This window comes from Streptomyces sp. NBC_00388, from assembly GCF_036061255.1.
Taxonomy (GTDB): Bacteria; Actinomycetota; Actinomycetes; order Streptomycetales; family Streptomycetaceae; genus Streptomyces.
Genome location: NZ_CP107948.1, coordinates 3,888,358 through 4,001,241, shown reverse-complemented (window position 1 = coordinate 4,001,241; position 112,884 = coordinate 3,888,358). Strand labels below are relative to the sequence as shown.

Genomic DNA, 112,884 nt, shown 5'->3' with positions numbered 1-112,884 from the left:
CCTGCGTGCGCTCGGCACCGCGGTGGGTGTGGTCACCGCCGCCCTGGTCCTCGGGGCCGTCCCGCGCGGCTGGTGGGACGTGCCGGTGATGGTGGTGCTCGCGGCGCTGATCCCGGCGGTGTCGGCGAACGGGTACGCCTTCCAGACCGCGGCGATCACCCCGGTGATCCTGCTGGTCTCCGACCAGCTCAACCACCTGGGGTCCCATCTGGTGCTGCCCCGGCTGTTCGACAGCCTCATCGGCTGCGGAATCACCCTGGCCGCGGGCTACCTGCTCTGGCCGGAGAGCTGGCACACCCGGATCGGTGACCGGCTCGCCACCGCGGTCGAGGAGAGCGCGCGCTATGTGGAGTGCGCCTTCGGCGGGGGCAGCGGGGCCGCCCCGGCGGACGGCGGCGCGTCTGCTGCGGCCCCGCCGGGCGACCACGCCGACCGGGCCAGGATGCGGCGACGGCTCTACCGCGATCTGTCGGTCGTACGGACGGAGTTCCAGCGGGCGCTCACCGAACCGCCGCCGACCGGGAAGCGCGCCGCCGCCTGGTGGCCGCTGGTCGTCGCGGCGGAACGCATCGTGGACGCGACGACGGCCGCGCGGGTGCGCGTCGACCACGGCGCGGGGCCGCCTGCGCCGGAGGAGGTCCGCGAGGTGACGAAGCAGCTTCGGGAACTGGCCCGGGGGCTGCGGGCCAGCCCGACCCTGGTGCAGGTGGAGACCCGGATCGAGGGCGACGACGAGGGCGTACTCGCCCCCCTGCGCCAAGAGGTCGTCGCGGCCCGGGACATCGCCTCGCCCCAGCGCTGACAGGGCGCGAGTGCTCAGGGGCGTGACTGCTGAGGCGGCGTGAGCGCTGAGGCGGCGTGAGCGCTGACGGTCCTGCGCTTCCGGGAGAGGCCTTGAGCGCCCGGGGGCCCGCTATGCCCTGAGCGCCGGTAATCCTCGCGCCCCGGCACACCTTGAGTCCTGGCGGGCCTTGATGCCCGGGGAAGGGCAGGGAAGGGCAGGGCTAGGCGGGGAAGGGCAGCGCAGCTCCGGACATGGCGGAAGCCGGGCCGGGCGAGGCCCGGCCCGGCTTCTTCCGCCCCGGGCAGGTCACCCGCACCCGGCATCGTCAACGACGCCGGGTGCGGGGGGTGGGGGGCCGACGCCGGGGAGGTGGCGTCAGGGCCTGGGTGTCAGGACCCGGGTCCGGGTCCTGTGGTCAGGACCTGGGCGCCAGATCCGCCTTGGCCAGCGCTTTGGCGAAACCGTTCGCCCACAGGGCGTCGACCTGGGCGCGCTCCTGCGCGTCCGGCTGCCGGTTGGTGCAGGACGGGCCGGGGCCGCCACCCGACATCAGCTCGGTGCACGGGCCGCTGTAGTCGTCGGGAAGGCCGAGCACGTGGCCGGTCTCGTGGGCGGTGACCCGGACCGAGTCGTACTCCTGGGTCTGCGCGTGGTCCAGGAAGACAAACCCGCTGCCGTGCCCGTCCGTCGAGGCGTAGGAGCCCTGCGGGTCGTCGCCCTCACGGTAGGAGAAGTCGGCGTTGGAGCCCGACTGGAGCTTGACGTTGGTCTCAGCGGCGTTCCATATCTGCGCGCTGGCCGCTATCTGGCTCTGGTAACTGGGCGCCGCCGAGGCGTCGTAGGTGATGGTGACGGACTTCAGCCCGGGGTGGGCCGCCTGCTTCTTCGCGACCGACTTCATGACGGCCTCGAAGAAGGCCTTGTTGCCCGCCTCCTGCTTGGCGCTCGTGTAGTGCTGGGCGCTCTGCGCCGCGGTGTGCTGCACGGGGGCCACCGTGGCGGGGGCCGCCTGGACGGGGGCTGCGGTACCGAGGGCGGCGGCGATGCCGAGGCCGAGGATCGCGGACAGTGCGGTATTACGGTGCTTCATGTGGGGGGCTCCTACTCGTCCGGTGTGGGGGTGAACGGGTGGTACCGCAGAGTGTGCTGTGCGGGCGCCCCGCCGGGATGATGGCAACTGGCGATAACTTGGGGCTATCAGTGGGGGTTTGAGGGTCTGGTGCCACTCGGGGCGCACCCCTACTCTCTGGTCCCATGGACCTTGAGGTGCGGCACCTCCGCGCACTGTGCGCCATAGCGGACACCGGCAGCCTGCACCGGGCGGCCCGTGAACTGGGCATGAGCCAGCCCTCGCTCACCACACAGCTCCGCCGGATCGAGAACTCCCTGGGCGGGCAGCTCTTCTCCCGCGCCCGCACGGGCTGTCGGCCCACCCCGCTGGGGCGCACGGTGCTCAGCCGGGCCAGGCCACTCATCGACGAGATGCGCTCGCTGGTCACCGAGGCGAAGACCGCCGCGGCGCGCGCAGCCGGGCCCCGGCTGCGCATCGGTGCGACGGCGAGCCGCGCCATCCCCGGCTGGCTGCGCCGGCTGCGCACCCGGCTCCCGGACACCGAGACCTCGCTCCGCATGGACGTGTCGGCCAACGCGCTGCTGCGGCTTGTGGCATCGGGCCAGCTGGACGTGGCGTTCGTGCACGAGGTCGAGGGGTGCCCGCTGCGCGTACCGGACGGCTTGGAGGTCCGTGTGCTGGTCGAGCGGGAGCCGCAGTCCGTTACCCTGCCGGCCGACCACCCGGCGGCCGGCGACCCGGTGGTGAAACTGGCCGACCTGGCGACGGACCAGTGGATGGTCGACCCGACCGTGGACGGCGAATGGGACGGCATGCGCCGGATGCTGCGCGAGGCCGGCCTCAATCCCCGGGTGCTGCACGGCGATTACCTCACCGCGTTCGCACTGGTCGCTTCCGGCGAGGTGGTCACGGTCTGCCAGCCGACCACCAGACCCAGGCCCGACCTGGTGATAAGACCCCTGCACGGAGACCCGCTCGGAGTGCGGCTGCTGCTCGCGGCCCGGCCCGGGACGGACGGGGCGGAACTGGACGTGGTGTACGAGGAGCTGGCCACGGCCTACGGGGAGTTGCTGTAGTCCTGGCACCCGGGCCCGGCCCTCACGGAGGGTGAGGGGGCGTTCCCTCCGCAGCCACCGGGGAGTCCGGACGGCGTCGGCCCGCCCGGACTCCCGTACCTTCCGCGTACCATCCGCTGCCATGAGCTCCGAACTGGTCGTGGATCTGCGCACGCTGCCGCTCGCCTCGCTCGACGATTTCTGGGACGCCGTGTCCCAGCCGTGCGGGCTGCCCGACGGGTTCGGCCGGAACCTCGATGCCTGGTGGGACGTGGTGGAGACCCGGGGCGTCGCGGAGAAGGTCGACGCGTACGGTCTGCTGGTCGTACGGGCCAGGGCGGCCGGGCTGTTCGCCCCGGGCCGACCGGACGGCGCACGGCTGGCGGCCCTGTTCGCCGACACGACCCGCGCACGGCTCGACCTGGAGCCCGACCCGGCGGCGTGAGTCCTACCCTCTCCTCAGACGACCCTTCGGGGCCGGTCGGTCCAAGATCGCCTGAGGCGGTCGCTAACCTTACGTATCCGCCCTGGCCAGGGATCGCCTCCCGCCGGCGCGGACTTGTCTCGTACTCGACTCATTGCGAATCATTGCGAAAGGTCTCGCCCATGGGCATTCGGAGCTTGCTGCGCAAGGTGTTTGGACGCGACCGCGTGGAGTCCGGTGAGCCTGCGGCGGCCACTACCGTTCCGGCGCAGGCCGAGCGTACGACGACGTCCGCGAAGGCGGCGCAGACCGTGACGGCGGCCAAGTCCTCCGCGGAGTCCCCGGCGGAGAACGCGGCGCCGGAGCCGGCACCGGAGAAGGCGGACCGCGAGAACGGGGCGCAGGAGAAGGCGTCGTCGGAGAAGCCCGGCACGGTCTCGCTGCCGGCCCAGGCCGACAAGGCGTCGACCTCCGTGCCCGCCGCCGACAAGCCCGCCCCGAAGCAGGTGCGGAGGTCCGGTCCCGGGATCGCGTCCGACCTGGTGGCGGAGGCGTTCGACAACCCGAAGCGGAGGACGGCGGAGCCGACCGTTCCCGCCCAGGCGAAGGCGTCGGACGTGTCCGTACCGGAGCGGAAGCCGGAGGCCGAGGCGCTCCCCGCTGCCGGTGACACACCGGCCGACGTACAGGCGGCCGAGGCCCCGACGGCCGAGCCCGCCCCCGCGGAGCCGGAGACCGCTGCTTTGGCGGAGCCGGTCGCCGCCGGGACGCAGCCGGTCGAGGAGCAGGTCGTCGAGGCGAAGGCCGTCGAGGCGAAGGCCGTCGAAGCGGAGATCGTCGAGGAGCAGGTCGTCGAAGCGGAGATCGTCGAGGCTGCGGCGGCACCGGCCGCTCCGGAGCCGGCCGAGAGCGAAGCCGGGACCGAGGCCGAAGCTGCCGAGCCGGCGGAAGAGGCTGTCGCCGAAGCAGAGCCCAAGGCTGTCGACGAGCCGGTGGCGGCGGAGTCCGCAGCCACCGGGTCCGAGGCGGAAGCCGGGCCGGTGACAGCCGAGGCCCCCGCGGAGCCGGCCGCCGAGGCCGGTACGAGGACGGAGACCGCCGGGAAGACGGCCCCCGAGGACGCCGCTCCGGCCGTAGCCGGGGCCGCTGCGCCCGCCGGGACCGAAACCGCCGAGCCCGGGGCCGGGACGGAAGCCGCCGAGCGGGCCGCCGGTGCCGGGGAAGCGGAAGCGGAAGCCGAACCGGTGTCCCCGGCTCTGCCCGCCGCCCCCGCACCGGCCGGCCTCGCCACCCGCGCTCCCCAGCTCGTCAGCGCCTTCCAGGCCGCCGGAGCAGAGATCGACAAGGCCGGACTGAGCGACGCCAGGGCCACCGTCTACCTCGTCCTCGACCGGTCCGGTTCCATGCGGCCGTACTACAAGGACGGCAGCGCACAGGCCCTCGGCGAGCAGACACTCGCCCTCGCCGCGCACCTCGACGAGCAGGCCACCGTCCGTGTCGTCTTCTTCTCGACGGACATCGACGGCACCGGAGAGCTGACGCTCGACTCGTACGAGGGCCGGGTCGACGAGCTGCACGCCGGGCTGGGACGGCTGGGCCGTACCAGCTACCACCGGGCCGTCGAGGAGGTCGTGGCTCTGCATGAGAAGTCCGCCGACCCCACCGCCCCCGCTCTGGTGATCTTCCAGACGGACGGCGCCCCGGACGCCAAGGTCGTGGCCAGGCAGGCCATCGCCGATGTGGCGGACAAGCCGCTGTTCTGGCAGTTCGTGGCCTTCGGCGACCACGAGTCGAAGGCGTTCGACTTCCTGCGGAAGCTGGACGTGCCGCACGCCGGGTTCTTCCACGCCGGCCCCACCCCGCGCGAGCTGGCCGACTCCGAGGTGTACGAGCAGCTGCTCGCGGCCTTCCCCGCCTGGCTGGCAGCGCGCAAGGGCTGACACCGGACAGCACCGGCCGAACGGGGCCCCCGCCCGCCGGGCGGGGGCCCCGGCACAATCCCGTTCGGCTGCCCAGCCCGGGGCCGTTAGGATTTCGACCATGGCGGCCACTGGATCCGAGAAGCAGGGGACGAGCGAAGGCGTGCAGGCCTTCTACGTATCGACCCCCATTTACTACGTCAACGACGCTCCTCACCTGGGCCACGCCTACACGACCGTTGCAGGGGACGTGCTCACGCGCTGGCACCGTCAGCGCGGCGAGAAGGTGTGGTACCTCACCGGCACGGACGAGCACGGTCAGAAGATCATGCGCACGGCCGAGGCGAACAACGTCACACCGCAGGAGTGGTGCGACAAGCTCGTCGAAGAGTCCTGGAAACCCCTCTGGGAGCATCTGAACATCGCGAACGACGACTTCATCCGGACGACGGAGAAGCGGCACACCGACCGTGTGCAGGAGTTCGTGCAGGACCTGTTCGACAAGGACGAGATCTACAAGGGCGGGTACGAAGGCCCGTACTGCGTGGGCTGCGAGGAGTACAAGCTCCCCGGCGACCTGATCGAGGGCGAGCCGGACTTCCCCGGCCAGAAGCTGTGCCCGATCCACAAGAAGCCGGTGGAGATCCTCAAGGAGGAGAACTACTTCTTCAAGCTGAGCGAGTACGGCCCGAAGCTGCTGGAGTTCTACGAGGCCAACCCCGGCTTCATCCAGCCCGAGTCGGCCCGCAACGAGGTCGTGAACTTCGTCCGCCAGGGGCTTCAGGACCTGTCGATCTCCCGCTCCACCTTCGACTGGGGTGTCCCGGTGCCGTGGGACGAGAAGCACGTCATCTACGTCTGGGTGGACGCGCTCCTCAACTACGCCACGGCCGTCGGCTACGGCGCCAACCAGGAGAAGTTCGACGCGACCTTCCCGGCCGACGTCCACCTGGTCGGCAAGGACATCCTGCGCTTCCACGCGGTGATCTGGCCCGCGATGCTGATGGCGCAGGGACTGCCGATGCCCGGCCGCGTCGCCGCGAACGGCTGGCTGATGGTCGGCGGCGAGAAGATGTCGAAGTCGAACCTGACCGGCATCAAGCCGCAGGACCTGACCTCGCACTTCGGTGTGGACGCCTACCGCTGGTACTTCCTGCGCGCCATCTCCTTCGGCAGCGACGGATCGTTCTCCTGGGAGGACTTCTCCGCCCGCTACACGTCGGAGCTGGCGAACGACTACGGCAACCTGGCCTCGCGCGTGGCCGCGATGGTCGGCAAGTACTACGGCGGGACGCTGCCGGCCGCGGAGGCCGCAGGCGCCGCCGAGCAGGCCGTCCAGGAGGGTCTCGCCAAGGCGGTCACCGAGTCCGACCGGCTGATCGGTGAGGAGCTGGACTTCCAGGGCGGCATCCTGGCGATCTTCGACTTCGTGAAGCAGGTCAACGGCTACATCACGGAACAGGAGCCGTGGAAGGTGGCCAAGGACGAGTCGCCGGAGGGCCGGGCCCGCCTCGCGACCATCCTCTACACGGCTGCCGAGTCGCTGCGGGGTGTCGCGGTCCTGCTGAACTCCGTGATGCCGGAGACCTCACAGAGCCTGTGGGACTCACTGGGCGCCGAGGCGGGCCTCGGCGCGCTGGCCGGCCAGAAGCTCCAGGAGTCCGGGGTCTGGGGGCAGCTGCCGGCCGGTGCGACGGTGACGAAGGGCGCGGTGCTGTTCCCGCGCCTGGAGGAGAAGCCCGCGTAACCGGGAGCACATGCGACGGAAGGCCCGGAACCGTGATCGGTTCCGGGCCTTCCGGTTGCGGTGCGGGCCGGCGGGCCCGGCCCTGCCAGGAGCGGTGCGGCGCCCCGTGCGGCCCGGCATGGCCGGGCGATTCGACGCCCTTCCCGCACACAGCCGTGGCCACCTGCCCGCACCGGCGTCACTCCCCGAGCATCGACACGTCCCCCATGACCACCACGGGGTTCTTCGACGGCTCCAGCCAGCGCAGCAGCTCCTTCATCCGGTCCTCCGACAGGGAGACGCAGCCGTGCGTGGGGCCTCCGTGGTCGACGTGGAACCAGACGCCGCCGCCCCGGTCCGCGCCCATCGGGCGGGTCCAGTCGAGCGGGGTGGTGCCGGGCTTGTGGTTGTAGTTGATCGCCACCACGTAGTCGAAGGCGCCCGCCAGGGACTCCCCCTCGAAACCGGTCCCCGCAGCGACGAAGGCGGACCGGTGGTCGTACGGCAGGCGGGTGCCCGGGTCCTTCTTCCGGCCGCCCGCGTCGGTCAGGCCGTAGACCCCGGCGGGTGAGTGGAGATCGCCCTGGTAGTGCTTCTCGGTCCAGCCGTGCAGGGCGTTGTGCGCGGACCACGGGTCGGAGACGGGCTCCCAGCCCTTGGCCGGATCGCGGACATAGAGCACGACGGTGGAGCTGCTGGAGTCCGGTGCGTCCCCGGTGACGACGACAGCCTGCTTCGCGGACTCCGGAATCTTCTTCAGGGTCTTGGGGCCGAGCGCGGGGATCTCCTTGACCTGAACCTCCGCGGCCCGGCGGAGCTTCAGCCCGGCCGCGGGGGTCGCGGGCGCCGCAGCCGCTCCCGGCGGGCCACCGTGGCCGCTGTTGTCCTCCACCGTCCGGGCCGGGGCTGTCGCGTGACCCGGGTACCCCGCACATCCGGAGAGCACCAACCCACCGGTGACCAGTGCGCTCGCGATGAGCGCACCTCTGGGAAGTCGGCGAAGAGACATGTACGAACCTTTCATTTCACGTCGGGTCATGTCGGGTGCACGCCGTTAACGACTGGTGCACGCCCTTGGCGTCGATGCATTTCGGGCAACCCTGCACAGTTGCCCCCGCTGTCGGACCCTTCACCTGCGACGGGCAGACGTTCGACGGCGGTTCCCGTGTCGCGGTCGCGCATTGCAGAGCCTGTCGTGCGGCCGGGACGAGACGTGCCGCGTCACCGGGCACCCACAGACGCACCGGAATCAGATTGCCTCCGCCGCCGCCCCGCCCCTGACCGGCACGCCGGTCAGTCCGTCGTACTGGTTCGTCCTCTGCGGCGTCCGGCAGGCCTGGAAGCCCCGGGAACCGGCGGCATGGAAGAGCCCCCGGCCGACGGGCCGGGGGCTCTTCCGCCGTTTCACGTGAAACGGGGCGGAGTTACTTCTCCTGCTTGTCCTTGGCCGGAGCCGCCGGCTTGCGCAGCTGGATGTTCAGCTCGCGCAGCCGGGTCTCGTCGAGCACCGTGGGGGCGCCCATCATCAGGTCCTGCGCGTTGCCGTTGAGCGGGAAGGCAATCGTTTCGCGGATGTTCGGCTCGTCCGCGAGCAGCATCACGATGCGGTCCACCCCCGGAGCGATACCGCCGTGCGGCGGGGCGCCGAGGCGGAAGGCGCGGAGCATACCGGCGAACTCGTGCTCCACGGTCTCCCGGTCGTAGCCGGCGATCTCGAACGCCTTGAGCATCAGCTCGGGCTCGTGGTTACGGATGGCGCCCGAGGAGAGCTCGATGCCGTTGCAGACGATGTCGTACTGGTACGCCAGGATGTCGAGCGGGTCCTTCTCCTCCAGGTCGGCGTAGCCGCCCTGGGGCATCGAGAAGGGGTTGTGCGAGAAGTCGATCTTGCCCGTCTCCTCGTCCTTCTCGTACATCGGGAAGTCGACGATCCAGCAGAACCGGAACACGTCCTCCTCGAAGTGGCCGGCGCGCTTGGCCGCCTCGACGCGGACCGCGGACATGATCCGGGAGACCTCGTCGAACTCGCCCGCGCCGAAGAAGACCGCGTGGCCGGGCTTGAGCTCCAGGCGCTCGGTGAGGGCCGCGACGTCGCCCTCGGTGAGGAACTTGGCGATCGGCCCGGCGATGGCACCGTCGTCGCCGACGCGCACCCAGGCCAGGCCCTTGGCGCCCTGCTCGACGGCGTACGCACCGAGACCGTCGAAGAACTTGCGGGACTGGCCGGCGGTGTCGGGGACGGGCAGCGCGCGGACGTGCAGACCCGCGAACGCCTTGAACCCGGAGTCCGCGAAGACGTCCGAGACATCGACCAGTTCGAGCTGGGCGCGCAGGTCGGGCTTGTCGTTGCCGTACTTCAGCATCGACTCGCGGAACGGGATCCGCGGGAACGGCGAGGTGACGTGGCGGCCGTTGCCGAACTCCTCGAAGAGCTCGGTCATCAGCTTCTCGATCGGGCCGAAGACGTCCTCCTGCTCGACGAAGCTCATCTCGACGTCGAGCTGGTAGAACTCGCCGGGCGAGCGGTCCGCGCGGGCGTCCTCGTCGCGGAAGCAGGGCGCGATCTGGAAGTAGCGGTCGAAGCCCGAGATCATCAGCAGCTGCTTGAACTGCTGCGGGGCCTGCGGCAGCGCGTAGAACTTGCCGGGGTGCAGCCGCGAGGGAACTACGAAGTCACGGGCGCCCTCGGGGGAGGTCGCGGTGAGGATCGGGGTCGCCATCTCGTTGAAGCCCAGCGCGGTCATCTTGTGGCGCATGGCGGAGATGACGGCCGTGCGCAGCATGATGTTGCGGTGCATGCGCTCGCGGCGCAGGTCGAGGAAGCGGTACTCCAGGCGCCGCTCCTCGTTCACGCCGTCCTCGGCGTTGATGGTGAATGGCAGCGGGGCGGCGGCGCCCAGCACCTCGACCTCGCCGACCTCGATCTCGACCTCGCCGGTCGGCAGTTCCCCGTTGACGTTCTCGGTGCCGCGCGCGGAGACCTTGCCGTCGACACGGACGACCGTCTCCTTGGTGACCTTGGAGAGCGCTTCGTTGGCGGGGGTGCCGGGGCGGGCGACGAGCTGCGTGATGCCGTGGTGGTCGCGCAGGTCGATGAAGAGGATGCCGCCCAGGTCTCGGCGATTGTGCAGCCAGCCACTCAGCCGGACGTCGGAGCCGACGTCAGAGGCGCGCAGTTCGCCGCACGTGTGGGACCTGTACCGATGCATCGTTCATCCAGTTCTTCGCGAGACAGGCGGGAAGGGTGTACTTCGCACCAGGGTACCGCCGGGCACACCGTGCCTTTACGCCTTTATGGGCCGCCGCCCCCGGCCCCGGAGCGGCCGCATGGGCGCACCCTGTGTGGCGGCGCCCGGCCCCACCTTCTTAAAGTGGGTCAATGCGCACCGAGGACGTCCTGGCCGCCATCGCGACCGGCCTGTGGCGATGGGACAACACCGCCGGGCTGGTCACGCTCGACGCGGAAGCCGCCCGGCTCCTCGGTCTGCCCGCCGAGGCCGGCACCATCTCCGAGGTCACCGCCCGCTCCCGGTTCCACCCCGTCGACTGGAACGAGATCAACGGGACCGTGAATCTCGCGGTCGCCGAGGACACTCTCGCCGAGGCCCGGCTGCGCATCGTGGACGAGACGGGCCAGGTGCTCCGTACCGTGCGCAGCCGCTCCAAGCCGCTGATCAGCCCGGACGGCTATGTCCTGGTCGGCACCCTCCAGGAGGTCGCGGAACCGCAGCCGGGGGATGCCGCCCACACCCCGATCACCGGCGACTGGCGCCGTTCCCGCGAGGCGTTCCTGCTGGACGCGGGGCGGGCGCTCGCCGAGGCCAGGTCCACCGAGGAAGTACTGCGGGTCGCCGCCTCACTCTCCATGCCGGGGTTCGAGCCGGACGGCCTCGCGGTCTTCGGGATCACCGGCGACTGGCTGACGATCATCGGGCACCACGGCCACCGCCCGGGCCAGGACGGCCTGATCGCGGAATTCCCGATGAGCACGGAAGAGAACTACCCGGCCGCCGAGGTCGCCAGGACGGGGAAGGCCATCTATCTGCCGACCCCCGCCAGCTACCGCGACCGCTATCCCCGGTTCTGGCCCGCCGTGGAGCCTCTCGACCGGCAGTCCTGGGCCTTCGTCCCGCTGGTGGACTCGGGGGTGACGATCGGCGCCTGGATGGCGGCCTTCGCCTATCCGGTGAGCTTCTCGCCGGACGAACGCGCGGTGCTGACGACCGTCGCCCGGATGCTGGCCCAGGCCCTCGCCCGCGCCGGGGTGGCCGACAACGAGCGGGAGCTGTCGCTCGGGCTCCAGCGCTCGATGCTGCCGATGCTGGGCCCGCGTATCCCGGGCATGACGGTCGCCGCACGGTATGTGCCGACCGGGGGCGGCCTGAAGGTCGGCGGCGACTGGTACGACGTCATCGCGCTGCCGGGCAGCACCGTGCACGAGGACGGCAAGGGCGGCGGCCGGGTCGCTCTCGTGATCGGGGACGTCCAGGGTCACGACGTACGGGCTGCCGGGATGATGGGCCAGCTGCGGATCGCGCTGCGCGCCTACGCGGCCGAGGGGCACCCGCCCGACGCGGTGCTCTCACGGGCCTCACGCTTCCTGTACGGGATCACGGACACGTACGACCAGGGCGATTCCGACGAGCCGCCCACCCCTCGCTTCGCGACCTGCCTCTATATCGAGGTCGACCCGGCCACCGGCGCGCTCGACGTGGCCCGCGCCGGCCACCCCGACCCGACGGTCCGTACGGCCGACGGCACAGTGCTGGTGCGGCCCGTCGAGGGCGGGCTCCCGCTGGGCATCCATCCGGACACCGACTACCCGACGACCCGGCTGGTACTGCAGCCCGGCGAGACGCTGATGATGTGTACCGACGGCCTGATAGAGACCGGAGGCCACGATCTCGACACGGGCTGGGAGCGGATCCGGGGGACGCTGGAGCAGCACGCCGGGGAGAATCTGGAGATCCTCGCCGACGCCCTGGTGCAGGCGGCGCACGGTCCGCCGGAGCACCATCACACCGGACCGTTCTCCGACCGCCGTGAGGACGACATCGCCGTCCTGCTGATGTCCCGCGCCGGGGAGGCCGCACGGGCGGGCACCACCCGCCACATCTCCCTGACGATCGAGCAGGCCCAGCCGGAGCGCATCTCGGCGGCCCGGAGCCAGCTGCGGGAGCTGTTGCACGACTGGGCGGACGCCGAGCAGGTCGACTCGGCCGCTCTGATGGTCTCCGAGATGGCGACGAACGTCCTCATCCACACGGACGGCGACGCCGTGATGACCGCGGACGTCACGGGTGACGCCGGCACCAGACGGCTGCGGGTGGAGGTCTCCGACGACAGCGACGAACTGCCGCACAAGCGCCGCCCCGGCGAGATGGCCTCGTCGGGGCGCGGGCTGCTGCTGATGGAGATGCTCGCCGACATGTGGGGGGTGGACCCGCGGGGCTCCGGAAAGTCGATCTGGTTCGAGCTCTACGAGTCGCGCGGCGGATCCGGTGACGGACCCGCCGGGCCGGGAGAGGCGGACAGCGGAACCGGGGACCCGTCGTCCGATCTGCTGTCGGACTTCCTGGCCGACCTCGCGCCGGACGAGCCGCTGGCCATGGACGAGGCCCCGGAGACCCGGGCTCCCGAGGACCGGCCCTCGGGAGCACTGGCCACGGAAGGTGCCACCGCGGGCGAGCGGGCCCCGGAGGACCACCCGTCGGAAGGCCGTCCGTAGAAGCTACTCGCCGGAGGCCGGCGCACCGGGTCCCGGGGCGGGGCCCGCGCCCGGTTCCGGGGCGGATTCCGGCGGGTAGCGCTTGCGCAGTTCGCCGATCACCCCGAAGGCCGCGGCCGCCACCGGCACGGCGAGCAGCATCCCCAGCAGCCCCGCGACGCTGGCCCCGGCGGTCAGAGAGATCAGGACCATCGCCGGGTGCATCTGGACCGTGCGGCTCTGGATCACCGGCTGCAGCACATGGCCCTCCAGCACCTGCACCAGCAGGACCACGCCCAGCGCCCAGAGCGCGATCACGAACCCGCGGTCGGCGAGCGCGACCAGTACGGCGACGGCACCGGAGATGAACGCGCCCAGATACGGGATGTAGGCACCGACGAACACCAGCGCGCCGAGGCCGATCGCCCCCGGCACCCGCAGGATCAGCAGGCCGACCGAGATGCAGACGGCGTCGATGAGCGCGATCAGTGTGGTACCGCGCATGAACCCCTCGACGGCCTCGAAGGCGCGGCGGGCCATCGCCTCGATGGTGGCTCCGTGGCTCGGCGCGATGGCATACGCCAGGCCGCGGGCGTGGTCGCGGTCGCGGATGAAGAAGAAGGTGAGCAGCAGGGCCAGCACGCTGGTCGCGATGAGCGTGCCGATCAGGCTGAGTCCGCTGAGCAGCCCGCCCGCGGCGTTCGCGCCGAACTTGCCGAGCAGGCTCTTGGCGTTGGCGGCGATGTTGGAGATGCCGTCGCCCGTGGCCACCCCGAAGTGGTCGGCGATCCACTTCCCGGCGTCCTTCAGCGACGCGACGATCTGGTCGCCGGTGTCGATCAGCGCGGTGACGACGATGTACGCGGCCCCGCCGACGACGGCCACGAGCACGGCGCAGGTGAGCCCGGCCGCGAGCGACTTGTTCAGCCCCATCCGGACCAGCCGCCGGTGGACAGGGCCGAGGAGCGCCGTACCGAGCAGGGCCAGCATCACGGGGGTGACGGCGGTCTTGAGCGTGACACAGAGCCAGACCGCCACCGCGGCAACGCCCGTGACGAGCAGCGCCACGGCACACCAGGCGGCCAGGCGGCGGACGTGGATGGGGAGGAGCGGCTTCTGGGTATGCACGCCTCCAGCCGATCACAGCCTGGCGGCCGGGGCCCGCTCGCCGGGGCCGGGCGGGTGGCGCAGTACGCCGGCCGCCCGGCCCCGGGCCCTGCGGTGCGCCCCGGCCATACCCCGTGGCGGGTGCGGCGGAGGCGGCGTACCGCGTGCGGGCTACATGCCGTGCACCGCGGGCACCGTCCCCAGCCGGCCGCGCTGGAAGTCCTCGAACGCCTGCTTGAGCTCGGCCTCGCTGTTCATGACGAACGGCCCGTAGTGCGCCATCGGCTCCCGGATCGGGCGCCCGCCCAGCAGGACGACCTCCAGATCGGGGCTCTTGGCGTCCTGGGCCTCGTCGGCGCGGACGGTCAGCGAGGAGCCGGCACCGAAGACCGCGGTCTGGCCGGTGTGGACCGGCCGGCGGTCCGTGCCGACCGAGCCGCGGCCGGCCATCACGTACGCAAGGCCGTTGAAGTCCTCGCGCCAGGGCAGCGTGACCTCGGCGCCGGGCCGTACCGTCGCGTGGATCATCGTGATCGGGGTGTGAGTGATGCCGGGGCCGTCATGGCCGTCCAGCTCGCCCGCGATGACGCGCAGCAGCGCACCGCCGTCGGCCGATGTGAGCAGCTGGACCTGGCCGCCGCCGATGTCCTGGTAGCGGGGGGCCATCATCTTGTCGCTCGCCGGAAGGTTCACCCACAGCTGGAGCCCGTGGAAGAGGCCGCCGCTCAGGACCAGCGACTCCGGCGGCGCCTCGATGTGCAGCAGGCCGGAGCCCGCGGTCATCCACTGGGTGTCGCCGTCGTTGATCGTGCCGCCGCCGCCGTTGGAGTCCTGGTGGACGAAGGTGCCGTCGATCAGGTAGGTGACGGTCTCGAAGCCGCGGTGCGGGTGCCAGGGGGTGCCCTTGGGCTCGCCCGGCGCGTACTCCACCTCACCCATCTGGTCCATCATGATGAACGGGTCGAGGTACTGGTAGTTGATCCCGGCGAACGCACGGCGCACCGGGAACCCCTCGCCCTCGAAGCCTCCCGGCGCGGTGGACACGGCCAGCACGGGGCGGGGTACCGCTCCCTCGGGCGCGTGGACGCGCGGCAGGGTCAGCGGATTCTCGACGGTCACGGCAGGCATGGCGGCCCTCCTGGCTGGGATCTCAGCGTTCAAAGTAGTTGAACGGTGAACATCCGACAAGTCATGGGCATTCCCGGAAGGGGTCGGACCCATGGTTCAGGCCAGAAATCGGCCGGATCGGCCTCGCCGCACAGCCACAGGCGACGGCCGCGGCGCGGGGCCCGCGTCACAGCCCCGCAGCGGACCCGCCGGCCGGGTCAGCCGTACATCCGCCGCATCGCGAAGTCGACCATCTGCTCCACGGCCTTGGCGTCGAAGACCATCCGGTGCTCGCCCTCCATGTCGAGGACGAAGCCGTACCCGGTGGGCAGCAGGTCGATCACCTCGGCCCCGGTGATCACGAAGTACTTGGACTCCTTGCCCGCGTACCTGCGGAGCTCCTTCAGCGAGGTGAACATCGGGATCACCGGCTGCTGGGTGTTGTGCAGCGCGAGGAATCCGGGGTTGTCGCCGCGCGGGCAGTAGACCTTCGACGTGGCGAAGATCTGCTGGAAGTCCTCGGCGGCCATCGAGCCGGTGGTGAAGGCCCGCACGCCGTCGGCGAGCGAGGGCGGCGACGGCTCGGGGTACAGCGGCTGGTCACCGTAGCCGGGCTGCGGCGCGGCGTACTGCTGCTGGGCGCCCTGGTTCGGGTTCGGATCGTAGCCGTACATGCGCGCAAGAGTACTGAGTAAAGGGGCCGCGCCGCAGGGGCGGTCTCGTCACACTTGACCGATAGGGGTTGCGTCTTATTACCGACGGGTAGCATCATCGTAGCTACTTGCTGGTATTCGTTACAGGTATGCGTTACGAGAGGGCTGTCGCCATGGGGCACTACAAGTCGAATCTCCGCGACATCGAGTTCAACCTCTTCGAGGTCCTCGGCCGCGACAAGCAGTACGGCGCCGGGCCGTTCGCAGAGATGGACGTCGACACCGCGAAGAGCATCCTCGACGAGGTGGCCAGGCTCGCGGAGAACGAGCTCGCCGAGTCCTATGCCGACGCCGACCGCAACCCGCCGGTCTTCGACCCGGAGACCAACACGGCGCCCCTGCCGGACACCTTCAAGAAGTCCTACCAGGCCTTCATGGAGTCCGAGTACTGGCGGCTCGGCCTGCCCGAGGAGATCGGCGGCACCACGGCGCCCCGCTCCCTGATCTGGGCCTACGCGGAGCTGCTGCTCGGCGCGAACCCGGCGATCTGGATGTACTCCTCCGGCCCGGCCTTCGCCGGGATCCTCTTCGAGGAGGGCACCGAGGAGCAGAAGAAGATCGCCGAGATCGCGGTCGAGAAGCAGTGGGGTTCCACCATGGTCCTCACCGAGCCGGACGCCGGCTCGGACGTGGGCGCAGGCCGCACGAAGGCCGTCCAGCAGGACGACGGCTCCTGGCACATCGAGGGCGTGAAGCGCTTCATCACCTCGGGCGAGCACGACATGTCGGACAACATCATCCACTACGTGCTGGCGCGCCCCGAGGGTGCGGGCCCCGGCACGAAGGGCCTCTCGCTCTTCATGGTCCCGAAGTTCGAGTTCGACTGGACCACCGGCGAGCTGGGCGAGCGCAACGGCGTGTACGCGACGAACGTCGAGCACAAGATGGGCCTCAAGGCCTCCAACACCTGCGAGATGACGTTCGGCGACCGCCACCCCGCCAAGGGCTGGCTGATCGGCGACAAGCACGAGGGCATCCGCCAGATGTTCCGCATCATCGAGTTCGCCCGGATGATGGTCGGCACCAAGGCCATCGCGGCGCTCTCGACCGGCTACCTGAACGCCCTGGAGTACGCCAAGGAGCGCGTGCAGGGCCCCGACCTCGCGCAGTTCATGGACAAGTCCGCCCCGAAGGTCACCATCACGCACCACCCGGACGTGCGCCGCTCGCTGATGACGCAGAAGGCGTACGCCGAGGGCATGCGCACCCTGGTGCTCTACACGGCCTCCGTCCAGGACTCGATCCAGGAGAAGGAGGCCGCGGGCGAGGACGCCAAGGCGCTGCACGGCCTCAACGACCTGCTGCTGCCGATCGTGAAGGGGTACGGCTCGGAGAAGTCGTACGAGCAGCTGGCCCAGTCGCTCCAGACCTTCGGCGGCTCCGGCTACCTCCAGGAGTACCCGGTCGAGCAGTACATCCGGGACGCCAAGATCGACACCCTCTACGAGGGCACGACCGCCATCCAGGGCCAGGACTTCTTCTTCCGGAAGATCGTCCGCGACCAGGGCGCCGCGCTGAACACCCTCTCCGAGGAGATCAAGAAGTTCCTGGCGGCCGGCACCGGCGGCGAGGAGCTGACCGCCGCCCGTGACCAGCTGGCCAAGGCCGCGGTGGACCTGGAGGCGATCGTCGGCGCGATGATCACCGACCTGACCTCGACCGGCGACGACGTCAAGAACATCTACAAGGTGGGGCTCAACACGACCCGCCTGCTGCTCGCTTCGGGCGATGTCGTCGTGGCGTACCTGCTGCTCAAGGGTGCGGCGGTGGCCGCCGAGAAGCTGCCGACCGCCTCCGCGAAGGACACCGCCTTCTACCAGGGCAAGATCGCGGCTGCGAAGTTCTTCGCCACCGACATCCTGCCCGGGGTGAGTGCGCAGCGCGCCCTCGCCGAGACCGTCGACACCTCGCTCATGGAGCTGGACGAGGCGGCCTTCTAGCACTCCCGGAAAGCACGTCACGCGCGGCGGCGCGGTCCCGGTCACCGGGGCCGGGCCGCCGCTGCGTGTGCGCACGGGCGCGCTCCTCCGGGGCCGGAGCACACGGCGGTCCGCTCCCGCCGGCCGCGCAGGAGCGGGCAGTTGCCGCATTGAGCACATGCGCCAGGATGTCGCCCAGCAGTACGGGCTCCCTGGTGTCGGCACCGTATTCGACCATGCGCCGATAGTGGCATCCGGCACTGACAACGGCCCCGATCCGTCCCACATGTCCCATGCGCCCACCGGCCCCGCGGCCCCGCCCCGTTCCCGCGGGCGGGGCCGCCGCCGCGGTCGTTATGGTGGCTGCCATGAGCACATCCGTCCGCTTCGACCGCGGCCACACCGACGACCTGATGACCTTCCTGACGGCGAGCCCGTCGCCCTACCACGCCGTGGCGAACGCCGCAGGGCGGCTGGAGAAGGCGGGCTTCAGGCAGGTCTCGGAGACCGACGCCTGGGACGCGTCCACGGGCGGCAAGTACGTGCTGCGGGGCGGCGCGATCATCGCCTGGTACGTGCCGGAGAACGCCTCGGCCCACACCCCGTTCCGGATCGCCGGCGCACACACCGACTCGCCGAACCTGCGTGTGAAGCCCCTGCCGGACGCCGGCAGCGACGGCTGGCGCCAGGTCGCCGTCGAGGTCTACGGCGGCACCCTGCTCAACACCTGGCTCGACCGGGACCTGGGCCTCGCCGGGCGGCTCACGCTGCGCGACGGCAGCCACCGGCTGGTCGACGTGGACCGGCCGCTGCTGCGCGTCCCGCAGCTCGCCATCCACCTGGACCGCTCGGTCCACACCGACGGCCTCAAGCTCGACAAGCAGCGCCACATGCAGCCCGTCTGGGGCCTCGGCGAGGTCCGCGAGGGCGACCTGATGCGGTTCGTCGCCGAGGAGGCCGGGGTGGATGCCGATGACGTCACCGGCTGGGACCTGATGGTGAGCCCGGTCGAGGCGCCCGCCTACCTGGGCCGCGACCGGGAGCTCGTCGCCGGTCCCCGGATGGACAACCTGCTCTCCGTGCACGCCGCCACTGCGGCGCTGGCGGCCGTCGCCTCGGGGCCGGGCAGCGCGTCCCTGGAGCACATCCCGGTGCTGGCCGCCTTCGACCACGAGGAGAACGGCTCCCAGTCCGACACCGGGGCGGACGGGCCGCTGCTCGGCACCGTCCTGGAGCGCTCCGTCCTCGCCCGCGGCGGTACGTACGAGGACCGGGCCCGCGCCTTCGCCGGGTCGGTCTGCCTCTCGTCCGACACCGGTCACGCCGTCCACCCGAACTACAGCGAGCGCCACGACCCGACGCACCACCCGCGCGCCAACGGCGGGCCGATCCTCAAGGTCAACGTCAACATGCGGTACGCGACGGACGGCAGCGGGCGGGCGGTGTTCGCCGCCGCGTGCGAGAAGGCGGGGGTGCCCATGCAGCACTTCGTGTCCAACAACTCGATGCCCTGCGGCACGACCATCGGCCCGATCACCGCGGCCCGGCACGGCATCAGCACCGTGGACATCGGCGTCGCGATCCTCTCCATGCACAGCGCGCGCGAGCTGTGCGGGGCCGACGACCCCTACCTGCTCGCCAACTCCCTGGCGGCCTTCCTGGAGGGCTGAACCGCCGGGCCCCGACCGCGAGCCGCCCCGCCGGGCCGGTCAACCGGGCCCGTACGCAGGGCGATCCACGCGACCGGTCCACCGGTCAGGGCAGCCGCACACCGCCGCCGCCGGATTCCGCCGCCGAACTCCGCCGCTCCGGCGGCAGGTTGATTGACCGTTCCGGTCCCGGGTACGCGCCCTGTGAGACCGGAACAGTCACAACTAGTTCGGAGGCGAACACCGATGGGCCTTGGCGGCTGCATCATCCTTCTCGTGGTGGGGGGCATCCTCACCTTCGCAACCGACTGGCACATGAACGGCGTCAACCTCGACCTGGTCGGCATCATCATGATGCTGGTCGGTGTCATCGGCCTCGCGGTCTACACCAGCGTCCTGCGCCGTCGCCGGCCGCCGGTGCCCACCGCGACCACCGTCGTCGAGGAAGACCACCACCACCTGGGCTGACCCACGGCGCCGCGGGTCAGCCGTCCATACCCGCCAGCACCAGCGGCAGCCTGGACTCGCCCTCCTCCGTCACCCGGACGGGAACACCCCAGTCCTGCTGGTGCACGTGGCAGGCCGGGTACTCGTTGGCGGGGTCGTCGTCGCAGGACGCGGCCATCGCCGAGACATGGAGTACGCCCTCGGGGACCGCGGGGTTCAGCAGCACGTCCCGGAAGAGGTCCGTACCGGCGCCGTCCCCGCCCAGCAGCAGTTCGGGCGGGGTCGCGGAGACCAGCAGCCGGGTGGAGGGCCCGTACCGGACGTCCAGCTTCTGACCGGCGGGCGCCTGGAAGACGATGTCCACGCGCAGCGTGCCTGGGGCCACGTCGGTGGCGGCCCGCTGGGTGCGGTGGGCCACGCTCTCCACCCGTACCGCCTCGTCGGGCAGCCGCAGCCGGGTCAGCCGGTGCCGGGCCGACTCCACGACCACGATGTCGTCCCCGGCGAGCACCGCGTCGCTCGGCTCCCGCAGGTCCGTCGCCAGCGTGGTCACCTCGCCGGTGGCCGGGTCGTAGCGGCGCAGCGCGTGGTTGTACGTGTCGGAGACCGCGACCGAGCCGTCGGGCAGCGCCGTGACCCCCAGCGGGTGCTGGAGCAGGGCCTGCCCGGCATCGCCGTCCCGGTGGCCGAAGTCGAAGAGCCCCGTACCGACGGCGGTGTGCACCACCGCGCCGCCCGCGGCGTCCCGGTCGATCCAGCGCAGCGCCGACGTCTCGGAGTCGGCGATCCACAGCCGGTCCCCGGCGGCCGAGAGACCGGACGGCTGCGCGAACCACGCGTCGGCGGCCGGTCCGTCGACCAGCCCCTCGTTGGTGGTCCCGGCCGCCACCCCGACGGTGCCGCTCTCCGGGTCGTACGTCCACAGCTGGTGGACGCCCGCCATGGCGATCCACAGCAGCCCGTCGAACCAGGCGACGTCCCACGGCGAGGAGAGCGACACGTCGAGAGCGGGCCCGCTGGTCGGCGACCCCTGCCACCACTGCTTCCCGGTCCCCGCGACGAGCTCGATCCCACCGGTCCCCGGGTCGTACGTGCGGATCGCGTGGTGGACGGTGTCGGCGACCGCGACCTTCCCGGAGGGCAGCAGCGCGAGCCCCTGCGGCTCGTTGAACACACCCTCGCCGCCGATGCGCCGTACGACGGTCTCCCCGTCCGCCTCCAGCTCGACCAGCTGGTGCCGGGTGGTGTCCGAGACGAGCAGGTTGCCGCTCGGCAGCGCGATCACCTTGCCCGGGAAGCGCAGATCGGTGGCGACCGGCTCGGGCGCGACGTACGGGCCGTCGCCGCGGCGCAGTGTGCCCTTGGCCGCGTGCTCCGCCTCCAGCTCCGTGACCAGCGACGCGATGGCGTGCGCGTGTCCCTCACCGGCGTGCTGGGCGACGATGTACCCCTCGGGGTCGATCACCACGAGGGTCGGCCAGGCGCGGACGGCGTACTGCTTCCAGGTGGCCAGCTCGGGATCGTCCAGGACGGGGTGGTGCACGCCGTACCGCTCGACGGCGTCGACGACGGCCTGGTGCTCTGCCTCGTGCACGAACTTCGGGGAGTGCACACCGATGATCACGACGGTGTCGCTGTGCTGCTGTTCCAGCTCGCGCAGCTCGTCGAGTACATGCAGGCAGTTGATGCAGCAGAACGTCCAGAAGTCCAGCACGACGATGCGTCCCCGCAGGTCGGCGAGGGTGTACTGCTGTCCGCCTGTGTTCAGCCAACCGCCCTTGCCGACCAGCTCGGGGGCGCGGACACGGGCGCGACGGGGGGCGGGAGTCACATCGTTCATGCTGTCAAGGGTGCCATCTGACCCCGTGTGACCTGCGGCACGTCACCTCCGGCGCCGCCACGGGCAGCCGGGCGGGCCGTCCGCCTCCCCCGCGGACGGGAGGAACCGGCAGCCACGGCCGTCTCCGGAGAGTCCGTCCGCCCCTGATTCCTTACGCCGTCCGGCGGTAACGTCATCCGCATGAAATTCCTTGTGCGCGACCGTATTTTCGACATCGGCGACGACTACTGGATCGAGGACGAGAACGGCCACAAGGCCTATCTCGTCGACGGCAAGGTGATGCGCATCCGCGACACCCTGGAGCTCAAGGACCTCGACGGGCAGGTGCTGATCACGCTCAAGGAGAAGCTGATCGCCATCAGCGACACGATGACCCTGAAGCGGAACGGCGAGGAGCTGGCCACCGTCAGGAAGAAGCGGCTCACCGTGCTGCACGACCACTACCGCGTGAAGCTGGTGGACGGCACCGAGCTGGAGGTCAGCGGGAACATCCTCGACCGTGAGTTCGCGGTCGAGTACGAGAACGAGCTGCTGGCCGACATCTCGAAGAAGTGGTTCAGCGTGCGCGACGCGTACGCGGTCAACGTGGTGCGTGAGGACTCCGACCCGGCGCTGATGATCGCCATCGCGGTCTCCGTGATCCACATGCACGAGAAGGAGCACGAGAAGGAGCACGGCGAGGGCTAGGGTCCTCCGTTCGGACCGGGCCGGATCCGTGAGCGGGGTCGTCCGGTGCCGCGCCCCGACGCGCCCCGAGGCCCCAGCCGGTACGTCCGGCTGGGGCCTCGGGGCGGCGGACCCGTGGGTCAGGCCGTACGCCGCTTCAGGAGCCGGAAGGCGGCGCAGACCGCGAGCCCGGCCAGGGCGAGGAGAACGCCGGACTCCGTGAGCTGGCGGGGCCAGAAGTCCGGGGACGGGAGATACGTGCGGGTGAAGCCCGTCACGTGGTGCTCGGCGAGGCAGCGCACCTTGTCGTAGCACCCGGGGTCGGCGATCCGGGCGCCGGTCGAGGTGATCGCCCGGCTGTGCACGGAGAGTTCGGGCACCTGGTAGGCGCGCTGGAAGGGCCACAGACCGCTGCGGACCGCCGTGACGCCGTACTGGAGCACGGCGGCGACCGCCATGGCGGGCAGGGTGCGGCGCAGCAGCAGACCGCAGAGCGCGCCGAGCGCGAGCGCGAACAGCGGGGCGGCGACGGCGGCCGGGCCGATCGAGTAGTACAGCCGACGGGGTTCGTAGCCGGCCACCAGAAGACCGCTGTGGGAGGACCACAGCAGCCGGTAGAGCAGGATCAACAGAGCGGTGCCCACGGCCACGACGACGGCCGGTACGGCGAGTTTGCCGGCGAGCCAGCGGGCCGGGGAGACGGACTGGGACCAGGCGAGCCGGGTGGTGCCGCTCTCCAGTTCCCGGGCGGTCAGCGGCCCGGCCGCGAAGAGGGCCACACAGAAGGTGGCGATGCTGATCAGGGTGGCCGGGTCGTAGAAGAGCCTGTCGTAGGAGAACGAGAAGGAGTAGGTGTGCAGCGCCGCGCCGCGCCAGGCGTCCTGCTGCACCCCGGCGTAGCCGAACCTGTCGAACAGCTTCTGGGTGGCGTCGGCGCCGGGGCCGTACAGCCAGAGCAGCAGCCCCGCGGTGACGACCACGAAGGCGGCCCAGGTCCACAGCGCCGCGCGGTGCAGGCGCAGTTCGGTGCGGAACAGGTCGAGGCCCGAGGGGCTGGGCGGGGGCACGGGGACGTGCTTGTCCAGGGATGCGGTGGTCATGAGAAGTCCTTGAGGGGCAGCGGTGCAGCGGTGGGGGGACAGGGAACGGGTCCGGGCGGTGCGGGCCGGGCGGTCAGGCCGCCGCCGCGCTGTCCTCGCCCATGTCCGGGGTGAGGAACACCGGGGGGCGGTCGGCGCGGAGGTGGGCCAGCAGCAGCTCTTCGAGGGTGGGGCGCTGCGGCTGCCAGGTGTCGGCGAGCGGGCCCCGGGGGCGGATCAGCGCGGTGAGACCCCGGCCGGTGGGGCGGGACTCGATGACCGTGTGCGGGGACAGGTCGGTGCCCCGGCCGGTGACCACGGTGTGCGCGGCGAGCAACGCTTCGACCGAACCCCCCAGCCGGACCCGGCCGCCGTCGAGGAGCAGCAAGTGGTCGCAGGAGTAGGCGAGTTCGGAGACGATGTGCGAGGAGAGCAGGACGCTGGTGCCGTTCTCGGCGGCGTCGGCGAGCAGCAGGCCCATCAGCTCCTGACGGGCCAGGGGGTCGAGTTCGGCCATCGGTTCGTCCAGCAGCAGCAGCTCGGGCCGCTTGCCCAGGGTGAGGGCGAGCGCCACGCGGGTGCGCTCGCCGCCGGAGAGTCCGCGGATCTTGCGCTGCGGGTCGAGTCCGCCCTGCTCCACGATCCGGCAGGCGTAAGGGGCGTCCCAGCTGCCGGTGTTGAGGCGCGCACCCAGGGCGAGGGTGTCGGCGATGGAGAGATGCCCGTAGAGCGGCCGGCTCTGGTCCAGGTAGCCGACCCGGTCCCGGTGGGTGCCCGGCGCCGCGCCGAGTACGTCCACGGTTCCGGCATCCGGCCGGACCAGTCCGGCGACGATGCGCAGGAGCGTGGACTTGCCCGCACCGTTGGGGCCGACCAGCGCGCAGACGCTGCCCGCAGGGAGCCGGAAGGAGCAGTCCTCCAGGGCGGCGGTGGTGCGGCGTCCGCGCCCGTAGCGCCGGGTGACTCCGGCCACCTCGGCCGCAGCCGGGTCGCTGCTGATGATGGTCACTGGTCCCCCTTCGGGAAGTGCTCGTCCAGTACGGAGGTCAGAAGTTCGGCCGCGCTCTCCCTGCCGATACCGGCGGCGCGGGCCCGCAGCGCCCAGCCGTCCAGCTCCGCCCGGAGCGGGGAGCCGGTGCCGGTCCCGTTGAGCGTGCGCAGGACGAAGGTGCCCACGCCCCGGCGTGCCTCGACCAGGCCCGCCCGCTCCAGCTCGCGGTACGCCTTGAGCACGGTGTTCGGATTGATGGCCGTGGACTCGACGACCTCGCGCGCCGTGGGGAGTTTGTCCCCCGGTTCGAGGAGGCCCATCCGCAGCGCCTGCTGGGTCTGCTGAACGATCTGCAGGTAGGCGGGGACGCCGCTGTGCCGGTCGATGCGGTACTCGACAGGGTGTTCGGCCACCGGTGCACCCCCCTTTCACTAATTGACTAGTGAAACTATGACCGAGCGGCGCGGGACACGTCAAGTCCGTGGTGCGGGACGTACGGGGACCGGGCCGTGACCCGGCCCGGCCGGCGGGCTCACCGCCCCCTGGTCGCCTGGAGGTACGCCTGCGGCTGCTTCTCCTGCTGGTCCGGCTCGCGCACCAGCTGGGCCCGTACGTCGAACCCGGCGTCGGCCAGCCACCCCGCGACCCGGTCCGGCGGCAGCCAGTGGACGTCGAGCGAGAGGTCGTGGCCGTAGGCGTGGTCGAGGTGGCGGATCTCGTCACCGGCCTTGAAGGCGAGCAGCAGCCGGCCGCCCGGCGCCAGCACCCGGTGGAACCCGGCGAACACCGAGGGCAGCAGCTCCGGCGGGAGGTGGATGATCGAGTACCAGGCGACCAGGCCGCCGAGCGAGCCGTCCGGCAGGTCGAGGGCGGTCATCGACCCGACGTCGAACCGCAGGCCCGGATACGTACGGCGGGCGACGGCGACCATCCCCGGCGAGAGGTCGACCCCGAACGCGTCGGCACCCAGCGCGTCCAGATGGGCCGTCACCCGGCCGGGGCCGCAGCCGATGTCGGCCACCGGGCCGCCGCCGTCCGTGCGCACCTGGTCGGCGAAGGCGGCGAGCATCGCCCGGTCGTAGGGGCTGCTCGCGAGGTGGTCACGGATGAGTTCCTCGTAGGCGACCGCGACGGTGTCGTAGGACGCGCGGATGGTGCTGAGACAGCCGGGTTCGGTCATGGCGGTGCTCCGTATGTCGCGGTCGGTGACCCGTGCGGGCCGGTTCCGGGCGGACGGTTCGGACGGTGCGGTCAGCGGGGCGGGGCCAGGCCGAGCCGCCGGTCCTTCAGCGCGGGGAACTGCTTCCGGGTCCTGGCGACGAGCGCCGGGTCGATATCGGCCGTCAGCACCTCCTCGTCCGCGCCCGCCTCGGCGAGGACCTCGCCCCACGGGTCGACCACGATGCTGTGCGCCGCCTGCTGCACACCCGCGTGCGTACCGGCGGAGCCACAGGCCAGGACGTACGCCTGGTTCTCCACCGCGCGCGCCTGCGCGAGCAGCGTCCAGTGCGCACGCCGGCGCTCCGGCCAGCCCGCGGGCACGACCAGCACGCGGGCCCCGGCGTCGGTCAGACCGCGGAACAGCTCGGGGAAGCGGAGGTCGTAGCAGGTGGCCAGGCCGAGCGTGGTCCCGGGCAGATCCACCGTCACCAGGTCGTCGCCCGCGGCCATCAGGACCGCCTCGCCCTTGTCGAAGCCGAAGCGGTGGATCTTGCGGTAGGCCGCGGCACGCTCGCCCCCGGGCGTGAAGACCAGGGAGGTGTTGTAGAGCAGGCCCCCGGCGTCGCGCTCCACGATCGAGCCCGCGTGCAGCCAGACCCCGGCGTCGCGGGCCGCCTCCGCCATCGCCTGGTGCGTGGGCCCCTCCAGCGGTTCGGCCTCGTCCTCGAAGGACTGGTATGCGAAGGCGCCGACGGGCCACAGCTCGGGCAGCACGACGAGATCCGCACCGGACTGTTCCCGTACGAGATCCGCCACGCGCAAGCGGCGCGAAGCGGGCGATTCCGCAGGATTCACTGCGATCTGGAGGAGAGAGGCGCGCACACTACCACCGTCCTGGCATTCGGGCCGTCAACGCGGGCCTACGATCGTCACACGAAAGCACTGCCGGGGTGCCACTGGGCAGCGTACTGTGCCTTTCCGGGGGATGCCCCCAGACCCCCAGCAGCGCCTCGCACACCAGCAGGTCTACGCCCGCCGTACCGCAGAACACCGCTCCGAGGGGTCCCGTGACAGTCCATTCCAGCCTTCAGACCTATGCCGACGCCTGGACCCACTCAGCAGACGCCATATCCGAGCTGGTGAAGCCGCTCGTCGAAGGCGAGTGGAACCGCGGGACGCCCTGCCCCAACTGGTCGGTGCGCGACATCATCTCCCACATCATCGGCATGGAGAACGAACAGCTCGGGGACCCGCGGCCGATCCACACCCTGCCGCGCGACCTCTTCCATGTGAAGACCGAGCACCAGCGGTACATGGAGATGCAGGTCGATGTGCGGCGCCACCACACCTCGCCTGAGATGACCGCGGATCTGGAGTACACGATCATCCGGCGCGCACGGCAGCTGCGGAACGAGACCCGGCAGCCGGACACGCTGGTGCGCGCGCCCCTCGGTACCGAGCAGACGCTGGAAGTGGCGCTGCGGATGCGCGCGTTCGACGTCTGGGTGCACGAGCAGGATCTGCGCACCACGCTGGGCAGGCCGGGCCATCTGGACTCGCCGGGCGCCTATGTGGCGCGCGACGTCCTGGTGGAGGCGCTGCCGAAGGTCGTCGCCAAGGACGCGGGCGCCCCGCCCAACACCGCGGTCGTCTTCGACATCACCGGCGCCGTCGAGTTCATGCGCACGGTCCGGGTGGACGCCGACGGCCGCGGCACGGTCGACGGTTCGCCGTCGCTCGGACCCGCCGTGACGATCGCGATGGACTGGGACACGTACTTCCGGCTGGCGTGCGGACGGGTCAGGCTCGCGTCGGTCGCCGACGAGATCAAGATCGAGGGCGACCACGAGCTGGCCGAGGCGATCCTCCGGTCGTTCGCCGTGACGCCGTAACCGCGCGCCTCCCACGGGCTCACGCCGGGACGTGCACGGCCTCCACCCGGCTGGTCACCAGCCGCTCGCTCTCCCGCCGTGCGGTGCGCCGGCGCAGACGGAGGATCTGGGTGACGCCGAGCGCCTCCAGGACGAAGACGGAGCAGAAGGCGATCCGGTAGTTGTCGCCCGTCGCGTCCAGCAGGACTCCGACCGCGAGCAGCGTCGTCATCGACGCGACGAACCCGCCCATGTTGACGATGCCGGACGCGGTGCCCTGGCGCTCCGGAGGGTTGGCGGGGCGCGCGAAGTCGAAGCCGATCATCGACGCCGGACCGCAGGCGCCCAGCACCGTGCAGAGCGTCAGCAGCAGCCACATCGGCGCGTGGTCGCCGGGGCAGGCGAGCGTGGCGGCCCAGAGCGTCGCGGTGGCGCCCACCGTGGACAGCGCGATCGGTGCGCGGGCGCCCTGGTGCCGCGCGATGATCTGCCCGTAGACCAGGCCGACGACCATGTTGGAGACCACGATCAGGGTGAGCAGTTCGCCTGCCGTGCCACGCGACAGGCCCTGCGCCTCGACGAGGAACGGCATCCCCCACAGCAGCAGGAAGAACATCGCGGGGAACTGCGTGGTGAAGTGCACCCACATCCCGAGCCGGGTGCCGGGCTCGCGCCAGGCGGCGGCGATCTGCCGGCGCACGGACGCGGCCCCGGCGTGCGGGGCGGGCGGAGGCTCGAACCCCTCGGGGTGGTCCTTCAGGAAGAGCAGCATCACGACGAGCACGAGCACCCCTGCGAGCGAGCTGCCCGCGAAGGTGGCGGTCCAGCCGAGGCCGTGCAAGGTGCGGGAGATGACGATGGTCGAGACGAGGTTGCCCGCCATGCCGACCAGCCCGGCGAGCTGCGCGACCATCGGGCCGCGCCGGGCCGGGAACCACCGGGTGCCGAGCCGCAGCACGCTGATGAAGGTCATGGCGTCGCCGCAGCCGAGCAGCGCGCGGGAGGCGAGGGCCGTTCCGTACGTGGGGGAGAAGGCGAAGCCGAGCTGCCCCAGCGTGAACAGCACCACCCCGAGGGTCAGCACCTTCTTGGTGCCGAGCCGGTCCACGAGCAGGCCGACGGGTATCTGCATCCCGGCGTAGACCAGCAGCTGGAGGATCGAGAAGGTGGAAAGGGCGGAGGCGTTGACGTGGAAGCGGTCGGCGGCGTCCAGGCCGGCCACGCCCAGGCTGGTACGGAAGACGATCGCCACGAAGTAGACGGCGACGCCGATCGACCAGACGGTGACCGCGCGCCTCCCTCCCGGTGGATCGCCCGGCAGTACGGCGCTCATCGGTCCTCCCCCTGGGCCAGATTCCGGATCCGGGTGACATGCCGGCGGACGACGGCGACGGCGGCGTCCGCGTTCCCGTCGCGCAGCGCGGCCAGGATCTCGCCGTGTTCGGCGAGGGTGGTGGCGGTGCGGTCGGGGTGCGCCTGGAGCACGGCGACGCCCATCCGCAGCTGCCGGTCGCGCAGCTGGTCGTAGAGGCGGGAGAGGATCTCGTTCCCCGCGCTGCGGACGATCTCCGCGTGGAAACAGCGGTCGCTGACGGCTGCCGCTGCCAGATCACCGGACTCCACCTGCGCGGTCTGCTCGGCCAGCAGCCCGGCCAGCCGCTCGATGAGCCGGGGCGGGGCGGGCACGGCCTTCCGCGCGGCGAACTCCTCGACCAGCAGCCGGGTCTCCACCACGTCGTGGATCTCCTGCGCGGAGACGGCGAGGACCAGGGCGCCCTTCTTGGGATAGAGCTTGAGCAGCCCCTCGACCTCCAGCTTGAGCAGCGCCTCGCGTACCGGCGTCCGTGAGACGCCCACCGCGTCGGCGAGCTCGCCCTCGGTGAGGAGCGTCCCTCCCTCGTAGCGGCGGTCGAGTACGGCCTGCTTGACGTGCGCGTAGACACGGTCGGCGGCGGGGGGCTGTTTCAGCGGGGCGACTGGCATGCGCACAGCATAGATACAACAGGGATGCGTCGGGGGGCCCGTCCGCATCGCGGGACGCCGGGGGGTGACATCCGGCCAGGTCCCGGCCCGCCGCGCCCCTCCTCCGGAACACCGGCGGACGGGCGCGCCGCCCGCCGCCGGTCCCCCGCCTGGCTGCCGGTCGTGCTTCTGGTGGTCGGCGACGTGCTGCCCTACGCCGACGACAACGCCCTCTTCGCCTTTGTCGGCCTGGCCGCCCGGATCGCCGGCTTCGACACGGTCCGCTGGACGCTCGTCGCCGTGCTGTTCGTGGTGACGCTGATCGGCGCGGGCGGCCTGTGACGCACGAAGCGCCGCTGGACCACCGCGGCCGACCCCGCCTCACTGTGCGACACCGGGCAACAGCCAGCGCCTGACAGGGATGTGCAGCAGGACGCGTCCGCTGCCCGGGCGGTCGGGGACCGTGACGTCCCAGCCGTACTTCGCGGCGAACGCGGCCGTCACTTCCGCGGGAAAGGCGTCATACCGGAGCTGGGCCTCGCCCTCCGCCACGACGGGGGCCCGACCGTCCTCCAGCGCCAGCGACACGTGAGGGTTCTCGCGGAGATTGCGCACCTTGACCGAGCCGCTGTCCACGCCGATCCACCAGCTGTCCCGGACGATGACGAACCACACCGGGGTCACATGGGGCGACCCGTCCGGACGGACACCGCACAGCCAGACGTTGCGCTCGGTGGCCAGTCGGTCCAGGACGGCGGGGTCGGTCGGATGCCTGAGGATGCTCATCCGTCCATCCCACCCGGCACGGTCACCGCCTGCCTCGGCCGGCGGACGCGCGTTCCCGGGACTTTCGGCCTACTCCCGCGGCCTCGGCCTGTGTGCCACCGCAGCTTCTTTCATGGGACGTTCGCACGCGGTCGTGCTGCGCACGGGCGATCGAGGCAAGGACCGCAGCAACCCGGCGGGCCGCTTACGGCTCGTCCGTCACGCCCGAGCTGAAGGCGGCCCAGGCAGCGGGAGTCACCCGGATGACGGGCCCCGCCACGTCCTTCGAGTCCCGCACGGCCACCGCGCCGGGGACGTTGCGGGCCACCTCGACGCAGTCGGCGGAATCGGCGCTGTAGCTGGACTTCACGAACCGGAAGGGCTTCACTCGCTCATCTCCTTGCTGAGACTGTCGATGAACCGGGCTGAGTCGTAGGGCGACAGGCCGGCCCCGGACGCGCGGGCGAAGAGCGTAGTGAAGACAGCGCTCTCCTCTGCGTTCTCGATCCAGATGGTGGATCGCGGTGTATCCATGTGCACAACATCTACCGCCGCGTCCTCAGCGAAGGATAGGACGTGGAAGGGGCCTCCGACGCAAGGGTGCGCTCCGGCCCTGAACGGCAGCACCTGGATCTGCACATTGGGCAGTTCCGCGAGGTGACTGAGATGGGCAAGCTGGCGCCCCATCACCTGTGGCCCGCCCATGAGTTGCCTGAGAGCAGCCTCCCAGATCACCGCGTGGATCTGCAGCGGCTTGTCACCGTAAAGTCGCGCCTGGCGCTTGGCCCGTCCGGCGACGATGTCTTCGATTCGGTCGACGTCCTCCCACATCATGTCCGCGATACACATGGCCCTGGTGTACTCGGGTGTCTGGAACAGGCCCGGGATCAGGGCCATTTGCCACTGCTTGATCCTGAGCGCGACATCCTCCATGGAGATGTACTCAGCTTGCAGGGCCAGCGAAGGGGTGTCGTTCCACCACCCCTTCACCTTGCGCCGCTCCCGATCCGACCTCGCCAGGTGCAGCAAGTGGCTCACGAGACCGTCGTCGTGCACCTCGTAGAACCGGCACAGGGCCGCGATGTCGGGGTCCCGCACCGGAACCCAGCCCCGTTCCATCTTGACGACCTTCGTCTGTGTCGCGCTCAACACCTGGGCTGCTTCCGCCTGGGTCCTGTCCGCCGCCACGCGCAGACGCAGGAGTTCGCCGCCCAGTTTCCGGCCCAGCACCGTCGAAGCCCGGTTGCCCGTAGCGCGTGCTCCGGATGTCCCGGATGTCTGCATGTCACCCTCCCGCTGACCCCTCCACAGTCTGCCAGCCGACCGCCCCCGCAGAGACCGGTCACTCATATGGGGAATATATGTCCCAGACTTCTTGCTCCCAAGGCTGCGCGCCGTTACGTTCGTGACTCAACCGAGCACAGAGTGTGTTCAGTTGGGCGGAAGAGCACCCTCCGGGCTCAGCGACAGGGGCCCGAACGGCACTGCCACCGCCGCACTCGCACGAGGAGGCACGTGTCATGACCGTCCGGCACGACAAGGTCAGCTACCCCCCGTACCCGCGCAGCGTGCCCCTGGCCCGCAGACGCGTCGCCTCGCTCGTCGCCGACTGGGGGCACCCCGAACTCGCGGGTGACGCCGCACTCGTGACCGGTGAACTCTGCGGCAACGCCGTGCTGCATGGCTGTCTGCGGGACCGGCTGTTCCGGGTCGACGTCACGCTCGGCGGGAAGGCGCTGCGGATCGCGGTGACCGATCCACGCGGGGAGCGGCTGCCCGTACCGCGCAAGGCCGATCCGGACGACCAGTTCGGGCGCGGGCTGCTCATCGTCCAAGCGGTCGCGGCCCGTTGGGACGTACAGACCCTGACCGTCGGCAAGGCCGTCTGGGCCGAATTGGACGTGGCCCCCGCACCCGCCCGGACATAGCGCGGTCCCCGGACGCACACCGCGTCCGGGGACCGTTCGGCCGCTGCTCAGACGGCCGTGCTCTCCGCGTCCGCCTTCACGCCCGCCAGCGTCGCATCGATGCCGTCACGCAGCAGTGCCAGCCGGCCGTCGATGATCTGCTCCTCCTGGTCGGGGTGCCGGGCGACGAAGTCCTGCATCGGGCCCTCGGCGGCGCCGAGCCGCATGCCGTGCCGCAGGCGCGTGCGGCTTCCGTCAGCGAGCGGCTGCAGCGTGTACGTCCATATGGCCAGGGGGGCGCCGAGGCGCCGCTCGTCGGAGTGGACGACCTCCCACTGGAAGGTGCGGTGCTCATCCAGCTGCGCGATCCGGCTGACCGTACTCCACTCCCCCAGCACGGCGTTGCGGTTGTGTCCGGTGAAGCACGCGCCGACGACCGGCCCGTCGGCTCCGTCGAGCCACTCCACCTCGTTCAGTTCGGGGCTGTGCCGGGCCGAGGTGGCGATGTCCGAGACCAAGGGCCACACACGCTCCGGTGGCACGGCGATCTCGATCTCACACTCCACGTGGGGACCATCGGCAAGACGCATGGCTCAACCTTTCAGAACAGGGCCGTTCGGCACCGTGGTGCTGTTGTTGTCGGTTGCCAGTGTGCGGGTCGCCCCTGTGGGGGAGTCCGGCAGCCTGCCGCAACCGCACGGCGGTCCGCAGGCAGCGAGCGGCCCCCGGACGCACACCGCGTCCGGGGGCCGCTCACTGTCCAGTCGGCAAGCCGGCTACGCCCAGGTGATCAGCCGCTTCGGCTGTTCCAGGATCGCCGCGATGTCTGCCAGGACCTTCGAGCCGAGTTCGCCGTCGACCAGGCGGTGGTCGAAGGAGAGCGCCAGCGTGGTGACCTGGCGCGGCTTGACCTTGCCCTTGTGCACCCAGGGCTGCAGCTTGATCGCGCCGACCGCCAGGATCGCGGACTCGCCCGGGTTCAGGATGGGCGTGCCGGTGTCCACGCCGAAGACGCCGACGTTGGTGATGGTCACCGTGCCGCCCTGCATCGCCGCGGGGGAGGTCTTCCCCTCGCGGGCCGTGGTGACCAGTTCGCCCAGCGCACGGGCCAGTTCGGGCAGCGTCCTGGCGTGCGCGTCCTTGATGTTCGGGACGAGCAGGCCGCGCGGGGTGGCCGCGGCGATACCCAGGTTGACGTAGTGCTTCTGGACGATCTCCTGGTTGGCCTCGTCCCAGGCGGAGTTGACCTCCGGGTTCCGCTTGATCGCGACCAGCAGCGCCTTGGCGATCAAAAGCAGCGGGTTGGCCCGCAGCCCCTCGAAGGCCTTGTCGGTCTTCAGCTCGGCGACGAGCTTCATCGTGCGGGTGACGTCCACCGTGACGAACTCGGTGACGTGCGGCGCCGTGAAGGCACTGCCGACCATCGCCTGCGCGGTGGCCTTCCGTACGCCCTTGACCGGGACACGGGTCTCCCGGGCGTCCGGTGCGACGGCGGGCGCGGCCTCGGCGGCCGGCTCCGCGGCGGCCTCAGCCGCGGGTGCCTGCGCGGCCGGGGCCGCAGCCGCGTGGACGTCCTCGCGGGTGATGATCCCTTCGGGGCCCGACGGGGTGACCGTGGTCAGGTCGATGCCGAGGTCCTTGGCGAGCTTGCGGACAGGCGGCTTGGCCAGCGGGCGGGACACGGTGTGCCCGTTGACCGGCACGGCGGCCGGCTCAGTGACCGGCGCGTCGGCGGGCGGCGCGTAGTACGTGCCCTCCGGCGCCGCCTCCGGCGCCGGAGCCACGCTCTTGCGCGCCCTTCGCTTGGTCGACGCCTCGGAGACCCCGTACCCGACGAGCACCGGCTGGCGGGCGGCGGGCTTCGCCTCCTGCGCTGCCTCCTGCTCGGCGGGCTGCTCGATCTGCTGCGGGGCGGCGGCCGGCTCCGGCTCGGAACCCGGCGCCCCGCCGATCGTGATGATCACCTGGCCGACATCGACCGTGGTGCCCTCGGGGAAGCGCAGCTCGCGCACCACACCGTCGAACGGGATGGGCAGCTCGACCGCGGCCTTGGCCGTCTCGACCTCGCACACGACCTGGCCGTCGGTGACGGTGTCGCCGGGTGCGACGTACCACTTGAGGATCTCCGCCTCGGTGAGCCCCTCGCCCACGTCGGGCATCTTGAACTCTCGGACCGGGATCGCGATATCAGTCATGGTCACGGCGCTCCTCAGTACGCAAGCGAGCGGTCGACGGCGTCGAGCACCCGGTCCAGGCCCGGCAGGTACTCGTCCTCCAGGCGCGCCGGCGGGTACGGCACGTGGTATCCGCCGACCCGCAGTACCGGAGCCTCCAGGTGGTAGAAGCTCCGCTCGGTGATCCGGGCCGCGATCTCCGACCCGGTGCCGAGGAAGACCGGCGCCTCGTGCACCACGACCAGCCTGCGCGTCTTCTCCACCGAGGCCTGCACGGTGTCGAAGTCGATCGGGGACATCGACCGCAGGTCCACGACTTCGAGGGACTTGCCCTCTTCGGCCGCCGCTGCCGCCGCCTCGATACAGACCTTCACCATCGGGCCGTACGCGGCGAGCGTCAGGTCGGACCCCTCACGGGCCACCCGCGCCTTGTGCAGCGGGTGCGGGATCGCGTCGGTGTCGACCTCTCCCTTGTCCCAGTATCGCCGCTTCGGCTCGAAGAAGATGATGGGGTCGTCGCTCTGGATGGCCTGCTGCATCATCCAGTACGCGTCCGACGCGTTGGACGGCGAGACCACCTTCAGACCCGCCACGTGCGCGAAGAGCGCCTCCGGCGACTCGCTGTGGTGCTCGACCGCGCCGATGCCGCCGCCGTAGGGGATACGGACGACGACGGGCAGCTTGATCTTGCCGAGCGCGCGGGCGTACATCTTCGCCAGCTGCGTGACGATCTGGTCGTACGCGGGGAAGACGAAGCCGTCGAACTGGATCTCCACGACGGGCCGGTAGCCACGCAGGGCCAGGCCGACCGCGGTGCCGACGATGCCGGACTCGGCGAGCGGGGTGTCGATGACCCGGTCCTCGCCGAAGTCCTTGTGCAGCCCGTCGGTGATGCGGAAGACGCCGCCGAGCTTGCCGACGTCCTCACCCATGATGAGGACCTTGGGATCGGTGTCGAGCGCCTTGCGCAGCGACTCGTTGAGCGCCTTCGCGATGCTCATGTTCTTCGCGGCCATGATCAGTTGCCCTCCTCGGACGAGTCCGCGAAGGACGCCTGGTAGGCGGCGAACTGCGCGCGCTCCTCGTCGACGAGCGCGTGGCCGTCGGCGTGGGTGTTCTCGAACATGGCCATCGAGTCCGGGTCGGGCATCGCCCGCACCACGTCCCGCACCCGCTTGCCGAGCGTCTCGCTCTCGCTCTCCAGACCGGTGAAGAACGCCTCGTCGGCCAGTTTCTGCTTCTCCAGGTACGTCTTCAGCCGCTGGATCGGGTCCTTGGCCTCCCACGCCTGCCGCTCGTCGTCCGTGCGGTACTTCGTGGGGTCGTCGGACGTGGTGTGCGCGCCCATGCGGTAGGTGTACGCCTCGACCAGCGTGGGGCCCTCGCCCCGGCGGGCCCGCTCAAGGGCCGACTTGGTGACGGCCAGGCAGGCCAGTACGTCGTTGCCGTCGACGCGGACGCCGGGGAAGCCGAAGCCCTGGGCGCGCTGGTAGAGCGGCACGCGCATCTGCTTCTCGGTGGGCTCGGAGATCGCCCACTGGTTGTTCTGGCAGAAGAAGACCACCGGGGCGTTGTAGACCGCCGAGAAGGTGAACGCCTCTGCCACGTCGCCCTGGCTGGACGCGCCGTCGCCGAAGTAGGCGACGACCGCGGAGTCCGCGCCGTCCTTGACGATTCCCATCGCGTAGCCGGTCGCGTGCAGCGTCTGCGAGCCGATGACGATGGTGTAGAGGTGGAAGTTGTTGCTGTTGGGGTCCCAGCCGCCGTGGTTCACGCCGCGGAACATGCCCAGCAGGTTCGTCGGGTCGACGCCGCGGCACCAGGCCACACCGTGCTCCCGGTAGGTCGGGAAGACGTAGTCGTCGTCCCGCAGGGCCCGGCCCGATCCGATCTGGGCGGCCTCCTGACCGAGCAGCGAGGCCCACAGGCCCAGCTCGCCCTGGCGCTGGAGTGCGGTGGCCTCGGCGTCGAAGCGGCGCGTCAGGACCATGTCCCGGTACAGACCGCGCAGCTCTTCGGGCGTGAGATCCACTTCGTACTCGGGGTGCTCGATGCGCTCGCCCTCGGGCGTCAGCAGCTGTACGAGCTGGGGCTCGGACGCCTGAGGCGTCCGGGTGGCGCCGGCTCGCTTGCTGCTGCGTCGCGGCTTGCGCGTCGCGGCAGTGCTCTCCACGGTCACGTGCGTGCTCCTCCGTCGGTCCGGCCCCCGGGGTTGCCGGTAAGGCCAGTGCGGCTCGCCCGAATCCGGATCCCCCGCACGGGGTGGGTGCGATGCGGACCGGGAACAGGCGTGACAGGTGCCCCGGCGAGCACCCTCTCAAAGGCACGTTACCCAGTGCGTCGCAGAACTGCGAAACCCCATTTGACCTGCGATTTTGCTTGGATTTCCAAGTAAATCTAAAAATGGGCGAACAATCACTGGTCACAGCCTTGCAGGCCGCCGGAACAGGGGCACGTTATACCGGGCACCCCGGGCACGGGAAGAGTTCGTATGGGAAACTCATTCTGTGCCCGAAGATGGAAAAATCAGCGTTTTTCTCCTTGACGACCATGAAGTGGTCCGGCGCGGAGTTCATGAGCTTCTGGCCATGGAGGACGACATCGAGATCGTCGGTGAGGCGGGGACCGCCGCCGACGCGCTCGCACGGATCCCGGCCACCCGGCCCGACGTCGCCGTCCTGGATGTCCGGCTGCCCGACGGCAGCGGGGTCGAGGTCTGCCGGGAGATCCGCTCCGCGGACGAGAACATCAAATGCCTGATGCTCACCTCGTTCTCCGACGACGAGGCCCTCTTCGACGCGATCATGGCGGGGGCCTCCGGCTATGTGCTGAAGGCGATCCGTGGCAGCGAGCTGCTCTCGGCCGTACGGGATGTCGCGGCCGGGAAGTCGCTGCTCGACCCGGTGGCCACCGCCCGTGTCCTGGAGCGGCTGCGCGACGGCGGCAGCAGCAAGCGCGACGCGCGGCTGGCGAGCCTCACCGACCAGGAGCGGAAGATTCTCGACCTGATCGGCGAAGGACTGACCAATCGGGTGATCGGTGAGCGACTGCATCTCGCCGAGAAGACGATCAAGAATTACGTGTCGAGCCTGCTCGCCAAACTGGGCATGGAAAGGCGCTCGCAGGCTGCCGCGTTCGTGGCCAGGATCCAGGCGGGGGAGGACCGGAGCGACCGCTGAGCCGGTGCTCCGCGCCCGCCCGGCCCGGCCTCGCGGAGTTCGCGACCGGGCCTCGCGGACGGACCGGGCCTCGCGGAAGGCGCGAGCAGGCCTCGCGGAAGGTCATCGACCGGCCTGGAATGGTTTGAAATCACGCGGAATGGTTTGTTGGTTCTTATTCGGGACCTACGTCCTCCATCATGGGGCAGCTGTCCCCTTACCGGCGCGGCCCCCTGCGCGGACAGTGGAAGCCATGCCAGTGGAAGCCATGCCCATCGAGGAACAGCGCGCGATCGCCCTGCTCGGCCGCGTGTCGTACGGCCGTGTCGCCGCCAGCATGCGCGCGCTGCCCTTCCTGGCCATCGCCCGCCACATCGTCGCGGACGACTGCGTCATCCTGCGCCTGCACGCGGGCGACGGGCACCACGAGGCCTGCGCGGGCAGCGTCGTCGCCTACGCGGCCGACAACCTGTCCTCCGGGGACGCGCACATCTGGTCGGTCCAGTTCACCGGCACCGCCGAGCTGACCGTCCCGGCACCCGCGGACGTCGCCCGGTTCGACACGGCCCCGGCCGAGGTGAACGGCGCACCCTACGAAGCGGTCTATCTGCGCATCAGGCCACAGTTCGCCACAGTGGACCGGATGGAGTACCCCTCGCTGGAAACAGCCGCCGCCCCCGAGTGATCTAACATCTGGCGAGTGCCGCGCTCATATGCAACACCGCCTGTCGGGGAGGTACTGCGCCGCTACCGCTCCACCGGTGACGCGCTCTCCTGCGAGCCCGTCGCCCAGGGGCTGCTCAACCGCGGCTACCGGCTCGCCACCACCCGCGGCGACTACTTCCTCAAACACCATCTCGACGGCGACCCGGACGCCATCAGCCGCCAGCACCGCGCCACCCTGCGCCTCCAGGCGCTCGGAGTCCCCGTCGCGCCCCCGCTGGCCGGCGCGGACGGTGACACCGTCACGGTGATCGGCGGGCGCTGCTACGCGCTGCACCCCTGGATCGACGGACGGCACCGGGACGGCGCGCAGCTCGGCACGGCGGGCTCACGCCGGCTAGGAGCGCTGCTGGGGCTGGTCCACACCGGTCTGGAGCGGGTGATGGAGGCCGAGCCCGCGCCGCCCGAGCACGAGAGCGCCGACCCGGCCGACACCTTCGCGGTCATCGAGGAACTCCTCGTCAGGCTGGCCTGCCGGCGGTCCGCCCGCGACGCCTTCGACGAGCTCGCCGAACACCGGCTGCGCGAGCGCCGCCGGCTCCTTGAGCGCCACGCGCACCGCCGCCCGCCTCCGGGCACGGCCGGCGGCTGGGTCCACGGAGACTTCCACCCGCTGAATCTGCTCTACCGGGGCGCCGAACCGGCCGCGATCATCGACTGGGACCGGCTGGGCGTGAAGCCGCGCGCCGAGGAGGCGGTCAGGGCCGCGGTGATCTTCTTCGTGCAGCCCACGGGTGAGCTGGAGCTGCCGAAGGTACGCGCCTACGCGCGGGCGTACCGGCGGGCCGCTCCCGCGGGGCCCGCGGAGCTCGCCGCCGCGGTCCACCGGGTGTGGTGGGAGCGGCTCAACGACTTCTGGACCCTGCGCTGGCGCTACCAGCTGCACGACCGCAGGGCCGATCCGCTGTTCCCTGCGGCTTCGGCCCTGGTGGTGTGGTGGACCCGCGAGTACGAGGCGGTCTGCGAGGCCTTCGCGGGGTGAGCCCGGGCACGGCAGGGCGGCACGTGCCGTCGCCCTGCAGTGCCGGTCACGGTGTCGCCCGGTCGTCCTGCCGCCCGGTCGCCCTGCCGCCCCGTCGTCCTGCCGCCCCATCGTCCTGCCGTCCGGGCGACGGCCTGCCCCGGGGCCGTCAGGTCCCGGTCGCGCCCGCCGCCGCGTCGCCCGCGGTGGTCCCCGCCGTTGTGCCTGCCGTGCTCGACCCGTCCGTGGTGGCGCCGCCCGCCGGGTTCCCGCCCGCGGTCGTCGAACCGTCCGACGTACCGCCGCCGTCCTGGTTCCCGCCGTTCGTCTTCCCGCCGGTGGACGAGGTGCCGCCGTCCGAAGCCGAACCGCCGTCGTCGGAACCACCGTTCGTCTTGCCGCCCGTGGACGAGGAACCGCCGGACGAGGACGAACCGCCCGAGGAGGACGGGGAGGACGCCGGGGGCGACGTGGGCGTGTCGTCGGACGGGCTGCCCGACGGCGTGTTCGAGGGCCGGTCGGTGTAGTCGCCGCCGCTCGACGTGCCGGGGTCGGTGCTGGTCTCCGGGGACGATTCGTCCGTCGGGGCGTCGCTCGGCTCGTCCTTCTCGGAGTGGCTGACCGAGGGTGACTTGTCGGAGGTCGTACCCCCCGATCCGCTGCCGCCGCCGAAACCGCCCTGTGCGAAGACGACGCCCGCCGCGATGGCGACCACCGCGAGGACGGCGACGACCCAGATCCAGCCGCGTCCGCCCCGGCCCCTGCCGTCACCGTCGTACGAACCGTCGTCCGGGTTCATCGGCGGCAGGATCGGGCCCTGGGAGGTGTCGCCGTGCTGCGGGTGGCCGAGCGCCGTGGTGGCCGCCATGCCCATCGCCGGGGTGGAGCCTGCCTCGTGCATCGCGACCGGCCCGGTGTTCCACGTGCCCGTGTGGCCGCCCTGCTGCTGGAGCATCTGGAGTGCGTACGCGACCAGCGCCCGCATCTCCTCGGCGCTCTGGAACCGGTCGTCCGGGTCCTTCGCGAGGGAACGCATCACGAGCCCGTCGAGCTCCGGCGGCACCGCGTCGGCGACCTGCGACGGGGGCACCGGCATGTCCTGCACGTGCTGGTAGACCACCGAGAGCGGGGTCTCACCGGTGAACGGGGGACGCATCGCGAGCAGCTCGTACAGCAGGCAGCCCGTGGCGTACAGGTCGGAGCGGTGGTCGACGGCCTTGCCGAGCGCCTGCTCGGGGGAGAGGTACTGGGGCGTCCCCATGACCATGCCGGTCTGGGTCATCGTCGACTGCGCACCGTGCAGGGCACGGGCGATACCGAAGTCCATCACCTTGACCGCGCCGCCGTCCGTGATGATCACGTTGGCGGGCTTGATGTCCCGGTGGACGATGCCGTGCTGGTGCGAGTAGGCCAGCGCCTCCAGCACACCTGAGACGATGATGAGCGCCTGTTCGGGCGGCGGCGCCTCCGCGCTGATCAGCAGATCGCGGATGGTGCGGCCCTCGACCAGCTCCATCACGATGTACGGGACGGTGTTGCCGCCCCAGTAGTCCTCGCCGGAGTCGTACACGGCGACCACCGCGTGGTGGTTGAGGCCCGCGACCGACTGTGCCTCGCGGGTGAACCGGGCCTTGGAGACCGGGTCCTCTGCGAGGTCGGACCTGAGCAGCTTCACGGCGACCGTACGGCCCAGCCGCACGTCCTCAGCCGCGAACACCTCGGCCATGCCGCCGCGGCCGAGACGGTGGGTCAGCCGGTACCGGCCGTCGCCGACGAGTCCGCCGACGCCCCACGACTCCGGCACGTCCGAGCCGCCGCCTGCATCGGATTCGGGTGCCATCAGTCCTCGCCGTCGTGTCGGTCCGCGTCAGCGGTGGTACGCGGGTGGTGCTCGGTGGTCCTCGCGGCCCGGTGCCACGCCACGCTACAGGCTCCAGGAGAGGGCCCGGTCCGGCAATGACCGGCTATCAAACCCGGAATCGCGTCGCCCATGCAAATCAGGCGTCCTTCCTGTAACGCTTGCGAGTCGCTTGGTACGCGTACGGTCACGGAACGGGCACCCGGCTTGACGTGTCAGTGGCCTCGGGCAGACTTTCCCCTTGGCGGGCCGGGGGCTGTGGGCCGGAAGCCGTGGACAGGATCCGCAGCCGACCGCAGATGTTCCGCAGTACCCGGCAGTAATCCGCAGGCAAGAGGTCATGGCGCCCGGGTCCGCACGGACCGCGAGCGCCACATCAGTAAGCAGAGCGCCACTTCAGTGCGCCATAGGGGGAGCCACGCCATGAGCCAGGACGGCGCGCAGGGCCGCTACGCGGGAGATTCGGTCGCCGGAGGGCGCTACCAGCTCCGTGACCTGCTCGGCGAGGGCGGAATGGCGTCGGTGTACCTGGCGTACGACCAGGCGCTCGACCGGCAGGTCGCCATCAAGACCCTCCATACGGAGCTGGGGCGCGAGCAGTCGTTCCGTGAGCGGTTCCGGCGTGAGGCGCAGGCGGTCGCCAAGCTCTCGCACACCAATATCGTGTCGGTCTTCGACACCGGCGAGGACACCCTCGGCGACGCGCTGATGCCGTACATCGTCATGGAGTACGTGGAGGGGCAGCCCCTCGGCTCCGTGCTCCAGGCGGACATCGCCCAGCACGGCGCGATGCCGGCCGACAAGGCCCTGAAGATCACCGGCGATGTACTGGCCGCCCTGGACACCAGCCATGAAATGGGCCTGGTCCACCGGGACATCAAGCCCGGCAACGTGATGATGACCAAGCGCAACGTCGTGAAGGTCATGGACTTCGGCATCGCCCGTGCCATGCAGTCCGGCGTCACGTCGATGACCCAGACCGGCATGGTCGTGGGGACACCCCAGTACCTCTCGCCCGAACAGGCGCTGGGCCGCGGGGTGGACGCGCGCTCCGACCTGTACTCGGTCGGCATCATGCTCTTCCAGCTGCTGACGGGCCGGCTGCCGTTCGACGCGGACTCGCCCCTGGCGATCGCATACGCACACGTGCAGGAGGAGCCGGTCGCCCCGTCCTCCATCAACCGGTCCGTCACACCGGCCGTCGACGCGCTCGTCGCGCGGGCGCTGAAGAAGAACCCGAACGAGCGGTTCCCCTCGGCCGAGTCCATGCGCGACGAGTGCCTGCGGGTGATGGCGTCGGGTCACACCGGCGCCGCCCCGATGGTCGTCGGAGGGGCACCGCAGAACAACGGCGCGGGCGTCGGCTCGGCGGTCTTCCCGCCGGTGGACTCCTCGCTGCCGCAGAGCGGTCAGGTCCAGACCCCCTACCAGCCGGGTCCCTACGGCACGCCGGCCCCGGCACCGTCGTACGGCTACCCGCAGCAGAGCGGCTACCAGACTCCGCCGCCGCAGCAGCACGGCTACCAGACGCCCGCGGCCCAGCCGTACGCGCCGCAGCAGTACGGCGGGCAGACCCCGGCGCCGTACGGCTCCCCGCCCACGGCGCCGTCCTCCCTCTCCCGGCAGGGCGGCCCGGGCGGGGGCCGGCGGAGCATGCCGCTGCTCGTGGGGGCGGCCGTCGTGGCGCTGCTGGCGATCGGCGGGGTGATCGTCGCGATGAACATGGGCGGTCCGGACGACACCGACAAGGCGGACAGCACCACCAGCTCCAGCGCACCGGCGAAGCCTGGGCACAAGGGCCCCGAGCGGGACCGGACGATGGACAGCACCGAGTGCTCGGACGCCCAGCCGGGCACCACGGACCCGGACAAGATCCAGCTGCCGGACTTCACCTTCAAGGACATCCTGTCGGTGAAGGCGTGCGCCCAGGCCGCCGGCTGGCACCTCACGACGAAGGCGGAGCCCAGCGGCCAGTGGGGTCAGGACGTCGTCCTCGACCAGTACCCGCTGAAGGGCACGAACGTCAGCCCCAAGGACCTCACCATCACGATCGGCGTCTCGACGGGCGACGCGAGCTGACGCCGGGCCCCGCCGGGCAGCCCGCCAGGGCCGCGGCCGGCCGCGTCCGCAGTCATACGGACGGGGGGCTCCGGCACCGCGGACGGCCACCGGACCGGCAGGACCGATAGGGCCGTCGGGGGCAGGGCGCACAGGACCGTCGGTCCACAGGCCCGGCACATGGGCGACATGTGCCGGGCCTTTCGCCGTTTCCAGGGTGCCGGAAATGCGACGAGATGCCAGGCTTGGTCCGTCGTACTTTCTGCTTTCTGCTGTCGGCCGGGCCGGCAGGAATGAGGGGGCACCCAGTGATCGGTCTGGTGACGCTTGCGGTGATGCTGTCCCCGGTGTCGGTGAGTACGGAGGCACCGACACCGACAGCCGGCGTCGCGGTCACGCAGAGCGTGTCCCCGGCCGGCGCCCCGAGCGGGGCGCCGGGAGCGCTCACGGCCCCTCCTGGCGCGGCGGATGACGAGGATGCCGGGGCGGGCGGGCCCGCCGCGGACAGCACCGACACCACCGGCGCACCGGGTGACGCGAGCCCGGAGAACAGCGGGGCCGACAGCGGGCCCGACGCGGACGGCGGCGGGGGCGGCGGCGCCCAGGGAATGGATCACACGGACGAAGAAACGGGCGGGCCACCCTCGGCTGCGGCGCCCGGCGCAGCCCCCGGCAGCGCGGCCGAAGCCCCCTCACCGCAGGCCTCCCTGGCGGGCAGTCAGGCCGGGCAGGGCCGCCTGCGACCGGGCAGGCCCCCGGCCGCCTCGCTCTCCCCCTCCGGTGTCCCGAGCCCCGGCGCCCACCCGAGCGCTTCCGTGCGGGTGGCCCGTCCCGCCGTACCCGCGCACCCGCCGCACCCGCCGGCGGCCCGGCACCAGCACACCCGGACACCGGACAACGAGGAGAGCACCGGGCAGGCCCAGACCCCCTCCCCCAGCGGCGCCGCCCCCCACGCGAAGGACATGGAGGCGGCGGCCAGGCGCTCCACGGAGCAGGCCACGCCGCCCACTTCGACGCCGGCACTGCACGTGGGGGCGCTGGGTGCCGGGCTTGCCCTGGTGGGGCTGGGTCTGGGCTTCCTCGGTCTCCGGCTGCGCCGCTCATAGGAACTTGCACTGAGGAACATACTCGGTATACATACTGAGTATGTCGATCCGTCACGGGCTACTGGCCCTTCTGGAACGTGGCCCCCGCTACGGCTCCCAGCTCCGCACCGAGTTCGAATCCCGGACCGGCTCCACCTGGCCGCTCAACGTCGGGCAGGTCTACACGACCCTCGGCCGTCTGGAGCGCGACGGGATGGTGGTGCAGGACTCCGAGGACACCGCGGGCCACTCGCTGTACGCCATCACCGACGAAGGCCGCGAGGAGCTGCGGAGCTGGTACGGGGCGCCGGTCGACCGCACCAGCCCGGCCCGCGACGAACTGGCCATCAAGCTGGCGATGGCGGTCGGGGCGCCCGGCGTCGACATCCGCGCGGTGATCCAGGCGCAACGCCACCACACGGTGAAGGCGATGCAGGACTACACGCGGCTGAAGGCGCAGGCACTGGACAGCGGCCCGGCCGACCGGGACGAGGTGGCCTGGCTGCTCGTACTGGAACAGCTCATCTTCCAGGCGGAGGCAGAGGCCCGCTGGCTCGACCACTGCGAGTCCCGGCTGGTCCGCCTGGCAGCGGCGGCCACGACGGATCCCGCCCCGGCACCGCCGGTCAAACCCCGTGCGAAGAACCGCCGCTGACACCCCGTCCGGCCCCGGCACCGCCGGAAGCCGCCTTCCCGACCCCGACCACTCGTACCCAGGGGGACACACCCATGCCCGCAGAGGCCACCGCACCACCCGTACTGGAACTCAGGAAACTCACCCGCACCCACGGCGCCGGCATAGCCGAGGTGCACGCCCTGCGGGGCGTGGACCTCAGCGTCCGGGCGGGCGAACTCGTCGCCGTCATGGGCCCTTCCGGCTCCGGCAAGTCGACCCTCCTCACTCTGGCCGGCGGCCTCGACACCGCGAGCGCCGGACAGGTGATCATCGAGGGCCAGGACATCGGCTCCCTCAACCGCAAGCAGCTCTCCGCGCTGCGCCGCCGGAGCGTCGGCTACGTCTTCCAGGACTACAACCTCATCCCCGCGCTCACCGCGGCGGAGAACATCGCGCTGCCCCGCGAGCTCGACGGTGTATCCGTACGCAAGGCCCGCAAGGAGGCCAGGGACGCACTCAGCCGGATGAAGCTGGACGAGGTGGCCGACCGCTTCCCGGACGAGATGTCCGGCGGCCAGCAGCAGCGCGTGGCGATCGCCCGCGCCCTCGTCGGCGACCGCCGGCTCGTCCTCGCCGACGAACCGACCGGCGCCCTCGACTCCGAGACCGGCGAGACCGTTCTGGCCATGCTGCGGGCCCGCTGCGACGCGGGAGCGGCGGGAGTCATGGTGACCCACGAACCGCGGTACGCCGCCTGGGCCGACCGGGTGGTGTTCCTGCGGGACGGTTCGGTCGTCGACCAGACCTTCAGCGCGGACGCCCAGTCGCTGCTGTCCGCCGAGGGCGCCAAGTGAGCGCTCTCACCGGATGGCGCGCGGCCATCCGCATCGCCCGCAGGGACGCCCTGCGCGCCAAGGGCCGCAGCGCCCTGGTCGTCGCCATGATCGCGCTGCCGGTACTGGGCGTGACAGCGGCGGACATCACGTACCGCAGCTCGGTCTCGACACAGGCGGAGGAGCTGACCTCCGCGATGGGCGCGGCCGACGCGCTGTTCAGCGATCCGGGCCTCGGCGACGGACCCATCGAGCAGATGCCGGGGGCCGACTCGTACCAGCGGTCCGGCGCGGAGGACGACAGCGTGCACGGCGGCGAGAGCGCGCCGCTGGACCTGACGGCCGCGCTCCCCAGGGGTGCACGCGCCGTCCCCCGGCAGGAGGTGATGTCGACCGTCACCACCAAGTACGGCATCGAGACCGCCGAAGTCACCGAGCTGGACACCTCCGACCCGCTGGTCCACGGGATGGTCGGCCTGGTGCGCGGCGCGTACCCGCGCACGGACAGCGAGATCGTCGCCAACGACGCCTTCCTGAAGTCGGCCGGGCTGCACGTCGGTTCGCGCACCACGGTCCGGGGCGTCGACAAGACGTTCACGATCACCGGTGCCGTCGAGGTGCCGGCCAGTCTGAAGAGCAGTTTCCTGTACGTGCGTCCTGGCGCCCTCATCAAGCCCTGGCAGCGTGCGGCCGCCGCCGACCACACCATCACGCAGCCCAACCCCGGTTCCCCTTCCCTTCTCGTCAAGACCGCCGGAGCCTCGGGGATCAGCTGGCGGGACGTCCTGGCGGCCAACAAGCACGGCGTACTGGTCGAGTCCCGCAGCGTTGTCCTCGACCCGCCGCCGGACTCCGAGGTCCCGATGGCCTCCCGGTTCGGCGGATCCGGGTCGGGATCCGAGATCGAGCTGACCGCGTCGCTGGCGACCGTCGTCGCCATGGCGATGCTGGAGATCGTCCTGCTGGCGGGCCCGGCCTTCGCCGTCGGTGCGCGCCGCTCGCGCCGCCAGCTCGGCCTGGTCGGCACCTGTGGCGGCGACCGGCGGCACATCCGTTCCGTGGTGCTCGCCGGAGGAGCGGTGCTGGGCGGCGCGGGCGCGGTGGCCGGCACGGTCGCCGGTCTCGTCCTGACGGTCGCCCTGCGCCCGGTGATCGAGGAATGGGCGGGCAAGCGGTTCGGCAGTATCGAGATCCGCCCCTGGGAGCTGCTGGGTATCGCGGCGATCGGCCTGGTCACCGGCGTCCTGGCGGCGCTGGTTCCAGCCGTCGTGGCAGGCAGGCAGCCGGTCATCGAGTCGCTCACGGGGCGGCGCGGAGTGCGCCGCTCCTCACGGGTGATGCCGGCGCTCGGGGTCGCCGCCGTCCTGCTCGGGGGCACCGTCGCGGTCATGGGCGGGCTCATGGGACGCGCGGTGGCCGTCGCCGCGGGCTCGGTCCTCGCCGAGCTCGGGGTACTCGCCTGCATCCCGGTGATCGTGGGCTCACTCGGCCTGCTGGGACGCTTCTTCCCACTCTCCCCGCGGCTCGCCCTGCGCGACGCGGCCCGCAACCGGGGCCGTACCGCACCGGCCGTCGCCGCGGTGATGGCCGCGGTCGCGGGCACGGTGGCCATCGCGACGTACACCGCGAGCACCCAGGCTGAGCAGGCGTACAACATCCATCGCACCCTTCCGCCCGGCGTCCTCGCGATCAATGCCGATATTTACGCGGAACACGCCGACCCGGCGAGGGCGCTGGAAACGGCCCGTGGGCTCGCCCGGCGTGACCTGCCGGTGGAGGGCGACGCGGCCACCATCCGCCGGGTGTGGGCCGGCAGTGACTGCGCCAGGTTCAGCGACGCGGAAGCCGATGCCTGCGGTTCGCTCACCATGCCCAAGCCGAAGGCCAACACCTGCCCTTTGCAGAAGGCCGGCGGCAAGGAGCTGGCGGCCGGGCTCTCCGCGTCCGAGCACAAGCAGCTGATGAACACGCCGAAGTGCAAGGACGCGGAGTACGCCGACACCACCTTCGGGAACGACTCGGAGATCGTCGTCGGGGACGGCGCGGTGCTGCGGGTCTACGCCGGGCTGAAGGACCCGGCCGCCGCCAGGGCGCTGGCCGCGGGCACCCCCGTACTCCTCAACAACGCGTACGCGGGACCGGACGGCAAGGTCACTCTGAAGGCCGTCCACCGTTACCTCGCCGAGGACAAGGCGAACCGCGCACGCCACCCCGGGAAGGCCAGGACGACCATCAGCCATCTCCCGGTCTACCGGGCAACCGACGGGTACGCCGCCACCCCCGGGGTCCGCATGATCATGCCGCAGGCCACCGCCGACCGCCTCGGACTGCACACGGGTCCGGTCACCGCCGTCTACCGGGTCGCACACCCGCCGACCGGCGCGCAGGAGCAGCGCTTCGACGACGGGATGTTCCAGGCCGCCAGCGGCGCCTCCCTCTGGCAGAACGAGAAACCGGAGGACAGCGACACCACCCTGCTGATCCTCGCGCTCTTCGCAGGCGTGGTGACGCTGGGCGCGGCCGCCATCACCACGGGCCTGGCGAAGGCCGACGCGGAGGCCGACCTGACGACCCTGAGCGCGATCGGCGCCCCGCCCGGCGTACGGCGCACGCTCAGTGGCTTCCAGTGCGCGGTGGTCGCGGGTACGGGCGTGCTGCTGGGTACCGCGGCGGGCGCGGTGCCCGCTGTCGCGGTACGGCTCACGGACCTCAAGAGGGCGCTGGACCAGATGCGGGCGCACCCGATGGATTCCGCGTACACCCCGATCGTGCTGCCGTGGGAGACCATCGGCATCCTCGCCGTGGCCGTACCCGTCCTGGCCGGTCTGCTCGCTGCCGGGTTCACCCGGTCGCGCCTGGTCCTGGCCCGGCGGGCCGGCTGACGCGGTGCGCAAGGGTGGATCAGCCCGGATCGGGGGCACAACCCCTTGTGAAGCAGGTGTGCGAGACAATGGCGGCATGGAGATGCCGAGGAGTGAACGGTCGGAACAGCCGGAGGAGCACCCCAAGGTCCTCATCGTGGGACAGGACGGGATGGCGCTCGGCGGCGGGGCCGGCGGTGACGACGAGTCGCGCGAGGTCCCAGTGACGGAAATGGTGGAACAGCCCGCGAAGGTCATGCGCATCGGCAGCATGATCAAACAGCTCCTGGAGGAGGTCCGGGCAGCCCCTCTGGACGAGGCAAGCCGGGTCCGTCTCAAGGACATCCATGCCTCCTCCGTGAAGGAGCTGGAGGACGGTCTGGCCCCCGAGCTGGTGGAGGAGCTGGAACGCCTCTCGCTCCCGTTCACCAACGAGGCCATCCCGTCCGAGGCGGAACTGCGCATCGCACAGGCACAGTTGGTCGGGTGGCTGGAAGGGCTCTTCCACGGCATCCAGACGGCGCTGTTCGCCCAGCAGATGGCCGCGCGGGCCCAGCTGGAGCAGATGCGCCGGGCGCTCCCGCCGGGTGCGGGCGGCCAGGAGGACGAGGACGTGGAAGGCGGCGGGCACGGAGCGATCCGCTCGGGCCCGTACCTCTGACCCTGCCGCTTCTCACCTCTCGCACCGACCCCGATCACGGAGGCCCGGCTCCCCGCAGCAAACGGGAGCCGGGCCTCGGTCATGTGCTGTGGGAGCCGGGTGCGGGACTGGCCCGGGTGCGGGACCGGCCCGGGTGCGGGACTGGCCCGGGTGCGGGACCGAGCCGGGTGCGGGACCGAGCCGGGTGCGGGACCGAGCCGGGCCTTGATGCGGGGTCCGGACGGTAAAGGGCGGGCACGCGGCCCGCCGCTCCCGGTCCCTAAGCCCGCAGCAGCACCTTGCCCACATGCCCACCGGCATCCAGGACGCGGTGGCCCTCCGCCGCGAGAGCCATCGGCAGCTCCTGGTCCACCACGGGCCGTACCCGGCCGGCCGAGATCAGCGGCCAGACGTGCTCACGGACGGCGGCGACGATTGCCGCCTTCTCGCCCAGCGGCCGGGCGCGCAACGAGGTGGCGGTGACGGCGCCCCGCTTGCCGAGCAGCGTCGCGAGGTTCAGCTCACCCTTCGCGCCGCCCTGCATACCGATCACGGCCAGGCGCCCGTTGGTGGCCAGCGCCTGCACGTTGCGATCCAGGTACTTCGCACCCACGACGTCGAGAATGACGTCCGCCCCGGACCCGTCGGTTGCTTTCCTGATCTCTTCGACGAAGTCCTGCTCGCGGTAGTTGATCAGCACATCGGCGCCCAGCTCCGCGCAGCGGGCCAGCTTCTCGTGGCTTCCCGCGGTCACGGCGACCCGCGCCCCCACGGCCTTGCCCAGCTGGATCGCCATCGTGCCGATCCCGCTCGACCCGCCGTGCGCCAGGAGCATTTCGCCGGGTCGCAGATGGGCGACCATGAAGACGTTCGACCAGACGGTGCAGACCACTTCCGGCAGCCCCGCGGCCGTCACGAGATCGACCCCGTCCGGCACCGGCAGCAACTGCCCCACCGGTACGGCGACCTTCTCCGCGTACCCGCCGCCGCTCAGCAGCGCACAGACCTCATCGCCGACGGTCCACCCGGAGACGCCGGTTCCGAGCGCGATGATCCGCCCGGAGCACTCCAGGCCGGGATACGGCGATGCCCCGGGGGGCGGTTCGTAGAAGCCCTGTCGTTGCAGTACATCGGCGCGGTTGACGGCGGACGCCACGACCTCGACGAGGACTTCGCCCTCGCCGGGGACGGGGTCGGGCACTTCGGCCCAGACAAGCGCCTCGGGACCGCCGGGTTCGGGGATCGTGATCGCATGCATGATCGCGAGGCTACTCCGCGCCCGGTCCCGCCGCCTTGGGGGAGACCCGGACGATGGCGATCACCCGGTCGGTGAGCTGAAGCGGACTGGCGTCGGGGTCGTCGTACCCGATGAGCCGGTGCCCGCGCTTCACGGTGACGACCAGATCGTTCGCCTCCCGGACGCTCCGGCCCACCTCGGCCTTTATGACCGGCCGCTCGACCAGATCGAGCCCGCTGCCCTGCTGGATCAAGTCCTCCATCACGGTTCCCGCGCTCGGGCTGAGCACCGAGAGACCGAGCAGCCGTCCCGCCGCGCTGGCGCTCGTGATCACCGCGTCGGCACCGGACTGGCGCAGCAGCGTGGCGTTCTCCTCCTCGCGCACCGCGGCAACGATCTTCGCCCCGCGGTTGAGCTGCCGCGCGGTGAGTGTGACCAGTACGGCGGTGTCGTCGCGCTGTGTCGCGATGACGATCTGCCGGGCACGCTGCAATTCGGCGCGGATCAGTACGTCGCTGCGGGTCGCATCGCCGATGACACCAGCGAATCCCTCGGCGTTGGCTGCCTCGATGACTTTGCTGTTGGGGTCGACGACAACGATCTGCTCCCGCTTCAGGCCAGTCGCACACAGCGTCTGCATGGCGGAGCGGCCCTTCGTACCGAATCCGATGACGACGGTGTGGTCACGCAAGCGGAGCCTCCAGCGGTTCAGCCGCCACTCCTCCCGGGTGCGCTCGGTGAGCACTTCGAGAGTGGTACCGACCAGGATGATCAGGAACAACACGCGCAGGGGCGTGACGACGAGGATGTTGGTGAGCCTGGCACCGTCGCTGTACGGGACGATGTCGCCGTACCCCGTGGTGGAGAGAGTGACCGTGGCGTAGTAGAAGGAGTCGAGCAGATCGACTGTGCTGTCGGCGTTGTCGTGGTAGCCGCTCCGGTCGAACCAGACGATGAGGGCCGTCACCGCCAGCACCAACAGGGCGATCAGGACCCGCCTGCCGACTTGCCGGAGCGGGCGCTCGACCACCCGGCGGGGCAGTTTCACCCGGCGGGTCACCAACTGCTCCCCCACCTGCCGGTCGAGGGCGTCATGGCCGGGAAGTTTCACGTGAAACACTCCTCGGCCCACGGGAGATCAAGGATCTCCAGCAGCTGACCGGGCCGTGCGCCTCCGGACGGTACGACGGCGAGTCCGTCCGCCGCAGCGACACCGCGGAGCATCGCCGGACCGTGGAAGCGCAGCGGAACGACCTCGTCGGTCCGGTGCACCACGGGCACGAGTCGGGTGTCGTAGGGGTGGCCGTGCACCTCTTCGCTTACGGGCATGGCATAAGACTCCACTACGGGGCGGCCGGAGAGACCCCGCATCAGTGGATCGGCGAGAGTGAGCAGCCCCGATACAGCGGCCAGCGGGTTGCCGGGCAGCCCGACGAGATGGCGTCCGTCGGCCAGCCGGGCGAGCAGCATCGGGTGGCCGGGGCGTACGGCGACGCTGTCGACCAGCAGTTCAGCACCGAGCTTGTGGAGGATCGGATGGACATGGTCAACGGGCCCGGCGGCCGTGCCCCCGGTGGTGATGACCAGGTCGGCCTCCGAGTCCGCGATGGCCTGCTGCAGCGCGTCGGCGTCGTCGCCGAGCCGCCGTGTGGCCAGGACCTCGGCGCCCAGCGTCCGCAGCCAGGGGCCGATCATGGGTCCCAGCGCATCGCGGATCAGTCCGCCGTGCGGAAGTCCGCCGGCCAGCAACTCATCGCCGAGCACCAGGACTTCCGCGCGTGGCCGGGGGATCACCGGCAGCTCGTCGTAACCGGCCGCAGCCGCCAGACCGAGCACCGCAGGGGTCACCAGACTCCCGGCCGGCAGGAGCTGATCCCCTGTCCGGCACTCCTGCCCACGGGGCCTGATGTCCTGTCCGGTGACGACTTGGCGCTGCGCGTGGAGCTGCCCCGTGCGGTCGTCGGGCCGGGCGTGTTCGGTGCGGACCACGGCGGTCGCATCGCGAGGGATCCGGGCGCCGGTGGCGATCCGTACGGCATCACCGTCGACAAGCGGTTCGGGCTCTGCCCGACCGGCGAGGATGTCGCCCCCGTCGCGGATCCTCCACGGCCCTGGCCCGGAGACCGCCCAGCCGTCCATGGCCGAGGTGTCGAAAGAGGGCAGATCGGAGAGTGCGGTCAGTGTTCCGGCGAGGATCAGGCCCAGCGCACGGTCCAGCGGTGCCCGGCGCGCGGACACGGGCACCGCACGTCCCGCCCGCGACGCGCGGCTACGGGCCTCGCCCCAGGGCGCGGCCCGGTGCCTGAGCGGGGCCGCCCCCTGCTCTTCGGTCGGGCTGTGTTCTCCGGGGCCCCCGGGGGCCCCGGCTGTCCCGCGCCCCCCGGCTGCACCGCGCTCCCCGGGAGCGGTGGGCGGTTTCCCGGGGACGGTGGGCTGTGGCACGGACGGCGGCTGCCTGCTGACGAGCGCGAGCGCTTCCTCCAGCTCACGGTCCTGCTCTCCCCCCGTCATCCGGCGTCGGTCCCCTTGGCCTCTCCGGCCTCGTCCGCCCACCGGTTGGCGAGCGCGGCGGCCTTGCGCGCGGCCGTCGCCACCGCCTCCGGCCCGTCCTGTTCCGCCTTCGCCGCGGCGTAGCCGACGAGGAAGGTGGTCAGCGGCGCCGCCGGCCTGGCCACGCCGTGGGCGGCGTCGCGGGCGAGGTCGAGCAGGACGCCGGTGTCGACATTGAGGTCGATGCCGAGCTCGGCCTTGACTGCGGTGATCCATTCATCAAGCACGTACCCATGCTCCCTGATACGGGCCCGTGCCGATGCCACGTCCTGCCAGGTGTCGCAGTCGAACGAGGCGAGGGGGTCCACAGCGATCCGGGCGAGGTCGAGTTCCCTGGTGAGCAACCGCAGGGGCAGCCCGGTCAGCGCACCGTGCTCGGCGGCGAGCAGCGTGAGCCGGTGGCGCAGCGCTCCGGTGCGGTAGGCGGCGACGAGTGGCTGGTCCCGGCCGCCCGGGTCGGTGAGCATGGCCCCTTCGCGGTCCCCCGCTGCGAGGGCGCCGAGCAGCGCCGGCACAGTCGCCTCCCCCAGAAACGGCAGGTCGGCGGAGAGCACCAGCACGACCTCGGCCGACACCCCGCGCACTCCGGCGCCCAGGGCCGCCAGCGGCCCACCGCCCGGCGGCTCCTCGCGGGCCCACGCCACAGGTCGTACGGTCTCCCGGCACCCCCCGACCACCACGGTGGTCCCGGCCCCCCGGCAGGCCCCGAGCACCCGGTCGAGCAGCGTCAGCCCTCCGACGGTGAGGCCGGGTTTATCGGCACCACCGAGCCGCTTGGCAGCTCCGCCGGCGAGCACCACAGCGTCATACAAGGTCATCCCGCGAGTATGGGCCGCGACAGGGCTCCGCGATATGGCGCCCTGACCTCCACCCGCGCCCCTGCAGCCCGGCCCCCCGCCATGGCGGACCGTCGGAGACCCCGCGACCTGAGCCCGCGCAGCCCGGCCCGATGGCCGGCCCAGGGGACGCGGCCAGGGGGCGGGGCAGAGGACGCGGCCAGGGGGCGGGCAGAGGACGGGCCAGCCCGGGCCGGAACCCGGAGTCCACCCCCTGGGACTCAGCCCGAACCCAGCACGGGCTCCCGTTCCCAGGCCAGGCCCCCCGGCCCAGGCCCGGCCACGGACTCAAGTCGGCTCGGCCCTGGTCCGGACGGGAGGTTCCCGTCCGACCAGGCCCGGACGGTCCGGACTGCGTCCGGGCGGGAGGAGCTAGACCCCCCGCAACAGCACCGCAGGCTGCTCCACACAGTCCGCCACGAATCGCAGGAAGCCCCCGGCCGTCCCCCCGTCGCACACCCTGTGGTCGAACGTGAGTGACAGCTGCACCACCTGCCGCACAGCCAGCTCACCCTGGTGGACCCATGGCTTGGGCACGATCCTGCCGACGCCCAGCATCGCGGCCTCGGGGTGGTTGATGATCGGCGTGGAGCCGTCGACCCCGAACACCCCGTAGTTGTTCAGCGTGAACGTGCCGCCTGTCAGCTCCGCGGGTGTCAGCTTCCCGCTCCTGGCCGCCTCCGTCAGTCGCATGAACTCGTCGTTGAGCGACTCCGTGGTCCGCCCGTCGGCCTCGCGGACCACCGGCACCACCAGCCCGCGCTCCGTCTGCGCGGCGAAACCCAGCTGGACGGAGGACAGGCGCACAATCTCCCGCGCCTCCATGTCCACCGTCGAGTTCAGCTCGGGAAAGCGCGCCAGGGCGGCCGTGCAGACACGAGCCAGCAGCGCCAGCACCGAGATCTTCGGAGCCGCCGGACCTGAAGCCGCGTTCATGGCCGCCCGCGCGGCCATCAGCTCGGTGGCGTCCGCGTCGACCCAGCACGTCGCGTCGGGTATCTCGCGACGGCTGCGCGCAAGCTTCTCCGCGACGGCTCCCCGCATCCCCCGCAGCGGAACCCTGCTCCCCTCAACAACATCCCCCTGCTCTGCCGCAGCCCCGGCCGTCACCTGCGCCGTACCCCGGTCCTCCGCCATGTGCGCCGCTCCGGCAGCCGCGGGCGTGCGGATCACCTGCTCGACGTCGGAGCGCAGAATCAGTCCGTCCGGCCCGCTGCCCGCCAGCACTCTCAGATCCACGTCGTGTTCGCGCGCCAGCCGGCGTACGAGTGGGGAGATCACCGGAACAGGCCCCGATCGCACCGCAGCGGGCGGGGCCGGGTGCTGTACCGACGGTGGCACCGGGGGCGGGGTGGCGGCCGGACGGGCGGCACTCGCCACCCGCACACGCCGCCGCCGCGCGGCCACCGCGCCGCCGGTGCCGTACCCCACCAGCACGTTCCCCGACGAGTCATCAGCAGCGCCCGCGGAAACCGCCCCGGTACCGGCATCCCCGCCGGATCCGGCGCCGCCCTCGGATCCCCCGCCTCCGGTGTCACCAGCACCGCCTGAACCAGCGCCGGCCGCCCCCACCACCGGCCCCACCGTGACCGTCAACAGTGGCGATCCGACCGGCAGTTCGGCCCCCTCGTCGCCGAATCTGGCCGTCACCATGCCCGCATAGGGACAGGGCACCTCGACCAGCGCCTTCGCCGTCTCGACCTCGACGACCGGCTGGTCGACGGCGACGACGTCACCGACCTCCACCAGCCACCGCACGATCTCGGCCTCGGTCAGCCCCTCCCCGAGGTCCGGCAGCTTGAACTCCAGGCAGTTCACATCCGAAGCAGTGGACATCAGCTCTCCGCCTCCCACTGCAGTCGCGCGACCGCGTCCAGCACCCGGTCCACGCCGGGCAGATGGTGCCGTTCCAGCATGGGCGGCGGATACGGGATGTCGAACCCGGCGACCCGCAGCACCGGCGCCTCCAGGTGGTGGAAGCAGCGCTCGGTCACCCGGGCGGCGATCTCCCCGCCGGGCCCGCCGAATCCGGCCGACTCATGGACGACGACCGCCCGGCCCGTGCGCCGTACCGAGGCGCACACCGTCTCGTCGTCGAACGGCACCAGCGAGCGCAGGTCCACGACCTCCAGGTCCCAGCCCTCCTCACGAGCGGCCTCCGCCGCCTCCAGACAGACCGGCACCGACGGCCCGTACGTCAGGAGAGTGGCGCTGCTGCCCGCACGCCGGACCACAGCCCGCCCTATCGGCTCCACAGCCGTCGGCGCGTCCGGCGACCACTCGGCCTTCGACCAGTAGAGCCGCTTCGGCTCCAGGAAGATGACCGGATCGTCGGAGGCGATGGCGGCCCGCAGCAGTCCGTAGGCGTCCGCGACGGTGGAAGGCGTCACCACATGAAGCCCCGGAGTCGCCATGTAGTACGCCTCCGACGAGTCGCTGTGGTGCTCGACCCCGCCGATCCCGCCGCCGTACGGCACACGCACCACGATCGGCATCGGCAGCGCACCCCGGGTCCGGTTGCGCATCCGCGACACATGGCTCACGAGCTGCTCGAACGCCGGATAGGCGAACGCGTCGAACTGCATCTCCACCACGGGCCGCAGCCCGTACATCGCCATACCCACCGCCGCACCGAGAATCCCGGCCTCGGCCAGCGGTGTGTCCGTACAGCGGTCCTCGCCGAACTCCTGCGCGAGGCCGTCGGTGACCCGGAACACCCCGCCGAGCGTCCCGACGTCCTCCCCCATGACATGCACAGTGGGGTCCTCGGCCATCGCGTCGCGCATCGCCCTCTGCAGCGCCTGCGCCATCGTGGCCGGCTTCGCCGCGACCGTGGTCACCGTCCGGCCTCCGCTTCCAGCTCGGCGCTGAGCTGCTCCGACTGCTCGCGCAGCTGCGGCGTCGGTGAGTCGTAGATCTGGGCGAAGAGGTCCATCGGGTCGAGCAGCGGGTCGGCGTTCATCCGGCCGCGTAGGTCCGCTGCCATCGTCTCGGCGGCCTCGGCCGCGGCTCCCCTGCGCTCCTCGTCCAGCAGCCCGCGCCCGGTCAGCTCACGCTCCAGGAGCCGCACCGGATCGTGTGCGCGCCAGGACTCCACCTCGGCCGCCGCGCGGTAACGGGTGGCGTCGTCGGCGTTCGTATGGGCGTCCATCCGGTACGTCACCGCTTCGATCAGCGTCGGCCCGCCGCCGCTCCGCGCCCGGCGGACAGCTTCGGAGAGCACCTGGTGCATCGCCGCCGCGTCGTTCCCGTCGACGAGCCGGCCGGGCATTCCGTATCCCACGGCCTTGTGGGCCAGCGAAGGGGCAGCGGTCTGCTTCGCGAGGGGCACGGAGATCGCGAAACCGTTGTTCTGCACGAGAAAGACGACAGGAGCGCGCCATACAGCGGCGAAGTTCAGCGCCTCGTGGAAATCGCCCTCGCTCGTCCCGCCGTCGCCGACCATGGCGAGGGCCACCACGCCGTCCCCGGCGAGCCGGGCGGCATGCGCCAGGCCGACCGCATGCGGAAGCTGGGTGGCGAGCGGGGTGGAGAGCGGGGCGATACGGCTCTCCCGCGGGTCGTACCCGGTGTGCCAGTCGCCGCGCAGGAGGGTCAGGGCCTCGACCGGGTCCAGTCCGCGCGCCACGGCCGCGAGCGTGTCCCGGTAGCTCGGGAAGAGCCAGTCCCGCTCCTCCAGGACCAGTGCGGCGGCCACCTCCGACGCCTCCTGGCCGGTGGATGAGGGATAGACGGCGAGTCTGCCCTGCTTGGTGAGGGCCGTCGCCTGCGTATTGAACCTCCGGCCGAGCACCAGGGCGTCGTACAGCCTGAGCAGCAGCTCCCTGTCGAGCCCGGCCGCGGCCTGCGTACCGAGCACCCGGTACGGCTCCGGATCCGGGAGCAGCGGTGCGGGATCGGTACGGAGCTTCCATGCCGGGTAGGCAGTAGCACCAGGCAGCTCTTGGACCGTCATGCCAGACACCTCCTCGTGGGAGCGGGAGGGCGCACCGTCGTGTGATGCGCCTCACCTACCGATTGTTCGGTCGAAAGCGCATTTTGGCTACTGACCCCTTCAGCCTGTGGACAAACGGTTCTCCACAGCCTGGGATAGAGACAGGTCGTCCATGGCGGAGAGGCGGGGGCAGGTGGCAGCTGAACAAATGGCCGACGAGGGCGGGCGCCCTCCCGCGCGCCCACTGGACGCCATCGACCGCGACATCCTGCGGATCCTCCAGCAGGACGGCCGCGCGTCGATACGGTCCGTTTCCGACCGCGTCCATGTGTCGCGCGCCAATGCGTACGCCCGTATCAACCGGCTGATCGACGACGGGGTGATCCGCGGGTTCAGCGCGCGGGTGGATCACGAGCGCGCCGGCCAGGGGTCGTCCGCCTACATCACTCTCAAGATCGTCCAGAACTCGTGGCGCACGGTCCGCAAACAGCTCACCGAGCTGCCGGGCACCGCTCATATCGCCCTGGTCAGCGGGGATTTCGATGTGCTCCTGCTGGTGCACAGCGCGGACAACAGAGCGCTGCGTGAGCTCGTCCTGACGAAGATCCAGGCGATTCCCGAAGTGCTCTCGACCAGGACCCTGCTCGTCTTCGAGGAGACGGACCTGGACCCCGCCAAACCGTCGGACCGGGCCGGCGGACCGGACGACTGAGGCCGGGACCCCAGATCCGGGCGCGGGCGTGGACCGGGGGAAGGGCCGGGGTGTGGAGGCCGGTCAGCGGGCCGGGGCCGTACGCAGCCCTTCGAATGCCAGCTGCACGACGGTCTCGGCCAGCTGGTCCGCGTCCGGACCGGCGCCCTGTGCCGGGCGGACCCACTCGACGAGCGAGTTGATCATCCCGAACAGCAGCCGGGTGGCCAGCCGGATGTCCACGTCCGAGCGGAGGTCTCCTTCGGACACCGCCGCCTTCAGCAGCTCGGCGACCCGCTGGTCGAACTCCCGGCGCCGCTCCATCGCCCAGCGCTCGGTCTTCGTGTTGCCGCGCACCCTCAGCAGGAGCGTCACATAAGGGAGTTCCGCCATGAGCACATCGACCGTACGGCGCGTGACGTACTCGACCTGCTGGATCGCGCGCCCCCGCACCGCCCCCGGCTCGTCCAGGATCCCGAAGAGCCCGTCGATGGCACGGCTGACGGCGCGCCGCAACAGCTCCTCCTTGCCCGCGACGTGGTGGTAGATCGAGGACTTGGAGATGCCCGCGGCCCTGGAGAGGTGCTCCATGGACGTGCCGTCGTAACCGCGGTCGTTGAAGACCCGCACGGCGACCGTCAGCAGGGTCTCCGGTGTGTACGTGTCCCGCTTGGGAGTGGTCATCGGACCGTCCCGCCCTTCTCCGGATGGACGTACGACTGCCGGTACAGCGCCAGCGACGGCGCATAGCGCCCGCCGGGCACGCGAGCGTGGAGCTCGTCGAGCAGTTCGTGCGCCCAGGCCCGGCCCAGCTTGCGGCCCCATTCGACCGGCCCCAGCGGGTAGTTCACGCCGAGCCGCATCGCCGTGTCGATGTCCTGCGCGGAGGCGACACCCTTGGCGAGGGCGTCCGCCGCGAGGTCCACCATCATCGCGACGGTCCGGGCGACGATCATGCCGGGGACGTCCCCGATGACGCTGACCTTCTTGCCGAGGCGCTGGAAGAGTCCGATCGACTGCCGCAGCGTCTCCCACCCGGTGACCTCGGACGCCGACAGTGCGATGCGAGTGGCGGACCGGTAATCGAGAGCGAGGTCGAAGTAGACGACATCGCGGAACTCGGCGGATGTCTGTCCGTCGGCGAGGACCAGCTGGCCGCCGCTGGGCAGCACGATCCGGCAACCCCCGTCCTCCTCGTCCTCGCGCACCGCGATCCCCGCCTCCCGGGCCATCGCGACCAGCTCCGCAGCGGGCCCGAGATCGCCCTCCACCGTGATGCCGGACGGAGCTTCCGTGGCCGGCGCGGTGTGCGGCTCGGGCCGTACGTCGTCCTCCCCGTACCCGTACCAGCCGTGTCCGCTCTTCCTGCCCAGCCGCCCCGACTCGACGAGCCGCTGCTGGGCCAGCGAAGGGCGGAATTTGGGGTCCTGGAAGAACGACTCCCAGACCGACCGGGTGACCGCCTCGTTGACGTCCTGGCCGATCAGGTCGGTCAGCTCGAAGGGGCCCATCCGGAAGCCGCCCGACTCCCGGAGCACCGCGTCGATGGTGGCCGGGTCGGCGCCCCGCTCCTCGTGGACCGCGAAGGCCTCGGCGTAGAAGGGGCGGGCGATGCGGTTGACGATGAAGCCGGGGGTGTCGGTGCAGCGGACCGGGGTCTTGCCCCAGGCCTTCACCGTCGCCGACGCGCGCGCGGCGCTCGAATCGCCGGTCGCGAAACCGCTGACGATCTCGACGAGCGGGAGCAGCGGCGCCGGGTTGAAGAAGTGCATTCCGACGAAACGGCCGGGGTGCCTGAGCGCGCCTGCGATGGCGGTCACGGAGAGGGATGAGGTGTTGGTCGCGAGCAGGCAGTCCTCGGCGACGATCTCCTCAAGAGTGGTGAAGAGTTCCTGTTTGGCGGGGAGTTGTTCGAGGATCGCCTCGATCACGAGCGCGGCGTCGGCGAGCTCCGACGGATCGGCGGCGGGCAGCAGCCTGTCACGGGCCGCGTCCCGCTGCGGTGCCTCCATGCGCCCCTTCTCGACCAGCCGGTCCAGACGGGCGGTGATGGCTTCGGCGGCCTTCTCCGCGCGGCCCGGCAGCGCGTCGTAGAGGCGCACCGGGTGTCCGGCGACCAGGGCGACCTGGGCTATGCCCTGGCCCATGGTGCCGGTGCCGACGACTGCGACGGTGCGGCTCGGCGCCAGGGCGGGCAGGTGTGCGGTGGCGGTCATGGGGCGATCTTCCCGTACGGAGTTATCCACAGTCTGAGCGGACCCCCTTGTCCCGACCGATCGTTCGGTTACTCTAACTCTGTCCACCTGTCCTGCGCAGCTCGACGAGGAGTTGTCCCGCGATGCAGCTGACCGAGCTGACCCAGACCCATCGGCCCACGCTCGACCAGGCCCTCGAAGCGATCCGTACGCGTGCGTACTGGACGCCCCACCCCGAGCACCCCAAGGCGTACAGCGGCGACGGCAAAGCGGCTTTCGACGCCCTGCTGGGCGGTCGCATCGATCCGGGCCAGCCAGGAACCGACGACTGGACGGGCGGCGAAGTATCGCCGTACGGAGTCGAGTTGGGCATCACCTACCCCCACCCCGACCTGGATGTCCTGCTGCCCGCGATGAGCGCGGGGACGGCTGCGTGGCGGGCGGCGGGCCCCGAGGCCAGGGCCATGGTCTGCCTGGAGATCCTCGCGCGGATCAGCGCGCGTACACCCGAGTTCGCCCACGCGGTCATGCACACCAGCGGCCAGGCGTTCATGATGGCGTTCCAGGCGGGCGGCCCGCACGCCCAGGACCGCGGTCTTGAGGCCGTTGCCTACGCCTATGCCGAGCAGGTCAGGACGCCGTCGTCCGCGGACTGGTCCAAGCCCCAGGGCAAGCGGGACCCCCTGGAGCTGCGGAAGTCCTTCACCGCGGTCGGCCGCGGCGTCTCCTTGCTGATCGGCTGCAACACGTTCCCCACGTGGAACGGCTACCCGGGCCTGTTCGCCTCGCTGGCCACCGGAAACCCGGTGCTGGTGAAGCCGCACCCCCGGGCGGTACTGCCACTCGCCCTCACGGTGCAGGTCGCGCGCGACGTCCTCGCCGAGGCAGGGTTCGACGCGAATCTGGTCGCGCTGGCCGCCGAGCGGCCCGGCGAGGGGATCGCCAAGTCCCTGGCCGTCCGGCCGGAGATCAGGATCATCGACTACACCGGCTCGACCGCCTTCGGCGACTGGCTGGAGGCCAACGCCCGCCAGGCACAGGTCTACACGGAGAAGGCCGGGGTCAACACGGTCGTCGTCGACTCCACGGACAACTACAAGGGCATGCTCGCCAATCTGGCCTTCTCGCTCTCGCTGTACAGCGGCCAGATGTGCACCACCCCGCAGAATCTGCTGATCCCGGCCGACGGCATCACCACCGACGCGGGACACAGGACCTACGACGAGGTGGTCACCGACCTGGGCGAAGCGGTGTCGGGGCTCCTCGGCGACGACGCCCGGGCGAACGCGTTGCTGGGCGCGCTGGTCAACCCCGATGTACGGTCGCGTCTCGAAGCTGCCGCCGGTCTCGGCGAAGTGGCTCTCGCCTCCCGGGAGATCACCCACCCCGACTTCCCGGACGCCGTGGTCCGGACGCCCGCGATCGTCAAGCTGGACGGCGCGCGAAAGCACTGGGACGCGGCGGACGCCGACGCGGCCTACCTCTCCGAGTGCTTTGGGCCTGTCTCCTTCGCGGTGGCCGTCGAATCGACCCGGTCCGCACTCGATCTGCTCCGCCGCACGATCCGCGACAAGGGAGCGATGACCGTGGGCGCCTACACCACGTCGACGGAGGTCGAGCGGGCCGTGGAGGAGGTCTGCCTGGAGGAGTGCGCGCAGCTCTCGCTGAATCTGACGGGCGGCGTTTACGTCAACCAGACGGCAGCCTTCTCCGACTTCCACGGCTCGGGCGGAAACCCGGCGGCGAACGCGGCGCTGTGCGACGGGGCGTTCGTGGCCAACAGGTTCCGGATGGTGGAGGTCCGCCGCCAGGCCTGAGCCGCCACCGCCCGCCCCGGCCCGACAGCCGGGCACGTACCGCGGCCCGGCTCTCCGGCAGGAGGCCCGGGTACTGCGGGGTTGCGCCCGGAGCGGGGGCGGGCGCGCCTGGCGTACAAAGCGCACGGGGCGGGCGGCAGCGGCCTGAGCGGGTCGCTCGGCCGTCCCGGTGCCGGTGCGGGTCGGCCACCCGTCCGTCCGCCTGCCTGCTGCCTGCTGCCTGCTGCCTGCTGCCTGCTGGCAGGGTGGCCTGCTCAGTCGATCCGGGCGTACCGCTGCACCCAGGCGTGCATGGCGATCGCGGCGGCGGCGCCGGCATTGATCGACCGCGTCGAGCCGAACTGCGCGATCGAGCACACCTGCTGCGCGTGGTTCCGTGCCTCTTCCGTCAGCCCCGGGCCCTCCTGCCCGAACAGCAGCACACACCGCCGTGGCAACTCGGTCCGCTCCAGCGGCACAGACCCCGGCAGATTGTCGATCCCGATGATCGGCAGGCCCTCGGCCGCGGCCCACGCGGTGAGCGACTCCGTGTCCGGGTGGTGACGCACGTGCTGGTACCGGTCGGTCACCATCGCCCCACGGCGGTTCCAGCGCCGCCGCCCGACAATGTGGATCTCCTTGGCCAGGAAGGCGTTGGCGGTACGGACGACGGACCCGATATTGAAGTCGTGGCCCCAGTTCTCGACGGCGACATGGAAGTCGTGGCGCCTGGTGTCCAGGTCGGCGACGATCGCCTCGCGCGTCCAGTACCGGTAGCCGTCGACCACATTGCGCCGGTCCCCGGCGGCGAGCAGTTCGCGGTCGAACCGGGCACCCTCCGGCCACGGCAGCGGATGCGGCCCGACACCGATCTCGGTCACGAAGCCGTCGTCGTACTGCTCCGGCTCGCCGGTGTGCACCGGCTGCGGGTGCGCAGCCGGTACCGCGAGCCGGTCGGGTGCCCCCGGCTCTTCGCGCTCCACCGCCACGTCGGGTGCGTCAGGAGCGCCAGCCGCCTGGGGGGCTTCGGGCTCTACGGGTGTTCCGGGGGAGGGCTCGCTGGTCACCCCACGAGCGTACGGGGCTGCTCGCCCTGCTCCCCCTCGGCCGTACGCCGCCCGACCGCCGAACCGGCCCGCGCTCCCGCCCGGGCGCGGGCGGTCAGCATCGCTGCCCGGCCGCCCAGCCAGAGAAGGAAGCCGGTCGGCAGGAAGACCGCGTCGGCCGCGATCATCGCCATCGAGAAGAACGGCAGCCCCAGCAGTACAGCGATTCCGGCGTGCTCCAGGATCATCGCGACCAGCAGCACGTTCTTGACGCGTCGGTTGAAGAGGGTGAAGGGGAAGGCGACCTGGACGATGACGGTGCCGTAGGTCAGCAGCATCACCACCACGCCGCTGGTCGCGAGCAGCGAGGACAGCCCGGGCCAGGGCGAGAAGTAGTGCAGGTTGAGCGGGTAGTAGAGGGCCGTGCCGTCCTCCCAGCGGGAACCCTGGATCTTGTACCAGCCGGCCGTCGAGTAGATCAGGCAGACCTCGGCCATGATCACGACGAGTCCGGCGTGGTGCACGAGGTTGGCGACCACGTCGAGGAAGGTGCGGGGCTCGCCCGGCGCGACGCGGCTCACCACCCACCACAGCCCCTGGACCAGCCACAGAGCCCAGAAGATCAGTTCCCAGCCGCCGCTCATCCTCCCGAACAGGGTGATGGCGGCCAGTGCGACCCCGAGGACGGACCACAGCAGGGGCCCGACCCGGTCGGGGTTGTTCTCCGCCCGGGGCACGTCGCCGGAGTGGCCGGAAGCACCTGCGGGATCAGAGCCCGAGGCACCTGGAGCACCGGCGCCCGGGGCACCTGAGTCCGAGGCGCCGGGAACGGGCCGGCTGCCCGGGCCGGCGGCCTTCGCGGCGCGAGCCGCTCGGCGCGCATCCAGCGACCAGACCTGGGAACACCGGGTCGCCATCAGGTAGATCGCCATGATGTGGACGACGTTGTCACCGCCGTCGCCCACGAAGATGGACCGGTTCTGCAGTGACAGCACACCGATCATGAAGAGCGCCGAGGCGAAGCGGGTGTGCCAGCCGAGCAGCAGCAGCACGCTGGAGAGCACGGCGAGGGCGTAGACGGCCTCGAACCACGCCGCCGAGTCCGACCACATCAGCACGGAGAACGCGTGGTTGCCGTCGATGAGCTGCTTCGCCATGCCCCAGTCCCAGGGGGAGTGCGGGCCGTACAGCTCACGGCGGTGCGGCAGCTCCCGCAGGAGGAAGAGCAGCCAGGTGGCGGAGAACCCGATCCTGACCACGGCAGCCTGGTAACGGCCCATGGGGGTTTCGGTGATGCGCTGGACGCCGCGCGCGACGGCCCTGCTGATGTTCGCGCTCGCCGAGCTCATCGGCCGGCCTCCGTACGGTCCGCGGGGACCACCGCCCACCAGGGCAGAACCCGGTAGGAGACCCGTGTGTCGATCTTCTCCCGGCTCCACGGGGGCGCCTTCACGGAAGCCGTCGCCGAGCGGACCTGTATGCGCTCCACCGTGGCGCCGCTCGGCTGCCCGCCGCTCATCCGCATGACGACGATGCGGCGGATGTACCGCTCGGAGAGGTAGCCGCGCACCCCGACCGGCTGGTTGTCATTGTTGTGCGAGCCGGTGAAGAAGTCCCACGCACGCCGGAGCTCGTTCTGGTCGACATGGCTCGGGAGGACGTTGTGGCGCAGGGACGCGCCGTCCTGCGCCGACAGGTCGGTCCAGCCTGTGGTGGTGAGCCCGCCGTCCTTCGCCCGTATCGCGGCGCGCGCCTGCACGTCGACGTTCTGCTGGAGCGGGTTGGGGGCGAAGAGCTTCCAGTTCTGCTCGAACTCGGGGTAGATCCAGTCGTCCACCTCCTTGCCGTACTGCTTGCTCACGGTGTTCGAGGGCGCGACATGCAGAAAGACCATCGCGAGGTGGACAGCGGTCAGGACCCCGATCAGGCCGAGCGCGATCGCCGCCGCCACCTGGTACGGAAAGGACAGCGCGACGATCCCGCGGGACGCTGCCGGCCCACGGGACCCGGGGGCGCCGTGCGGCGCGGGGAATTCGTGGCGCCCGGGGGCCGTGTGCGGGCCGGCTGTCCCGTGAGGCGCATGGGAGCCGGGAGTCTCCGCGGGTCGTCGTGGCGGAGGCAGGGCCCCTGGCCCGCCCGTTCCGGGTTCCCCGCTGTCGTACGAATCCATCCCGCCCCGATCCCCTTTGAAGCCCGCCGGTCCTCAGGCCAGTTATCCACAGGGTTGACACCCTAAGGGCCGTCGCCCCACCATTGAAGTCCATGAACCGAACGATCGGTCGGTAGGGGGCACGCGATGGCGACAGTGGCGTACGGGACGGACGGGGCGGCACGGCCTCAGGCGGCCTCGGGCCCCTCGGCGAGCGCCGGGGCCGAGTCCGCGCCGGCGAGGCAGGCCGCCTTCGACGCCGCGGTGGCCGCGGACGAGCGCATCGAGCCCCGGGACTGGATGCCGGACGAGTACCGCGCCTCCCTCGTCCGCCAGATGGCCCAGCACGCCCACTCCGAAATCATCGGGATGCAGCCCGAGGCCAACTGGATCAGCCGTGCCCCGTCCCTGCGCCGCAAGGCGATCCTGATGGCGAAGGTCCAGGACGAGGCAGGGCACGGCCTGTATCTGTACAGCGCGGCCGAGACGCTCGGCACGAGCCGCGAGGAGCTGCTGGACAAGCTGCACGCGGGGCGCCAGAAATACTCGTCGATCTTCAACTACCCCACGCTGACCTGGGCCGATGTGGGGGCGGTCGGCTGGCTGGTGGACGGCGCCGCGATCACCAACCAGGTGCCGCTCTGCCGCTGCTCCTACGGCCCGTACGCCCGCGCCATGATCCGTGTCTGCAAGGAGGAGTCCTTCCACCAGCGCCAGGGCTTCGAGCTGCTGCTGACCCTCAGCCGCGGCACACCCGAGCAGCACGCGATGGCCCAGGACGCCGTGGACCGCTGGTGGTGGCCGTCGCTGATGATGTTCGGCCCGCCGGACGACGAGTCCGCGCACTCCGCGCAGTCCATGGCCTGGAAGATCAAGCGGCACTCGAACGACGAACTGCGCCAGCGCTTCGTGGACATCTGCGTCCCCCAGGCCGAGGCCTTGGGACTGACGCTTCCCGACCCCGGTCTGCGGTGGAACGAAGAGCGGGGCCGACACGATTTCGGCAGCATCGACTGGACCGAGTTCAAGGAAATCCTCAAGGGGAACGGCCCCTGCAACGAACAGCGGATCACCCAGCGCCGCCGGGCCCACGAGGAAGGCGCCTGGGTCAGGGAGGCGGCGACCGCCTACGCCGCGAAGACAGCGGGTGCGGCCAAGAGCGCCGCAACAGCAGAGCAAGGGAAGGCGCGCGCATGACCGCCACATCCGAGAACAGCCCGGTCGGCGGGGACTGGCCGCTGTGGGAGGTGTTCGTACGCTCACGCCGCGGACTGGCCCACACGCACTCCGGCAGCCTGCACGCGCCGGACGCGGAGATGGCCCTGCGCCACGCCCGCGACCTCTACACCCGCCGGAGCGAGGGCGTCTCGATCTGGGTGGTTCCCTCCGCCGCGGTGACCGCCTCCTCGCCCGACGAGAAGGACTCGTTCTTCGAACCGGCCGGCGACAAGCCCTACCGGCACCCCACGTTCTACGAGATCCCGGAAGGGGTGCAGCACCTGTGACCGCGGCTCTCGCCCTCGGCGACGACGCACTGGTCCTCTCGCACCGGCTCGGCGAGTGGGCGGGCCACGCACCGGTCCTGGAGGAGGAGGTGGCCCTCGCCAACATCGCCCTCGACCTGCTGGGACAGGCGCGCGTTCTGCTCTCCCTGGAGGGGGACGAGGACGAGCTGGCCTTCCTCCGGGAAGAGCGCGCCTTCCGTAACGTCCAGCTGGTCGAGCAGGAGAACGGCGACTTCGCGCACACCATCGCCCGCCAGCTCTTCTTCTCCACCTACCAGCATCTGCTGTACGACCGGCTGGCCACCGGGAGCGGGCCGCTCGCGCCGCTCTCGGCGAAGGCGGTCAAAGAGGTCGCCTACCACCAGGAACACGCCGAGCAGTGGACGCTGCGGCTGGGCGACGGGACAGCCGAGAGCCATCAGCGGATGCAGCGGGGGCTGGACACGCTGTGGCGGTTCACCGGCGAGATGTTCCAGCCGGTCGAAGGGGTGGATCTGGACTGGGACGCGCTGGAGGACAGCTGGTCCCAGTCGGTGACGGCGCAGCTGAAGCGGGCCACGCTGTCCGTGCCTGCCGGGGCCCGGTCCGGAGCCTGGTCCGCGGGTGCGGGCCGGCAGGGGCTGCACACCGAACCGTTCGGGCGGATGCTCGCCGAGATGCAGCATCTGCACCGCAGCCACCCGGGGGCGACATGGTGACCACGACACCGCTCGAAGCGGAACTGCGCAAGCTCGCCGGCGCGGTCCCCGACCCCGAACTGCCGGTGGTGACGCTGGAGGAGCTGGGCGTGCTGCGGGGCGTGGAGGTCCTTGGTCCCGGCCGGGTCGCGGTCGAGCTCACACCCACTTACACAGGCTGCCCTGCCATCGAGGCGATGTCCTCGGACATCGAGCGGACCCTCCACGCACACGGAATACCGGATGTCTCGGTCCGCACAGTGCTCTCACCGGCCTGGTCGACGGACGACATCAGCGCGGAGGGCCGGCGCAAGCTGGCGGAGTTCGGGATCGCGCCCCCGCGCCCGAGCGGCCCCGTGGCTCTGACCCTGGCCATTCGGTGCCCCCACTGCGGTTCGACCGACACCGAGTTGCTGAGCCGGTTCTCCTCGACTGCCTGCAAGGCGCTGCGCCGCTGCGCCTCCTGCCATGAACCCTTCGACCACTTCAAGGAGTTGTAGATGTTCCATCCGCTCCGGGTCAGCGCGGTCGAACAGCTCACAGACGACTCCGTGGCCATCACCTTCGCCATCCCCGCGGAGCTGCGGGAGACGTTCCGGCACACCCCCGGCCAGCACGTGGCCCTGCGCCGCATCGTGGGCGGTGCGGAGATCCGCCGTACGTACTCGATCTGCACCCCGGCAGCCCGTACTCCCGAGGAACCGGTCGTGCGGGTGGGGGTGCGGCTGGTGGAGGGCGGGGAGTTCTCCACCTACGCGCTCAAGGAGCTGGGCGCCGGGGACATCGTCGAGGTCATGGAGCCGATGGGCCGGTTCGCTTTCGAGCCACGCCCGGGCCGGTTCGCGGCGATCGTGGGCGGCAGCGGGATCACACCGGTGCTTTCCATCGCTGCGACGCTGCTGGCCCGCGAACCGGAGGCGCGGTTCTGTCTGATACGCAGCGACCGCACCGCGGCCTCCACGATGTTCCTCGACGAGGTCGCCGACCTCAAGGACCGCTGGCCGGACCGCTTCCAGCTGGTGACCGCGCTCTCCCGGGAGGAGCAGCAGTCCGGCCTGCCCTCGGGCCGGCTCGACCAGCAGCGACTGACCGGGCTCCTGCCCGCGCTCCTGCCGGTCGCGGACGTGGACGGCTGGTTCCTGTGCGGACCGTTCGGTCTGGTGCAGGGCGCGGAGGGTGCGCTGCGCGAGCTCGGAGTGGCCAGGGGCCGTATCCATCAGGAGATCTTCCATGTCGACGACGGGACGCCCGCCACCGGCGCGGCAACCGCCGTCGCGGCGGCGGCGCCCGTTCCGGCCCACAGCACACTGACCGCCACCCTGGACGGCCGCTCGGGCAAGTGGCCTGTGCAGGAAGGGGATTCGCTCCTCGAAACGGTCCTGCGGAGCCGTTCCGACGCCCCGTATGCCTGCAAGGGCGGCGTGTGCGGTACATGCAGGGCGTTCCTGGTCTCGGGTGAGGTGCGGATGGACCGCAACTACGCACTGGAGCCGGAGGAGACAGAAGCGGGGTATGTGCTGGCCTGCCAGTCCCACCCGCTGACGCCGGAAGTGGAGCTGGATTTCGACCGCTGACAGCGATCCCGCGATCCCTGCGTCGCCGGTGTTCCGCATCGCGGCCCCTTGCCCTAATCTGACGCCGCATCAGAAATGCGCGGCAGGCCGGCACAGGAGGACAGGCTGTGGACTTCACCTTCACCGAGGAGCAGCAGGCGGCCGTAGAGGCGGCAAAGGCAGTCTTCTCGGGCGTCACGCCCGACGGAGTCCCCAGCCCTGCGCTCACTGCGGGCGCGGTGGCCGAGGACTTCGACCGGGATCTGTGGAAGAAGCTGGCGGAGACGGATCTGCTGGGCCTGGTCGTGGCGCCCGCGCACGGTGGCGCAGGACTCGGCCCCATTGCTCTCTGTCTCGTCCTGCGCGAGTCCGCCCGGGTGCTGGCCCGGGTGCCGCTGCTGGAGAACAGCGCGGTCGCGATGGTTGTGCAGCGTTACGCCGGTGCGGAGCTGAGCCGTGCGCTTCTGCCTGCGGTGGTCCGGGGCGAGCTGGTCCTCACCGTCGGAGCAAACGGCCGCACCGGGCACGACCCTGCCGAACGTGCCGTCACCGCACGGCGGGACGGCGACGGTTGGGTCCTGGACGGGGTGCAGACGGGCGTCCCCTGGGCGCAGACCGCGGACCGGATCGCGGTACCGGCTCACACGCCCGGGGGAGACTGCGTACTCGCCCTCGTCCCCCGCGAGCGGCGCGCGACCGGCGGAGCCGGGAACAGCGAAGGCGGGGGCAACACCGGGGACGCTGCGGCAGGCGGCACTTCTGCGGGCGGTGCCCCCTCCGTACCCGCCACGGCGATCGAAGCGATCGCAGCAGTCGAAACCCCTGGTATCACGCTGGCCGAGCAGACCTCCACCAGCGGCGAGCGCTTCGCGGAAGTGCGGCTGGACTCGGTCCGCCTCGCGGAGCAGGACGTCATCGAGGCAGACGGCGCCTGGGAGTCGCTGCGTGGTCTGCTGACCACCGGGACCTGCGCGCTCGCACTGGGGCTTGGCGAGGCTGTGCTGACCATGACCAGCGCCTATACGAGCAAACGGGAACAGTTCGGCTTCCCGGTCGCCACCTTCCAGTCGGTCGCCGTCCAGGCCGCCGACCGCTACATCGACCTCCGCGCCATGGAGGTGACCCTCTGGCAAGCGGCCTGGCGGCTCTCCACCGGCGCGGGCGGCCCGCTGCCTGTGGCCGGAGACATCGCCGTGGCCAAAATCTGGGCCTCCGAGGGCGTACGCCGTGTCGTCCAGACCGCCCAGCATCTGCACGGCGGCTTCGGGGCGGACACGGACTATCCGCTGCACCGCTACCACGCCTGGGCCAAGCAGCTGGAGCTCTCACTCGGCCCGGCCGCAGCCCACGAGGAAGCACTCGGCGACCTGCTCGCAAGCCACCCGCTGGGCTGAACCCACTGAGCTGAACCCGCTGAGCTGAACCCGCTGGGCGGTACCCACTGAGCTGAATTCACTGGGCAGAACCCGCTGGGCCGAGCCGCGCTCCCGCCGCCCTGCCCATCCGACGCTCCTGCCGCCCCCCGCACCGCAGGCGGGGGGGCGGGGGCGGGGGCGGGGGCAGGGACTCAGGGGGCGGCTCGTCCGTCAGAGGACGTGCGCCGGGCCTCCGCCATCCGTCGCCATCGGGCGTCCGGCGCTCTCCCAGGCGAGCATCCCGCCGTCGACGTTCACCGCGTCGATGCCCTGCTGCACCAGGTACTGGGTGACCTGGGCGGAACGGCCGCCGACCCGGCAGATCACAAATGCCCTGCCGCCCCCGGCCACAGCCTCGGTCACCTCACCGAAGCGCGCCACGAACTCGCTCATCGGGATGTGCAGCGCCCCCTCGGCGTGTCCGGCCGCCCACTCGTTGTCCTCCCGGACATCGAGCAGCAGACCGTCGGCCGGTACCGCCGCGATATCCACCTGGGGCAGCGGGGCGAAATTCATGGATCATGCCTTCTCTCGTACAGACGCGGCAGCGGTCACCCGGAACGCTACTGCACCATCTCCGCCAGCTCGGCCTCGCGCTCGGAGACCTGAGCGAGCAACTGCTCGGCGATCTCCTCCAGCAACCGGTCGGGGTCGTCGGGCGCCATGCGCAGCATCGCGCCGATCGCGCTGTCCTCCAGTTCCCGTGCGACCAGCGACAGCAACTCCTTGCGCTGGGAGAGCCACTCCAGCCTGGCGTAGAGCTCGTCGCTCTCGCTGGGCTCGGCGGCTTTCTGGACAGGACCTGCGGCCCACTCAGCGCCCAGCTCACGCAGCGCCGTCTCGTCCCCGCGCGCATACGCGGCGTTGACGCGCGTGATGAACTCGTCGCGCCGGTCCCGTTCCGCGTCGTCCTGCGCCAGGTCGGGGTGAGCCTCCCGGACCAGCTCGCGGTAGAGCTTGCGCGCCTCCTCGCTGGGGCGTACCCGCTTCGGTGGCTGCACCGGCTGCTCGTTCAGCATCGCCTGCGCCTCCGGCGGGAGTCCCTCGGAGTCGATCCAGTCGTGGAACAGCTCATCGACGCCGGGCATGGGCATCACCATCGCCCGCGCCTCCTGGGCCTTGGCCAGGTCCTCCGGGTCACCGCTGCGCGCGGCCCTGGCCTCGGCGAGCTGCGCGTCGAGCTCGTCGAGGCGTGCGTACATCGGGCCGAGTCTCTGGTGGTGCAGCCGGGAGAAGTTCTCCACCTCCACGCGGAAGGTCTCCACCGCGATCTCGAACTCGATCAGTGCCTGCTCGGCGGCGCGCACAGCCTTCTCCAGCCGCGCCTCCGGCCGCTGCTCGCCCATGGGCTGCCCGCTCCGGTCGTCGTCGTTCCGGGCCGTCGTGCCCCCGGTGGCATCCTCCGTCACCCGTCCAGCCTACGGGCGCCCCGGACCTGTCCGGTCACACTCCCTGCTCGGCTGCCATCCGGCCGTGCCGGATCGCCGCCACCAGGTCCGCGTGATCCGCCTCCGTACGGTCCGCGTAGGCCACGGCGAACGTGGCCACCGCGTCGTCCAGTTCCTCGTTCTTTCCGCAGTACCCGGCGATCAGCCGTGGATCAGCGCTGTGCGCATGGGCCCGCGCCAGCAGCGCGCCGGTCATCCGCCCGTAGTCGTCGATCTGGTCGGCGGCGAGGGCCGCCGGGTCCACGCTGCCCTTGCGGTTCCTGAACTGCCGCACCTGGTACGGCCGCCCCTCCACCGTCGTCCAGCCCAGCAGGCTGTCGCTCACCACCTGCATCCGCTGCTGCCCGAGGACCACCCGGCGCCCGTGGTGTCCCGCACGCCGGCGCGGGAATCCAGCGGGCAGATACGGCAGCAGCGCCGAGGCCCGTGCCTCCTTCACCTGGAGCACCAGTGGCTCACCCCGGTGGTCGAGCAGCAGCACCACATACGAGCGAGTGCCCACACTGCCGGTGCCCACCACCCGGAACGCCACATCGTGAATCGCGTACCGCGCCAGCAGCGGAAGCCGGTCGTGCGGCAGAGAGCCGAGATACTCCGCCAGCGACCCGGCCACCGCGGCGGCCTCTCCATCCGGTACCCGCCGCAGCACCGGGGGCGCTTCAGCGAACCGCCGGCTGCCGTCTCCGCACTCCTCGGTCGCCTTGGCGGCGAAACGCGCGCTGGTGTTGGAGCGGGCCTTCTCGGAGACGCGCTCCAGCGTGCCCGCGAGGTCATGCGCGTCGGCATGCGAGACCAGCTCCTCGTCGGCTATCGCGTTCCACGCTTCGAGCACCGGCAGCTTGGCCAGCAGCCGCATCGTGCGCCGGTAGGCCCCCACCGTGTCGAAAGCCGCCGCCCGGCAGGTGTCCTCATCCGCTCCGGCCTGTCGTCCGGCCAGCACCAGGGAGGTCGCCAGCCGTTTGAGATCCCACTCCCACGGGCCGGTCTCGGTCTCGTCGAAATCGTTCAGGTCGATGACCAGGCGCCCCCGCGCGTCGCCGTACAGCCCGAAGTTGGCCGCGTGCGCGTCTCCGCATATCTGGGCGGCCACCCCCGTGACCGGTGTTCCCGCGAGGTCATGGGCCATCAGCCCGGCCGCACCGCGGAGAAAGGCGAAAGGGGTGGCGGACATCCGGCCCACCCGTATCGGCACCAGGTCGGGCACCCTGCCCTGGTTCGACGCCTCGACCGCCCGCACCGCGTCGGGACGTGTCCCCTCCGGGGGCGGCGCGGCGTGGGCGGACCGGGGGACGCGGGCGCGCAGCTCCTTGCCCACGTCCTTGGGCGAACGCGGCTGCGGCGCGGACTGCTGCGGGCCGGACGGGCCGCCCGCCACACGCCGTGCGAATCCCGCCACAGCCGGAATACGTGCCTGCTCGTCCATGGAGTCCCCGCCCTCGACCCTTGATCAGCATCAACTGCCCATGACCGTACCGCCGTAGGCCGGAACGCGTTCGAGCCTGTGGACAACTGCCCGGTTGTGGACAGCGATGCCGTCCGGCATCCCCGCACCCCGTTCCCCGGGCACCACGGGGGAACGTATCCGCCCTTCCCCGGGCACCACGGGGGGCGGATCCGCCTACACGCCCACCGCCTCTTCCAGCTCCTCCTCTTCGGCCTCTTCCGCGGGCACGCCGGCGGAGTCTTGTCCTGCCTTCTCCGCCTTCTCCGCCTTCTCCGCGGTCCGTTCCGCGCCCGCAGCCTTCTCAGGGGCTCCCACCGCGGGGGCCGGCCCCGCATCCGTCCGCACGGCCGACTTCCTGCGGCCCGCCTCGGCCAGACCAGCAACACCCATGACGGCCAGACCGGCCAGCAGCCAGAAGGCCAGGACCAGCACGTTGCCGCCGAGAGCGTGACCACCGAAGTACACGTGGCTGCGTACGCCCTCCACGAAGCCCGCACCGTTCCAGAAGGCGTGCAGGGCGCCGAAGAAGCCGGGCTGCAGCTCGGGGCGGAAGATCCCGCCGGAGCTCGTGAAGTTCAGCATCACGAACAACACCATCACCCCGAGCGTCGTCCACCGCTTCAGGAAGGTGTGCAGCCCCACGCCGACGAACAGGACACCCGCCGAGTAGATCCACGCCAGGGCCCAGACCCCGCCGAGGCCGTGGTCGACCAGATGGAACACAGGCCCCGCGAAAGCGGCACCGATGGCACTGACCACCAGCGACGTCCCGAGCGCGAGCAGGGCCCTGATGCGCAGCGGGAGCACCGCGCCCGCCCCGCCGATCACGGCGACCGAGGCGTACGAGCCGATGCTCAGGGCGACCAGCAGGAAGAAAATGCCCTGCCCGGTCGGGTCTCCGCCCGCCGTGGGCGCCACGTCCGTCACCTTGAGCGGCTCACCCTGCTGGGCCGCGACCGGCGTGAACACCTTCTCCACCGCGGTGGCCGTGGTGTCGGACGACGCCGAGGCGACGACCAGTTCGGGCTTCGTACCACTCGGCACGAAGGCTCCGTACACGTCCTGGTCCTTCAGCTGCTGGACCGCCGTACCGCGGTCCGGGACGGTACGGACGTCCAGCGCGCCGTTGCCCTTGTCGTGCAGCGTCTGCGCCAGCACCTGGGCGCTCGGCCCGGAGCCGACGACCGCGACCCGCAGTTCGTGCGGCTGCGGGGAGTGGAACGCTCCGAGGTAGGCGAGCCCCATCCCGATGCACATCAGCAGGGGCGTGACGAGATGGCCGAGGACATGGCGCAGCGCAGCCCCCGTACTGACGGCACCGTTCATCGGGCCTGCGGACATCGGACACCCTCCAGCTCGTTGGCTTTTACAACTTCTATTTGAGTTGTACTATACAACTAATAACCAGGAGGGCACAACATGACCGGCACAGACCCCCGCGGCACCCGGGACCACGACGCGTCCGTCGACACCATCCAGCGCGAGCTGACGGCGTTCGCCCGCCGCGCGCGTGCGACGGCCGCCCGGCTCCACCCCGAGCTGCCCCTGGTCTCGTACACCCTGCTCGCGCACATCGACGACCGTCAGGGCTGCCGCGCGACCGATCTCGCGGCCCACTACATGCTGGACAAGTCCACGGTCAGCCGTCAGCTCGCGGTGCTGGAGAAACTGGGCCTGGTCGAGCGGCGTCCCGCCCCGGACGACCAGCGCGTACAGGTACTCCACCCCACGGAAGCGGGCACCAGGACACTCGCAGCGACCCAGGGCAGCCGGCGCGCGGCCGTTCGCGACCGGCTGGCGGACTGGAGCGAAGAGGACCTCGACCGGTTCGCGACGTATCTGCTGCGGTACAACTCGGCAGAGTCGGGCTGACAGGCCCCCGCATCACCCCTCCTGCGCGAGAGCGGACCCAGGACCGGGTCAGCAATCCCCGCCCTTGCCCGGCAGATACGCCTCGGACCACTGCGCCAGCTCCGCGAGGGCGGGCCCCAGGGCCCTGCCCGCCTCGGTCAGGCGGTAGGACACCCGCAGCGGGGGCCCCTCGTCCACTTCGCGCACCAGCAGCCCCGACACCGCGAGCTCGGTCAGCCGGTCGGAGAGCATCCGCTCGCTGATCCCGGGAATGGCCCGCCGAAGGTCCGCGAAGTACACCGGCTGCTGCATCAGCACAGCCACGATCAACCCCGTCCAGCGCTTCCCCAGCAACTCGAAGACGCGCGTGATCGCCCCGCCGACCTGCTGGCACGCCTGCTCGCTGTGTTCCGCCATGCCCTCAGAGTACTGAGTGCGGTCCACTCCGTGAGTAGCTGCGGAAAAGTAAGGGACTATGCTAAATATAGGTACGCATGGTTTTCAGGATCACGCCCTACTCACGCTGATGGAGAACGACATGGCCACTCTTCTGCACCTCGACTCCGCGGTCTTCCCGGAGGGCTCCGCCTCCCGTGACGTCACTGCCGCCTTTGTGAACGCCTGGCAGGAACAGCACCCCGAGGGCGTGGTCGTCTACCGCGACCTCGCCGCTCACCCCCTGCCGCACCTGGATGCCGCAGCCGCCGCCGCGGGCGCCGAGTCGCCGCTCCGCGCCGAGCTCGCCAAGGAGCTGGCCGAGGCGGACGCCGTACTGATCGGCGCCCCGATGTACAACTTCTCGATCCCCTCGACCCTCAAGGCCTGGCTCGACCACGCGATCATCGCGGGCCACAACGGCGGCGGCCCCGAGAGCCCGCTGGCCGGCACCCCGTTCACCATCGTCGCCAGCCGCGGTGGCTCCTACGCACCCGGGACCCCCCGGGAAAGCTTCGAGTTCGTCCAGAACTACCTGGAGAAGCTGCTGACGGGGATGTTCGGCGCCGAGGTCGACTTCATCGTCCCCGAGCTGACCCTCGCCGCCACGCAGCCCGCGATGGCCGAGCTCATCCCGCTCGCAGAGACCTCGCGCGCCAAGGCTCTGGACGACGCCGCCTCCAAGGCCAAGGCGCTCGCCGTGCGCCTCGCGAGCTGACGTACCGCACCACAGCCACCACCAGGGGGCCGCACCCCCGCACCACAAGGTGGCGTATCGCACCACCGCACCACCGCACCACCGGCGGCGACAGCCGCAACACCCCCGCGCGGTCCACCAGGGCCGCGCGGGGGTTTCACGTGAAACGCGCAGGCGGGCCCGCTCGGCCGATCAATAAGCGCGCAGGCGGGCTCGCAGGGCCGATCAACTCCCGCCCGGCCCGCGGAGATCGGCCGGACGCGGTTCGGGCAGACGTTAAGGGCGCTCCACCGAGTCCACCGACCGCACCGTTCCGGCAGCCGCAGCCGACTCCGGCTCACCGGCCGGCGAGGCAGGGGACGCCACCGGAGAGCCCGGAGCACCCGGAGAGCCCGGAGAAGCCGTCCCGTCCTCCTTCATCGCCTTCGCCTCGCTCTTGAGAATGCGCATCGACTTGCCCAGTGCACGGGCGGTGTCGGGCAGCTTCTTCGAACCGAACATCACCATGACCACGATCGCCACGATGAGCAGGTGCCAGGGCTCCAGTCCGTTGCGGAGCATGTCCACCCCACCCTTCTTCTCGTCGGCCGGCGGTCGGTACCGCCGGGGGCATCTCCAGAAAAGCTTGCTACATTGCGCAACTGTACAACCATGGGGTGGGGCCGTTCGTCCCCTTCTGTACGGACGGGCGAATGAAAGCGCGCAGATGAGAACGAGCGATCGGACGACAACCGGCAGCGAGCGGATCCCCCGGCCCGCGGGCAGAGGGAAGCGGCATGGCGAGAAGTACGGCGCGAGCACGGGCGACGCGGGGCACGCGACGCCCCACGGAGCACCCGACGGCCCCCGGCGAGGACAGCACGGCTCCCACGGCACGGAGCGCGGGGCCGAGCACCGCAAGCGCCGGAAGCGCAGTCGCGTACGGCTCGTGCTCGCCATAGCCGTAGCCCTCCTGGTGCTGGCCACCGCGGGCGCCGGGTGGGTCTACCTCCGGCTGAACGGCAACATCAACTCCTTCAGCCAGGACGGGATTTCCACGGACCGCCCCACGGCCTCGGCCAAGGGCCAGAACGTGCTGGTCATCGGCTCGGACGCGCGGACCGGAGGCAACAGCGCGCTGGGCGGGGGCGACAAGAACGACATAGGACGCTCCGATACCGCGTTCGTGCTGCACATCTACGCCGACCACAAACACGCGATCGCCGTCTCGATCCCCCGCGACACCCTCGTCACCATCCCGTCCTGCAAGCTGCCCGGCGGCAGCTGGACCACGCCACAGCCCCGGACCATGTTCAACGCGGCCTACTCCGTCGGCGAGACCGCCAAGGGCAACCCGGCCTGCACCCAGAACACGGTGGAGAAGCTCACCGGTCTGCGCATCGACCACACCGTCGTCGTCGACTTCGAGGGCTTCTCGAAACTGACCGGCGTCGTCGGCGGCGTCCAGGTGTGCCTGCCGCAGAACATCTACCAGCGGGATCTCGACCCGAACCGCACCACCCGCGGCAGGCTCCTCTTCGCCAAGGGCGAGCAGAGCGTGTCGGGACAGAAGGCGCTCGACTACGTGCGGATCAGGCACGGGATCGGGGACGGCTCGGACATCGGCCGCATCAAACGGCAGCAGGCCTTCGTCTCCTCCCTGATCAAGAAGGTGAAGGAGGACGGGTTCACACCCACCAAACTGCTGCCGCTCGCCGACGCGGCCACCCACTCGCTGACCGTGGATCCGGGGCTCTCGACCGCCGACAAGCTGCTCTCCTTCGTGATGTCGCTGAAGAGCATCGATCTGCACAACACCAAGTTCGTCACCATCCCCTGGCGGTACCAGGGGGCGCGCGTCGCCATGGTCGAACCGGACGCGAGTGCCCTCTGGTCCGATCTGCGCGCCGACCGGACGATCGACGGCAAGGACGCCAGCGGCAAGGACAAGAAAGGCAAGGGCCCGTCCCCCACCGCCTCAGGCCCGACCGGGAATCCGAGCCCCACAGGGCCCGTCTCCGGTGCGGGGACCGCCGTCACGGTCCAGAACGGCACCACCGTCACCGGCCTCGCGGCCCGGGCCGCCCGGACCCTCAGGAACCACGGCTTCACCGTGAACGGGACCATGACGGCCGGCACCCAGGACCACACGTCCACCGTCATCACCTACGGGCCTGGCCTGCGGAGCAGCGCCGAGAACCTGGCGCGGCTCTTCGTGGGCGCGACCGTCCAGGAGGCGGGCGCGGCTGCCGGTACGAGCGCCGGTATCACCGTGACCCTGGGCCAGGTGTACGCCGACAACCCCGGCGCCACGCCCAGCAGCACTCCCTCCGCCTCCTCGTCGCTCCCGCCGTCCGTGGCATCCGGCGCCCGTTCCGGGGACGACGGTCCATGCAGCGACCTGTCCTACGGATGACCGGCCCCGGCCGCCCGTACGGGAGCCCCGCCGCGGTCGCCAGGCGTCGTCAACCCGGCTGCCCACGGCGGCTGTCGTACCGGCGCCTGGCCGCGGCGAGCCCCACCGCGTACAGCCCGAGCACCACCACGAGCAGCGGATAGCAGAGCCCCGGCAGCGCCGCCATGCCCAGCAACGGTCCCAGCGGCGAGAGCGGGAGCAGCAGTCCGACGGTGGCGAGGGCGGCCGCGGCCCAGCGGACCGGGCTGGTCCCGCCCGGCGCGCGCCCGGCGCGTGAGCCGGTCCCGTCGGCGGCCGACCCTGCCCGCCCGGCCGCCCGGCGTCCCGTACGCAGCAGGAGCATCACCAGCGACTGGGTCAGCAGGTTCTCCGCGAACCAGCCGGAGTGGAAGACCGTTTCGCTGTCGGGGCCGCCGGGGCCGTGCACGGCGAGGGCGAGAACCCCGAAGGTCGCGAGGTCGGCGACCGCGTTGAGCACACCGAACCCGGTGATGAAACGGAGGAAGTCCCGCGACCGCAGCGTGGCGGGGCGGCCCAGCACACCGGGGGCCGGCCGGTCGAAGGCGAACGCGAGCTGGGCCGCGTCGAAGCAGAGGTTCTGGACCAGCACCTGGGCCGGGAGCATCGGCAGGAACGGCAGCAGCAGACCGGCGCCGAGCATCGCGATGACGTTGCCGAGGTTGGACGAGAGCGTGATGCGCAGATACGTGGCGATGTTGCCGCTGCTGTGCCGCCCGGCCGTCAGCGCGTGTTCGACGGCCGACAGGTCCTTGGCGTGCTCGGCGAGGATCACGTCCGCGCCCTCCCGCGCCACGTCCACCGCGTCGCGCGGGCAGATCCCGACATCCGCCGCGTACAGCGCGGGCAGGTCGTTGACCCCGTCCCCGAGAAATCCGCAGACCCGGCCGCCGGCCCGCAGCGCGCGGACGATCCGCGCCTTGTGCTCGGGCGTGCAGCGGGCGAAGACGACCGTGTCGCGTACGGCGGACGCCAGCTGGCCGTCCGTGAGGGCGTCCACGTCCCGTGCGGTGAGCACCGGCCCCGGTTCGAGCCCCAGCTCCTGGCAGGCGCGGGCAGCCGTACCCGGGTGGTCGCCGGTGACGACCTTCACCGCCACGCCCATCGTGGCGAGCGCGGGCAGCGCATGGGCGGCGCTCGGCACCAGCGCGTCCCGCAGGGTGACGAAGCCCCGGAAGCTGAGACCGCGCTCGTCGGCAGTGGTGTACGCCCGCTTGCGCGCCGGGCGCTCGGCGGTCGCGACGGCCAGCAGCCGGGCTCCGTCCCGCACCAGCCTCCCGGCCTCGGTGAAGAGCCGCTCCCGCTCCGCGGCGTCGAGCGCGCACCGCTCCAGTACGTTCTCGACGGCGCCCTTCACCACGAGGGTGTCGACCCCCAGCCGGCCCGGACGGCGTACGACGGCGGTCGCCACGCGCCGCAGCGGATCGAAGGGGAGCGCGGCGATCCCCTCATAAGGCAGGAACTCCTCACCGTCCGAGGCGTCGAGCAGCGCCTCGTCGAGCGCGTCGGGGGCGGGGAGGTCGGCCAGTTGCAGGGTCCACCAGGCATTGACCGCGGCCCAGTGCAGGACGTCCCGGTCGTCCGCGCCGTCCCCGTCGAGCGCCCGGTCGACGACCGGCAGGTCCTGGGTGAGCGTTCCCGTCTTGTCCAGACAGAGCACATCCACCGCGCCGAGGTCGTGCAGCGCCGGCAGCCGTTTGACGATCACGCCGTGGTGGCGGGCGAGAAGGGAGGCGCCACGCGCCAGACAGGTCGTGACGATCACCGGGAGCATCTCGGGCGTCAGCCCGACGGCCACCGCCACGGCGAACGGCAGTGTCTCCAGGCCCCGTCCGCGCAGCGCCGCGTTGGCCATCAGCACCAGCGGCGGGGTGAGCAGCATGAAACGGATCAGGATCCACGAGATGCCGTGCACCGACCGGTCGAAGGCGCTCGGGCCGCGCGGCCCGGCCGCCCCGTACCCGGCTGCGAACCGCGTCCTGGCCCCGGTCGCCACCACGACGGCGCTGCCGCTGCCCGCGACGACACTGCTCCCCTGGAAACAGAGGTGCGCCCGGTCGAAGCCCGCCTCGTCCTGCGGGGTTCCGGGGACATCGGCCGCCGACTTGCCGACCGGGGCCGACTCCCCGGTGAGCACCGCCTGGTTCACGCTCAGCCCGACGGCCCGCAGCAGCCTCACATCGGCCGGTATCAGGTCGCCGGGACCGAGCCGGACGACATCGCCGGGCACGAGCTGGTCGACCGGGAGCTCACGGGCCACCGCGACCGCTTCGTCCGCGGGCCGCCGCAGCACCGTCGCCGTACTGGCCACCAGCTCGCGCAGCGCGCCCATCGAGCGGTCGGCGCGGTGCTCTCCCGCGGCGCGCAGCGCGCAGCTCACCACCACGAGCGCGATGATCACACAGGCGGTGCCCCACGCCGCGACCAGCGACGACACCAAGCCGAGGCAGAGCAGTACGGCGGTGAAGGGGTCCCGGACGCTGCGCAGGAACCGTACGAGCCAGGGGACGGGCCGCCGGGCGGCCAGGGTGTTCTCACCGCACTGCCGCAGCCGGCTCTCCGCCGCCGTGTCCGTCAGCCCGCGCGGGCCGCTGTCCAGGGCGCGCAGCACCTGGAGCGAGGTCAGCGCGCCCAGGTCCGGTACGGCAGCGCCGGCCGCCGGAGCGCCGTCCGCCGTCGCCACGGCCCGGACGGAGACCCCGGGGCCGGGCTCCGGGGCCGCCGCGGCCTCAGGTGCCTGTCCCACGGAGGTGACCCACCGGGGGAGCCCCGCCGTCGCTCCGCGCGGCCAGCTGGCCGACGACGAGACGTACGACGGTCACGACGTCGGGGTCGTCGACGAAGTACACCTGCCGCCGCCCCTCCCGCCGGGAACGCACCAGACCGGCCAGTTTCAGTTTCGTCAGATGCTGGCTCACCGCGGGCAGCGCACCGCCGACCCGCTCGGCCAGGCCGCTCACGTCGCTCTCGCCCTGCGCGAGGGCCCACACGATGTGCAGCCTGGCGGACGAGGCGAGCAGTCCGAACGCGGCGGCCGCTTCTGCGAGTACCTCGGCGGAAGGGTCCCCGAACCTCTCGACGCCTGCCGCCACTTCGCCTTCCCCAACCCCTGGACCATGTTCCGACCGCACCAGTCTAGGTCGGCCGGGCGCGGAACATTTGCGTTCAGGGAACGGGGCACCTACCTTAACGGTACGAAACTGTTTCGTTCACTGGAGTCGGCATGACACAGCCCGAGCCCCGAAGAACACGGCTGTCGCCCGAGCGGGAGGCGGAGATCTTCGACGCCACCCTCGACCTGATCCGCGAGGTCGGCTACGAGGCCGCCCGCCTCGACGTCGTGGCACAGCGCTCCCAGTGCAGCAAAGCGACGCTGTACCGGCGCTGGCAGGGAAAGCCCCGGCTGGTGTCCGAGGCGCTGCGGCACGGGAAACCGTTCACCCTGACCGGGCTGGACACCGGCTCCCTGCGGGGCGATCTGTACGAGATGACCTTCCGCATCGGGGAGGCCAGGAAGGACCACGACCTGATCCGCGGCATCGCCCTGGCCGTACGGCAGGACTCCGCACTGGCGGAGGCGATGCACGAGACCCTCGTGCGGCCCGACCTGGAGGCCGCCCGCGGGATCGTGGACCGCGCCGTCGCCCGCGGAGAGGTCGACCCGGCGAATCCGGCCCTCGACTTCTTCCCGCACCTGGTCCAGGGCGCCGGCTTCGCCCGGCTGGTCTTCGACCAGCGCGAGCCCGACGCCGACTACCTGCGCCGTTACGTCGACGCCGTCGTCCTCCCCGTGCTGCTCCGGGAGATCGACGGCAGCACCGAGGACACCACCTGAGGAGTACATGATGAGTTCCGCATCCGCCGGCGCGGCCGCCGGCACCATAGCCCCGGCGGCCGCGCCGCCGACGCCCACGGCATCGCCCCCCGCATCCCACCGCTGGTGGGCCCTGGTGGTCATCGGCCTCGCACAGCTGATGGTCGTGCTGGACGCCACCATCGTGAACATCGCACTGCCCTCGGCCCAGCAGGATCTGGGATTCTCCAACGACGCCCGGCAGTGGGTCGTCACCGCCTACTCACTGGCCTTCGGAAGCCTGCTCCTGCTCGGCGGGCGGCTCGCCGACCTCTTCGGCCGCAAGACCACCCTGCTGATCGGTCTGGTCGGCTTCGCCGCGTCCTCGGCCCTGGCCGGAGCGGCGGGCGGCTTCACCATGCTGGTCGTGGGGCGTGCGCTCCAGGGCGCGTTCGGCGCGCTGCTCGCGCCGTCGGCGCTGTCGCTGCTCACGACCACATTCACCGATCCCAGGGAACGCGGGCGCGCCTTCGGGGTGTTCGGAGCGATCGCGGGCTCCGGCGGTGCGGTGGGACTGCTGCTGGGCGGCGTGCTCACCGAGCATCTGAACTGGCGGTGGACGCTCTACGTCAACCTCGTCATCGCCGTGGTCGCGGTGGCCGGGGCGCTCGTGTTCATCCGGCGGCCCGCACCCGCACAGCGCCCCAAGCTGGACCTGCTGGGCACCCTGCTGGTCTCCAGCGGCCTCTTCGGCATCGTGTTCGGCTTCTCCAACGCAGAGACGTACGCGTGGAGCGACCCGATGTGCTGGGGCTTCCTGGCGGGCGGCGCCCTGTTGCTGCTTGCCTTCACCGGCTGGCAGACCCGGGCGTCGCACCCGCTGCTGCCCCTGCGGGTCTTCGCCGACCGCAACCGCAGCGCCTCGTATCTGATGGTGTTCTCCACCGGCGCCGGAATGTTCGGCATCTTCCTCTTCCTGACCTACTACCTCCAGCAGATCCTCGGCTACACACCGGTCAAGACCGGGCTCGCCTTCCTGCCGATGATCCTGATGCTGATGGTGCTGGCGCAGCTGTCCACCAACGTGCTCATGGCGAGGATCGGCCCCAAGATCATGGTGCCGATCGGCACCCTGCTCGCCGCGGGCGGCCTGGTCTGGCTGACCGGGCTTGACCTGTCCAGCGGATACGCCGCGGACATCCTGCCGCCCCTGCTGCTCATCGGCGCCGGCATCGGCATGGTGATGCCCCCGGCCATGTCGCTGGCCACCCTCGGCATCGCGCCGGGCGACCAGGGGGTCGCGTCCGCGACCGTCAACACGATGCAGCAGGTCGGCGGTTCCATCGGCACGGCGCTGTTCTCCACCATGGCCACCTCCGCGGCCAGTGACTACGTGAAGGACCACGGCGCCTCCAAGCCGGCGCTCGCCGAGGCCTCCGTGCACAGCTACGCGACCGTCTACTGGTGGGCCGCCGGCCTGTTCGCGATCGCCTTCGTGATCGCGGTCCTCCTCTACCGCAAGGGCCGTCCGCAGGCAGCCGCCCCGGCACCGGCCACACCGGCCGCCGCACAGGCCGCAGAAGCCGCCGCGGGCACCGGGTCCCCGGCGCACACCGTGCCCGCGCCGGCGGAGCGGGCACCGGCCGACGCGGCACCCGCTGCCGCACAGCAGGCGCGCGTACGGGGGCGGGTGCTCGGGGAGCACGGGGCCCCGGTGGCTTCGGCGGTGACACTCATCGACCAGGCAGGCCGCCAGGTCGCACGGGGCGTCCCCGGACCGGACGGCTCGTACGCGCTCTCCGCACCGCACGGCAGGTACGTGCTGGTCGCGTCGGCCCCGGACTGCACGCCCAGGATCAGCGAACTCGTCCTCGGCGCGGACCCCGTCGACCACCACGTCCAGCTCGCGGGGACCGGCGGGCTCTTCGGCACCGTGCACGGGCCCGCCGGCCCCGTCGAAGGGGCGCTGCTGGTCGTGACGGACGCGGAGGGGAGCGTGGTCGACTCGGCCCTGTCGGCCGCCGACGGCGGCTACCGGCTTCCCGCCCTGCCGCCGGCCGCCTACACCTTCACCGCCGGAGCCGAGGGCCACCAGCCCTACGCGGCGCCGGTCACGGTGACCGGCTCGGCGCCCACCCGGCACGACGCGTCCCTCGCGGCCGCGGCGACCGTCCGGGGCACGGTGTACGGGCCACAGGGTGCGCCGGTGGACGACGCCCTGGTCACGCTGCTCGACGCGGCGGGCAACGTCGTCGCACGGCACACGACGGGCCCGGACGGCGTCTACACCTTCACGGGTCTCACCGGCCCCGGCTACACGCTGGTCGCCGCGGGCTACCCGCCCGCAGCGTCACAGGTCACACTCCCCTCCGACACCCAGGACGGATTCGACGTGCTGCTCGGTCACTCCGACTGAACCGGAACCGGGCCCGGGGGCGCGGAATCGGCCCCCGGGCCGGCGTCCCTGGACCCGGCCCCGGGCCCCACCTGGGACCTGCCCCCGAACAGCAGAACGGCCCGCATCATCGTGATGATGCGGGCCGTTCCGGGGTGATGCTGAACACCTTCACCGGTGTTCGATGATGGTGCGCGAGGGGGGATTTGAACCCCCACGTCCCTAAGGACACTGGCACCTGAAGCCAGCGCGTCTGCCGTTCCGCCACTCGCGCAAGTGGTGTTTCCCGGGCCTTCTCACTGGTTTGTGCGACTCCCTGGCGACATCCCGAAGATTAGCACGGTGAACAGGGTGGATTCACATCCGTTCCCAGGGGGGAGACGACCGGTGCCCCGCCCCGTGGAACGAGGACCCCCTCACCCCACTCCTCCTCTGTGCTCGCCGAGTGCGGGACACTGTTCAGGAGCCACCTCTACGATCCGTGTGAGAGGTGACACTTATCCACAGGGGAGACAAGGGGAACCAGCCGTTTCTCCCGTGCGTGGATACGATCAGTAAGCAGTACCAGGACGACAACGTCGGAGGAGGTGCCTCATGGGAGTCATGAAGAAGTTCGAGCAGCGTCTCGAAGGTCTGGTCAACGGCACCTTCGCGAAGGTGTTCAAGTCCGAGGTCCAGCCCGTCGAGATCGCGGGTGCGCTCCAGCGCGAATGCGACAACAACGCAACGATCTGGAACCGTGAGCGGACGGTCGTCCCCAACGACTTCATCGTCGAACTGAGCACGCCGGACTACGAGCGCCTCAGCCCGTACTCGGGGCAGCTCGGCGACGAACTCTCCGGACTGGTCCGCGACTACGCCAAGCAGCAGCGGTACGCCTTCATGGGGCCGATCAAGGTCCACCTGGAGAAGGCGGAGGACCTGGACACCGGGCTCTACCGCGTCCGCAGCCGCACCCTCGCGTCGAGCACCAACCAGCAGGGGCCCGACCGCGCCCCCGCCGCACCCCCGGCCCCGCAGCGGGACGCCGGCGGCTACGGCTACCCGCCATCGGCGGCCCCGCCCATGCCCGCCGCGCCTCCGCCCGGAGGCAACCGTCCGGCCCCCGGCCGGGCGCCCGCCCCGGGACCCATGCCGGGCACCCAGACACGGCGCTGGATCGAGGTCAACGGCACGCGACACCAGATCTCGCGGGCCACCCTGGTCCTCGGCCGCAGCACCGAAGCCGACGTGCGGATCGACGACCCCGGCGTATCCCGCCGGCACTGCGAGATCCGCGCCGGCTCCCCCTCGACGATCCAGGATCTCGGTTCCACCAACGGCATCGTGGTAGACGGACAGCACACCACCCGCGCTACGCTCCGCGACGGCTCGCGGATCGTCGTGGGCAATTCCACCATCGTTTACCGGCAAGCCGAAGGGTGAAGCGGGGGCAATGTCAGAGCTGACCCTGACGGTCATGCGGCTAGGTTTCCTAGCTGTTCTGTGGCTGTTCGTGATCGTGGCCGTCCAGGTCATCCGCAGCGATCTGTTCGGAACGCGTGTCACGCAGCGCGGCTCACGCCGCAACGCGGACTCCCGTCCTCCGCAGACCGCGCGGCAGGCCGCCACGCCGCCGCAGCAGCGACAGCAGCAGCCTGCTGCCGGCCGCCAGCGTCGTGGCGCGCCCACCAAACTCGTCGTCTCCGAGGGGTCCCTCACGGGCACCACGGTCGCCCTGCAGGGGCAGACCGTCACGCTCGGCCGGGCCCACGATTCGACCATCGTGCTGGACGACGATTACGCGTCCAGCAGGCATGCCAGGATCTACCCCGACCGGGACGGCCAGTGGATCGTCGAGGATCTCGGGTCCACCAACGGGACATATCTCGACCGGACCCGGCTGACCACCCCGACACCGATCCCGCTGGGCGCACCGATCCGCATCGGCAAGACCGTCATCGAGCTGCGGAAGTAGTCACGACAATGAGCGAGCGGAGCGAGCGAGCCGCAGCGGTTCCGGCAACGGGCCGGGGCGCGCTCCCGACCGGAGGGTGGGCAGTGTGGCTCGAGACCGGTTGTACCCGGAGCCGACAGGCGAGGTGCGCATGAGTCTGTCCCTGCGCTTCGCCGCCGGATCCCACAAGGGCATGATCCGCGAGGGGAACGAGGACTCCGGCTACGCCGGCCCCCGGCTCCTCGCCATCGCCGACGGGATGGGCGGCCAGGCCGCGGGCGAGGTCGCCAGCTCCGAGGTCATCTCCGCGCTCGTCACCCTCGACGACGACGTCCCCGGTTCCGACATCCTCACCTCGCTCGGCACAGCCGTGCAGCGGGCCAACGACCAGCTCCGCATGATGGTCGAGGAGGACCCCCAGCTGGAGGGCATGGGCACCACGCTCACCGCCCTCCTCTGGACCGGTCAGCGCCTCGGCCTCGTGCACGTCGGAGACTCGCGCGCCTATCTGCTGCGGGACGGCGTCCTGACGCAGATCACCCAGGACCACACCTGGGTGCAGCGCCTCGTCGACGAGGGCCGCATCACCGAGGAGGAGGCCACCACCCACCCGCAGCGCTCCCTGCTGATGCGCGCGCTGGGCAGTGGCGAACACGTCGAGCCCGACCTCTCGATCCGTGAGGTACGGGCCGGCGACCGCTACATGATCTGCTCCGACGGGCTCTCCGGCGTCGTCTCCCACCAGACGATGGAGGAGACCCTCGCCAGCTACCAGGGGCCCCAGGAGACGATCCAGGATCTGATCCAGCTCGCCCTGCGCGGCGGCGGTCCCGACAACATCACCTGCATCGTCGCCGACGTGCTCGATGTCGACTCCAACGACACCGTGGCCGGGCAGCTCAACGACACCCCGGTCGTCGTCGGCGCGGTCGCCGAGAACCAGGCGGCCCAGCACGACGGCGGGGCCATGCAGACCCCGGCGGGCCGGGCGTCCGGCCTCGGCCGCCAGGTGCCGCCGCCCGCTCCGGGAGGCTTCGGCCCGCCCGGAAGCGGCGACGGCTACGGTTCCGCGTCCGACGGCGCGTTCGGCGCGTACGACGACGAGGACTTCGACAAGCGCTCCGGCGGCCGCAAGTGGATCAAGCGATCGCTCTTCACCGTGCTCGTCCTCGCCGTCATCGGCGGTGGACTGTACGGCGGTTACCGCTGGACCCAGACCCAGTACTACGTCGGGTCGAACAAGCAGAACGTGGCGTTGTACCAGGGAATCAGCCAGGATCTCGCCTGGGTCTCGCTCTCGAAGGTCGAGACGGACCACCCCGAGATCGAACTCAAGTACCTCCCGCCGTACCAGCGCAAGCAGGTCGACTCGACCATCACCGAAGGCAGCCTCGGCGAGGCGAAGCACAAGATCAGCGAACTCGCGGAGCAGGCCGACGTCTGCAAGAAGGACGCCGAGCGCCGCAAGGTGGAGGACGAGAACAAGTCGAAGCCGGCTCCGGGCAAGACGTCCGGCACCCCGGGCACCCTCTCTTCCTCCAAGAGCCCGAACACCGTAAAGCCCAAGCCCAGCGCCACACCCACGCCCGGCCCCAGCCTCTCGGAGGATGAGCAGAAGCTGGTCCCGCTGTGCGGTAAGCAGTAGAGCCGTAGGGGGCCTTTCACCACCATGAGCGTTGTCACCAACACGACCACGATCGGCGCGATCGAAGCACCGAGCCGTCGCAACACCGAGCTGATGCTGCTCGTATTCGCCGTCGCCATCTCGGTGTTCGGGTACGCCAACGTGGGCCTCGCGATCAACGGTTCACTACCGGCAGGCATCCTCGGCTACGGAACGGGGCTCACGCTGCTCGCGGCCGTCGGCCACATCGTGGTGCGCAAGTTCGCGCCGTACGCCGATCCGCTGCTGCTGCCCGTGGCCACCCTGCTGAACGGGATCGGGCTGGCGCTCATCTGGCGCCTGGACCAGTCGCCCAGGCTGATCCAACGGGCCAAGTTCGCGTACGGGGCCTTCAGCCCCGACGCACCCAAGCAACTGCTCTACTCGGCCCTGGGTGTCGCCCTGTTCGTCGTGGTCCTCGTCTTCCTCAAGGACCACCGCATTCTGCAGCGTTACACCTACATCTCCATGGTGGCGTCGCTGATCCTGCTGATCCTGCCGATGTTCTTTCCCGCCGTGAACGGCGCCAAGATCTGGATCAGCCTCGGCTCCTTCACCATTCAGCCCGGTGAGTTCGCCAAGATCGTCATCGCGATCTTCTTCTCCGGTTATCTCATGGTGAAGCGTGACGCGCTGGCCCTGGCCAGCCGCCGCTTCATGGGCATGTACCTGCCGCGCGGCCGTGACCTGGGTCCGATCCTGGTCATCTGGGCGATGTCGATCCTCATCCTCGTCTTCGAGACCGACCTGGGTACCTCGCTCCTGTTCTTCGGCCTCTTCGTCGTGATGCTGTACGTCGCGACGGAGCGCACCAGCTGGATCGTCTTCGGCCTGATCATGTCCGGCGCGGGCGCCGTCGGTGTGGCTACCTTCGAACCTCACGTCCAGCAGCGTGTGGATGCCTGGCTCGCACCTTTCTCCAAGGCGACGCTGTCACAGAGCGACCAGGTGGCCCAGTCCCTCATGTCCTTCGGATCCGGGGGGACCCTCGGCACCGGCCTCGGCCAGGGCCACTCCGATCTCATCGGCTTCGCGGCAAACTCCGACTTCATCTTCGCCACTGTCGGCGAAGAGCTCGGTCTGGCCGGAATGATGGCCGTCCTGCTGCTCTACGGTCTGATCGTCGAGCGTGGCGTCCGCACCGCGCTGGCCGCTCGCGACCCGTTCGGGAAGCTCCTCGCCGTCGGACTCTCAAGTGCCTTCGCCATCCAGGTCTTCGTCGTGGCCGGCGGTGTCATGGGCCTCATCCCGCTGACCGGTATGACGATGCCCTTCATCGCGTACGGCGGTTCCTCCGTACTGGCCAACTGGGCCCTGATCGGCGTCCTCATCCGCATCAGCGACACCGCCCGGCGGCCCGCTCCGGCCCCCGCCCCGTCACCCGACGCCGAGATGACCCAGGTGGTCCGACCGTGAACAAGCCCCTGCGCCGGATCGCCATCTTCTGCGGTCTGCTCGTTCTTGCTCTGCTGCTGCGCGACAACTGGCTGCAGTACTTCGAGGCCGACAGCCTCAACGCGCGAACCGAGAATCGCCGTATCCCGATCGAGCGGTACGCCCACGAACGTGGCGACATCATCGTGGACGGAGCACCTGTCACAGGCTCGACAGAGAGCAAGGACAGCGACTTCAAGTACAAGCGCACCTGGAAGGACGGCCCCATGTGGGCGCCCGTCACCGGGTACGCCTCGCAGGCCTTCGGCGCGACACAGCTGGAGAACCTGAACGACGCCATCCTGACCGGCAACGACGACCGGCTCTTCTTCGACCGGACGCTCTCCATGTTCACGGGCGAGAAGAAGCAGGGCGGCAACGTCGTCACCACGCTGAACGCCGACGCCCAGAAGGCTGCCTTCAAGGGACTCGGCAGCAAGAAGGGGGCCGTGGCCGCCCTCGACCCGAAGACCGGCGCGATCCTCGCCATGGCGTCGACGCCCTCGTACGATCCCTCGACGTTCGCGGGCAACTCCACGAGCACCGACTCGAAGAACTACACGAAGCTCAAGAACGACAAGAACGAGCCGTTGCTCAACCGGGCGCTGCGCCAGACGTACCCGCCGGGCTCCGCCTTCAAGGTGGTCACCGCGTCGGCCGCCCTGGAGAACGGCCTGTACGACAGCGTCGACACCCCGACCAGGTCACCACTGCCCTGGCGACTCCCGCTCTCGAGCAAGGACCTGCCCAACGAGGGCAATCTGCCCTGCAAGAACGCCACGCTGGTGGAGGCCCTGCGGGTCTCCTGCAACACGGTCTTCGGCAAGATCGGCGCCGACCTCGGTAACGACAAGATGCGGGCCGAGGCCGAGAAGTTCGGCTTCAACAGCCAGCAGTTCACGCCCACCCGCTCGAACGCCAGTGTCTTCTCCAAGGACATGGACAAGGCGCAGACCGCGCTCTCCTCGATCGGCCAGTTCAACACCTCCGCCACCCCGCTCCAGATGGCGATGGTCGCCTCCGCCGTGGCCAACGACGGCACACTGATGAAGCCGTACATGGTCGACCGCCTCACCGCTCCCAACCTGGACACCGTCGCCAAGACCGACCCGGAGAAGCAGAGCGAGCCCCTCACCAAGGAGCACGCGCAGATGGTCCAGAAGATGATGGAGACGGTGGTCAACAAGGGCACCGGCTTCAACGCGAAGATCCCCGGCGTCACGGTCGGCGGCAAGACCGGTACCGCGCAGAACGGTGTCAACAACAGCGGTAACCCCTACGCCTGGTTCATCTCGTACGCGAAGACCGCCCAGGGTTCGCCGGTCGCCGTGGCCGTGGTCGTCGAGGACTCGGACGCGTCCCGTCAGGACATCTCCGGTGGCGGTCTCGCCGCTCCGATCGCCAAGGACGTCATGGCCGCTGTCATCAACAGCAAGAAGTGACGATCGTGGCGGAAGGCACACGGGGCACACGGCACCTGCCCGATACCGGTCCGATATCAGCTGATGGTCACGGACCGATCATCCATCCGCGGCCGGTAGCGTATTCGCGAACAGCACACCGCCGGACCACCCCAGGGTGCGGTCGGGACATACGGAGAGGGCTGGATTAGCTATGGAAGAGCCGCGTCGCCTCGGCGGCCGGTACGAGCTGGGCTCGGTGCTCGGCCGTGGTGGCATGGCCGAGGTCTACCTCGCACATGACAGCCGGCTCGGCCGCACCGTCGCCGTGAAGACGCTGCGGGCGGATCTCGCCCGCGACCCGTCCTTCCAGGCCCGGTTCCGCCGTGAGGCCCAGTCGGCCGCCTCGCTCAACCACCCCGCGATCGTCGCTGTCTACGACACCGGCGAGGACTACGTGGACAACATCTCCATCCCGTACATCGTGATGGAGTACGTCGACGGATCCACGCTCAGGGAGCTCCTGCACTCCGGCCGCAAGCTGCTGCCCGAGCGCACCCTGGAGATGACCATCGGCATCCTCCAGGCACTGGAGTACTCGCACCGCAACGGCATCGTCCACCGCGACATCAAACCGGCCAACGTCATGCTGACGCGCACCGGCCAGGTCAAGGTCATGGACTTCGGTATCGCCCGTGCCATGGGTGACTCCGGGATGACGATGACGCAGACGTCCGCGGTGATCGGCACGGCCCAGTACCTCTCCCCCGAGCAGGCCAAGGGGGAGCAGGTCGACGCGCGCTCCGACCTGTACTCCACCGGCTGTCTGCTCTACGAGCTGCTGACGGTCCGGCCTCCGTTCATCGGGGACTCGCCCGTCGCGGTCGCGTATCAGCACGTACGTGAAGAGCCGCAGACACCCAGCAACTTCGACGCCGAGATCACGCCCGAGATGGACGCCATCGTCCTCAAGGCGCTGGTCAAGGACCCCGACTACCGCTACCAGTCGGCCGACGAGATGCGCGCCGACATCGAGGCGTGCCTCGACGGCCAGCCGGTCGCCGCGACCGCGTCGATGGGCGCGGCGGGCTACGGCGGTTACGACGCGGAGCAGCCCACGACGGCCATGCGGCAGCAGGACCAGGCCGACGGCCAGACGTCCATGATGCCCCCGGTCAACCCGGACGACGGCGGCTACGGCTACGACGACCGCCCCGACCGCAGACGCGGCCGTCCCCAGAAGAAGTCCAACATCTCGACGATCCTGCTCATCGCGGCGGGCGTCCTGGTGCTGGTCGGGGCGATCCTCATCGGTAAGTCGCTCTTCAGCAGCAAGCACGGCGACTCCGGCGACGTGACCGTGCCGCAGCTGGTCGGCCGGTCGCTGGGCGGTGCGAGGGAAGCCGTCACCAACTCGAAGCTCAAGCTGGCCGTTTCGGAGCGGAAGCCCTGCGACAACGCGGCGAAGGGCAACGTCTGCAGCCAGGATCCGAAGTTCGGCAGCGACAAGCTCAAGCAGGGCACGACCATCTCGGTCGTCGTGTCCACCGGCGCCCCGAAGGTCGAGGTGCCCAACGTCAACGGGGACACCGAGGACGACGCCACGCAGCTCCTTGAGGGCAAGGGCTTCAAGGTGAAGCCGGTGCAGGTCGAGTCCGACTCGGAGGAGGGCAAGGTCTTCGACCAGTCCCCGAAGGGCAACACCAAGGCCCAGAAGGGCTCCGAGATCACGATCAAGATCGCGAAGTCGACCAAGATCCCGGTCCCGGACGTCAAGGGCCGCACTTTCGAGGACGCGTCCAAGCAGCTGACCGACGCGGGCTTCCAGGTCTCCCGGGCAGCCGACCAGGAGTCGGACCAGCCGGCCGGCAATGTGATCAGCCAGTCCCCGGACGGCGGCGAGGCCGCGAAGAACGCGACCATCACGCTGACGGTCGCCAAGGCCAAGGCACCGCCGACGCCGACAGCGATCCCCGAGGTCAGAGGCAAGAAGGTGTCCGAGGCGAAGCAGATCCTCAACGGGGCCGGCTTCACCAACGTGCAGATCGCGGGCGGCAGCAACGGCGACGACAACGCGATCGTCACCGGCGCCGACCCCGGGGTGGGCACCCAGGAGACCGACCCGGGCGGCACCACCGTCACGCTCACCACCATGGGCGGTGGCGGCGGGAACAACGGCGGTAACAACGGCGGCAACAACCACGGGGACGGCGGCGGCGGCATCTTCGACGGCTGGGACTAGCCGACAGCGCCCTCCACCCGCCACCGGAGGCGCACGCAGTACCGCACGGGCGAAGCCCCGGCACCCGGCAGGACTCAGGGAGTCCGGTCGCTGGGAGCCGGGGCTTCGCCCGTGGTCCAGGGCCGCAGGAGGCGGTGTACGAGACGGGGCCTGCCGGGTGTCAGCGCAGCTCCGCCGGCGGGGTGCGCCTGGCGTCGACCTTCTGCGTGCGCTCCAGCTCGCCCCACACGATGTACCGGTACCGCGAGGTGTAGACCGGCGTGCAGGTCGTCAGGGTGATGTAGCGGCCCGGCTTCTTCTTGCCCGACTCCTCGGGCACCGGCTGGAGCACGTCGACGTTGTACTTCGACGTCTGCCGGAGCTCCTTGAACACCTTGTAGACGTACCAGGTGTCCCTGGTCTCGAAGACGACCGGGTCCCCGGTCCTCACTTTGTCGATGTTGTGGAACTTGGCGCCGTGCCCGTCGCGGTGCGCGGCCAGCGCGAAGTTGCCCGTCTTGTCGCCGGGGAGACCCGCCTTGACCGGCTTCACGTAGTACCCGGCGACGCCCTCGTTCAGGATGTCGGTGCTGGTACCCCGCCTGACCAGCACATCGCCGTTCTTCATCGACGGCACGTGGAGGAAGCCGATGCCGTCCTTCGTGTTCAGCGCGCCGGGGCCGGAGCTGCCGTGCGACCAGTTGTCACGGATCCGGTGTCCTTGGGCCGCCGCGTGCCGGTCGGCCACGACGTTCGTCCACCACAGCGAGTAGACGACGAAGAGTCCGAGTACGAGGCCCGCCGTGATGAGCAGTTCACCGAAGACGCTGACCGCGGTCGCGATCGGGCCCCGGCCGCCGCGGCGGGCGCGGGGCGCGGGCGTGCTCGTCTGCTCGTCCTGCTCGGTCGTCGCTGCCACCGCACCTGTCCCCTGTAGTCCGTACCGTTCAGCCTGCGGTCAGCGCTGCGGGCATCCCCTTGCTCCGTGGCCGTTCATCAACCATCTTGCCCCACACGACCATTCGGTACGTACTGGTGAACTCGGGTGTGCACGTCGTCAGCGTGATGTAGCGGCCCGGCCCGGTGAAACCGGATCCCACCGGCACCGGCTGGATCACCGACACGTTCGAAGGGGACGTCTGCGCCAGGTGGCTCGTCACCTCGTACGTGTAGTAATCGTCCTGCGTCTCGACGACGACCTTGTCGCCGTCCTGCAGCTTGTTGATGTAGCGGAACGGCTCACCGTGCGTGTTGCGGTGGCCCGCCAGCGCGAAGTTGCCGGTTTTCGCCGACGGCATGGCCGTCTTGAGCTTGCCCTCGCTGTAGTGGCCGACCATCCCGCGGTCGAGCACCTTGGTCTTGCTGACGCCCTCCGCGATCGGCACGACCACGTCCAGCTTGGGGATGTGGATGATCGCGAACCCCTGCCCGGGCTCGAAGGCACCGGGCCCGGCCTTCTTGTCCCCGCCCTTCGCCCAGTTGTCCTGGAGGCTGTGGGCCGTGCCGTTGGCCTCCTCGTGGGCGCGGACGTTCGTCCACCAGAGCTGGTACGTGACGAAGAGCAGCATCAGCACACCGAGGCTGATGAAGACCTCACCGATCGCCCGGCTGGCGATGACCGCGGGGCTGTCCTTGAGGGCACGCGCGGCGAGGCGCGCCTCCATCCGGGTGCGGGGGATGGCCGGGATGACAGGTTCGGCGGGCGGTGCGCCCTTGCGGCCCCGCCCCTTGGCCGCCTTGCGGCGCTCGGCGCGTCCGCCGGTCGGCCCGGGGGGTCTTTCCCCGGCGGCGGCGGACGGCCCGGTGACCCGGAGTCCGACGGTCTCGTCGTCCCGTACGGCAGGGAGGACGGCCGTGCTCCGGTCGTCCGGTTCCGGCGCCGGTCTCCGAGGGCCTCCGCCGGACATACCCGGGGGCGTCGTCCCCGGGGGCGTCGTCCCCGGGGTTGTGACCAGGCCCGGGACGGGCCCGGGAAGGACCTCGGTGACGGGTTCGGGCACGGGCGCCGGCATGGGTGCCCGGACCGGCCCGGGCACCCGCGAGGGGCCGGGCATCGACGTGGGGCCACTCATCCGCGCGGGGCGGGGCGCGGGCGCGGGGGCAGGCATCCCGGCACCCTGTACGGGGCCGGGCGCCTGTGCGGGGCCGCCGGGCGCCTGCGCGGGGCCGGTGGTCTGTCCGGGGCCGGAGGGGGTCTGCGTACGGTCCTGCGGCGGCAGGGGCGTACCGCCGGGCGTCCGGGGTCCGGGTGCCGACGGGGGCACGGGGCCCGGTGCGGGCGCCGTGGGGGCGGGCGTGGATATCGGCTCGTACGCCGCCTCCCGCCCGTACCAGTCCTGCGGCGGGTCCTGGACGGCCGGCTGCGGAACGGGATCGTCCGACCGGAACCACGGCGAACCGTGCCTCCCGGTCGGCAGCGGATCCGTCAGCGGGTCGTACTCCCGGCCCTGGTCGGCAGTGCCGGCGGGCGGCCCGGCGGGCCGGTCCGCTCCCGGTGGTTCCGACGCCCCCGCCGCCCCCGAGCCGTCCTGTTCGGGGCGCAGTGACGTCACGCCGCGGCCTTGCCCACCACCGGGGCCAGCCCCGCCGACCGTCCGATCGCACCTGTGTCGCCGCACTCGGCCAGCCAGTTGGCCAGCATCAGGTGACCGTGCTCGGTGAGCACGGACTCGGGGTGGAACTGCACGCCCTCGACCGGAAGTTCCCGGTGGCGCAGGCCCATGATGATGCCGTCGGACGTCCAGGCGGTCACGGCGAGCTCGGGCGGCACCGACCGGGGCTCCGCGGCCAGCGAGTGGTAGCGGGTCGCGGTGAAGGGCGAGGGCAGCCCGGCGAACACACCGACTCCCTCGTGCGTCACGGGCGAGGTCTTGCCGTGCAGCAGCTCGGGCGCCCGGTCCACCACACCGCCGTACGCCACGGCCATGGACTGCATGCCCAGACAGACCCCGAAGACGGGGACCCCGGTGTCGGCGCAGTGCCGCACCATGTCCACGCAGACACCCGCGTGTTCGGGCGTCCCGGGACCGGGGGAGAGCAGCACGCCGTCGAAGCCGTCCTGCGCGTGCGCGAGGGTGACCTCGTCGTTCCGGACGACCTCGCACTCGGCGCCCAGCTGGTACAGGTACTGGACCAGGTTGAACACAAAGCTGTCGTAGTTGTCGACGACCAGGATGCGGGCGCTCATCGCACGGCCTCCATTCCCTGGTCGACCGTCACGTCGTTGAACGGAAGCAGCGGCTCCGCCCACGGGAAGACGTACTGGAAGAGCAGGTAGACGAGAGCGAGCACGAGCACGAGCGAGACGCCCGCCCGCAGCCACACATTGCCCGGCAGATGCCGCCAGATCCAGCCGTACATGCTGTCCCTTCCGTTCGTGGTACGGCACCAGAGTAGAGGGCTGGGGCAGGCGTTCGTGGGTCACCCGCGCAAAGCGGCCGGCTTGCCCTGCGCCACGGGCCGGGTGGAGTCGAGATGCCCCCATGCGATGAGCCGGTGGCTGCTGCCCCACTCCGGGTCGCAGGTGGTGAGTGTCAGATAGCGCCCGGCACCCTGGAAACCCGACTTCACCGGCACCGGAGCGATGACCCCCGTGTCGGACGGCACGGTCAGATACGGCTTCCTGTCGATGCGGTACGTGTACCAGGTCGTCCCGTCCGTGAGCACCACCGCGTCACCGGGCCGGAGTTCCGGGAAGTCCTTGAACGGGTCGCCGTAGGTACGCCGGTGTCCGGCGACCGCGAAGTTCCCCGTGGCGCCGAGCCGCGCGGTCCCCGTGTAGTGGCCGAGGCCCCGCTGGAGCGTCCCGACGGCGGTGTTCTGCAGCACGGGCCTGCTCCAGTCCCCGCCGAGGCGGGGGATGTACATCACGGCGAAGGGCTTGCCCGCCCGGTACGCGGCAGGGGCGGGGGTGGCGGCCGGTTCCGCCGGTGCCGTGGTGCCGGAGCCTGGCGAGGGGGCGGCCGTCGCGCTGCGGGCCCACTGGCGGTGGAGATCGTCGATCTGATGGCCGGCCGCGCTGTCCGCCGTGACGCCCGTCCAGAACAGCAGGTAGGCCACGAACAGCACGATCAAAGCGCCCACGGTGATGCAGAGTTCGCTGAAGCTCCTGACGATCAGTCGCACCGTCACAGCCGGCCGCCTCCCCGGGACTACCCCACAGGTCCTGCGTAGTGGAGATCCACTGTGCCCGAGTAGCCGGGAAGAGTCACCGCCCGGTGGTCATCGACTTTCCAGCCGAGCCCGTAGGCCTTCACGTACTGCAGGTAGTTCTGGATCGCCGGGGAGGCCGTGAGCGCGTCCTTCAGCTTTCCCGGGTCGCCTACGGCCGTCACCTTGTACGGAGGCGAGTAGACGCGGCCCTGCAGGAGCAGGGTGTTGCCGACGCAGCGCACCGCGCTGGTGGTGATCAGCCGCTGGTCCATGACCTTGATGCCCTTGGCTCCGCCCTGCCACAGGGCGTTGACCACGGCTTGGAGGTCCTGCTGGTGGATCACCAGGTCGTTGGGCTGCGGTTCCGGGTAGCCGGGGTTGGCGGTGGTGTTCGGCGGGGCGTCGTTGAGTGTGACCGAGACCGCGGCGCCGCTGAGCTTCTGCGTACCGGCCGCCTTCTCCAGGGCCTTGAGGCCGGCGTCCTCCTTCTCGCCGCCCCCGTCGCGCTGCGCGAGCGCGTCGACGTCCCTGCGGACGGCGGCGGTGGAGTCCCCGAGCGCCTTGTTCTTGCCGTTGCGCTCCTGGATGAGGTCCGAGAGTTTCAGCATCGACGCGTCGGTGCGGATATCGGTGCCTTTGGCGGTGTTGAAGCTGGTCACGAAGATGAGGCCGGCGAGCGCGAAAACGGCGGCGGTGAGCACCCGGACCGGCCGCCAGACGCGGCGGCGGGCGGGTCCTGTGGCAGAGTCGTCAGAATTGCTCAACGTACCCTTATCTCCTTCCACACCCCGGAAGCACTACGCTAACGGACGCCCGGGGGAGGCAATGCGCCCCGTCGCATCCGGCTCCCGGCACTTCCTACACAGTTCCCCCTGCGCGGTCACGCAGCGCATCGACAGGAGAGCCCCTCGTGCCGAAGTCACGTATCCGCAAGAAGCCCGATTTCACGCCGCCGCCCGCGACGAAGCAGGCGACCGCCATAAAGCTGACGAATCGCAGCTGGGTGGCCCCGGTGATGCTGGCGTTCTTCTTGGTCGGTCTCGCCTGGATCGTTGTCTTTTATGTAACGGATGGCGATATGCCCATCAAGCCGTTCGGGAACTGGAACATCGTGGTCGGTTTCGGCTTCATCGCGGGCGGTTTCGGCGTCTCGACCCAGTGGAAGTAGGCGGCCCGCCGGCCCGGCCGGCAGCCCGCCCGTCTCCCACACGGCGGCCGTGACCGTCAAGCCCTGCCCTGAGTTATCCACAGCGCTATCCACAGCCGGGGAAAACTCAGAAGATCTGTGGATAACTTTCGGGTGTTGACGCCGGTGTGACTACTCGGCGCCATACCACAGCGGCAGCCCGCCCCTTGCCCTTCCTGGGGAAACCCAGGTCGGCGGCAGGGGGCACTGCTGTTCCCCACAGGATGCACAAGATCCGCCACTCGCTGTGGACAACCGGGCCCGCCGCGGGCCCCCGCGGGGACCGGAAGGCCGCCCGGGCCCCTTCGAGGGGCTTCTCAGGTCAGCATCGCGGTTCTCGCCAGCACCATGCCGACGACCGCCACCAGGACCAGCGCACAGGTTCCGAACTGCAGCAGTGTCCGCCGCTCGCGCGGGGCGTGCACCATGCCGATCGCGACGATGATGCCGGCCACGAAGCCGCCGACATGCGCCTGCCAGGCGATACCGCCGGAGAAGGTGAAGATCACGTTGACCACGAGCAGGCCGAGGAGCGGCCGCATGTCGTAGTTCATCCGCTTCATCAGTACGGCCGTGGCGCCGAGCAGCCCGAAGATGGCGCCGGACGCGCCGAGCGATGCCTCGACCGGCGAGGCGATGAGATAGGTGAGCGCGCTGCCGGCCAGCCCTGAGATCAGATACAGCGCGATATAACGGGCCCGGCCGAGCGCGGCCTCCAGCGGCCCGCCGATCCACCAGAGGCTGAGCATGTTGAACCCGATGTGCGCGTAGTTCGCATGCATGAACATCGCCGTGAACAGCCGGTACCACTGGCCCTCAGCGACGCCCACCAGCGGCCCGAACGGCGTGGCCTGCGCCCGGCCCACCAGCTCGTAGGCCGCGTCGAAGCTGTTGTTGTTCGCGACCTGCAGGATGAACACCAGGACGTTGACCGCGAGGAGGATCTTGGTGATCAGGTGCGGGTCCGCGGTGACCGGCCCGCCCGCCACCGTGCGCGGCCTGCTCGCCGCGGCCGGGGTGCTGCCCGTGCGGGAGCCCGCCCCGCCGCGTACGCACTCAGGGCACTGGAAGCCGACGGAGGCGCTGACCATGCACTGGGGGCAGATCGGCCGCTCGCAGCGGACACAGCTGATCCCCGTCTCCACGCCGGGGTGACGGTAGCAAGGGGGCAGACCGCCCGCCGCTGACCGCTCCGGGCCTCCTGGCAACTCTTCCATCGGGTTCCCTCGTCTCGTACGGGTCGCGTACGCACTGCACCGCCCCGCTCGTCATACGGACGAACGGGGCGGGTCGTTCCCGTACCGGTACGGGAAGGGGCGCTCTGCTGTCGTCTCTCCCGCGCCCGCGGGGTCAGGCGGGCGGCTCCGGCCGCCGCGCGGCTCAGCCCTTACGGGTGTCGACGCCGTTGCGGGTCTCGACGACGACCGTCTCGATGACGACGTCCTGGACCGGCCGGTCGGTGCGCGGGTTGGTCGGCGTGGCGATGATCTCGTCGATGACCTTCTGGCTCGCGGCGTCGGTGACCTCACCGAAGATGCTGTGCTTGCGCGTCAGCCACGTCGTCGGCTGCACCGTGATGAAGAACTGCGAGCCGTTCGTCCCCGGGCCCGCGTTGGCCATGGCGAGCAGGTAGGGCCGGTCGAAGGAGAGATCGGGGTGGAACTCGTCGCCGAACTCGTAGCCGGGGCCGCCCGTGCCGTTGCCCAGCGGGTCGCCGCCCTGGATCATGAAGCCACCGATCACGCGGTGGAAGACCGTGCCGTCGTAGAGCCGGTCCGTGGACTTCTGGCCGGTCGCCGGGTGGGTCCACTCCCGCTCTCCCTGAGCGAGCTCGACGAAGTTCCTGACCGTCTTCGGCGCGTGGTTCGGCAGCAGCCGGATCTCGATGTCGCCTTGGTTGGTCTTCAGGGTGGCGTAAAGCTGCTCGGCCACGATGTGCCTTCCGTAAGTCTTCTCTGACGTTCACCGATCCTCGCACGGACCCGCAGCGCCGAACCGCCGCGCGGGAGAAATGCACTCGGGTGACCGCCGAACCGGCGCGCACCGGGCCGAACCATGGCATTGTCGGGCGCAGAAGACCTCTTGCACCACAATGACGGATTAATACCGGCCGGTCCGAGCCCTTCCTGACCCGGATGCCTGATCTCAGGTGCCGCGACGGTGCCCGGCAGGCATGATTTCGAAAAGGGTGGACAGGCGAATGAGAGAACGCCACCGATGAGGAGGAACCCCGTGACCCGCATGGACAGCGTGCGCGCCGCGACCGGTACGGCGAAGGAGAACGTGCTGCACGCCGCGGAAGTGGTGGCGCCCTACGCCGGAACGGCCAAGGAACAGGCCACGCATTACGCCAACGAAGCTCGTGTTCGGCTGGCCCCGAAGGTCTCGCTCGCAGCGCAGCAGGCCCGAACCCAGTACGACGCGCGGCTCGCACCCCACGTCGACCAGGCCCTCACTCACGTACCACCGAAGGTCGACGCGGCGGCGCAGCGCGCAGCCAAGGCGGCCCGGCAGGCGCAGTGCCAGCTCGCACCGCGCGTGGAGCAGGCCGTGGCGGCGGCCCAGCCCGTCCGTGAGGAAGCCGTGGCCCGCAGTGCGGCCGCGGTGGCGGCGCTGCGCGGTCAGGTCTCCGCGAAGCAGATCCAGAAGCTGGTCAGAAAACAGCAGCGGCGCGCGAAGGCGGGCCGCCTGGCCAAGGGCGCGCTCGTGCTCGGTGTGGTCGCCGGAGGCGCCCTCGCCGCCTGGAAGTGGTGGGACAAGCAGGCGAACCCGGACTGGCTGGTCGAGCCGCCCGCGCCCACCGAGGTCGGTGACCGGCCGCCGCTGAGCGCGGTCGACGGCAGTGGCGACGCGCTGGACCCCGAGGTCAAGGCCAAGCAGGCCGAGGCCGAGGAGGCCGACCCGAAGCGGGACAACCCCGGGAAGTGACCCGGCGGACGCCGCCGGACGGACGCGCGCGTGCGGGGCGCCAGGAGAGTCAGCTCTCCTGGCGCCCCGCACGCGTGGGCGGGGCGACCGGTCGCACCGGTGCCCGCCGATCCGGCCGGCTCAGCCCCAGTCCTCGTTGCCGTCCGTCCCCGCTACGCCGCCCGAACCGGAAGCTGCCGGGGCGCCGTCGGCCCGCACGGCCGCGGTCCGCGAGCCGTGGTCGCCGAGTGCCTGGGTCGCGGTGACCGCGCCACCGAGAAGCACTCCGGTACCGACCAGGGTGACGAGGGTCCGCTTGGCCGAGGTTCTCCAGCTGGGCTGCATGTCTCTTCTTCTCCCGTTGATAGATCTGGGAGGGGCGAGCGCACTGTGCGTGCCCCCCGATGAGCAGAACGTTAGGGAGGGGCGGTTTCGGTCTGCTATCGAACCCGCTTCGATGGGGCAGGTCCGGCGATACCGGATCTTTAACGCCGAGGTGCGGGGCGGTTTTCCTCCGCGGGCTCGGAGGTATTCCGGGCTTCCCGCACGGCTCCGGACGGCCGACACTGGGGAACATGACGCCGCTGAGCACACCCGGCCAGGAGCCGGGCACCCCCGGAACCGGCTCCGCCGGTGGAGCCACGGCCGAGTGCCACATCTGGTCGCTGCCGCCGCTGCCCCGGCCCGCCGACTGGTTCCGCTTTCTCGACTCGGACGAGCTCGCGCGCTGCTCCGCCTATCTCCACGAGCTGGATCTCGCGCGTTTCGTCACCGGCCGGGTTCTCGCCAGGTCCGCGCTCGGACTGCTCTGCGGCATGGAACCGGAATCCGTACGGCTGCGCACCCGCTGCCCCGGGTGCGGCGGTGCGCACGGCAAGCCGCAAGCTCTGGGACCCGCCGCGCGGTGGGAGTTCTCCATCACGCACTCCGGCGACGTGGTCGCGGTCGGGGTCACCGAAGGGCTCCCCATCGGGCTCGACGTGGAGCAGCTGCTGGATCCGGAGACACCACCGGAGTCCGGCATGCCCCCCGAGCACGAACTGGTGCTCACCGCGGAGGAGCGCGCCACCCTGCTGCTGCTGCCCCGGGAGCAGCGCGCGCCGGGCTTCATGACGTACTGGACGCGCAAGGAAGCAGTCCTGAAGGCGACCGGTGAGGGGCTGAACACCCCGATGCACAGCTTCGCGGTGACCGGGCCGGACCGGGCCCCCGCGTTGATCGGTACCGCCGGCGGCGGCGAAGGCCGGCCCGATCACGGTGCCGGTGGCCCGGCCTGCCGCGCCCAGCTGGTCCTGGCCGACCTCGATCCGGGCCCCGGCTACCGGGGAGCGGTGGCCGTGCTCGGTGCCGGCGCGGTGCGGGTACGGATGCGTCCCGGCACCGAACTGACCGCTCCACGCGGCTGATCCGGCAGCCCCACGGGCCTCCGGGAGGGCGTCTCCCGGCACTGCTTCCCTTTCGATAACGAAAAGAAAACCCGTCTGGGTAGCTTCCTCTCATCGTGCTCGGCCCCGACATGTGCCGAGACAGCCGACCATCGGAGAGACGGCGTGATGAGAGCACCCGGGACGGCACTGCCGCGCGCCGGTCGTCGCCGCGTCATGCCCGCGCGTCCGCTGGTCCTTCTGTTCAGCGCGGCAGTTCCGTACCCGCCCATGCCGTACCACTCACGCTGCCGAAGGGGGGCGAGCGGCCCCGCGCGGGCCGGCCTGCCCGGCGGCCGCCCACCCAGCGAACGCCTCTGGAGGTCAGACATGTCCCCGGTCACATCCGGTCCCCTCACCGAACTGGACAACCGGCTCACCGAGCTGGACCAGTCCCTCATCAGCCTGGCCCGGGAGCGGGTGGAGACCGCCGCCCAGCTCAGGACCGTGCGCCGGACGTCCGGTCAGCGGGACTTCCAACTGGCCCGCGAGAACGACGTGCTGAGTCAGTATCACGAGGCTCTCGGCCAGCCCGGTACCGCCATCGCTCTGCAGCTGCTGGCCCTGAGCCGGTCCGAGCTCTCCCCCGCCGTCATCGACCGGGCAACCGCAGCGGCTGCCTGATGCCCCGGTCGCCCGGGCGGGGCCGGTCGCGCCGGTCCCGCCCGGGCCCAGGGCGCTCAACCCCCACGAGAGGAAACCTCACCATGTCCACCTCTGTTTCGGGCTCCGGACGCATCGGGCTGCTGACCGGGCCGTTCCGGCCACGGACGTGGCGGCATGTGCTGTACGCGCTGGTGGCGGTCGGCCCGCTGCTGCTGGTCGTGCTCCCGTACGCCATGAAGTCCACCCAGGGCCACGGGAATCAGCAGATGGGTGTGCTGGTCCTGCTGGTCATGCTGGTGGTGGTCGCGTTCATCGGGCCCATGGTCGAGCGGCTCCGCGCGCAGATCCTGCTCGGCGAGGAGATCGGGCACCGCTCGGGTGTCGGCCGGATCGGGCGCGGCCTCTTCTTCATGCTGGTCAACCTGTTGATCAGCTCGGTCTCGTTCGCCCTCGTCGCGGGCTGGTTCATCGTGTCCGCGCGCAATCTCACGTACCCGATCTGGGGCTGGGCGCCCTACCCCGACCCGGCGTGGGGCGGCCCCAGCCCGGCCGGGGCGGTGGCGCTGCACTTCGCGGCCGGGGTGGTGGCCTTCTTCTTCGGCCCCTGGCTCATCGTCGCCGTCACCAACTGGCAGGTGAGGGTGGCCCGCAGCATCATCGGCCACGGGTGACCGGCCGCGCCGCACACCACTCTGCCCCCGGTGGTCCGCCGACCACCGGGGGCAGAGTGCTCTGCCGCGCCCGGGTGCTGTCGCCGGGGCGTGCCCCCCGGGAGCCGGGAGCGGTCCGGGGGGCGGCCCTCAGGCCACCCGGGCCAGTGTCATCCGGGGCTCGTGACCGGATACCGCGCCGGGCTGGGCCCCGAGATAGCGCAGTACGGCCAGCACCCGGCGGTTGTCGTGCCCGGTGCAGGGGATGCCGAGCTTGCCGAAGACCGCCGCGGCACGCTTCTCCACGGTCCCGGGTGAGACGTTCAGCTGCTGGGCGATGGCGCTGTTGGTCCTGCCCTGGGCCATCAGTTCGAGCACCTCCAGCTCACGGCCGCTCAGCACACCCAGTTCGCCGCCCGTGCCGCCCGCCGTGTCACCGGTGGCCAGTGAGCCGACGATCCGCGGGTCGACGACCGTGCCGCCCGCTGCCACCCCGGCCACCGCTTCCAGCAGCAACCGGGCGTCGTGGATCCGTTCCTGGAGGAGGTACCCCACCCCGGAGCGGGTGCCCGACCCCGCGAACAGGCGTGCCGCGTAACGGGGTTCGGGTGACTCCGAATAGACGAGCAGCCCGCCGCGGGGCCACCGGTGGCCGGCCGCGAGCACCGCCCGGATGCCGTCGTCCGTACGGGCGGACGGCAGGGCGGCGTTCGCGATCAGCACATCGGGCCGGTGGGTGCCGGCCAGTGCGCCCAGCGCCCCGGCATCACCGACGGCCTCCACCTGGTGCCCGCGCTCGGCGAGCACGTGGGCCAGTCCGGCCCGCAGCACGGCGGAGCCCTCGGCGATGACGATGCGCATGGGCGTCGACCTTCTCTCAGCTCGGTTCGGCTCGATCAGCGCGGTTCGGCTGGATCGGCCCGGGTTCGGCCCGGTGACAGGGCGGGGCCCGGTGACAGGGCGGGCGTACGGGTGCGCTGCTAGTCGACGACGTATCCGTCGGAGGGACGCACCGCCCGGGAGCGGCGCAGGTCGGTGAGGACGAACCCGCGCCGCAGCCAGCGGTCCTGGCCGTCGTAGCGCGGCCGGAACGCGGTACGGCCGTGCACGGTGACCCGGTTGTCGACGAGGGCGAGGTCGCCCGGTTCGAGATAGGCGGTCTGCGCCGTCAGGTCGAAGATCTGCTGGAGCTCGGTGAGCGCCTGCCCGGCCCGGCCGGTGAGCGGCCGGGTGGCCGCGAAGTCGACCCGTACGTCGGGGTCGTCGGGGGCTCCGGTCAGCACCGCGTGCGGCTCGGTGCCGCCCGCCGCCGGTCCGAAGGACGGCGGGGCGGCGGTGAGGAACTCCCGGCTGAACAGCGCATCGCGGCCGTCCGGGGAGAGCAGCGGGAGCGCCTGGCGGACGCACGCGGTCCGCAGCCCGGCGACCCGCTCGTGGTCCGCCCGCAGGCAGAGCAGCATGACGAAGTCGGGCAGGTGCGGGTGGAAGGCGTTCTCGGTGTGGAAGGTCAGCAGCACCGAGCCCGCGTTGCCCTGGAAATCCTCCTGGCCGGGGACCGGTACGACGTCCTGGACCAAGGCGCCGCCCTTCTCCGGGCGGAAGGCCGCCGGGTCCCCGAGTCCGGCGGCGATCATCACGAGCACGGCGGCCGAGACGTCGGCCGAGTGCTGCGCGGAGCCGCCTGCGGCCGGGGTGGCGGGCAGCGCGGCCTCGTCCACCGGGAGTCCGCGCAGCAGCAGCGAGCCGGTGGGCCCGGAGTCGCGCCGGAAGGCGGCGAGTGGTCTGCGCAGTGCGGACGGCAGGTCCGCCCAGCCGTCACGGGCCGCGGCCACCCACTCGGGGCTGTCCACCCGGCCCCCGGCGACCGGCGTGAGCCGCCGCGCCGCCTTCTCTATGTCGCGGGCACGGTCCGTGCCGACGGTGACCACCGGGGTGGTCGCGCTGGTGTCCAGAATCAGAGTCATGCGTACATTCGCTTTCTGATCAGGCGGCTTGAGCTGCGGTGGCCGGTTCGGTGATGGGTGACACCAGGGGTGCGGCGAGCCGGCGGTAGGCGGGTGCGGGCATCGCGACCGAGAGGTCGAGCCGGGCGGCGTTGAAGAAGATCTCGTCCTCGGCGAGCAGGTCCGGGTCGGCGATGACCGCCAGGTCGGGGTGGAAGGAGAACGGCACGATCGACCCGCTGACGCAGCCGGTGAGGCGCTCGGCGGTGGCCCGGTCGGCGAAGCCGGCCCGGACCCCGCCGGCCACGCCCACCACGGCCCCCAGATCGACCCTGCGGTCGCCGGGCACCACGGCCAGGACGTACCGGGACTTCTTCCGTCCCAGGGCGACCCGCACCACGATGGTCTTGGCGGCCTGCCGCAGCGGGTGGCCGCGCAGCAGGCTCGCCGCGTCGGTACGTCCCTCCGGCGGATGGGCCAGCACGCGGTGCGGCGCGCCCCCGCTGGTCAGCAGGTCCATCAGCCGGCCGTGCGCCGTCCGCTGGGCCGCACAGGCGACGGCAGGCGGAGGGCCCGAGCCGAACACGGAAGTCTCAGGCGACACGGTCCATCGCCTCCGCGACCGAACGCGGGCGCATGTCGGTCCACTGCGCGTCGATCCAGGCCAGGGCCTCCGCGTGGCCGGTCTCCGGCAGGCCGGTCCGCCAGCCGGCCGGGACCTCGGCGAAGGCGGGCCACAGCGAGTGCTGGCCCTCGTCGTTGACGAGCACGAGGTAGCGGCCCTCGGTGTCCTCGAACGGGTTGCTGTTCATGGGGTTTCCTCCACGGTCGGCCGCTCAGGCGGCGGGTTCGGGTACGGCGGGTCCGGTCACCGCGGTGCCGGCGACTCCGCCGGGTCCGGCATCTCCGCCGGCGGTGTCGCCGTAGATGCCCTGGACCCAGTTGGTCTGGTAAACGGTGTCGAGATAGCGCTCGCCCAGATCGGGCGAGATGGTCACGGCGGTCGGCTCGCCGCGGTACGTCCGGTGCGTCCGGTGCGCTTCGAGCCAGGAAGCGGCTCCGGCGACGACGGTGCCGGTGGAGCCGCCGAAGAGGAATCCCCGGGCGGCCAGCCGGTGGCACATCCGGACGGTGTCGCTCTCCGGGACCATCACCACGTCGTCGATGTACGACTCGTCGAGCATCGGCGGCCTGACGCCGGCCCCGAGGCCGGGGATCGACCGGCTGCGCGGGGGTCCCCCGAAGGTGACCGAGCCGACACTGTCGATCGCCACGATCCGTACCTCGGGCCGGTGTTCGCGGAACCAGCGGGCGCAGCCCATCAGCGTCCCGGTGGTACCCGCGCCGACGAACAGCACGTCGAGGCCGGGGAAGCTCCCGGCGAGCGGCGGAGCTGTCAGCCGGTAGTGGGCGCCCCAGTTGTCCGGGCTCGTGTACTGGTTGAGCCAGACGTACCGCGGGTCGCCCGCGCAGAGCCTGCGGACGTGGTCCAGCCGGGCGCCCAGGAAGCCCTCCTCGGGGTCGGGTTCGGTGATCGTGTGGACGCTCGCGCCCAGCGCCTCCATGAGCCGGCGGGCGCCGAGATTGCAGCGCGAGTCGGTGACACAGACGAAGCGGTAGCCCTTACTGGCCGCGATCATGCTCAGGGCGACCCCGAGATTTCCCGACGACGATTCCACCAGGACCGATCCCGCGGAGAGAACACCGTTGCGTTCGGCCGCCTCCACCATGGCGAGTGCGGCTTTGTGCTTGATCGATCCGGCGAAATTGAAACCCTCGCATTTGAGGTACAGCGGAATACCGAGAACCGATCTCAGATTCACATACAGATCGTCCTCGTTGAATTGGTGCGGGGCCGAGATGATCAACGCCCCTCCTCCCGTCAGCCGTAACGGCGCATTTCATGGAAGAACCCTTCGACCACGGCCAGTTCCCCCGCGTCGCGGATGGTGTCGTGGATGTGCTTGCCGAGCGCCAGGTCCAGCACCCCCAGCCCGAACGGCGAGAAGATCACGGGGCGGTCCGGCGGCGGGGTCAGCTCGCCGGTCAGCACGTCGTACAGCGTCCCGGCCACGAAATCCCGGTGCCCGAGGCGCTGTTCCGCCAGGTGCAGGGAGGTGTCCGCCTTGAGGCAGTGCTCGATGTCGTCGACCACGTTGGTCGCCGCGAGCACCACGTCGGGTGAGAGGTCGCGCAGCGAGATGTGCAGCACGAGCGGGTTGTGTCCGAACCAGCCGGGGTCGGTGACGTGCGGGGTGCCGGCCACGGTCGCGAAGACGACGAGGTCGCTCTCGCGGACCAGGCTCTCCGCACTGTCGTGGACGACGGTCTTCCCGGTCTCCGTGCCCGAGCCGCGCAGATAGCCCGCGAAGCCCTCCGCGTGCTCGCGCTCCAGGTCGAACACCCCGGTCTCGTCGAACTCCCAGCCGGTACCTGCCAGATAGCTGTGGATGAAGCGGGCGATCAGGCCGGTGCCGAAGAAGCCGACCCGGCGCGGGCGCGCCCGGCCGGCCGTCAGCTTGTCCGCGGCGAGCGCGGCCGAAGCGGCGGTCCGCGCGGCGCTGATGATGGAGCTCTCCAGGCAGGCCAGCGGGTATCCGGTGTCGGGGTCGTTGAGGATGAGCACCGCGGAGGCCCTGGGCAGCCCCGCCGCCACGTTCTCCGGGAAGCTGGAGATCCACTTGATGCCGTCCGCCCTGATGTCGCCGCCCACCGACGCGGGCAGCGCGATGATCCGGGAGCTGGGGCGGTCGGGGAAGCGCAGGAAGTACGAGGGCGGGTTGACGGTGTCGCCCCGGCCGTGGACGCGGTACGCGGACTCGATGATGCCGACGGTCTCGCGGTGCCGGCTGTCCAGGACGCGGCTCACGTCGGCGCCGGGGATCACGGCGAAGGAGGGGGTCTGTGACATGGATGGGTCTCCGTGGCTGGTGGGCAGTGCGGTGGCGGGCCGGCCCGGGGCAGACCGGTCGTGGGGTGCGTACGGGCGCGGGTTCACGGCAGGACGTGACCGGCGGGCCGCACCGGGCGTCCCAGGATCACGACGATGTCGCGCTCGCCCTCGTAGGCCTCACGGCTGTGCGCCATGCGCAGGTTGTCGACGACCATCAGGTCGCCGGGCAGCCACGGTTCACGCCGGGTGGCCTGCCGGTAGGCGCGGTCGATGGTCTCGATCACCTCGGCGGGGATCGGTGTCCCGTCGCCGTACGCGGTGGTGAACGGCAGCGAGTCCGGCCCGTAGACATCGGTGAGGTAGTCGCGGATCACCGGGTCGAGGGTCAGTTCGTTGAGGAAGGCGATCTGGTTGAACCAGATCCGCTCGCCGCTCTCCGGGTGCCGCAGCACGGCGGCCCTGCGCTGCCGGGTGCGCAGCGCCCGGTCCGGCAGCCACTCGTGGTCGATGGCGGCGCCCGCACAGTAGGCGGCGATACGGGCGGGGTCGTCGGTGCCGAAGGCCTCGGTCCAGGCGACCCCCACTTCGCGGTAGGTGCGGGTGAGCTGCCAGCCGTGCCGGACGAAGGGGGCAACCAGCGCGTCGGGCAGTGCGCGCAGCACCTCGCCGGAGTCGGCGACGGCCGTCGCGCCGCCGGCGGCGGGCGCGGTGAGGCAGCCGAACACCGCGAGGGAGGGCACATCGGCGCAGTAACTGACCTCGTGGTGCATGCACATGGGCTCGTCAGGCGGCCACTCCGACGATCCGTAGACGCCGTCGGCATGGGTGCGGCGGGCGGCGAACCGCTCTTGTTCGGGCGCCGGTTCGACACCCAGGGCGACAGCCGCCCCGGCGACCTGCGCGGCCGAACCGAGCCCCAGCCCGCGCACCAGTACCGCGCCGTGCTCGGCGACGGCCCGTGCGACGGTCGCGCGGTGCGCGGTGGCCCATCCGGCCGGTCCTCCGGCCGCTTCGAGCGCCGCGGCGGCGACGGTCAGCACGGCCACAGCGCCGGGCGCGGGGGCCGGTACGGCTCCGCCGGGCTCCCCGGCTGCCGCAGGCTGCGCGGCCCCTGCCGTATCGATCAGCGGTATGTGTATCTCCGCGACGGATGTCATGACGCGATCTCTCCCTCGGTACGGGCGGCGAGCCGCCGGTGCAACAGATCAGCCAGATCGGCGAGTACGGGGGTGGCCGCGAGCTCCTTGACCGTGACGAGCCGGTCCAGGGCGATGGCCAGCCGGACGGCGGTCAGCGAGGTGCCGCCCGCCTCGTAGAAGTGGGTGGTGCGGCTGATGCGGGAGGGATCGACCTTGAGGATCCCCGCCCAGAGCCCGGCCAGCCTGCGCTCGGTGTCCGTGCGCGGGGTGCGCGGATCCGGCAGGTCCACGCCGCCCCCGCCGCCCCCGGCCGCTGCGCCCGGCGCCGCGGGGTCCCTCGTGTCGCCGCCCGCAGCCTCACGGGTCAGCGTCTTGCGGTCGGTCTTCCCGTTGGCGGTCAGCGGCAGTGCGTCCCTGCGCTCGAGCCGTGCCGGGACCATGTAGTCCGGGAGCGCCCCGGCGAGTGAGACCGCCACCGCTGCCGGGGTCAGCTCCGCGGGCCCGGTGTAGTAGCCGACCAGGTGCCGGCTGTCGTCCGAGCCCGCCACGACCACCGCTCCGTCGCGCACCCCGGCCACCTGGAGCAGCCTGTTCTCGATCTCCCCGAGCTCGATGCGGAAGCCGCGGATCTTCAGCTGGGCGTCGCGTCTGCCCTGGAACTCCAGCCGCCCGTCGGGCGCCCAGCGCCCGAAGTCACCTGAACGGTAGAGGCGCTGGCCCGGCCGGTGCGGGTCGGGCAGGAACGCGGCCCTGCTGCGCTCCTCGTCGTTGATGTACCCGCGCCCCACGCACACCCCGGAGAAGACGATCTCGCCCGGGGCGCCCAGCGGCACCGGCCGCAGCCGCTCGTCGACGACGTACACGCGCACGTTGCGCACCGGCCGCCCCAGGGGGACCGACGGCCCCTCGGGGGCGCGCAGCAGCACCTCGTGGTTGGTGTCGTCGCACGTCTCGGTGAGCCCGTAGGCGTTGACCAGCGGCACCCCGGGGAAGGTGGCGAACCAGCGCTGGGCCAGCTCCTTCTTCAGCGCCTCGCCGGTCACCGAGACCCGGCGCAGGGCGGGCAGCGCGGACCGGTCCCCGTCCAGGTGGGTGAGCAGCACCTCAAGATAGGAGGGGACGAGCTGGGCGACCTCGATCCCCGCCGCCCGCAGCGTCTCCACGAAGCGGGCCGGGTCGAGCAGCGCCTCCTGCTCCACCAGGTGGGTGGTGCCCCCGGTGACCAGCGCGGCCAGCAGTTGCCAGAGCGAGATGTCGAAGCACTGGGGCGCGGTCTGCGCCACCGCGGTGCCCTCGGTGATGTCCAGGTCTGCGGTCTTGGCGAGCAGATGGTTGGTGAATCCGGCGTGCTCGCACATGGCGCCCTTGGGCTCGCCGGTGGAGCCGGAGGTGAAGTAGATGTACGCCAGCTGGTCCGCCCGCACCGGGGTCCGGGGGTCGTGGTCCGCGAGCCCGGCGGGCAGCGCGTCCAGCAGACTGACGTCGGGGCGCCCCGCCCCGTCCGGGCCTGCCGCCGCTGCGAGAGCGGCGAGCGCGGTGTCGAGCGAGGGGCAGGCGCCGCGCGCCGTGAGGACGAACCGGCAGTCGCTGCGGCGCAGCACCGTCTCGATCCGGACGGCCGGGAAGTGCGGCTCGACCGGCAGGTACACGCCCCCCGCCTTGAGCACACCGAGCACGGCGGCAGCCCAGTCGAGGTCGCGCTCGGTCACGACGGCCACCACGTCCTCGTCCCGCAGACCCCGCAGGCGCAGCTGCCGTGCGACGCGGTTGGCCCGCCGGTTCAGCTCGGCGTAGGTGAGGCGCCTGCCGCCCCGCACCACCGCGATGTCGTCCGGCCGCAGCCGGGCGCGCTCCTCGAACATCTCGTGGACGCGCAGGTCGGGAAGGGGCTCGTCCGGGCCGGCGAACTCCTCGGTCTGGATGCGGATCTCACCGTCGGAGAGCAGGGTGCGGTCCTGGTGGCCGGCGCCGGGCTCCTCGGCAAGACCGCCCAGTGCGGCCAGGTAGTACCCGGCGACACGGGCCGCCGCGGGAGCGTCGAGCCGGTCGGTCCTGTGCCGCACGATCAGCTCGGTCCCTTCGGTGGCGACCGCGAGGGCGATACCGGGGGGCAGGCCCCCGGCCAGGTCCGCGGGGTCATCGGCGACGAGCGTGTCGAACAGCTCGCGCCCCGCGGCCGGCGCGTACGGGGCATGGAGCAGCACGGCGCGCCGGGTGTTCTCCGCCGCTGCCGCCAGCTCGGCCCAGCTGCCCTCCCGGACGCTCACCCGGGCGGGCAGCGGGGCACCGGCGGACACCAGGTAGCCCGAGACCGTCTCGGGTTCGCCGGTCAGCGCCGCCAGCACCTTGGCGTGCGCGGCCAGCAGCAGGGCCGGTGCCACTCCGGCGGCGGGCAGGTTCACCCGGTGCTCGGCCGTACCGCGCTCCGCGGA

105 protein-coding genes and 1 tRNA gene (2 of these 106 cut by a window edge) are annotated in these 112,884 nt (G+C 71.1%); 46 read left to right on the top strand and 60 right to left on the bottom strand.

Annotation, left to right across the window (positions count from 1 at the left end; genetic code table 11):
• On the top strand, positions 1-802 hold the 3' portion of the coding sequence (locus OG917_RS18020; protein WP_328318627.1) for an FUSC family protein. Its footprint begins 1,226 nt before the window's first position; only the last 802 of its 2,028 coding nucleotides appear in the window; its start codon lies off the left edge, out of view; it ends in the stop codon at positions 800-802.
• Positions 803-1,199: 397 nt separating this feature from the next.
• On the opposite strand, the gene snpA is transcribed toward OG917_RS18020, so the two are convergent.
• Entirely contained in the window at positions 1,200-1,874 is a 675-nt protein-coding gene (gene snpA / locus OG917_RS18015) for a snapalysin (protein ID WP_328318626.1), read from the bottom strand.
• A gap of 164 nt (positions 1,875-2,038) precedes the next feature.
• Between snpA and OG917_RS18010 the strand changes: the two genes are divergently transcribed.
• The 4 genes from OG917_RS18010 to metG all read left to right on the top strand — a co-directional run bounded on the left by OG917_RS18010 (position 2,039) and on the right by metG (position 7,001).
• Positions 2,039-2,932, top strand: a complete 894-nt coding sequence (locus tag OG917_RS18010; RefSeq protein ID WP_328318625.1) for a LysR family transcriptional regulator — start codon at positions 2,039-2,041, stop codon at positions 2,930-2,932.
• Positions 2,933-3,053: 121 nt separating this feature from the next.
• Positions 3,054-3,356, top strand: a complete 303-nt coding sequence (locus OG917_RS18005) for a barstar family protein (RefSeq protein ID WP_328318624.1) — start codon at positions 3,054-3,056, stop codon at positions 3,354-3,356.
• 161 nt (positions 3,357-3,517) lie between these two features.
• The gene (locus OG917_RS18000) at positions 3,518-5,275 is read left to right on the top strand and encodes a VWA domain-containing protein (RefSeq protein WP_328318623.1); all 1,758 of its coding nucleotides are present in this window, start codon (positions 3,518-3,520) and stop codon (positions 5,273-5,275) included.
• Between the two features lie 100 nt (positions 5,276-5,375).
• Positions 5,376-7,001: a methionine--tRNA ligase gene (gene metG, locus OG917_RS17995; protein WP_328318622.1), complete on the top strand. Its 1,626-nt coding sequence runs from the start codon at positions 5,376-5,378 to the stop codon at positions 6,999-7,001.
• Between the two features lie 178 nt (positions 7,002-7,179).
• Here the strand turns inward: metG and OG917_RS17990 are convergent, their stop codons facing one another.
• Positions 7,180-7,989, bottom strand: a complete 810-nt coding sequence (locus OG917_RS17990; RefSeq protein WP_328318621.1) for a L,D-transpeptidase family protein — start codon at positions 7,987-7,989, stop codon at positions 7,180-7,182.
• Positions 7,990-8,404: 415 nt separating this feature from the next.
• The gene (aspS, locus tag OG917_RS17985) at positions 8,405-10,189 is read right to left on the bottom strand and encodes an aspartate--tRNA ligase (RefSeq protein WP_328318620.1); all 1,785 of its coding nucleotides are present in this window, start codon (positions 10,187-10,189) and stop codon (positions 8,405-8,407) included.
• A 170-nt stretch (positions 10,190-10,359) separates the two neighbouring features.
• Here aspS and OG917_RS17980 point away from each other — a divergent pair, with 170 nt between their 5' ends.
• Positions 10,360-12,708 carry an ATP-binding SpoIIE family protein phosphatase gene (locus tag OG917_RS17980; RefSeq protein ID WP_328318619.1) on the top strand — a complete coding sequence of 783 codons (2,349 nt, stop codon included), beginning with the start codon at positions 10,360-10,362 and terminating at the stop codon, positions 12,706-12,708.
• 3 nt (positions 12,709-12,711) lie between these two features.
• Here the strand turns inward: OG917_RS17980 and OG917_RS17975 are convergent, their stop codons facing one another.
• From OG917_RS17975 to OG917_RS17965, 3 genes are all read right to left on the bottom strand, one after another.
• Positions 12,712-13,815, bottom strand: a complete 1,104-nt coding sequence (locus OG917_RS17975; RefSeq protein WP_328318618.1) for an AI-2E family transporter — start codon at positions 13,813-13,815, stop codon at positions 12,712-12,714.
• A 150-nt stretch (positions 13,816-13,965) separates the two neighbouring features.
• Entirely contained in the window at positions 13,966-14,922 is a 957-nt protein-coding gene (locus OG917_RS17970; RefSeq protein ID WP_328318617.1) for a pirin family protein, read from the bottom strand.
• 197 nt (positions 14,923-15,119) lie between these two features.
• Positions 15,120-15,575 (bottom strand): SseB family protein, encoded by a 456-nt coding sequence (locus tag OG917_RS17965; protein ID WP_328318616.1) that lies wholly within the window; start codon positions 15,573-15,575, stop codon positions 15,120-15,122.
• A gap of 152 nt (positions 15,576-15,727) precedes the next feature.
• Here OG917_RS17965 and OG917_RS17960 point away from each other — a divergent pair, with 152 nt between their 5' ends.
• The 3 genes from OG917_RS17960 (at position 15,728) to OG917_RS17950 (ending at position 19,650) form a co-directional block, all read left to right on the top strand.
• Positions 15,728-17,554: an acyl-CoA dehydrogenase gene (locus tag OG917_RS17960; RefSeq protein WP_328321985.1), complete on the top strand. Its 1,827-nt coding sequence runs from the start codon at positions 15,728-15,730 to the stop codon at positions 17,552-17,554.
• Between the two features lie 347 nt (positions 17,555-17,901).
• Entirely contained in the window at positions 17,902-19,203 is a 1,302-nt protein-coding gene (locus OG917_RS17955; RefSeq protein ID WP_328318615.1) for a M18 family aminopeptidase, read from the top strand.
• Between the two features lie 225 nt (positions 19,204-19,428).
• Positions 19,429-19,650, top strand: a complete 222-nt coding sequence (locus OG917_RS17950) for a DUF6458 family protein (protein ID WP_328318614.1) — start codon at positions 19,429-19,431, stop codon at positions 19,648-19,650.
• Positions 19,651-19,666: 16 nt separating this feature from the next.
• On the opposite strand, the gene OG917_RS17945 is transcribed toward OG917_RS17950, so the two are convergent.
• Complete coding sequence (locus OG917_RS17945) at positions 19,667-21,469, bottom strand: NHL domain-containing thioredoxin family protein (protein ID WP_328318613.1); 1,803 nt, start codon at positions 21,467-21,469, stop codon at positions 19,667-19,669.
• A gap of 180 nt (positions 21,470-21,649) precedes the next feature.
• Here OG917_RS17945 and OG917_RS17940 point away from each other — a divergent pair, with 180 nt between their 5' ends.
• Complete coding sequence (locus OG917_RS17940) at positions 21,650-22,156, top strand: LURP-one-related/scramblase family protein (protein ID WP_328318612.1); 507 nt, start codon at positions 21,650-21,652, stop codon at positions 22,154-22,156.
• Positions 22,157-22,275: 119 nt separating this feature from the next.
• Here OG917_RS17940 and OG917_RS17935 read toward each other — a convergent pair whose 3' ends face one another.
• From OG917_RS17935 to OG917_RS17915, 5 genes are all read right to left on the bottom strand, one after another.
• Complete coding sequence (locus OG917_RS17935) at positions 22,276-23,235, bottom strand: hypothetical protein (RefSeq protein ID WP_328318611.1); 960 nt, start codon at positions 23,233-23,235, stop codon at positions 22,276-22,278.
• Between the two features lie 73 nt (positions 23,236-23,308).
• A complete protein-coding gene (locus OG917_RS17930) occupies positions 23,309-24,223 on the bottom strand; it encodes an ABC transporter ATP-binding protein (RefSeq protein ID WP_328318610.1) in 915 nt (304 codons plus the stop codon).
• Positions 24,220-24,618: a GntR family transcriptional regulator gene (locus OG917_RS17925; RefSeq protein WP_328318609.1), complete on the bottom strand. Its 399-nt coding sequence runs from the start codon at positions 24,616-24,618 to the stop codon at positions 24,220-24,222. The genes OG917_RS17930 and OG917_RS17925 overlap by 4 nt, the downstream gene beginning before the upstream one ends.
• Positions 24,619-24,737: 119 nt before the next feature.
• Positions 24,738-25,385 carry a class I SAM-dependent DNA methyltransferase gene (locus OG917_RS17920; RefSeq protein ID WP_328318608.1) on the bottom strand — a complete coding sequence of 216 codons (648 nt, stop codon included), beginning with the start codon at positions 25,383-25,385 and terminating at the stop codon, positions 24,738-24,740.
• Between the two features lie 71 nt (positions 25,386-25,456).
• On the bottom strand, positions 25,457-26,248 hold the full coding sequence (locus OG917_RS17915) for a carbon-nitrogen family hydrolase (protein ID WP_328318607.1): 792 nt from the start codon (positions 26,246-26,248) through the stop codon (positions 25,457-25,459).
• 185 nt (positions 26,249-26,433) lie between these two features.
• On the opposite strand from OG917_RS17915, the gene OG917_RS17910 reads away from it, so the two are divergent.
• The gene (locus OG917_RS17910; RefSeq protein WP_328318606.1) at positions 26,434-27,258 is read left to right on the top strand and encodes a maleylpyruvate isomerase family mycothiol-dependent enzyme; all 825 of its coding nucleotides are present in this window, start codon (positions 26,434-26,436) and stop codon (positions 27,256-27,258) included.
• Between the two features lie 19 nt (positions 27,259-27,277).
• Here OG917_RS17910 and OG917_RS17905 read toward each other — a convergent pair whose 3' ends face one another.
• Both OG917_RS17905 and OG917_RS17900 read right to left on the bottom strand, forming a co-directional pair.
• Positions 27,278-28,570, bottom strand: a complete 1,293-nt coding sequence (locus tag OG917_RS17905) for an MFS transporter (protein ID WP_328318605.1) — start codon at positions 28,568-28,570, stop codon at positions 27,278-27,280.
• Entirely contained in the window at positions 28,567-29,220 is a 654-nt protein-coding gene (locus OG917_RS17900; RefSeq protein WP_328318604.1) for a GntR family transcriptional regulator, read from the bottom strand. The genes OG917_RS17905 and OG917_RS17900 overlap by 4 nt, the downstream gene beginning before the upstream one ends.
• A 162-nt stretch (positions 29,221-29,382) precedes the next feature.
• On the opposite strand from OG917_RS17900, the gene OG917_RS17895 reads away from it, so the two are divergent.
• Positions 29,383-29,541, top strand: coding sequence for a hypothetical protein (locus OG917_RS17895; protein ID WP_328318603.1), 159 nt, complete (start codon positions 29,383-29,385; stop codon positions 29,539-29,541).
• 39 nt (positions 29,542-29,580) lie between these two features.
• On the opposite strand, the gene OG917_RS17890 is transcribed toward OG917_RS17895, so the two are convergent.
• From OG917_RS17890 to OG917_RS17880, 3 genes are all read right to left on the bottom strand, one after another.
• Positions 29,581-29,985: a pyridoxamine 5'-phosphate oxidase family protein gene (locus OG917_RS17890; protein ID WP_328318602.1), complete on the bottom strand. Its 405-nt coding sequence runs from the start codon at positions 29,983-29,985 to the stop codon at positions 29,581-29,583.
• A 184-nt stretch (positions 29,986-30,169) separates the two neighbouring features.
• Positions 30,170-30,352, bottom strand: a complete 183-nt coding sequence (locus OG917_RS17885; RefSeq protein ID WP_328318601.1) for a DUF397 domain-containing protein — start codon at positions 30,350-30,352, stop codon at positions 30,170-30,172.
• Positions 30,349-31,248 (bottom strand): helix-turn-helix domain-containing protein, encoded by a 900-nt coding sequence (locus OG917_RS17880; protein WP_328318600.1) that lies wholly within the window; start codon positions 31,246-31,248, stop codon positions 30,349-30,351. The genes OG917_RS17885 and OG917_RS17880 overlap by 4 nt, the downstream gene beginning before the upstream one ends.
• 236 nt (positions 31,249-31,484) lie before the next feature.
• Here OG917_RS17880 and OG917_RS17875 point away from each other — a divergent pair, with 236 nt between their 5' ends.
• Positions 31,485-31,892 carry an ATP-binding protein gene (locus OG917_RS17875; RefSeq protein ID WP_328318599.1) on the top strand — a complete coding sequence of 136 codons (408 nt, stop codon included), beginning with the start codon at positions 31,485-31,487 and terminating at the stop codon, positions 31,890-31,892.
• A 47-nt stretch (positions 31,893-31,939) separates the two neighbouring features.
• Here the strand turns inward: OG917_RS17875 and OG917_RS17870 are convergent, their stop codons facing one another.
• From OG917_RS17870 to pdhA (OG917_RS17855), 4 genes are all read right to left on the bottom strand, one after another.
• A complete protein-coding gene (locus tag OG917_RS17870; RefSeq protein ID WP_328318598.1) occupies positions 31,940-32,437 on the bottom strand; it encodes an SRPBCC family protein in 498 nt (165 codons plus the stop codon).
• Positions 32,438-32,647: 210 nt separating this feature from the next.
• Positions 32,648-34,066 carry a dihydrolipoamide acetyltransferase family protein gene (locus OG917_RS17865; RefSeq protein WP_328318597.1) on the bottom strand — a complete coding sequence of 473 codons (1,419 nt, stop codon included), beginning with the start codon at positions 34,064-34,066 and terminating at the stop codon, positions 32,648-32,650.
• Between the two features lie 14 nt (positions 34,067-34,080).
• Positions 34,081-35,061, bottom strand: a complete 981-nt coding sequence (locus OG917_RS17860; RefSeq protein WP_328318596.1) for an alpha-ketoacid dehydrogenase subunit beta — start codon at positions 35,059-35,061, stop codon at positions 34,081-34,083.
• A gap of 2 nt (positions 35,062-35,063) precedes the next feature.
• Positions 35,064-36,224, bottom strand: a complete 1,161-nt coding sequence (pdhA, locus tag OG917_RS17855; RefSeq protein ID WP_328318595.1) for a pyruvate dehydrogenase (acetyl-transferring) E1 component subunit alpha — start codon at positions 36,222-36,224, stop codon at positions 35,064-35,066.
• A 328-nt stretch (positions 36,225-36,552) separates the two neighbouring features.
• Here pdhA (OG917_RS17855) and OG917_RS17850 point away from each other — a divergent pair, with 328 nt between their 5' ends.
• The 3 genes from OG917_RS17850 (at position 36,553) to OG917_RS17840 (ending at position 38,908) form a co-directional block, all read left to right on the top strand.
• Entirely contained in the window at positions 36,553-37,224 is a 672-nt protein-coding gene (locus tag OG917_RS17850) for a response regulator transcription factor (RefSeq protein WP_328318594.1), read from the top strand.
• Positions 37,225-37,456: 232 nt separating this feature from the next.
• Positions 37,457-37,888: a pyridoxamine 5'-phosphate oxidase family protein gene (locus OG917_RS17845; protein ID WP_328318593.1), complete on the top strand. Its 432-nt coding sequence runs from the start codon at positions 37,457-37,459 to the stop codon at positions 37,886-37,888.
• Between the two features lie 15 nt (positions 37,889-37,903).
• Positions 37,904-38,908 carry a phosphotransferase gene (locus tag OG917_RS17840; protein WP_328318592.1) on the top strand — a complete coding sequence of 335 codons (1,005 nt, stop codon included), beginning with the start codon at positions 37,904-37,906 and terminating at the stop codon, positions 38,906-38,908.
• A 148-nt stretch (positions 38,909-39,056) separates the two neighbouring features.
• On the opposite strand, the gene OG917_RS17835 is transcribed toward OG917_RS17840, so the two are convergent.
• Positions 39,057-40,727 (bottom strand): protein kinase domain-containing protein, encoded by a 1,671-nt coding sequence (locus tag OG917_RS17835; protein WP_328318591.1) that lies wholly within the window; start codon positions 40,725-40,727, stop codon positions 39,057-39,059.
• Between the two features lie 441 nt (positions 40,728-41,168).
• On the opposite strand from OG917_RS17835, the gene OG917_RS17830 reads away from it, so the two are divergent.
• The 6 genes from OG917_RS17830 (at position 41,169) to OG917_RS17805 (ending at position 48,859) form a co-directional block, all read left to right on the top strand.
• Complete coding sequence (locus tag OG917_RS17830) at positions 41,169-42,824, top strand: protein kinase domain-containing protein (RefSeq protein ID WP_328318590.1); 1,656 nt, start codon at positions 41,169-41,171, stop codon at positions 42,822-42,824.
• 287 nt (positions 42,825-43,111) lie between these two features.
• Complete coding sequence (locus OG917_RS17825; RefSeq protein ID WP_328318589.1) at positions 43,112-43,909, top strand: hypothetical protein; 798 nt, start codon at positions 43,112-43,114, stop codon at positions 43,907-43,909.
• Between the two features lie 40 nt (positions 43,910-43,949).
• On the top strand, positions 43,950-44,543 hold the full coding sequence (locus OG917_RS17820) for a PadR family transcriptional regulator (protein WP_328318588.1): 594 nt from the start codon (positions 43,950-43,952) through the stop codon (positions 44,541-44,543).
• Between the two features lie 74 nt (positions 44,544-44,617).
• On the top strand, positions 44,618-45,358 hold the full coding sequence (locus tag OG917_RS17815; protein ID WP_328318587.1) for an ABC transporter ATP-binding protein: 741 nt from the start codon (positions 44,618-44,620) through the stop codon (positions 45,356-45,358).
• The gene (locus OG917_RS17810) at positions 45,355-48,219 is read left to right on the top strand and encodes an FtsX-like permease family protein (protein WP_328318586.1); all 2,865 of its coding nucleotides are present in this window, start codon (positions 45,355-45,357) and stop codon (positions 48,217-48,219) included. The genes OG917_RS17815 and OG917_RS17810 overlap by 4 nt, the downstream gene beginning before the upstream one ends.
• Positions 48,220-48,295: 76 nt before the next feature.
• Positions 48,296-48,859, top strand: coding sequence for a bacterial proteasome activator family protein (locus tag OG917_RS17805; protein ID WP_328318584.1), 564 nt, complete (start codon positions 48,296-48,298; stop codon positions 48,857-48,859).
• Between the two features lie 259 nt (positions 48,860-49,118).
• Here OG917_RS17805 and OG917_RS17800 read toward each other — a convergent pair whose 3' ends face one another.
• The 7 genes from OG917_RS17800 to pdhA (OG917_RS17770) all read right to left on the bottom strand — a co-directional run bounded on the left by OG917_RS17800 (position 49,119) and on the right by pdhA (OG917_RS17770) (position 57,416).
• Complete coding sequence (locus OG917_RS17800) at positions 49,119-50,096, bottom strand: NAD(P)H-quinone oxidoreductase (RefSeq protein WP_328318583.1); 978 nt, start codon at positions 50,094-50,096, stop codon at positions 49,119-49,121.
• Positions 50,097-50,106: 10 nt separating this feature from the next.
• Positions 50,107-51,186, bottom strand: a complete 1,080-nt coding sequence (locus OG917_RS17795; RefSeq protein WP_328318582.1) for a potassium channel family protein — start codon at positions 51,184-51,186, stop codon at positions 50,107-50,109.
• Entirely contained in the window at positions 51,183-52,586 is a 1,404-nt protein-coding gene (locus tag OG917_RS17790) for a molybdopterin molybdotransferase MoeA (RefSeq protein ID WP_328318581.1), read from the bottom strand. Before OG917_RS17790 ends, OG917_RS17795 begins: the two co-directional genes overlap by 4 nt.
• On the bottom strand, positions 52,583-53,443 hold the full coding sequence (locus tag OG917_RS17785) for a DUF6457 domain-containing protein (RefSeq protein ID WP_328318579.1): 861 nt from the start codon (positions 53,441-53,443) through the stop codon (positions 52,583-52,585). Before OG917_RS17785 ends, OG917_RS17790 begins: the two co-directional genes overlap by 4 nt.
• A gap of 390 nt (positions 53,444-53,833) precedes the next feature.
• Positions 53,834-55,297: a dihydrolipoamide acetyltransferase family protein gene (locus tag OG917_RS17780; protein WP_328318578.1), complete on the bottom strand. Its 1,464-nt coding sequence runs from the start codon at positions 55,295-55,297 to the stop codon at positions 53,834-53,836.
• Entirely contained in the window at positions 55,297-56,301 is a 1,005-nt protein-coding gene (locus OG917_RS17775) for an alpha-ketoacid dehydrogenase subunit beta (protein ID WP_328318577.1), read from the bottom strand. Before OG917_RS17775 ends, OG917_RS17780 begins: the two co-directional genes overlap by 1 nt.
• On the bottom strand, positions 56,298-57,416 hold the full coding sequence (gene pdhA / locus OG917_RS17770) for a pyruvate dehydrogenase (acetyl-transferring) E1 component subunit alpha (RefSeq protein ID WP_328318576.1): 1,119 nt from the start codon (positions 57,414-57,416) through the stop codon (positions 56,298-56,300). Before pdhA (OG917_RS17770) ends, OG917_RS17775 begins: the two co-directional genes overlap by 4 nt.
• 151 nt (positions 57,417-57,567) lie before the next feature.
• Between pdhA (OG917_RS17770) and OG917_RS17765 the strand changes: the two genes are divergently transcribed.
• Positions 57,568-58,107, top strand: a complete 540-nt coding sequence (locus tag OG917_RS17765) for an Lrp/AsnC family transcriptional regulator (protein WP_328318575.1) — start codon at positions 57,568-57,570, stop codon at positions 58,105-58,107.
• Positions 58,108-58,170: 63 nt separating this feature from the next.
• Here the strand turns inward: OG917_RS17765 and OG917_RS17760 are convergent, their stop codons facing one another.
• Both OG917_RS17760 and OG917_RS17755 read right to left on the bottom strand, forming a co-directional pair.
• Positions 58,171-58,770, bottom strand: coding sequence for a TetR/AcrR family transcriptional regulator (locus OG917_RS17760; RefSeq protein ID WP_328318574.1), 600 nt, complete (start codon positions 58,768-58,770; stop codon positions 58,171-58,173).
• Positions 58,767-60,302, bottom strand: coding sequence for a 3-hydroxyacyl-CoA dehydrogenase (locus tag OG917_RS17755; RefSeq protein ID WP_328318573.1), 1,536 nt, complete (start codon positions 60,300-60,302; stop codon positions 58,767-58,769). Before OG917_RS17755 ends, OG917_RS17760 begins: the two co-directional genes overlap by 4 nt.
• A gap of 122 nt (positions 60,303-60,424) precedes the next feature.
• On the opposite strand from OG917_RS17755, the gene paaN reads away from it, so the two are divergent.
• A complete protein-coding gene (paaN, locus tag OG917_RS17750) occupies positions 60,425-62,098 on the top strand; it encodes a phenylacetic acid degradation protein PaaN (protein ID WP_328318572.1) in 1,674 nt (557 codons plus the stop codon).
• 254 nt (positions 62,099-62,352) lie between these two features.
• Here paaN and OG917_RS17745 read toward each other — a convergent pair whose 3' ends face one another.
• From OG917_RS17745 to OG917_RS17735, 3 genes are all read right to left on the bottom strand, one after another.
• On the bottom strand, positions 62,353-62,997 hold the full coding sequence (locus tag OG917_RS17745; RefSeq protein WP_328321983.1) for a TrmH family RNA methyltransferase: 645 nt from the start codon (positions 62,995-62,997) through the stop codon (positions 62,353-62,355).
• Positions 62,998-63,140: 143 nt separating this feature from the next.
• Positions 63,141-64,472 carry an HTTM domain-containing protein gene (locus OG917_RS17740; protein ID WP_328318571.1) on the bottom strand — a complete coding sequence of 444 codons (1,332 nt, stop codon included), beginning with the start codon at positions 64,470-64,472 and terminating at the stop codon, positions 63,141-63,143.
• Positions 64,469-65,074 carry a DUF5819 family protein gene (locus OG917_RS17735; protein ID WP_443058976.1) on the bottom strand — a complete coding sequence of 202 codons (606 nt, stop codon included), beginning with the start codon at positions 65,072-65,074 and terminating at the stop codon, positions 64,469-64,471. The genes OG917_RS17740 and OG917_RS17735 overlap by 4 nt, the downstream gene beginning before the upstream one ends.
• Before the next feature lie 345 nt (positions 65,075-65,419).
• Between OG917_RS17735 and paaA the strand changes: the two genes are divergently transcribed.
• The 6 genes from paaA to OG917_RS17705 all read left to right on the top strand — a co-directional run bounded on the left by paaA (position 65,420) and on the right by OG917_RS17705 (position 70,401).
• On the top strand, positions 65,420-66,469 hold the full coding sequence (gene paaA / locus OG917_RS17730) for a 1,2-phenylacetyl-CoA epoxidase subunit PaaA (RefSeq protein ID WP_328318569.1): 1,050 nt from the start codon (positions 65,420-65,422) through the stop codon (positions 66,467-66,469).
• A complete protein-coding gene (gene paaB, locus OG917_RS17725) occupies positions 66,466-66,777 on the top strand; it encodes a 1,2-phenylacetyl-CoA epoxidase subunit PaaB (RefSeq protein ID WP_328318568.1) in 312 nt (103 codons plus the stop codon). Before paaA ends, paaB begins: the two co-directional genes overlap by 4 nt.
• Positions 66,774-67,475, top strand: a complete 702-nt coding sequence (gene paaC / locus OG917_RS17720) for a 1,2-phenylacetyl-CoA epoxidase subunit PaaC (protein WP_328318567.1) — start codon at positions 66,774-66,776, stop codon at positions 67,473-67,475. Before paaB ends, paaC begins: the two co-directional genes overlap by 4 nt.
• Positions 67,469-67,954, top strand: coding sequence for a 1,2-phenylacetyl-CoA epoxidase subunit PaaD (gene paaD / locus OG917_RS17715; protein WP_328318566.1), 486 nt, complete (start codon positions 67,469-67,471; stop codon positions 67,952-67,954). Before paaC ends, paaD begins: the two co-directional genes overlap by 7 nt.
• Positions 67,955-69,028, top strand: a complete 1,074-nt coding sequence (locus OG917_RS17710; protein ID WP_328318565.1) for a 2Fe-2S iron-sulfur cluster-binding protein — start codon at positions 67,955-67,957, stop codon at positions 69,026-69,028.
• Positions 69,029-69,135: 107 nt separating this feature from the next.
• Complete coding sequence (locus OG917_RS17705) at positions 69,136-70,401, top strand: acyl-CoA dehydrogenase family protein (protein WP_328318564.1); 1,266 nt, start codon at positions 69,136-69,138, stop codon at positions 70,399-70,401.
• A gap of 192 nt (positions 70,402-70,593) precedes the next feature.
• Here the strand turns inward: OG917_RS17705 and OG917_RS17700 are convergent, their stop codons facing one another.
• From OG917_RS17700 to OG917_RS17685, 4 genes are all read right to left on the bottom strand, one after another.
• Positions 70,594-70,938: a rhodanese-like domain-containing protein gene (locus OG917_RS17700; protein WP_328318563.1), complete on the bottom strand. Its 345-nt coding sequence runs from the start codon at positions 70,936-70,938 to the stop codon at positions 70,594-70,596.
• A gap of 47 nt (positions 70,939-70,985) precedes the next feature.
• Positions 70,986-71,768 carry a hypothetical protein gene (locus OG917_RS17695; protein ID WP_328321981.1) on the bottom strand — a complete coding sequence of 261 codons (783 nt, stop codon included), beginning with the start codon at positions 71,766-71,768 and terminating at the stop codon, positions 70,986-70,988.
• A 97-nt stretch (positions 71,769-71,865) separates the two neighbouring features.
• Positions 71,866-73,293, bottom strand: a complete 1,428-nt coding sequence (locus tag OG917_RS17690; protein WP_328318562.1) for a DUF2252 domain-containing protein — start codon at positions 73,291-73,293, stop codon at positions 71,866-71,868.
• A 195-nt stretch (positions 73,294-73,488) separates the two neighbouring features.
• Positions 73,489-74,655, bottom strand: a complete 1,167-nt coding sequence (locus OG917_RS17685) for a hypothetical protein (RefSeq protein WP_328318561.1) — start codon at positions 74,653-74,655, stop codon at positions 73,489-73,491.
• Between the two features lie 78 nt (positions 74,656-74,733).
• Between OG917_RS17685 and OG917_RS17680 the strand changes: the two genes are divergently transcribed.
• A complete protein-coding gene (locus OG917_RS17680; protein WP_328318560.1) occupies positions 74,734-75,186 on the top strand; it encodes a MarR family winged helix-turn-helix transcriptional regulator in 453 nt (150 codons plus the stop codon).
• Positions 75,187-75,234: 48 nt separating this feature from the next.
• Here OG917_RS17680 and OG917_RS17675 read toward each other — a convergent pair whose 3' ends face one another.
• Entirely contained in the window at positions 75,235-75,582 is a 348-nt protein-coding gene (locus OG917_RS17675; RefSeq protein ID WP_328318559.1) for a winged helix-turn-helix transcriptional regulator, read from the bottom strand.
• A gap of 121 nt (positions 75,583-75,703) precedes the next feature.
• On the opposite strand from OG917_RS17675, the gene OG917_RS17670 reads away from it, so the two are divergent.
• On the top strand, positions 75,704-76,318 hold the full coding sequence (locus OG917_RS17670) for an FMN-dependent NADH-azoreductase (protein WP_328318558.1): 615 nt from the start codon (positions 75,704-75,706) through the stop codon (positions 76,316-76,318).
• A 255-nt stretch (positions 76,319-76,573) separates the two neighbouring features.
• Here OG917_RS17670 and tatA read toward each other — a convergent pair whose 3' ends face one another.
• Entirely contained in the window at positions 76,574-76,858 is a 285-nt protein-coding gene (gene tatA / locus OG917_RS17665) for a Sec-independent protein translocase subunit TatA (RefSeq protein WP_328318557.1), read from the bottom strand.
• Between the two features lie 145 nt (positions 76,859-77,003).
• On the opposite strand from tatA, the gene OG917_RS17660 reads away from it, so the two are divergent.
• Positions 77,004-78,692: an LCP family protein gene (locus OG917_RS17660; RefSeq protein WP_328318556.1), complete on the top strand. Its 1,689-nt coding sequence runs from the start codon at positions 77,004-77,006 to the stop codon at positions 78,690-78,692.
• A gap of 49 nt (positions 78,693-78,741) precedes the next feature.
• On the opposite strand, the gene mgtA is transcribed toward OG917_RS17660, so the two are convergent.
• Together mgtA and OG917_RS17650 are read right to left on the bottom strand one after the other, a co-directional pair.
• On the bottom strand, positions 78,742-81,456 hold the full coding sequence (gene mgtA, locus OG917_RS17655; RefSeq protein WP_443058975.1) for a magnesium-translocating P-type ATPase: 2,715 nt from the start codon (positions 81,454-81,456) through the stop codon (positions 78,742-78,744).
• Positions 81,440-81,802, bottom strand: a complete 363-nt coding sequence (locus OG917_RS17650; protein WP_328318555.1) for an ArsR/SmtB family transcription factor — start codon at positions 81,800-81,802, stop codon at positions 81,440-81,442. The genes mgtA and OG917_RS17650 overlap by 17 nt, the downstream gene beginning before the upstream one ends.
• A gap of 131 nt (positions 81,803-81,933) precedes the next feature.
• Between OG917_RS17650 and OG917_RS17645 the strand changes: the two genes are divergently transcribed.
• Positions 81,934-82,545, top strand: a complete 612-nt coding sequence (locus OG917_RS17645; RefSeq protein WP_328318554.1) for a TetR/AcrR family transcriptional regulator — start codon at positions 81,934-81,936, stop codon at positions 82,543-82,545.
• A gap of 10 nt (positions 82,546-82,555) precedes the next feature.
• Complete coding sequence (locus OG917_RS17640) at positions 82,556-84,919, top strand: MFS transporter (protein WP_328318553.1); 2,364 nt, start codon at positions 82,556-82,558, stop codon at positions 84,917-84,919.
• A 167-nt stretch (positions 84,920-85,086) separates the two neighbouring features.
• Here the strand turns inward: OG917_RS17640 and OG917_RS17635 are convergent.
• Positions 85,087-85,172 (bottom strand) — tRNA-Leu (locus tag OG917_RS17635).
• Between the two features lie 320 nt (positions 85,173-85,492).
• Between OG917_RS17635 and OG917_RS17630 the strand changes: the two genes are divergently transcribed.
• The 6 genes from OG917_RS17630 (at position 85,493) to pknB (ending at position 93,573) form a co-directional block, all read left to right on the top strand.
• Positions 85,493-86,323: a DUF3662 and FHA domain-containing protein gene (locus tag OG917_RS17630; protein WP_328318552.1), complete on the top strand. Its 831-nt coding sequence runs from the start codon at positions 85,493-85,495 to the stop codon at positions 86,321-86,323.
• Between the two features lie 10 nt (positions 86,324-86,333).
• A complete protein-coding gene (locus OG917_RS17625) occupies positions 86,334-86,855 on the top strand; it encodes an FHA domain-containing protein FhaB/FipA (protein ID WP_328318551.1) in 522 nt (173 codons plus the stop codon).
• Between the two features lie 130 nt (positions 86,856-86,985).
• Positions 86,986-88,479, top strand: a complete 1,494-nt coding sequence (locus OG917_RS17620; protein WP_328318550.1) for a PP2C family protein-serine/threonine phosphatase — start codon at positions 86,986-86,988, stop codon at positions 88,477-88,479.
• Between the two features lie 24 nt (positions 88,480-88,503).
• The gene (locus OG917_RS17615) at positions 88,504-89,913 is read left to right on the top strand and encodes an FtsW/RodA/SpoVE family cell cycle protein (protein ID WP_328318549.1); all 1,410 of its coding nucleotides are present in this window, start codon (positions 88,504-88,506) and stop codon (positions 89,911-89,913) included.
• Positions 89,910-91,373: a peptidoglycan D,D-transpeptidase FtsI family protein gene (locus OG917_RS17610; RefSeq protein ID WP_328318548.1), complete on the top strand. Its 1,464-nt coding sequence runs from the start codon at positions 89,910-89,912 to the stop codon at positions 91,371-91,373. The genes OG917_RS17615 and OG917_RS17610 overlap by 4 nt, the downstream gene beginning before the upstream one ends.
• 172 nt (positions 91,374-91,545) lie before the next feature.
• Positions 91,546-93,573: a Stk1 family PASTA domain-containing Ser/Thr kinase gene (gene pknB, locus OG917_RS17605; RefSeq protein ID WP_328318547.1), complete on the top strand. Its 2,028-nt coding sequence runs from the start codon at positions 91,546-91,548 to the stop codon at positions 93,571-93,573.
• A gap of 160 nt (positions 93,574-93,733) precedes the next feature.
• Here the strand turns inward: pknB and OG917_RS17600 are convergent, their stop codons facing one another.
• The 6 genes from OG917_RS17600 to OG917_RS17575 form a co-directional block, all read right to left on the bottom strand.
• On the bottom strand, positions 93,734-94,471 hold the full coding sequence (locus OG917_RS17600; protein ID WP_328318546.1) for a class E sortase: 738 nt from the start codon (positions 94,469-94,471) through the stop codon (positions 93,734-93,736).
• Between the two features lie 28 nt (positions 94,472-94,499).
• Complete coding sequence (locus OG917_RS17595; RefSeq protein WP_443059086.1) at positions 94,500-95,816, bottom strand: class E sortase; 1,317 nt, start codon at positions 95,814-95,816, stop codon at positions 94,500-94,502.
• Positions 95,817-96,100: 284 nt separating this feature from the next.
• Complete coding sequence (locus tag OG917_RS17590) at positions 96,101-96,739, bottom strand: aminodeoxychorismate/anthranilate synthase component II (RefSeq protein ID WP_328318545.1); 639 nt, start codon at positions 96,737-96,739, stop codon at positions 96,101-96,103.
• Entirely contained in the window at positions 96,736-96,912 is a 177-nt protein-coding gene (locus OG917_RS17585; protein ID WP_328318544.1) for a hypothetical protein, read from the bottom strand. Before OG917_RS17585 ends, OG917_RS17590 begins: the two co-directional genes overlap by 4 nt.
• A gap of 60 nt (positions 96,913-96,972) precedes the next feature.
• Positions 96,973-97,683 carry a class E sortase gene (locus OG917_RS17580; protein WP_328318543.1) on the bottom strand — a complete coding sequence of 237 codons (711 nt, stop codon included), beginning with the start codon at positions 97,681-97,683 and terminating at the stop codon, positions 96,973-96,975.
• 20 nt (positions 97,684-97,703) lie between these two features.
• Entirely contained in the window at positions 97,704-98,468 is a 765-nt protein-coding gene (locus OG917_RS17575) for a DUF881 domain-containing protein (protein ID WP_328318542.1), read from the bottom strand.
• A 146-nt stretch (positions 98,469-98,614) separates the two neighbouring features.
• Between OG917_RS17575 and crgA the strand changes: the two genes are divergently transcribed.
• Positions 98,615-98,872, top strand: a complete 258-nt coding sequence (crgA, locus tag OG917_RS17570) for a cell division protein CrgA (protein WP_328318541.1) — start codon at positions 98,615-98,617, stop codon at positions 98,870-98,872.
• Positions 98,873-99,207: 335 nt separating this feature from the next.
• Here the strand turns inward: crgA and OG917_RS17565 are convergent, their stop codons facing one another.
• Positions 99,208-100,107 (bottom strand): rhomboid family intramembrane serine protease, encoded by a 900-nt coding sequence (locus OG917_RS17565; RefSeq protein WP_328318540.1) that lies wholly within the window; start codon positions 100,105-100,107, stop codon positions 99,208-99,210.
• Positions 100,108-100,270: 163 nt separating this feature from the next.
• Positions 100,271-100,822 (bottom strand): peptidylprolyl isomerase, encoded by a 552-nt coding sequence (locus OG917_RS17560; protein WP_328318539.1) that lies wholly within the window; start codon positions 100,820-100,822, stop codon positions 100,271-100,273.
• A gap of 300 nt (positions 100,823-101,122) precedes the next feature.
• On the opposite strand from OG917_RS17560, the gene OG917_RS17555 reads away from it, so the two are divergent.
• On the top strand, positions 101,123-101,818 hold the full coding sequence (locus OG917_RS17555) for a DUF5324 family protein (protein WP_328318538.1): 696 nt from the start codon (positions 101,123-101,125) through the stop codon (positions 101,816-101,818).
• 120 nt (positions 101,819-101,938) lie between these two features.
• Here OG917_RS17555 and OG917_RS17550 read toward each other — a convergent pair whose 3' ends face one another.
• On the bottom strand, positions 101,939-102,142 hold the full coding sequence (locus OG917_RS17550; RefSeq protein WP_328318537.1) for a hypothetical protein: 204 nt from the start codon (positions 102,140-102,142) through the stop codon (positions 101,939-101,941).
• 230 nt (positions 102,143-102,372) lie between these two features.
• On the opposite strand from OG917_RS17550, the gene OG917_RS17545 reads away from it, so the two are divergent.
• The 3 genes from OG917_RS17545 (at position 102,373) to OG917_RS17535 (ending at position 104,498) form a co-directional block, all read left to right on the top strand.
• Complete coding sequence (locus tag OG917_RS17545) at positions 102,373-103,203, top strand: 4'-phosphopantetheinyl transferase family protein (RefSeq protein ID WP_328318536.1); 831 nt, start codon at positions 102,373-102,375, stop codon at positions 103,201-103,203.
• Between the two features lie 348 nt (positions 103,204-103,551).
• Complete coding sequence (locus OG917_RS17540) at positions 103,552-103,845, top strand: chorismate mutase (protein ID WP_328318535.1); 294 nt, start codon at positions 103,552-103,554, stop codon at positions 103,843-103,845.
• 83 nt (positions 103,846-103,928) lie between these two features.
• Positions 103,929-104,498, top strand: coding sequence for a hypothetical protein (locus OG917_RS17535; protein ID WP_328318534.1), 570 nt, complete (start codon positions 103,929-103,931; stop codon positions 104,496-104,498).
• Between the two features lie 129 nt (positions 104,499-104,627).
• Here OG917_RS17535 and OG917_RS17530 read toward each other — a convergent pair whose 3' ends face one another.
• The 8 genes from OG917_RS17530 to OG917_RS17495 all read right to left on the bottom strand — a co-directional run.
• Entirely contained in the window at positions 104,628-105,338 is a 711-nt protein-coding gene (locus OG917_RS17530; RefSeq protein ID WP_328318533.1) for a response regulator transcription factor, read from the bottom strand.
• Positions 105,339-105,457: 119 nt separating this feature from the next.
• Complete coding sequence (locus OG917_RS17525) at positions 105,458-106,441, bottom strand: TauD/TfdA family dioxygenase (protein WP_328318532.1); 984 nt, start codon at positions 106,439-106,441, stop codon at positions 105,458-105,460.
• A 19-nt stretch (positions 106,442-106,460) separates the two neighbouring features.
• Entirely contained in the window at positions 106,461-106,940 is a 480-nt protein-coding gene (locus OG917_RS17520; protein ID WP_328321975.1) for a YbaK/EbsC family protein, read from the bottom strand.
• Between the two features lie 73 nt (positions 106,941-107,013).
• A complete protein-coding gene (locus OG917_RS17515; RefSeq protein ID WP_328318531.1) occupies positions 107,014-107,232 on the bottom strand; it encodes an MbtH family protein in 219 nt (72 codons plus the stop codon).
• A 24-nt stretch (positions 107,233-107,256) separates the two neighbouring features.
• Positions 107,257-108,288, bottom strand: a complete 1,032-nt coding sequence (gene sbnA / locus OG917_RS17510; protein ID WP_328318530.1) for a 2,3-diaminopropionate biosynthesis protein SbnA — start codon at positions 108,286-108,288, stop codon at positions 107,257-107,259.
• Between the two features lie 14 nt (positions 108,289-108,302).
• Positions 108,303-109,331, bottom strand: a complete 1,029-nt coding sequence (sbnB, locus tag OG917_RS17505; RefSeq protein ID WP_328318529.1) for a 2,3-diaminopropionate biosynthesis protein SbnB — start codon at positions 109,329-109,331, stop codon at positions 108,303-108,305.
• A gap of 83 nt (positions 109,332-109,414) precedes the next feature.
• Positions 109,415-110,470, bottom strand: a complete 1,056-nt coding sequence (locus OG917_RS17500) for a TauD/TfdA family dioxygenase (RefSeq protein ID WP_328318528.1) — start codon at positions 110,468-110,470, stop codon at positions 109,415-109,417.
• On the bottom strand, positions 110,467-112,884 hold the 3' portion of the coding sequence (locus OG917_RS17495; protein ID WP_328318527.1) for a non-ribosomal peptide synthetase. The gene runs 117 nt beyond the window's last position; only the last 2,418 of its 2,535 coding nucleotides appear in the window; its start codon lies beyond the right edge, outside the window; it ends in the stop codon at positions 110,467-110,469. Before OG917_RS17495 ends, OG917_RS17500 begins: the two co-directional genes overlap by 4 nt.

Excerpts from the sequence above, each read along its gene's own strand:
- snpA (WP_328318626.1), bottom strand. The coding sequence starts at position 1,874 with ATGAAGCACCGTAATACCGCACTGTCCGCGATCCTCGGCCTCGGCATC.
- OG917_RS18010 (WP_328318625.1), top strand. The coding sequence starts at position 2,039 with ATGGACCTTGAGGTGCGGCACCTCCGCGCACTGTGCGCCATAGCGGAC.
- OG917_RS18005 (WP_328318624.1), top strand. The coding sequence starts at position 3,054 with ATGAGCTCCGAACTGGTCGTGGATCTGCGCACGCTGCCGCTCGCCTCG.
- OG917_RS18000 (WP_328318623.1), top strand. The coding sequence starts at position 3,518 with ATGGGCATTCGGAGCTTGCTGCGCAAGGTGTTTGGACGCGACCGCGTG.
- metG (WP_328318622.1), top strand. The coding sequence starts at position 5,376 with ATGGCGGCCACTGGATCCGAGAAGCAGGGGACGAGCGAAGGCGTGCAG.
- OG917_RS17990 (WP_328318621.1), bottom strand. The coding sequence starts at position 7,989 with ATGTCTCTTCGCCGACTTCCCAGAGGTGCGCTCATCGCGAGCGCACTG.
- aspS (WP_328318620.1), bottom strand. The coding sequence starts at position 10,189 with ATGCATCGGTACAGGTCCCACACGTGCGGCGAACTGCGCGCCTCTGAC.
- OG917_RS17980 (WP_328318619.1), top strand. The coding sequence starts at position 10,360 with ATGCGCACCGAGGACGTCCTGGCCGCCATCGCGACCGGCCTGTGGCGA.
- OG917_RS17970 (WP_328318617.1), bottom strand. The coding sequence starts at position 14,922 with ATGCCTGCCGTGACCGTCGAGAATCCGCTGACCCTGCCGCGCGTCCAC.
- OG917_RS17965 (WP_328318616.1), bottom strand. The coding sequence starts at position 15,575 with ATGTACGGCTACGATCCGAACCCGAACCAGGGCGCCCAGCAGCAGTAC.
- OG917_RS17960 (WP_328321985.1), top strand. The coding sequence starts at position 15,728 with ATGGGGCACTACAAGTCGAATCTCCGCGACATCGAGTTCAACCTCTTC.
- OG917_RS17955 (WP_328318615.1), top strand. The coding sequence starts at position 17,902 with ATGAGCACATCCGTCCGCTTCGACCGCGGCCACACCGACGACCTGATG.
- OG917_RS17950 (WP_328318614.1), top strand. The coding sequence starts at position 19,429 with ATGGGCCTTGGCGGCTGCATCATCCTTCTCGTGGTGGGGGGCATCCTC.
- OG917_RS17945 (WP_328318613.1), bottom strand. The coding sequence starts at position 21,469 with ATGAACGATGTGACTCCCGCCCCCCGTCGCGCCCGTGTCCGCGCCCCC.
- OG917_RS17940 (WP_328318612.1), top strand. The coding sequence starts at position 21,650 with ATGAAATTCCTTGTGCGCGACCGTATTTTCGACATCGGCGACGACTAC.
- OG917_RS17935 (WP_328318611.1), bottom strand. The coding sequence starts at position 23,235 with ATGACCACCGCATCCCTGGACAAGCACGTCCCCGTGCCCCCGCCCAGC.
- OG917_RS17920 (WP_328318608.1), bottom strand. The coding sequence starts at position 25,385 with ATGACCGAACCCGGCTGTCTCAGCACCATCCGCGCGTCCTACGACACC.
- OG917_RS17905 (WP_328318605.1), bottom strand. The coding sequence starts at position 28,570 with ATGAGCGCCGTACTGCCGGGCGATCCACCGGGAGGGAGGCGCGCGGTC.
- OG917_RS17900 (WP_328318604.1), bottom strand. The coding sequence starts at position 29,220 with ATGCCAGTCGCCCCGCTGAAACAGCCCCCCGCCGCCGACCGTGTCTAC.
- OG917_RS17890 (WP_328318602.1), bottom strand. The coding sequence starts at position 29,985 with ATGAGCATCCTCAGGCATCCGACCGACCCCGCCGTCCTGGACCGACTG.
- OG917_RS17880 (WP_328318600.1), bottom strand. The coding sequence starts at position 31,248 with ATGCAGACATCCGGGACATCCGGAGCACGCGCTACGGGCAACCGGGCT.
- OG917_RS17875 (WP_328318599.1), top strand. The coding sequence starts at position 31,485 with ATGACCGTCCGGCACGACAAGGTCAGCTACCCCCCGTACCCGCGCAGC.
- OG917_RS17865 (WP_328318597.1), bottom strand. The coding sequence starts at position 34,066 with ATGACTGATATCGCGATCCCGGTCCGAGAGTTCAAGATGCCCGACGTG.
- OG917_RS17860 (WP_328318596.1), bottom strand. The coding sequence starts at position 35,061 with ATGGCCGCGAAGAACATGAGCATCGCGAAGGCGCTCAACGAGTCGCTG.
- OG917_RS17845 (WP_328318593.1), top strand. The coding sequence starts at position 37,457 with ATGCCAGTGGAAGCCATGCCCATCGAGGAACAGCGCGCGATCGCCCTG.
- OG917_RS17835 (WP_328318591.1), bottom strand. The coding sequence starts at position 40,727 with ATGGCACCCGAATCCGATGCAGGCGGCGGCTCGGACGTGCCGGAGTCG.
- OG917_RS17830 (WP_328318590.1), top strand. The coding sequence starts at position 41,169 with ATGAGCCAGGACGGCGCGCAGGGCCGCTACGCGGGAGATTCGGTCGCC.
- OG917_RS17820 (WP_328318588.1), top strand. The coding sequence starts at position 43,950 with ATGTCGATCCGTCACGGGCTACTGGCCCTTCTGGAACGTGGCCCCCGC.
- OG917_RS17815 (WP_328318587.1), top strand. The coding sequence starts at position 44,618 with ATGCCCGCAGAGGCCACCGCACCACCCGTACTGGAACTCAGGAAACTC.
- OG917_RS17805 (WP_328318584.1), top strand. The coding sequence starts at position 48,296 with ATGGAGATGCCGAGGAGTGAACGGTCGGAACAGCCGGAGGAGCACCCC.
- OG917_RS17800 (WP_328318583.1), bottom strand. The coding sequence starts at position 50,096 with ATGCATGCGATCACGATCCCCGAACCCGGCGGTCCCGAGGCGCTTGTC.
- OG917_RS17790 (WP_328318581.1), bottom strand. The coding sequence starts at position 52,586 with ATGACGGGGGGAGAGCAGGACCGTGAGCTGGAGGAAGCGCTCGCGCTC.
- OG917_RS17785 (WP_328318579.1), bottom strand. The coding sequence starts at position 53,443 with ATGACCTTGTATGACGCTGTGGTGCTCGCCGGCGGAGCTGCCAAGCGG.
- OG917_RS17780 (WP_328318578.1), bottom strand. The coding sequence starts at position 55,297 with ATGTCCACTGCTTCGGATGTGAACTGCCTGGAGTTCAAGCTGCCGGAC.
- pdhA (WP_328318576.1), bottom strand. The coding sequence starts at position 57,416 with ATGACGGTCCAAGAGCTGCCTGGTGCTACTGCCTACCCGGCATGGAAG.
- OG917_RS17765 (WP_328318575.1), top strand. The coding sequence starts at position 57,568 with ATGGCGGAGAGGCGGGGGCAGGTGGCAGCTGAACAAATGGCCGACGAG.
- OG917_RS17760 (WP_328318574.1), bottom strand. The coding sequence starts at position 58,770 with ATGACCACTCCCAAGCGGGACACGTACACACCGGAGACCCTGCTGACG.
- OG917_RS17755 (WP_328318573.1), bottom strand. The coding sequence starts at position 60,302 with ATGACCGCCACCGCACACCTGCCCGCCCTGGCGCCGAGCCGCACCGTC.
- paaN (WP_328318572.1), top strand. The coding sequence starts at position 60,425 with ATGCAGCTGACCGAGCTGACCCAGACCCATCGGCCCACGCTCGACCAG.
- OG917_RS17740 (WP_328318571.1), bottom strand. The coding sequence starts at position 64,472 with ATGAGCTCGGCGAGCGCGAACATCAGCAGGGCCGTCGCGCGCGGCGTC.
- paaA (WP_328318569.1), top strand. The coding sequence starts at position 65,420 with ATGGCGACAGTGGCGTACGGGACGGACGGGGCGGCACGGCCTCAGGCG.
- paaB (WP_328318568.1), top strand. The coding sequence starts at position 66,466 with ATGACCGCCACATCCGAGAACAGCCCGGTCGGCGGGGACTGGCCGCTG.
- paaD (WP_328318566.1), top strand. The coding sequence starts at position 67,469 with ATGGTGACCACGACACCGCTCGAAGCGGAACTGCGCAAGCTCGCCGGC.
- OG917_RS17710 (WP_328318565.1), top strand. The coding sequence starts at position 67,955 with ATGTTCCATCCGCTCCGGGTCAGCGCGGTCGAACAGCTCACAGACGAC.
- OG917_RS17700 (WP_328318563.1), bottom strand. The coding sequence starts at position 70,938 with ATGAATTTCGCCCCGCTGCCCCAGGTGGATATCGCGGCGGTACCGGCC.
- OG917_RS17695 (WP_328321981.1), bottom strand. The coding sequence starts at position 71,768 with ATGGGCGAGCAGCGGCCGGAGGCGCGGCTGGAGAAGGCTGTGCGCGCC.
- OG917_RS17690 (WP_328318562.1), bottom strand. The coding sequence starts at position 73,293 with ATGGACGAGCAGGCACGTATTCCGGCTGTGGCGGGATTCGCACGGCGT.
- OG917_RS17685 (WP_328318561.1), bottom strand. The coding sequence starts at position 74,655 with ATGTCCGCAGGCCCGATGAACGGTGCCGTCAGTACGGGGGCTGCGCTG.
- OG917_RS17680 (WP_328318560.1), top strand. The coding sequence starts at position 74,734 with ATGACCGGCACAGACCCCCGCGGCACCCGGGACCACGACGCGTCCGTC.
- OG917_RS17675 (WP_328318559.1), bottom strand. The coding sequence starts at position 75,582 with ATGGCGGAACACAGCGAGCAGGCGTGCCAGCAGGTCGGCGGGGCGATC.
- OG917_RS17670 (WP_328318558.1), top strand. The coding sequence starts at position 75,704 with ATGGCCACTCTTCTGCACCTCGACTCCGCGGTCTTCCCGGAGGGCTCC.
- tatA (WP_328318557.1), bottom strand. The coding sequence starts at position 76,858 with ATGCTCCGCAACGGACTGGAGCCCTGGCACCTGCTCATCGTGGCGATC.
- OG917_RS17660 (WP_328318556.1), top strand. The coding sequence starts at position 77,004 with ATGAGAACGAGCGATCGGACGACAACCGGCAGCGAGCGGATCCCCCGG.
- OG917_RS17645 (WP_328318554.1), top strand. The coding sequence starts at position 81,934 with ATGACACAGCCCGAGCCCCGAAGAACACGGCTGTCGCCCGAGCGGGAG.
- OG917_RS17640 (WP_328318553.1), top strand. The coding sequence starts at position 82,556 with ATGAGTTCCGCATCCGCCGGCGCGGCCGCCGGCACCATAGCCCCGGCG.
- OG917_RS17630 (WP_328318552.1), top strand. The coding sequence starts at position 85,493 with ATGGGAGTCATGAAGAAGTTCGAGCAGCGTCTCGAAGGTCTGGTCAAC.
- OG917_RS17625 (WP_328318551.1), top strand. The coding sequence starts at position 86,334 with ATGTCAGAGCTGACCCTGACGGTCATGCGGCTAGGTTTCCTAGCTGTT.
- OG917_RS17620 (WP_328318550.1), top strand. The coding sequence starts at position 86,986 with ATGAGTCTGTCCCTGCGCTTCGCCGCCGGATCCCACAAGGGCATGATC.
- OG917_RS17615 (WP_328318549.1), top strand. The coding sequence starts at position 88,504 with ATGAGCGTTGTCACCAACACGACCACGATCGGCGCGATCGAAGCACCG.
- pknB (WP_328318547.1), top strand. The coding sequence starts at position 91,546 with ATGGAAGAGCCGCGTCGCCTCGGCGGCCGGTACGAGCTGGGCTCGGTG.
- OG917_RS17590 (WP_328318545.1), bottom strand. The coding sequence starts at position 96,739 with ATGAGCGCCCGCATCCTGGTCGTCGACAACTACGACAGCTTTGTGTTC.
- OG917_RS17585 (WP_328318544.1), bottom strand. The coding sequence starts at position 96,912 with ATGTACGGCTGGATCTGGCGGCATCTGCCGGGCAATGTGTGGCTGCGG.
- OG917_RS17565 (WP_328318540.1), bottom strand. The coding sequence starts at position 100,107 with ATGGAAGAGTTGCCAGGAGGCCCGGAGCGGTCAGCGGCGGGCGGTCTG.
- OG917_RS17550 (WP_328318537.1), bottom strand. The coding sequence starts at position 102,142 with ATGCAGCCCAGCTGGAGAACCTCGGCCAAGCGGACCCTCGTCACCCTG.
- OG917_RS17545 (WP_328318536.1), top strand. The coding sequence starts at position 102,373 with ATGACGCCGCTGAGCACACCCGGCCAGGAGCCGGGCACCCCCGGAACC.
- OG917_RS17540 (WP_328318535.1), top strand. The coding sequence starts at position 103,552 with ATGTCCCCGGTCACATCCGGTCCCCTCACCGAACTGGACAACCGGCTC.
- OG917_RS17535 (WP_328318534.1), top strand. The coding sequence starts at position 103,929 with ATGTCCACCTCTGTTTCGGGCTCCGGACGCATCGGGCTGCTGACCGGG.
- OG917_RS17530 (WP_328318533.1), bottom strand. The coding sequence starts at position 105,338 with ATGCGCATCGTCATCGCCGAGGGCTCCGCCGTGCTGCGGGCCGGACTG.
- OG917_RS17525 (WP_328318532.1), bottom strand. The coding sequence starts at position 106,441 with ATGACTCTGATTCTGGACACCAGCGCGACCACCCCGGTGGTCACCGTC.
- OG917_RS17520 (WP_328321975.1), bottom strand. The coding sequence starts at position 106,940 with ATGGACCTGCTGACCAGCGGGGGCGCGCCGCACCGCGTGCTGGCCCAT.
- OG917_RS17515 (WP_328318531.1), bottom strand. The coding sequence starts at position 107,232 with ATGAACAGCAACCCGTTCGAGGACACCGAGGGCCGCTACCTCGTGCTC.
- sbnB (WP_328318529.1), bottom strand. The coding sequence starts at position 109,331 with ATGTCACAGACCCCCTCCTTCGCCGTGATCCCCGGCGCCGACGTGAGC.
- OG917_RS17500 (WP_328318528.1), bottom strand. The coding sequence starts at position 110,470 with ATGACATCCGTCGCGGAGATACACATACCGCTGATCGATACGGCAGGG.